Source organism: Streptomyces sp. NBC_01089, assembly GCF_045162975.1.
Lineage (GTDB): Bacteria > Actinomycetota > Actinomycetes > Streptomycetales > Streptomycetaceae > Streptomyces.
The window spans coordinates 286231-401573 of record NZ_CP108660.1 but is presented as its reverse complement, the minus strand read 5'-3'; the positions used below and the strand labels follow the sequence as shown (position 1 = coordinate 401573).

General features: G+C 71.0%; 101 protein-coding genes (2 of these 101 only partly in view). 44 read left to right on the top strand and 57 right to left on the bottom strand.

The window, feature by feature from the left end; all coding sequences use genetic code 11:
- The 5 genes from OG510_RS01785 to OG510_RS01765 all read left to right on the top strand — a co-directional run.
- A protein-coding gene (locus OG510_RS01785) for a bifunctional aldolase/short-chain dehydrogenase (protein WP_406134854.1) crosses the window boundary here: on the top strand, positions 1 to 1692 show its 3' portion. It extends 465 nt beyond the left edge of the window; the window shows 1692 of its 2157 coding nt (coding positions 466-2157); its start codon lies beyond the left edge, outside the window; it ends in the stop codon at positions 1690 to 1692.
- A 214-nt stretch (positions 1693 to 1906) separates the two neighbouring features.
- Positions 1907 to 3295 (top strand): rhamnulokinase family protein, encoded by a 1389-nt coding sequence (locus OG510_RS01780; protein ID WP_406142274.1) that lies wholly within the window; start codon positions 1907 to 1909, stop codon positions 3293 to 3295.
- Between the two features lie 285 nt (positions 3296 to 3580).
- Positions 3581 to 4732, top strand: coding sequence for a hypothetical protein (locus OG510_RS01775; RefSeq protein WP_406134853.1), 1152 nt, complete (start codon positions 3581 to 3583; stop codon positions 4730 to 4732).
- Positions 4733 to 4945: 213 nt separating this feature from the next.
- Positions 4946 to 6775: an asparagine synthase (glutamine-hydrolyzing) gene (asnB, locus tag OG510_RS01770; RefSeq protein WP_406134852.1), complete on the top strand. Its 1830-nt coding sequence runs from the start codon at positions 4946 to 4948 to the stop codon at positions 6773 to 6775.
- Positions 6776 to 6959: 184 nt separating this feature from the next.
- The gene (locus tag OG510_RS01765; protein WP_406134851.1) at positions 6960 to 7892 is read left to right on the top strand and encodes a chitinase; all 933 of its coding nucleotides are present in this window, start codon (positions 6960 to 6962) and stop codon (positions 7890 to 7892) included.
- Between the two features lie 100 nt (positions 7893 to 7992).
- Here OG510_RS01765 and OG510_RS01760 read toward each other — a convergent pair whose 3' ends face one another.
- Together OG510_RS01760 and OG510_RS01755 are read right to left on the bottom strand one after the other, a co-directional pair.
- Entirely contained in the window at positions 7993 to 9504 is a 1512-nt protein-coding gene (locus OG510_RS01760; RefSeq protein ID WP_406134850.1) for a UbiD family decarboxylase, read from the bottom strand.
- A gap of 83 nt (positions 9505 to 9587) precedes the next feature.
- Entirely contained in the window at positions 9588 to 10190 is a 603-nt protein-coding gene (locus tag OG510_RS01755; RefSeq protein ID WP_406134849.1) for a UbiX family flavin prenyltransferase, read from the bottom strand.
- Between the two features lie 118 nt (positions 10191 to 10308).
- On the opposite strand from OG510_RS01755, the gene OG510_RS01750 reads away from it, so the two are divergent.
- Positions 10309 to 10782: a MarR family winged helix-turn-helix transcriptional regulator gene (locus OG510_RS01750; RefSeq protein WP_406134848.1), complete on the top strand. Its 474-nt coding sequence runs from the start codon at positions 10309 to 10311 to the stop codon at positions 10780 to 10782.
- 89 nt (positions 10783 to 10871) lie between these two features.
- On the opposite strand, the gene nrfD is transcribed toward OG510_RS01750, so the two are convergent.
- From nrfD to OG510_RS01730, 4 genes are all read right to left on the bottom strand, one after another.
- Positions 10872 to 11972: an NrfD/PsrC family molybdoenzyme membrane anchor subunit gene (nrfD, locus tag OG510_RS01745; protein WP_406134847.1), complete on the bottom strand. Its 1101-nt coding sequence runs from the start codon at positions 11970 to 11972 to the stop codon at positions 10872 to 10874.
- Entirely contained in the window at positions 11969 to 12961 is a 993-nt protein-coding gene (locus tag OG510_RS01740; RefSeq protein WP_406142273.1) for a 4Fe-4S dicluster domain-containing protein, read from the bottom strand. The genes nrfD and OG510_RS01740 overlap by 4 nt, the downstream gene beginning before the upstream one ends.
- A 5-nt stretch (positions 12962 to 12966) precedes the next feature.
- Entirely contained in the window at positions 12967 to 16239 is a 3273-nt protein-coding gene (gene fdh / locus OG510_RS01735) for a formate dehydrogenase (protein ID WP_406134846.1), read from the bottom strand.
- Positions 16240 to 16360: 121 nt separating this feature from the next.
- Positions 16361 to 16957 (bottom strand): TetR family transcriptional regulator, encoded by a 597-nt coding sequence (locus OG510_RS01730; protein WP_406134845.1) that lies wholly within the window; start codon positions 16955 to 16957, stop codon positions 16361 to 16363.
- Positions 16958 to 17134: 177 nt separating this feature from the next.
- On the opposite strand from OG510_RS01730, the gene OG510_RS01725 reads away from it, so the two are divergent.
- The 3 genes from OG510_RS01725 (at position 17135) to OG510_RS01715 (ending at position 20407) form a co-directional block, all read left to right on the top strand.
- On the top strand, positions 17135 to 18046 hold the full coding sequence (locus OG510_RS01725; protein ID WP_406134844.1) for a diiron oxygenase: 912 nt from the start codon (positions 17135 to 17137) through the stop codon (positions 18044 to 18046).
- 40 nt (positions 18047 to 18086) lie between these two features.
- Positions 18087 to 19769 carry an FAD-dependent oxidoreductase gene (locus tag OG510_RS01720; RefSeq protein ID WP_406134843.1) on the top strand — a complete coding sequence of 561 codons (1683 nt, stop codon included), beginning with the start codon at positions 18087 to 18089 and terminating at the stop codon, positions 19767 to 19769.
- 257 nt (positions 19770 to 20026) lie between these two features.
- Positions 20027 to 20407: an SH3 domain-containing protein gene (locus tag OG510_RS01715; protein ID WP_406134842.1), complete on the top strand. Its 381-nt coding sequence runs from the start codon at positions 20027 to 20029 to the stop codon at positions 20405 to 20407.
- A 98-nt stretch (positions 20408 to 20505) separates the two neighbouring features.
- Here the strand turns inward: OG510_RS01715 and OG510_RS01710 are convergent, their stop codons facing one another.
- Positions 20506 to 21972 carry a sugar porter family MFS transporter gene (locus OG510_RS01710; protein WP_406142272.1) on the bottom strand — a complete coding sequence of 489 codons (1467 nt, stop codon included), beginning with the start codon at positions 21970 to 21972 and terminating at the stop codon, positions 20506 to 20508.
- 142 nt (positions 21973 to 22114) lie between these two features.
- Between OG510_RS01710 and OG510_RS01705 the strand changes: the two genes are divergently transcribed.
- The 3 genes from OG510_RS01705 (at position 22115) to OG510_RS01695 (ending at position 24599) form a co-directional block, all read left to right on the top strand.
- Positions 22115 to 22825 (top strand): GntR family transcriptional regulator, encoded by a 711-nt coding sequence (locus OG510_RS01705; RefSeq protein WP_406134841.1) that lies wholly within the window; start codon positions 22115 to 22117, stop codon positions 22823 to 22825.
- Positions 22822 to 23808 carry an ROK family protein gene (locus OG510_RS01700; RefSeq protein WP_406134840.1) on the top strand — a complete coding sequence of 329 codons (987 nt, stop codon included), beginning with the start codon at positions 22822 to 22824 and terminating at the stop codon, positions 23806 to 23808. Before OG510_RS01705 ends, OG510_RS01700 begins: the two co-directional genes overlap by 4 nt.
- A 104-nt stretch (positions 23809 to 23912) precedes the next feature.
- Positions 23913 to 24599: an N-acetylmannosamine-6-phosphate 2-epimerase gene (locus tag OG510_RS01695; RefSeq protein ID WP_406142271.1), complete on the top strand. Its 687-nt coding sequence runs from the start codon at positions 23913 to 23915 to the stop codon at positions 24597 to 24599.
- Positions 24600 to 24844: 245 nt separating this feature from the next.
- Here the strand turns inward: OG510_RS01695 and OG510_RS01690 are convergent, their stop codons facing one another.
- Positions 24845 to 25021, bottom strand: a complete 177-nt coding sequence (locus tag OG510_RS01690; RefSeq protein WP_406134839.1) for a hypothetical protein — start codon at positions 25019 to 25021, stop codon at positions 24845 to 24847.
- A 393-nt stretch (positions 25022 to 25414) separates the two neighbouring features.
- On the opposite strand from OG510_RS01690, the gene OG510_RS01685 reads away from it, so the two are divergent.
- Positions 25415 to 26956, top strand: coding sequence for a hypothetical protein (locus OG510_RS01685; RefSeq protein WP_406134838.1), 1542 nt, complete (start codon positions 25415 to 25417; stop codon positions 26954 to 26956).
- A gap of 160 nt (positions 26957 to 27116) precedes the next feature.
- On the opposite strand, the gene OG510_RS01680 is transcribed toward OG510_RS01685, so the two are convergent.
- A complete protein-coding gene (locus tag OG510_RS01680; RefSeq protein ID WP_406134837.1) occupies positions 27117 to 27347 on the bottom strand; it encodes a hypothetical protein in 231 nt (76 codons plus the stop codon).
- Positions 27348 to 27492: 145 nt separating this feature from the next.
- Positions 27493 to 29205 carry a chloride channel protein gene (locus OG510_RS01675; RefSeq protein ID WP_406142270.1) on the bottom strand — a complete coding sequence of 571 codons (1713 nt, stop codon included), beginning with the start codon at positions 29203 to 29205 and terminating at the stop codon, positions 27493 to 27495.
- 185 nt (positions 29206 to 29390) lie between these two features.
- Between OG510_RS01675 and OG510_RS01670 the strand changes: the two genes are divergently transcribed.
- The gene (locus OG510_RS01670) at positions 29391 to 29924 is read left to right on the top strand and encodes a MarR family winged helix-turn-helix transcriptional regulator (RefSeq protein ID WP_406134836.1); all 534 of its coding nucleotides are present in this window, start codon (positions 29391 to 29393) and stop codon (positions 29922 to 29924) included.
- A gap of 215 nt (positions 29925 to 30139) precedes the next feature.
- Positions 30140 to 31525: an MFS transporter gene (locus OG510_RS01665; RefSeq protein ID WP_406134835.1), complete on the top strand. Its 1386-nt coding sequence runs from the start codon at positions 30140 to 30142 to the stop codon at positions 31523 to 31525.
- Positions 31526 to 31624: 99 nt separating this feature from the next.
- On the opposite strand, the gene OG510_RS01660 is transcribed toward OG510_RS01665, so the two are convergent.
- From OG510_RS01660 to OG510_RS01630, 7 genes are all read right to left on the bottom strand, one after another.
- Entirely contained in the window at positions 31625 to 32521 is an 897-nt protein-coding gene (locus tag OG510_RS01660) for a LysR substrate-binding domain-containing protein (protein WP_406134834.1), read from the bottom strand.
- A gap of 97 nt (positions 32522 to 32618) precedes the next feature.
- The gene (locus OG510_RS01655; protein ID WP_406134833.1) at positions 32619 to 33218 is read right to left on the bottom strand and encodes a phosphoribosylanthranilate isomerase; all 600 of its coding nucleotides are present in this window, start codon (positions 33216 to 33218) and stop codon (positions 32619 to 32621) included.
- A gap of 41 nt (positions 33219 to 33259) precedes the next feature.
- Positions 33260 to 34705: an MFS transporter gene (locus OG510_RS01650; RefSeq protein ID WP_406134832.1), complete on the bottom strand. Its 1446-nt coding sequence runs from the start codon at positions 34703 to 34705 to the stop codon at positions 33260 to 33262.
- Positions 34702 to 35616: a carbohydrate kinase family protein gene (locus OG510_RS01645; protein WP_406134831.1), complete on the bottom strand. Its 915-nt coding sequence runs from the start codon at positions 35614 to 35616 to the stop codon at positions 34702 to 34704. The genes OG510_RS01650 and OG510_RS01645 overlap by 4 nt, the downstream gene beginning before the upstream one ends.
- A 49-nt stretch (positions 35617 to 35665) precedes the next feature.
- Entirely contained in the window at positions 35666 to 36583 is a 918-nt protein-coding gene (locus OG510_RS01640) for a pseudouridine-5'-phosphate glycosidase (protein WP_406134830.1), read from the bottom strand.
- A 235-nt stretch (positions 36584 to 36818) separates the two neighbouring features.
- A complete protein-coding gene (locus tag OG510_RS01635) occupies positions 36819 to 37877 on the bottom strand; it encodes a Gfo/Idh/MocA family protein (protein WP_406134829.1) in 1059 nt (352 codons plus the stop codon).
- 1 nt (position 37878) lies between these two features.
- Complete coding sequence (locus OG510_RS01630; RefSeq protein ID WP_406134828.1) at positions 37879 to 38856, bottom strand: Gfo/Idh/MocA family protein; 978 nt, start codon at positions 38854 to 38856, stop codon at positions 37879 to 37881.
- Positions 38857 to 39217: 361 nt separating this feature from the next.
- On the opposite strand from OG510_RS01630, the gene OG510_RS01625 reads away from it, so the two are divergent.
- The 4 genes from OG510_RS01625 (at position 39218) to OG510_RS01610 (ending at position 43211) form a co-directional block, all read left to right on the top strand.
- Positions 39218 to 39721, top strand: coding sequence for a hypothetical protein (locus OG510_RS01625; protein WP_406134827.1), 504 nt, complete (start codon positions 39218 to 39220; stop codon positions 39719 to 39721).
- A 282-nt stretch (positions 39722 to 40003) separates the two neighbouring features.
- Entirely contained in the window at positions 40004 to 41278 is a 1275-nt protein-coding gene (locus tag OG510_RS01620) for a hypothetical protein (protein ID WP_406134826.1), read from the top strand.
- A 92-nt stretch (positions 41279 to 41370) separates the two neighbouring features.
- Complete coding sequence (locus OG510_RS01615) at positions 41371 to 41910, top strand: ArsR/SmtB family transcription factor (RefSeq protein WP_406134825.1); 540 nt, start codon at positions 41371 to 41373, stop codon at positions 41908 to 41910.
- Positions 41907 to 43211 carry an MFS transporter gene (locus tag OG510_RS01610; protein WP_406134824.1) on the top strand — a complete coding sequence of 435 codons (1305 nt, stop codon included), beginning with the start codon at positions 41907 to 41909 and terminating at the stop codon, positions 43209 to 43211. The genes OG510_RS01615 and OG510_RS01610 overlap by 4 nt, the downstream gene beginning before the upstream one ends.
- A 128-nt stretch (positions 43212 to 43339) precedes the next feature.
- Here OG510_RS01610 and OG510_RS01605 read toward each other — a convergent pair whose 3' ends face one another.
- From OG510_RS01605 to OG510_RS01595, 3 genes are all read right to left on the bottom strand, one after another.
- Positions 43340 to 44431 (bottom strand): phosphotriesterase, encoded by a 1092-nt coding sequence (locus tag OG510_RS01605; protein WP_406134823.1) that lies wholly within the window; start codon positions 44429 to 44431, stop codon positions 43340 to 43342.
- On the bottom strand, positions 44428 to 45441 hold the full coding sequence (locus OG510_RS01600; protein WP_406134822.1) for a DMT family transporter: 1014 nt from the start codon (positions 45439 to 45441) through the stop codon (positions 44428 to 44430). The genes OG510_RS01605 and OG510_RS01600 overlap by 4 nt, the downstream gene beginning before the upstream one ends.
- Before the next feature lie 152 nt (positions 45442 to 45593).
- Positions 45594 to 46346 carry a glutamine amidotransferase gene (locus tag OG510_RS01595; RefSeq protein WP_406134821.1) on the bottom strand — a complete coding sequence of 251 codons (753 nt, stop codon included), beginning with the start codon at positions 46344 to 46346 and terminating at the stop codon, positions 45594 to 45596.
- A gap of 125 nt (positions 46347 to 46471) precedes the next feature.
- Here OG510_RS01595 and OG510_RS01590 point away from each other — a divergent pair, with 125 nt between their 5' ends.
- Together OG510_RS01590 and OG510_RS01585 are read left to right on the top strand one after the other, a co-directional pair.
- Positions 46472 to 47479, top strand: a complete 1008-nt coding sequence (locus OG510_RS01590) for a LacI family DNA-binding transcriptional regulator (RefSeq protein WP_406134820.1) — start codon at positions 46472 to 46474, stop codon at positions 47477 to 47479.
- 14 nt (positions 47480 to 47493) lie between these two features.
- Positions 47494 to 48609 (top strand): M20 family metallopeptidase, encoded by a 1116-nt coding sequence (locus tag OG510_RS01585; protein ID WP_406134819.1) that lies wholly within the window; start codon positions 47494 to 47496, stop codon positions 48607 to 48609.
- 7 nt (positions 48610 to 48616) lie between these two features.
- Here the strand turns inward: OG510_RS01585 and OG510_RS01580 are convergent, their stop codons facing one another.
- Both OG510_RS01580 and OG510_RS01575 read right to left on the bottom strand, forming a co-directional pair.
- Positions 48617 to 49516, bottom strand: coding sequence for a squalene/phytoene synthase family protein (locus OG510_RS01580; RefSeq protein ID WP_406134818.1), 900 nt, complete (start codon positions 49514 to 49516; stop codon positions 48617 to 48619).
- Positions 49517 to 49676: 160 nt separating this feature from the next.
- Positions 49677 to 50585 (bottom strand): SDR family oxidoreductase, encoded by a 909-nt coding sequence (locus tag OG510_RS01575; protein ID WP_406134817.1) that lies wholly within the window; start codon positions 50583 to 50585, stop codon positions 49677 to 49679.
- A 148-nt stretch (positions 50586 to 50733) separates the two neighbouring features.
- On the opposite strand from OG510_RS01575, the gene OG510_RS01570 reads away from it, so the two are divergent.
- The gene (locus OG510_RS01570) at positions 50734 to 51633 is read left to right on the top strand and encodes a LysR family transcriptional regulator (RefSeq protein WP_406134816.1); all 900 of its coding nucleotides are present in this window, start codon (positions 50734 to 50736) and stop codon (positions 51631 to 51633) included.
- A 240-nt stretch (positions 51634 to 51873) separates the two neighbouring features.
- Positions 51874 to 52749, top strand: coding sequence for an MBL fold metallo-hydrolase (locus OG510_RS01565; RefSeq protein ID WP_406134815.1), 876 nt, complete (start codon positions 51874 to 51876; stop codon positions 52747 to 52749).
- Positions 52750 to 52893: 144 nt separating this feature from the next.
- Here the strand turns inward: OG510_RS01565 and OG510_RS01560 are convergent, their stop codons facing one another.
- The 7 genes from OG510_RS01560 to OG510_RS01530 form a co-directional block, all read right to left on the bottom strand.
- A complete protein-coding gene (locus OG510_RS01560) occupies positions 52894 to 53853 on the bottom strand; it encodes an NAD(P)H-dependent flavin oxidoreductase (RefSeq protein WP_406134814.1) in 960 nt (319 codons plus the stop codon).
- Positions 53850 to 55463: an AMP-binding protein gene (locus OG510_RS01555; protein WP_406134813.1), complete on the bottom strand. Its 1614-nt coding sequence runs from the start codon at positions 55461 to 55463 to the stop codon at positions 53850 to 53852. Before OG510_RS01555 ends, OG510_RS01560 begins: the two co-directional genes overlap by 4 nt.
- On the bottom strand, positions 55463 to 56272 hold the full coding sequence (locus OG510_RS01550) for an enoyl-CoA hydratase/isomerase family protein (RefSeq protein WP_406134812.1): 810 nt from the start codon (positions 56270 to 56272) through the stop codon (positions 55463 to 55465). The genes OG510_RS01555 and OG510_RS01550 overlap by 1 nt, the downstream gene beginning before the upstream one ends.
- Position 56273: 1 nt before the next feature.
- Positions 56274 to 57479: a CaiB/BaiF CoA transferase family protein gene (locus OG510_RS01545; RefSeq protein WP_406134811.1), complete on the bottom strand. Its 1206-nt coding sequence runs from the start codon at positions 57477 to 57479 to the stop codon at positions 56274 to 56276.
- Complete coding sequence (locus tag OG510_RS01540) at positions 57476 to 58246, bottom strand: enoyl-CoA hydratase/isomerase family protein (RefSeq protein WP_406134810.1); 771 nt, start codon at positions 58244 to 58246, stop codon at positions 57476 to 57478. Before OG510_RS01540 ends, OG510_RS01545 begins: the two co-directional genes overlap by 4 nt.
- Positions 58247 to 58283: 37 nt before the next feature.
- Positions 58284 to 59216 (bottom strand): hydroxymethylglutaryl-CoA lyase, encoded by a 933-nt coding sequence (locus OG510_RS01535; RefSeq protein ID WP_406134809.1) that lies wholly within the window; start codon positions 59214 to 59216, stop codon positions 58284 to 58286.
- Positions 59217 to 59277: 61 nt separating this feature from the next.
- The gene (locus OG510_RS01530) at positions 59278 to 59763 is read right to left on the bottom strand and encodes a MarR family winged helix-turn-helix transcriptional regulator (RefSeq protein WP_406134807.1); all 486 of its coding nucleotides are present in this window, start codon (positions 59761 to 59763) and stop codon (positions 59278 to 59280) included.
- Positions 59764 to 59872: 109 nt separating this feature from the next.
- Between OG510_RS01530 and OG510_RS01525 the strand changes: the two genes are divergently transcribed.
- Together OG510_RS01525 and OG510_RS01520 are read left to right on the top strand one after the other, a co-directional pair.
- Positions 59873 to 61237, top strand: coding sequence for an MFS transporter (locus OG510_RS01525; RefSeq protein WP_406134806.1), 1365 nt, complete (start codon positions 59873 to 59875; stop codon positions 61235 to 61237).
- Between the two features lie 181 nt (positions 61238 to 61418).
- Positions 61419 to 63692, top strand: a complete 2274-nt coding sequence (locus OG510_RS01520) for a serine/threonine-protein kinase (protein ID WP_406134805.1) — start codon at positions 61419 to 61421, stop codon at positions 63690 to 63692.
- A gap of 214 nt (positions 63693 to 63906) precedes the next feature.
- Here the strand turns inward: OG510_RS01520 and OG510_RS01515 are convergent, their stop codons facing one another.
- Positions 63907 to 64902 (bottom strand): amidohydrolase family protein, encoded by a 996-nt coding sequence (locus OG510_RS01515; RefSeq protein WP_406134804.1) that lies wholly within the window; start codon positions 64900 to 64902, stop codon positions 63907 to 63909.
- A gap of 6 nt (positions 64903 to 64908) precedes the next feature.
- Positions 64909 to 65508: a nuclear transport factor 2 family protein gene (locus OG510_RS01510; RefSeq protein WP_406134803.1), complete on the bottom strand. Its 600-nt coding sequence runs from the start codon at positions 65506 to 65508 to the stop codon at positions 64909 to 64911.
- Positions 65509 to 65591: 83 nt separating this feature from the next.
- On the opposite strand from OG510_RS01510, the gene OG510_RS01505 reads away from it, so the two are divergent.
- Complete coding sequence (locus OG510_RS01505; RefSeq protein WP_406134802.1) at positions 65592 to 66479, top strand: LysR substrate-binding domain-containing protein; 888 nt, start codon at positions 65592 to 65594, stop codon at positions 66477 to 66479.
- Positions 66480 to 66525: 46 nt separating this feature from the next.
- Here OG510_RS01505 and OG510_RS01500 read toward each other — a convergent pair whose 3' ends face one another.
- Positions 66526 to 67086: a MarR family winged helix-turn-helix transcriptional regulator gene (locus OG510_RS01500; RefSeq protein ID WP_406134801.1), complete on the bottom strand. Its 561-nt coding sequence runs from the start codon at positions 67084 to 67086 to the stop codon at positions 66526 to 66528.
- A gap of 66 nt (positions 67087 to 67152) precedes the next feature.
- Here OG510_RS01500 and OG510_RS01495 point away from each other — a divergent pair, with 66 nt between their 5' ends.
- The gene (locus OG510_RS01495) at positions 67153 to 68220 is read left to right on the top strand and encodes an amidohydrolase family protein (RefSeq protein ID WP_406134800.1); all 1068 of its coding nucleotides are present in this window, start codon (positions 67153 to 67155) and stop codon (positions 68218 to 68220) included.
- Positions 68221 to 68332: 112 nt separating this feature from the next.
- Here the strand turns inward: OG510_RS01495 and OG510_RS01490 are convergent, their stop codons facing one another.
- The 11 genes from OG510_RS01490 to OG510_RS01440 form a co-directional block, all read right to left on the bottom strand.
- Positions 68333 to 69856, bottom strand: coding sequence for an aldehyde dehydrogenase family protein (locus tag OG510_RS01490; protein ID WP_406134799.1), 1524 nt, complete (start codon positions 69854 to 69856; stop codon positions 68333 to 68335).
- Positions 69857 to 70010: 154 nt separating this feature from the next.
- A complete protein-coding gene (locus OG510_RS01485) occupies positions 70011 to 71588 on the bottom strand; it encodes a GMC family oxidoreductase (RefSeq protein WP_406134798.1) in 1578 nt (525 codons plus the stop codon).
- A 68-nt stretch (positions 71589 to 71656) separates the two neighbouring features.
- Positions 71657 to 73267: an APC family permease gene (locus OG510_RS01480; RefSeq protein ID WP_406134797.1), complete on the bottom strand. Its 1611-nt coding sequence runs from the start codon at positions 73265 to 73267 to the stop codon at positions 71657 to 71659.
- Positions 73264 to 74733: an aldehyde dehydrogenase family protein gene (locus OG510_RS01475; RefSeq protein WP_406134796.1), complete on the bottom strand. Its 1470-nt coding sequence runs from the start codon at positions 74731 to 74733 to the stop codon at positions 73264 to 73266. The genes OG510_RS01480 and OG510_RS01475 overlap by 4 nt, the downstream gene beginning before the upstream one ends.
- Before the next feature lie 217 nt (positions 74734 to 74950).
- A complete protein-coding gene (locus OG510_RS01470) occupies positions 74951 to 76204 on the bottom strand; it encodes a GAF domain-containing protein (RefSeq protein WP_406134795.1) in 1254 nt (417 codons plus the stop codon).
- A gap of 79 nt (positions 76205 to 76283) precedes the next feature.
- Entirely contained in the window at positions 76284 to 76880 is a 597-nt protein-coding gene (locus tag OG510_RS01465; RefSeq protein ID WP_406134794.1) for an N-acetylmuramoyl-L-alanine amidase, read from the bottom strand.
- Between the two features lie 63 nt (positions 76881 to 76943).
- On the bottom strand, positions 76944 to 77960 hold the full coding sequence (locus OG510_RS01460; protein ID WP_406134793.1) for an acetamidase/formamidase family protein: 1017 nt from the start codon (positions 77958 to 77960) through the stop codon (positions 76944 to 76946).
- Positions 77957 to 79558, bottom strand: a complete 1602-nt coding sequence (locus OG510_RS01455; RefSeq protein WP_406134792.1) for an APC family permease — start codon at positions 79556 to 79558, stop codon at positions 77957 to 77959. The genes OG510_RS01460 and OG510_RS01455 overlap by 4 nt, the downstream gene beginning before the upstream one ends.
- 149 nt (positions 79559 to 79707) lie before the next feature.
- Positions 79708 to 81153, bottom strand: a complete 1446-nt coding sequence (gene xylB / locus OG510_RS01450) for a xylulokinase (protein ID WP_406134791.1) — start codon at positions 81151 to 81153, stop codon at positions 79708 to 79710.
- Between the two features lie 145 nt (positions 81154 to 81298).
- A complete protein-coding gene (locus OG510_RS01445; RefSeq protein ID WP_406134790.1) occupies positions 81299 to 82576 on the bottom strand; it encodes an SWF or SNF family helicase in 1278 nt (425 codons plus the stop codon).
- A complete protein-coding gene (locus tag OG510_RS01440) occupies positions 82573 to 85539 on the bottom strand; it encodes a DEAD/DEAH box helicase (protein ID WP_406134789.1) in 2967 nt (988 codons plus the stop codon). The genes OG510_RS01445 and OG510_RS01440 overlap by 4 nt, the downstream gene beginning before the upstream one ends.
- A gap of 188 nt (positions 85540 to 85727) precedes the next feature.
- Here OG510_RS01440 and OG510_RS01435 point away from each other — a divergent pair, with 188 nt between their 5' ends.
- Both OG510_RS01435 and OG510_RS01430 read left to right on the top strand, forming a co-directional pair.
- Positions 85728 to 86789 carry a fatty acid desaturase family protein gene (locus tag OG510_RS01435; RefSeq protein WP_406134788.1) on the top strand — a complete coding sequence of 354 codons (1062 nt, stop codon included), beginning with the start codon at positions 85728 to 85730 and terminating at the stop codon, positions 86787 to 86789.
- A 77-nt stretch (positions 86790 to 86866) separates the two neighbouring features.
- The gene (locus tag OG510_RS01430) at positions 86867 to 87049 is read left to right on the top strand and encodes a hypothetical protein (protein WP_164267413.1); all 183 of its coding nucleotides are present in this window, start codon (positions 86867 to 86869) and stop codon (positions 87047 to 87049) included.
- A gap of 163 nt (positions 87050 to 87212) precedes the next feature.
- On the opposite strand, the gene OG510_RS01425 is transcribed toward OG510_RS01430, so the two are convergent.
- Together OG510_RS01425 and OG510_RS01420 are read right to left on the bottom strand one after the other, a co-directional pair.
- Entirely contained in the window at positions 87213 to 88112 is a 900-nt protein-coding gene (locus OG510_RS01425; RefSeq protein WP_406134787.1) for a hypothetical protein, read from the bottom strand.
- Positions 88113 to 88273: 161 nt separating this feature from the next.
- On the bottom strand, positions 88274 to 88873 hold the full coding sequence (locus OG510_RS01420; protein WP_406134786.1) for a class I SAM-dependent methyltransferase: 600 nt from the start codon (positions 88871 to 88873) through the stop codon (positions 88274 to 88276).
- Between the two features lie 190 nt (positions 88874 to 89063).
- On the opposite strand from OG510_RS01420, the gene OG510_RS01415 reads away from it, so the two are divergent.
- Positions 89064 to 89597 (top strand): DUF4383 domain-containing protein, encoded by a 534-nt coding sequence (locus tag OG510_RS01415; protein WP_406134785.1) that lies wholly within the window; start codon positions 89064 to 89066, stop codon positions 89595 to 89597.
- A gap of 103 nt (positions 89598 to 89700) precedes the next feature.
- On the opposite strand, the gene OG510_RS01410 is transcribed toward OG510_RS01415, so the two are convergent.
- Both OG510_RS01410 and OG510_RS01405 read right to left on the bottom strand, forming a co-directional pair.
- Complete coding sequence (locus OG510_RS01410) at positions 89701 to 90192, bottom strand: peroxiredoxin (RefSeq protein WP_406134784.1); 492 nt, start codon at positions 90190 to 90192, stop codon at positions 89701 to 89703.
- A gap of 143 nt (positions 90193 to 90335) precedes the next feature.
- Entirely contained in the window at positions 90336 to 91928 is a 1593-nt protein-coding gene (locus OG510_RS01405; protein ID WP_406142269.1) for a molybdopterin-dependent oxidoreductase, read from the bottom strand.
- A 207-nt stretch (positions 91929 to 92135) separates the two neighbouring features.
- Here OG510_RS01405 and OG510_RS01400 point away from each other — a divergent pair, with 207 nt between their 5' ends.
- The gene (locus OG510_RS01400; RefSeq protein WP_406134783.1) at positions 92136 to 92426 is read left to right on the top strand and encodes a zf-HC2 domain-containing protein; all 291 of its coding nucleotides are present in this window, start codon (positions 92136 to 92138) and stop codon (positions 92424 to 92426) included.
- Here the strand turns inward: OG510_RS01400 and OG510_RS01395 are convergent.
- The gene (locus OG510_RS01395; RefSeq protein WP_406134782.1) at positions 92423 to 92851 is read right to left on the bottom strand and encodes a PPOX class F420-dependent oxidoreductase; all 429 of its coding nucleotides are present in this window, start codon (positions 92849 to 92851) and stop codon (positions 92423 to 92425) included. The genes OG510_RS01400 and OG510_RS01395 overlap by 4 nt on opposite strands.
- 231 nt (positions 92852 to 93082) lie before the next feature.
- Here OG510_RS01395 and OG510_RS01390 point away from each other — a divergent pair, with 231 nt between their 5' ends.
- From OG510_RS01390 to OG510_RS01365, 6 genes are all read left to right on the top strand, one after another.
- Positions 93083 to 93496, top strand: coding sequence for a roadblock/LC7 domain-containing protein (locus OG510_RS01390; RefSeq protein WP_406134781.1), 414 nt, complete (start codon positions 93083 to 93085; stop codon positions 93494 to 93496).
- 168 nt (positions 93497 to 93664) lie between these two features.
- Positions 93665 to 94651, top strand: a complete 987-nt coding sequence (locus tag OG510_RS01385) for a DUF6397 family protein (RefSeq protein ID WP_406134780.1) — start codon at positions 93665 to 93667, stop codon at positions 94649 to 94651.
- Positions 94652 to 94697: 46 nt separating this feature from the next.
- Positions 94698 to 95438 (top strand): Clp protease N-terminal domain-containing protein, encoded by a 741-nt coding sequence (locus OG510_RS01380; protein ID WP_406134779.1) that lies wholly within the window; start codon positions 94698 to 94700, stop codon positions 95436 to 95438.
- 135 nt (positions 95439 to 95573) lie between these two features.
- Positions 95574 to 97160, top strand: a complete 1587-nt coding sequence (locus OG510_RS01375) for a hypothetical protein (protein WP_406134778.1) — start codon at positions 95574 to 95576, stop codon at positions 97158 to 97160.
- A gap of 475 nt (positions 97161 to 97635) precedes the next feature.
- Positions 97636 to 99477 carry an asparagine synthase (glutamine-hydrolyzing) gene (gene asnB / locus OG510_RS01370; protein ID WP_406134777.1) on the top strand — a complete coding sequence of 614 codons (1842 nt, stop codon included), beginning with the start codon at positions 97636 to 97638 and terminating at the stop codon, positions 99475 to 99477.
- A 352-nt stretch (positions 99478 to 99829) separates the two neighbouring features.
- Positions 99830 to 100369: an ATP-binding protein gene (locus OG510_RS01365; RefSeq protein WP_406134776.1), complete on the top strand. Its 540-nt coding sequence runs from the start codon at positions 99830 to 99832 to the stop codon at positions 100367 to 100369.
- A 202-nt stretch (positions 100370 to 100571) separates the two neighbouring features.
- Here OG510_RS01365 and OG510_RS01360 read toward each other — a convergent pair whose 3' ends face one another.
- Together OG510_RS01360 and OG510_RS01355 are read right to left on the bottom strand one after the other, a co-directional pair.
- Positions 100572 to 101006 (bottom strand): SRPBCC family protein, encoded by a 435-nt coding sequence (locus tag OG510_RS01360; protein WP_406134775.1) that lies wholly within the window; start codon positions 101004 to 101006, stop codon positions 100572 to 100574.
- Positions 101007 to 101343: 337 nt separating this feature from the next.
- Positions 101344 to 102333 carry a PRC and DUF2382 domain-containing protein gene (locus tag OG510_RS01355; RefSeq protein ID WP_406134774.1) on the bottom strand — a complete coding sequence of 330 codons (990 nt, stop codon included), beginning with the start codon at positions 102331 to 102333 and terminating at the stop codon, positions 101344 to 101346.
- A gap of 315 nt (positions 102334 to 102648) precedes the next feature.
- On the opposite strand from OG510_RS01355, the gene OG510_RS01350 reads away from it, so the two are divergent.
- The 3 genes from OG510_RS01350 (at position 102649) to OG510_RS01340 (ending at position 104369) form a co-directional block, all read left to right on the top strand.
- Positions 102649 to 103353 carry a YoaK family protein gene (locus tag OG510_RS01350; RefSeq protein ID WP_406134773.1) on the top strand — a complete coding sequence of 235 codons (705 nt, stop codon included), beginning with the start codon at positions 102649 to 102651 and terminating at the stop codon, positions 103351 to 103353.
- A gap of 67 nt (positions 103354 to 103420) precedes the next feature.
- Positions 103421 to 104065, top strand: a complete 645-nt coding sequence (locus OG510_RS01345) for a DUF6629 family protein (protein ID WP_406134772.1) — start codon at positions 103421 to 103423, stop codon at positions 104063 to 104065.
- 109 nt (positions 104066 to 104174) lie between these two features.
- Positions 104175 to 104369 (top strand): antitoxin, encoded by a 195-nt coding sequence (locus OG510_RS01340; protein ID WP_406134771.1) that lies wholly within the window; start codon positions 104175 to 104177, stop codon positions 104367 to 104369.
- A 158-nt stretch (positions 104370 to 104527) separates the two neighbouring features.
- Here the strand turns inward: OG510_RS01340 and OG510_RS01335 are convergent, their stop codons facing one another.
- Positions 104528 to 105289, bottom strand: coding sequence for an MgtC/SapB family protein (locus OG510_RS01335; protein ID WP_406134770.1), 762 nt, complete (start codon positions 105287 to 105289; stop codon positions 104528 to 104530).
- A 282-nt stretch (positions 105290 to 105571) separates the two neighbouring features.
- Here OG510_RS01335 and OG510_RS01330 point away from each other — a divergent pair, with 282 nt between their 5' ends.
- Positions 105572 to 106456, top strand: a complete 885-nt coding sequence (locus OG510_RS01330; protein WP_406134769.1) for a glycoside hydrolase family 19 protein — start codon at positions 105572 to 105574, stop codon at positions 106454 to 106456.
- Between the two features lie 77 nt (positions 106457 to 106533).
- Here the strand turns inward: OG510_RS01330 and OG510_RS01325 are convergent, their stop codons facing one another.
- The 5 genes from OG510_RS01325 to OG510_RS01305 form a co-directional block, all read right to left on the bottom strand.
- Positions 106534 to 107067: a cupin domain-containing protein gene (locus OG510_RS01325; protein ID WP_406134768.1), complete on the bottom strand. Its 534-nt coding sequence runs from the start codon at positions 107065 to 107067 to the stop codon at positions 106534 to 106536.
- Between the two features lie 214 nt (positions 107068 to 107281).
- A complete protein-coding gene (locus OG510_RS01320; RefSeq protein WP_406134767.1) occupies positions 107282 to 108826 on the bottom strand; it encodes a DEAD/DEAH box helicase in 1545 nt (514 codons plus the stop codon).
- 371 nt (positions 108827 to 109197) lie between these two features.
- Positions 109198 to 109401, bottom strand: a complete 204-nt coding sequence (locus tag OG510_RS01315) for a cold-shock protein (RefSeq protein ID WP_164265153.1) — start codon at positions 109399 to 109401, stop codon at positions 109198 to 109200.
- Between the two features lie 239 nt (positions 109402 to 109640).
- On the bottom strand, positions 109641 to 110144 hold the full coding sequence (locus OG510_RS01310) for a MarR family winged helix-turn-helix transcriptional regulator (RefSeq protein WP_406134766.1): 504 nt from the start codon (positions 110142 to 110144) through the stop codon (positions 109641 to 109643).
- Between the two features lie 150 nt (positions 110145 to 110294).
- On the bottom strand, positions 110295 to 111359 hold the full coding sequence (locus OG510_RS01305) for an ATP-dependent DNA ligase (protein ID WP_406134765.1): 1065 nt from the start codon (positions 111357 to 111359) through the stop codon (positions 110295 to 110297).
- Between the two features lie 74 nt (positions 111360 to 111433).
- On the opposite strand from OG510_RS01305, the gene ligD reads away from it, so the two are divergent.
- Positions 111434 to 112459, top strand: a complete 1026-nt coding sequence (ligD, locus tag OG510_RS01300) for a non-homologous end-joining DNA ligase (RefSeq protein ID WP_406134764.1) — start codon at positions 111434 to 111436, stop codon at positions 112457 to 112459.
- A gap of 30 nt (positions 112460 to 112489) precedes the next feature.
- Here ligD and OG510_RS01295 read toward each other — a convergent pair whose 3' ends face one another.
- Positions 112490 to 113851: an NAD(P)/FAD-dependent oxidoreductase gene (locus tag OG510_RS01295; RefSeq protein ID WP_406134763.1), complete on the bottom strand. Its 1362-nt coding sequence runs from the start codon at positions 113849 to 113851 to the stop codon at positions 112490 to 112492.
- 219 nt (positions 113852 to 114070) lie between these two features.
- On the opposite strand from OG510_RS01295, the gene OG510_RS01290 reads away from it, so the two are divergent.
- Both OG510_RS01290 and OG510_RS01285 read left to right on the top strand, forming a co-directional pair.
- A complete protein-coding gene (locus OG510_RS01290; protein WP_406134762.1) occupies positions 114071 to 114889 on the top strand; it encodes a methyltransferase domain-containing protein in 819 nt (272 codons plus the stop codon).
- Between the two features lie 56 nt (positions 114890 to 114945).
- On the top strand, positions 114946 to 115343 hold the 5' portion of the coding sequence (locus OG510_RS01285; RefSeq protein WP_406134761.1) for a hypothetical protein. 214 nt of this gene lie beyond the right edge of the window; only the first 398 of its 612 coding nucleotides appear in the window; the start codon lies at positions 114946 to 114948; its stop codon lies beyond the right edge, outside the window.

Sequence of the window (115343 nt, the reverse complement as noted above, 5' to 3'; positions counted from 1 at the left end):
GACGCGGCACACGTCGACCATCTGCACCCCGACTCGGGGATCGCCCTCGCCTGCGCTGCGGACGGCGAGAAGCTGACCGCCGAGTGTTTCGGCGCGCGTGTGGTGTGGGTGCCGTGGCGGCGGCCCGGTTTCCAGCTCGGGCTCGACATCGCGGCCGTCAAGGAGGCCAACCCGCAGGCGATCGGCTGTGTCCTGGGCGGTCACGGCATCACCGCGTGGGGCGCCACCTCACAGGAGTGCGAGCGCAACGCACTGCACATCATCCGCACGGCGGAGACGTTCCTCGCCGAGCACGGCAGGGCGGAGCCGTTCGGACCCGTGGTGGAGGGGTACGAGGCCCCGGCCGCCGGCCCGCGCAGGGAGCGGGCCGCCGAGCTGGCCCCGGTGATCAGGGGGCTCGCCTCCCAGGACCGGCCGCAGGTGGGCCACTTCGACGACTCCGCGACCGTCCTCGACTTCCTCGCGGGCGCGGAACACCCGAGGCTCGCGGCCCTCGGCACCTCCTGCCCCGACCACTTCCTCCGTACGAAGATCAGGCCGCTGGTCCTCGATCTGCCCCCGACCGCCCCGCTCGACGAGGCGGTCGCCAGGCTCAGGGAACTGCACGCCGCGTACCGCGAGGAGTACGCCGCCTACTACGCCCGGCACGCGGAGCCCGGCTCACCGGCCATGCGGGGCGCGGACCCCGCGATCGTGCTCGTCCCCGGTATCGGCATGTTCTCCTTCGGCAAGGACAAGCAGACCGCGCGGGTGGCGGGGGAGTTCTACGTCAACGCGATCAATGTGATGCGCGGGGCCGAGGCCGTTTCGACGTACGCGCCGATCGAGGAGTCCGAGAAGTTCCGTATCGAGTACTGGGAGTTGGAAGAGGCGAAGCTGCGGCGGATGCCGGAACCCAAGCCGCTCGCGACCCGGGTGGCCCTGGTGACGGGTGCGGGCAGCGGCATCGGGAAGGCCGTGGCGCACCGTCTGGTCGCTGAGGGCGCCTGTGTGGTGGTCGCGGATCTGAACGGTGAGAGCGCCGCTGCCGTGGCCGATGAACTGGGCGGCCCGGACAGGGCCGTGGCGGTGACCGTCGACGTGACGTCCGAGGAGCAGATCGCCGACGCCTTCAGGGCCGCGGCGCTGGCGTTCGGCGGCGTCGACCTGGTGGTCAACAACGCGGGCATCTCCATCTCCAAGCCCCTGCTGGAGACGACGGCGCGGGACTGGGACATCCAGCACGACATCATGGCGCGTGGCTCGTTCCTCGTCTCACGCGAGGCGGCCCGGGTGATGACGGCGCAGTCCCTCGGCGGCGACATCGTCTACATCACCTCCAAGAACGCGGTGTTCGCCGGCCCGAACAACATCGCGTACTCGGCGACGAAGGCCGACCAGGCCCACCAAGTACGACTGCTGGCAGCGGAATTGGGGGCGTACGGGATCCGGGTGAACGGTGTCAACCCGGACGGCGTCGTACGCGGCTCGGGCATCTTCGCCGGCGGCTGGGGCGCACAGCGCGCGGCGACGTACGGGATCGAGGAGGAGAAGCTCGGCGAGTTCTACGCCCAGCGCACCCTCCTCAAGCGTGAGGTGCTGCCCGAGCATGTGGCGAACGCGGTGTTCGCGCTCACGGGCGGGGATCTGACGCACACCACCGGGCTGCACATCCCCGTGGACGCGGGCGTCGCGGCGGCTTTCCTGCGCTGACCCCGGCCCGTCCCTGCCACGGCGGACGCGCACGGCAACCGCATCACACCGCACCGCACAACAGCGCGCCGTGTCGCACAACGACACACCGTGCCGCACTATCGCAGCGCGCGTCCGCCGCCCCCCGACCATCCCGCCCGCGAGGACCCCTGTGCCACCCACCGACTCCCTGACCTTCGCCGCCGTCGACCTCGGCGCCTCCAGCGGGCGCGTCATGACCGTCCGGGCGGGGCCGGACGTACTGGACCTGACCGAGGCCCACCGCTTCCCCAACCGCCCCGTACGCACCGGTGACACCCTGCACTGGGACGTGCTGTCGCTGTACGCGGGCGTGCTCGACGGGCTGCGGGCCTCGGGGCAGGTGGCATCCGTCGGCATCGACAGCTGGGCGGTCGACTACGGCCTGCTCGACGCGGACGGCGCACTGCTCGGCAACCCGGTGCACTACCGCGATAGCCGTACGGAAGGCGTCGCGGAGCAGGTGTGGCGGACCGTGCCGGCCGCCGAGCTGTACGCGGCGACCGGGCTGCAGTATGCCCCCTTCAATACGCTCTACCAGCTCGTGTCCGCCCAGGGGAGCCGTCAACTGGCATCGGCCGAACGGGTGTTGCTCGTCCCCGACCTGTTGACGTACTGGCTGACCGGCAGGCCCGGCACCGAACTCACCAACGCCTCCACCACACAGCTCATCGACCCGCGTACCGGTGACTGGGCGTACGCCGTCGCCGAGCGGCTCGGTATCGACCTCGGGTTGTTCGCGCCACTGCGCAGGCCCGGTGACCCGGCGGGGGAGCTGCTGCCGCACGTCCTGGAGGAGACCGGTCTGACCGGGCCCGTTCCGGTGACCGCGGTCGGCTCGCACGACACCGCGTCCGCCGTGGCCGCGGTGCCCGCTACAGCCGGGCGCTTCGCGTACATCTGCACCGGTACCTGGTCGCTCGCCGGCCTGGAGCTGGACGCACCCGTCCTGAGCGAGGCGAGCCGTGCCGCCAACTTCACCAACGAACTCGGCATCGACGGCACGGTCCGCTATCTGCGCAACATCATGGGCCTGTGGCTGCTCCAGGAGTGCCTGCGCGCCTGGGGCGGTCCGCAGCTGGCCCCGCTGCTCAGGGACGCGGGCGACGCGCCGCCGCTGAGATCGGTCGTCGACGCGGGGGACGTCGCGTTCCTCGCGCCCGGCCGGATGCCCGAGCGGATCGCGGCCGCCTGCCGGGCCACCGGGCAGCCCGGGCCACGCACCCACGCCGAGACCGTGCGCTGCATCCTCGACTCGCTCGCCCTCGCGCACCGCCGCACGATCGGCGCCGCCGTACGGCTCGCCGACCACCCCGTCGACACCGTGCACATCGTCGGAGGCGGAGCCCGCAACGCCCTGCTGTGCCAGCTGACCGCCGACGCCTGCGGCCTGCCGGTGGTGGCGGGGCCGGCCGAGGCTGCCGCCCTCGGCAACGCGCTCGTGCAGGCGCGCGCCCACCGGCTGCTCGGCGACCGTACCGCCATGCGTGAACTCCTCGCCGCGACCCAGCCGTTGGCGCGCTACGAACCGCGGGGCAACGCCACGGCATGGTGCGCGGCCGAACGCCGGGTGCACGAGCGGTGACCCGTCGAACACCTTCCGCACTCCATGAGGCCCGGACCGGGCCCCGAAGGTCACCGAGTGTGACCGCCGCGTGTGTACGGGAGGGCGCGGGCCAGGTCCGGCGTACCGCTGCCCACCGGTGTGCGCTTCCCCGCCCGGCCGGGGAAGCGGATCACGGGCTGCGGCAGATCATTTCCGTATGCTCGGCGCCGACTGCTGAGCGTGAGGAAGCGTGAACGGGGTACCTTCCATCGACAGGCCCACAGACCACCATGGTCGGGCCCCGACCCCCGGCAGAACGATTCCATGGCCAAGAAGAGCAGCTCATCGACCCCCGTCCCGGACACCGCATGGCTGGGGCGAGGGCGCCACCTGGGCCCCGAGCCCGAGCAGGACGTCCGGCGCAACCTGATCGCCCTCAAGGCGGCCGGGGTGCTCGACGACTTCCTGGACCTCGACCCCGTCGAGGCGGCGCGTTCCACCGCCCTGCACCCGAAGGACGCGTCCGCCGACCCCGGCCCCTCGGCCCGCCGGCTCTTCGAGGCCCGCTGGCGCGCGGGCGACGACGTCACGGTGCGTGCGCAGCTGACCACGTACGACCCGGAAGGCCGGCGCAAGGAAGGCGAGGGCGTCACCTGGGTGCTCGCCGCCGAGGCCGAGCGGCCGTGGGGCGCGGACTGGCCCTCGCCCGCCACCATGTTCTGGCCGGACAGCGACCAGGTGGCCTGGGACCACGACATGGTGCCAGGGGTGCGGCTGCGGACGACGAACCACCTGCCGAAGGACGACGGCGAGCTGCGCCACCGGCTGCGGGACTGCACCCGGCAGAGCCCGTTCATCCATGTGGTGGTGCATGAGGCGATGACGCCGGACGCGCGGGGGCGGCAGCCGGTGGCGACGTTCCTGCCGCCGAGCCTGCGGCACCGGGTGGTCGAACACCGGGCGACCCCGGAGCAGGCCCAGATCGCCGACGTCGCGATGAAGCGGGAGTTCGGTGTGCGGATGCCGCGCGGCGGCGCCGTCATCCTGCCCATGGCGTCGCAGGGGCCGGAGTACGACGCGGAGCGCTTCACGGTGCGCAATGTCTTCCTCGACGGCTCGGCGCCGACCGAACTCCTCGCGAAGATCAGGGAGTTCGCCGCACTGCCGCGGCCTCTGCCGGAGGACGCGGAGCGTGCGCTGACCCGGCTGCGCCTGGGCTGGCACCTGCTCACCCCGGACGAGGAACTGGTCCACGCCCAGGGCATGGTCGCCAGGTACGCCGAGGCGCTCGAAGCCATGACCAACTCCCGTGATCTGTACCGGGAGGCGGCCGAGTCCGCGCACGCGGCACTGGCCCAGGCGGCCGACGGCGGCGGTGTGCCCCTGCCGCCCGCCCCGGGGCAGACCAAGGCGGACGGCTCGCCGCTGGGTGCGCTCACCAAGGCGCTGGGCCGCTTCCGTACCCCCAACAAGTAGGACACGAGCCTCCGGCAGATAGGTCGCGAGCCGACGCCCCCGGGTTCGGCGGGGGCGTGCGCCACGGGCAACACGCCGCCCGAAACCCAAACTTAACAAGAGTTTACCGGTGAGAAACCACACTCCGGTGGGCCGTTGCTGTGGGTGGTGGACCGACCACCAGAAGAGAGATGGTTGTTACACCTAATTCCCCCCACGGAGAGGTTGTCCCCTGTGTGCGGCATAACTGGATGGGTTTCCTACCGACGCGACCTGACAGCCCATCGGGAAACGGTGGACGCCATGACCGAGACGATGACCTGCCGCGGTCCTGACGCCCAGGGGGCCTGGCTGACACCGCGGGCCGCACTCGGCCACCGCCGGCTCGCCGTCATCGACCTTCCCGGCGGCGCCCAGCCGATGGAGGCGCGTACCGAGAACGGCACGGTCGCGATGGTGTACTCCGGCGAGGCGTACAACTACACCGAGCTGCGCGAGGAGTTGCGCCGCAACGGGCACCGCTTCGAGACCGACTCCGACACCGAAGTCGTGCTGCGGGGCTACCTCCAGTGGGGCGAGGAGCTGGCCGCCAAGCTCAACGGCATGTACGCGTTCGCGATCTGGGATCCGCGGACGGAGAAGCTGGTCATGATCCGTGACCGGATGGGCATCAAGCCCTTCTACTTCTACGAGACCGACGACGGCGTGCTGTTCGGATCGGAGCCCAAGGCCATTCTGGCCAACCCGCTGGCTCCGGCCGTCGTGGGCCGGGACGGGCTGCGGGAGATCTTCTCGTTCGCCAAGACGCCCGGTGCCGCGATCTGGGAGGGCATGCGGGAGCTGAAGCCCGGCCATGTGGCGGTCCTGGACCGCAACGGCCTGCGCGAGCACGCCTACTGGCAGCTGGAGGCCACCGAGCACACCGACAGCCAGGAGGCCACCGTCGGACATGTGCGGGACCTGCTGGAGGACATCATCGCCCGCCAGCTCGTGGCCGACGTGCCCCGCTGCTCCCTGCTCTCCGGCGGGCTCGACTCCTCCGCGATGACGGCTCTGGCGGCCAAGCAGCTCGGTGCGCAGGGGGAGACCGTACGGAGTTTCGCCGTCGACTTCCCCGACCAGGAGAAGAACTTCCGGGCCATGGACATCAGCCCGACACAGGACACCCCGTTCGTGCACGCGGTCAAGGAGCACATCGACTGCGACCACAGCGACATCATGCTGGACGGCGCCGCGCTGTCCGACCCGGCCGTACGACGCGCCGCCGTCGGCGCGCGCGATCTGCCGATCGGGCTCGGTGACCGCGACAACTCCCTCTATCTGCTGTTCGCGGCGGTCCGTGAACAGTCCACCGTCGCCCTGTCCGGTGAGTCCGCCGACGAGGTGTTCGGCGGCTATCCGTGGTTCCATGACGAGCGCCGGCAGGCGGAGACCTTCCCCTGGCTGGCCGGGGACTCGCCGGTCAACTTGACGGGAGCCCTGTCCGACGACCTCGCCGACAGCCTGGAACTCGACGCCTATCTGCACGACAGCTACTCGTCGGCCGTGGCCGAGGCGCCGCTCAAGGAGGGGGAGAGCGGCCTGGAGAAGCGGATGCGGCAGGTCTGCTATCTGCACCTGAGCCGCATGGTGCAGTCCCTGCTGGACCGCAAGGACCGGATGAGCATGGCGGTGGGGCTGGAGGTCCGGGTGCCGTTCTGCGACCACAGGCTGGTGCAGTACGTCTTCAACACCCCGTGGGCGATGAAGACGTTCGACGGCCGGGAGAAGAGCATCCTGCGCGAGGCCACGCGCGACCTGCTGCCGGACTCGGTGGTGCAGCGCAAGAAGAGCGGCTACCCCGGCAGTTTCGACCCGAACTATGTGACGGCCATCCAGTCGCAGGCATCCGACCTGCTGGCCGCGGGCCACCCCGCACTGGACCTGTGCCACCGCACGCGGCTCCAGGAGGCCGCCAAGGCGGACGGGGCGACGATCACCACACGCCAGCGCTCCCACCTGGAGAGGGCGCTCGACCTGGCCACCTGGTTCGACCAGCACAAGCCGGCCATCAGGCTGGGCTGAGCGGTCCCGGGGCCCCTCCACCAGGACGGCCGACGTGGTGGAGGAGCCCCCGGGGGTCGTGGTGCGGCGGTACCACGGCTGAGCGCGATGCGGGCCCAAGGCGCCTGTCCTGAAATGCGGTTGGGTCTTGTGGGCCGGGCGGAAAGGCGCTTTCATGGCCGTCCCCCACATGAGGAGACACGCGATGCGCTTGACCAAGCTGCTGACAACGTTGTCTTGTGCGATGGTCGTCGGCCTGGCGGCACCCTTGATGACAGCCGCGCCCGCGCAGGCGGCGACGGATCACCATGTCGTCGTCTACTACCAGACCCAGTTCGCCAACGGTTCGTACGTGTCCCCGAAGGGGCTGACCGATCACGACACAGGTGTCACGGATGTGACGGTCGGCGCGATCCACCTCAACGAGGGCGGCAGCGTCTCGCTCAATGACACGTCGCCCGACGACGCCAAGTTCGACCCGATGTGGAACGACCTGGCGGCGATGCAGGGCAAGGGCGTCCACGTACTGGGCATGGTCGGCGGCGCCGCCGCGGGCAGCTTCCAGCGGCTCGACAGCGACTTCGACACGTACTACCCGAAGCTGAAGAACGTCGTCTCCACGCACCACCTGGACGGTCTGGACCTCGACGTGGAGGAGGGGATGTCACTCGCCGGCGTCGAGCGCCTCATCGACCAGCTCCACAGCGACTTCGGCGCCGGCTTCCTCGTCACGCTGGCCCCCGTCGCCACGGCCCTGAACGGCGGAGGAAACCTCTCCGGGTTCGGCTACGACGCCCTCTACCGCGACCGGGGATCGTCCATCAGCTGGTTCAACGCCCAGTTCTACTGCGGCTGGGGTTCACTGGACGACACCAGCGGCTACGAGGCCATCGTGAACCACGGAGTCGTCCCGGCCGCCAAGGTGGTGGCGGGCACCCTCACCAACGCGGCCAACTGCGGCAGCGGATACGTCCCCATGGACACCCTCAAGTCGACCGTCTCCCAACTGTCCGGCAAATACAGCGACTTCGGTGGAGTGGCGGGCTGGGAGTACTTCAACTCGGACCCGGGCGGAACGGCCGCCCCCTGGGAGTGGGCCGCGAACATGTCCGCCGCGATGAAGGGCACGATCGCCTGATGCGCCGGGGGTGACTACCAGCAGGGCCGCAGCGACCTCGACCTGATGGCCGTGCGCGCCCGGCCCTGCACAGAGCCGGTGCCGCCGCCCTGTTGGGCAGTCAGCCCGTCGCCGGTGCGCCCGGAGGGAACCCGTATCCGGCCCAGTTCGCCATCACTCGTTCCCGCAGGTCCTCCGGGAACGAGTGCCGGAAGGACGCGGTGCGGCCCCGTGTGGTGCCCCCGAACTGTTCAGGGAGCAGGCAGCTCATGACCGACTTGCCGCCTCGGCCCGTGCGTGCCTCGTCCGGAGTCAGGTACGGGACCATCGGGATGCCCGGCGCATCCGGATAGACGTACTCGCCGGTGCCCGGGTGGTAACGCGTGGCCAGGGCCCACACCAGCTGGTTGATGTCGGTGATGTCGATGTCGTCCGCCACCAGGATGACCTTGGGTACCAGCCAGCCGGTGTGCGAGCCGAAGAGGACGTCCGCCACCGCGTCGGCCAGCTGCCGTTCGCTCAGTCGCATCCGTGCCAGCCGCTCGATGTCGATGGACACGGCGATCCAGCACGTCGCCGCCTCGTACGAGCACCAGGCCAGGTCCACGGGCAGGCCGCTGGAGCGCAGCAGGTCGGTGCTGGCGGCGGAGATCATCGTGCCCCAGATGGTGTGGTTCTCCTCCGGGGGGAGGCCCGCCACGCAGACCGGCAGAATGGGATCGTCCCGGTGTGTCACCGCCTCGACATGGAAGACGGGCTGCTGCTTGCTCCCGGCGAACGAGTAGCCGTGATATTCGCCCATCGGCCCCTCGGGAGCCGTCTCGTCGGGGCTGATGTACCCCTCCAGGACGATCTCCGCGTTGGCCGGTACGTACAGATCGTGCAGTTCCGTCCTGACGACCTCGACCGCACTTCCGGTCAGGGCTCCGACGTAGCCGTCCTCGCTGACGCCGGCGGGCAGCGGCATCCCCGCCGCGGCCAGCGCCGCGGGCGGGGCTCCGAGCACCATGGCCCAGGGGGTCGGCAGCCCCCGCTCGCGCCACATGGCGTGGATCATGCCGAGGTGCTGCTGCGGCATGGCCGGGCCGACCAGGGTGTTCCGGCCGTTGAGCATGGTGCGGCTGACCGACCAGCTCGTCCAGCGCCCGTCGGGGGAGCGCACCACATGGAAGCCGTACGTCCCGAAGTACCGGCCGCCGTCCTCATGGTGCAGCAGCGGCACAGGGAACCGCTCCAGGTCGACGTCGTCGCCGGTCAGCACGTTCTCCTTGCACGGCCCCGTCTCCACGGGGCGCGGGGGCACGGGGTCGGCGTGCATGGCTGAGATGAGCCGTTCCAGCAGCTGACGCGGTACGGTCCCGCGCTCCAGTCCGAAGTGCGCGGCGAGCCGGCCGTACCGCCCCTCTCCCGTGCCGCTCAGACCGGCGGGCGCTCCGAGGATCCGGCAGCCTGCCCTGCCCTCGGTCAGCCGGCTGAAGAGCGGGGCGGGGCTCCCCGTCTCGTAGACGCGCCGGGTGATCGCCCCGACCTCCAGTGTGGGGCTGACCGGCTCCCGGATGTCGACCGCGTCCCCCGCGGCGAGTGAATCCTCGACGAAATCACGGAAGTTGAGCGCGCTGCCGTGTTGTGTCATGGCGGGACCTTTCTTGTCCGGAATGCGTGGCCGACGCCCCCGTCGCACCACGGCGACTGTTGAGGCGGTGAATTGAGGGCGCGTCAGAACGTGTGGGCGTCCCGGGTCCGTGGGGCAGGCGCACCGGTTCTCATGCCCTGCCACCGCCGGGCGGTCGGCAGGTCCAGGCCGAACTGGTCCAGGACACGCGCGACGAGGTGTTCGACGACATCGGAGATCGTCGAGGGGTGGTTGTAGAACGCGGGGGCCGGTGGCATGACGACGGCGCCCATCCGCGTCAGTGCCAGCATGTTTTCCAGGTGCACAGCCGACAGGGGTGTCTCCCGGGCTACCAGGACCAGTTTCCGCCGCTCCTTGAGCATCACGTCCGCGGACCGGCCGACCAGGCCCTCTCCGCAGCCGGTACGGATCGAGGCCAGGGTCTTCATGCTGCATGGCACGACGGCCATGCCGTCCACCCGGAAGGAGCCACTGGAGACCGCCGCCCCCTGGTCGTCCGGGTTGTAGCAGACCGAGGCGAGCGCCCGCACGTCACGCAGTGAGTACCCGGTCTCCTGCGCGATGGTGGCGCGGGCCCAGCGGCTGACGACCAGGTGCGTTTCGACCCCCAGCTCGCCGAGGGCCTCCAGCAGGCGTATCCCCAGGGGTGCACCGGTCGCTCCGGTCATCGCGACAACGAGCTTCACGTCGTCACCTCCCGATTCTTCGTCGCGCTCAGTTATGGCGTGTGCGTCCTAGTTCTTCGACGATATAGTACGTGTACGTCCTAATCAATTCGGCGGATCGAAGGAACGGCGGCGGGACATGTCATCGCAGGACCACCAGGACCAGGAGCAGAACCAGGGCTCCAGCGATCCGCTCACCGCGATCGGCGGTCTCGGCCCCCTGGCCCGTCAGTTGAACCAGGTGCACACCCGTCTCTGGTACGAGCAGGTCCACCAGGACCTCACCGGGCCTCAATTCACCGTGCTGAGCCTGCTGCATGCCCGCGGTGCCATGGATCAGGGGATGCTCGGGGCTCTGGCGAAACTCGACAAGTCGACCGTGGCGCCGTTGCTGGACCGTCTGCACCGGCGGGGGCTGGTGGACATCGCGAAGGACGACAGCGACAGACGGAGAAAGCTGGTGAGCATCACCGGAAGCGGCCGGGAGCTTGCCACCTCGCTCGCTCCGGCCGTCGTCGCGGTGAGCGACCAGATGCTGGCGCACTTCTCCCCGCAGGAGCGCGACCAGTTCCTCGCGCTGCTGCGGCGTGCGGTCCAGGGACCGACGGAGTAGGACGACGGGACAGGCAGACGGCGTAGGCCGACGGGGTGGGCCGACAGGGCGGGCCGACAGAGTACGCGGCAGGGCGGCTGGGCAGCCCCTCAGGTCCGCTGTTCGCCCGCCGGTTCCGCTCGCCGCAGACTCTCCCGCTGAGGTGTCACCGTGTACGCCGGGTCGTCGGCTGAGGCGATACCCGCGGCGAAGATTCCGAACCGCGTACAGGCCGAGCCCGCGAGCAGCAGCGCGCCGCCGCCCACCGCGGCTGCGCGGTGACGGTGCCCGATGAGCGCGGCGCAGGCCGCCCCGCCGACGGTGAGCGCGCGTGCCGCCCGCAGCAGGGTGCCCGCGCGACCGGTCCGGTAGGTCTCGGCGACCATCCCGAGGCGGCGTTCTGCCAGCTCCATGGAGGTCAGCTCGCCGGCCGCCGCCAGTACGGCCGCGTACCGGGCGGGAGCGGACTCGCGGGGCGGCGACACCACGAGCGCCATGCCGGACGCGGCCGCCGTCGCGGATGCCACGAAGACATAGGGCAGTTCGCGGTGGGCGCCGTGCCAGGCCGGTACGGCGGTGTCGGCGGCGAGCACCGCCGTGTAGGCGGCCACGGCGGGCCCGAGACACGCGGCTCCGCCCGTCGCCACGGCGCCCGCGGTCCGCAGCCTGCCGGTCACCGAGCTCGCGGCTGCCGCACCGGCGAAGGCACCGTATCCGGTGAGCAGCCAGGAGCCGACGCTCATCGGGGAGGTCGGCTTGAACACCCGGAGCATGTGGTGGAAGCGGTCGGGCCGCCCGAGATCGTGAATGAGCGCCGCCGTGGAGAGCGAAAGCGCGCCGATCGATGAGAGCTTCATGGCACCGGCCATGGTGGTGCGGCCCGTCGCCTGGGCCGCGGCCGCCAGCACCGACCCGGCGCCCGCGAGACCGCCGAAGAAGAAGTACCCGGCGATGTCCGTGGCCGACCAGGAGGGCGCCTTGATGATCGGCCGCCCGTAGTACGAGTCGAACTCGGCACGCGGCACCATGAGTTCCTCGCCCCGCCGACGCCCCCGGCCACCGCGGCCACCCCGGCCACCGCGGCGGCCTGCCCGGCTGCCGCCGTGGCTGTCACCTCCGCTGCCGCCGCCCGGCTGGAGGCCGCGCGGCGAAGCGGTACGCCCGGGGCGTCCTCCGCCGGAGCCGTCCCTGGTCACATCGGAGCCGGTCATCGGTGTGCCTTCCTTCCGCGCAGTGCAGACACGGCGAACGAAGCAGCGAACGGAGCGGCGAACGACACGGCCACACCCCCGGCCAGCGACAGGGCCGCGATCCCCGCGTGCTTCCACATGGTGGGCAGGTCCCGGGTGGTGACGACGGGCGCCGGCGGCAGTCCGTACACCTCGGGTTCGTCGAGCAGCAGGAAGAACGCCCCGTCACCGCCGACTCCGTCCCCGGGGTCGGCGCCGTACAGCCGTGCATCCGTGATGCCCGCCTCGTGCAGCTGGCCGACCCGCAGCGCCGCACGCTCCCGCAGTTCGTCGAGCGGCCCGAACTGGATGGACTCCGTGGGGCACGCCTTGGCGCAGGCGGGCTCCTGCCCGGCGCCGAGCCGGTCGTAGCACATGGTGCACTTGAACGCCCGCCCGTCGTCGGGGCGTTGCTCGATCACCCCGTACGGGCAGGCCGGTACGCAGTAGCCGCAGCCGTTGCAGATGTCCTGCTGGACGACGACCGTGCCGAACTCGGTACGGAAGAGGGAGCCCGTCGGGCAGACGTCCAGACAGGCGGCATGGGTGCAGTGCTTGCAGACGTCCGATGACATCAGCCAGCGCATGCCGTCGGCGGCCGGCTGTCCTGCGGCCGGCTGTCCTGCGTCCGGCTGGGTCTGTGTGCCCGCGGCGGGCGCTGCGGCGGCGAGCAGGGGCAGTTCGGTACGTCCGTCCGGCGACGGCGCCGGCACCTGCTGCTCGATGAAGGCGACATGGCGCCAGGTGGAAGCGCCTAGCCCGAGGGTGTTGTCGTAACTCATCCCGGACAGCGAGATGCCGTCCTCCGGGATCGCGTTCCACTCCTTGCAGGCCACCTCGCACGCCTTGCAGCCGATGCACACGGAGGTGTCGGTGAAGAACCCGACCCGGGGCGGTGCGTCGTCATGTCCCGCGTCCCCGGCGGGGTCCGGCTCGGGACCGCTGAGCAGATGGCGCGACTGGCCGGTCACTTCGGTCACTTGACAGTCTCCGTTCCCGTGCGGTCCGTGATGCCTGCCCTGACCCGGTACTCCTCCACCAGCTTCGGCAGCGCAGGCCCCCGGGGCCTGCGGCCCTCGATGATGTCGGCGGTCAGGGCCTTGTCCTCCTGGATGTGCGCGTTGGGGTCGAGCGCCATCGCCACGAGTTCGTTGGCCGCGTCTCCGGTGGCCACCCCGTTCGGGCCCCAGTGGAAGGGGAGCCCGATCTGGTGGACCGTGCGGCCGTGGACGGTGAGCGGCCTGATCCGCCTCGTCACCAGGACCCGCGCCTCCACGGCGTTGCGCGCCGTGATGATGGTGGCCCAGCCGCCGTTCTCCAGACCACGCTCGGCGGCCAGTTCCGGGGAGACCTCGCAGAAGAACTCCGGCTGCAGCTCGGCGAGATAGGGCGACCAGCGGCTCATACCGCCCGCCGTGAAGTGTTCGGTGAGGCGGTGGGTCGTCACCACGTACGGGTAGACCCCGGCGCCCGGTTCGTCACCGCTCGGGTGGTACCGGTTCCCTTCGTGCGGCATCAGGTGGCGCACGGGGGAGCGGGGAACCTTCGGATGGAGAGCGTTCGGGAAGGGCGAGTCCTGCGGCTCGTAGTGGGTCGGCAGCGGCCCGTCCTCCAGGCCCGCCGGGGCGTAGAGCCACCCCTTGCCGTCCGCCTGCATGATGAACGGGTCGTCACCGCGCAGCGCGTCAGGGCCGGTCGCCCCGTCCGGCGGCACATAACCGGGGGCCCGGTCCGGTACGAAGTCCGGGACGTCGTGGCCGGTCCAGGAGCCCCGGACCTCGTCCCACCACACATAGGCCTTCCGTTCGCTCCAGGGTGCTCCGTCGGGGGCGGCGGACGCGCGGTTGTAGAGGATGCGGCGGTTCGCGGGCCACGCCCAGGCCCATTCGGCGGCCACCCAGTCCTGCTCGGTGTGGGGCTTTCTGCGGGCCGCCTGGTTCACACCGTCCGCGTACACACCGCAGTAGATCCAGCAGCCGCACCGGGTGGAACCGTCGTCCCTGAGCTGGGTGTAGGCGCTCAGCGGTGAGCCGTCGGCGGCGTGTCCGTTGATCTCGGCGAGCACCGCGGCGGCGACGGGCTCGGCCAGACCGCCCTCGACCGGGTAGTCCCAGGTGAGGTCCTGGACGGGCCGGTCCGCCGGGTCGGTGGACCGGGCGAGACGCTCCTTGATGCGGCGGCCGAGGTGGTAGGTGAACCAGAGGTCGCTGCGTGCGTCGCCGCCCGGCTCCACCGCGGCGTGGTGCCACTGCACCCAGCGGTTGGTGTTGGTGAACGAGCCGGACTTCTCGGTGTGGGCGGCGGCGGGGAAGAAGAACACCTCGGTGCCGATGTCCTCCGTACGGAGTTCACCGGTCTCGATCTCGGGGCCGTCCTGCCACCAGGTCGCCGATTCGATCAGGGAGAAGTCCCGCACCACGAGCCACTCCAGATTCGCCATCCCCAGCCGCTGGAGCCGTGTGTTGGCCGACCCCACCGCCGGGTTCTCACCCATCAGGAAGTAGCCCTTGCAGACTCCTTCCAGCTGGGCCAGGACGGTGTCGTACGTGGCGTGCGAGCCGGTGAGGCGCGGGAGGTGGCCGAAGCAGAAGTCGTTCTCCGCGGTGGCCGCCTCCCCGTAGTACGCCTTGAGGAGGCTGACGAAGTAGGCCCGCATGTCGCCCCAGAAACCCTTGTCGGTCCTGCTCGCGTCGACGAAGGTGTCGAGATCCTCATGGGCGTGCGCGTGCGGCATCGGCAGATAGCCCGGCAGCAGATTGAACAGGGTGGGGATGTCGCTCGACCCCTGGATGGACGCGTGGCCGCGCAGCGCCTGGATGCCGCCGCCCGGGCGGCCGATGTTGCCGAGCAGGAGCTGGAGGACACTGGCCGCGCGGATGTACTGCGCGCCCACGGTGTGCTGCGTCCAGCCGACCGCGTAACAGAAGGCGCTGGTGCGGTCGCGTCCCGAGTTCGACGTGAGGGCCTCGCACACCTCGAGGAACGTCTCGCGCGGGACGCCGCACGTCTTCTCGACCAGTTCGGGTGTGTAGCGGGCGTAGTGGCGCTTCAGCACCTGGTAGACGCACCGCGGGTGCCGCAGCGTCTCGTCCCTGGGCGCCGCCGAGCGTGCCTGGGCGCCGCCCGCCCCGTGGGTCTCCGATCCGCCGGCCTCGCCGATGCGCCGGCCGGCCTCTGCGCTCTCCTCGCGTGCCTCGTACTGCTGGTCGGGGTCGCCCGCCGGCGCCTGTACCTCCGCGCCCTCGTACTGCCAGCTCGAAGGCTCGTAGCGGTGGGCCTCCTCGTCCAGACCGGAGAAGACGCCGTCCAGATCCTCGGTGTCCCGGAAGTCCTCACTGACCAGCGTCGCCGCGTTCGTGTACGCGAGGACGTACTCGCGGAAGTCCTTCTCCTCGGACAGCACGTGGTTGATGACCGCGCCGAGGAACGCGATGTCGCTGCCCGCGCGGATGGGGACGTGCAGATCGGCGAGGGCGCTCGTCCGGGTGAACCGCGGGTCCACATGGATGACCTTCGCGCCCCGCGCCTTGGCCTCCATCACCCACTGGAAGCCGACCGGGTGTGCCTCGGCGTAGTTGGATCCCTGGATGACGATGCAGTCGGAGTGCTGGAGGTCCTGCATGAAGGTGGTGGCGCCACCGCGGCCGAACGACGTGCCCAGCCCCGCGACGGTCGAGCTGTGGCAGACGCGCGCCTGGTTCTCCACCTGTACGACGCCCAGACCGGTCAGCAACTTCTTGATGAGGTAGTTCTCCTCGTTGTCGAGCGTGGCGCCACCGAGGCTCGCGATACCCATCGTCCGCGCGGTGCGCAGCCCGTCGTGCTCCCACTCCCAGGTGCGGCGCCGGGTCTCCACCACCCGCTCCGCGACCATGTCCATGGCCGTCTCCAGATCGAGCCGCTCCCACTCGGTGGCGTACGGGCGCCGGTGGAGGACCTCGTGCCTGCGGGCGTCACCGGTGGTGAGCTGGAGCGTGGCCGAACCCTTGGGGCACAGACGGCCCCGGCTGACCGGGGAGCCGGGGTCCCCCTCGATCTGGACGACGGCGTCGTCCTTGACGTACACCTGCTGGCCGCAGCCGACGGCGCAGTAGGGGCAGATGGACTCGACCACACGGTCGGCGGTGTCCGTACGCGGTCTGAGGCCGGCCGTACGGGGTGAGACGGCGGCGCTGCCCCTGCCGAGCGGGTCGGATCCGGTGAGCTGCCGGTAGACAGGCCAGTCCGTGATCAGCCTGCGGATCCCCATCGCTGCCTCCTGCGGCTCTCGGTCCCCGCCACCAGACTCACCTGACGGACGCCGTTCGGCAACGCCGGCAGGGCCCGTCGGCGGCGGCCGGAGGGCTCATCGCTCGCGGTGGGGGAGAGGCTCAGCGTCCTGCCGCGGGGTAGGCGATCCTCGTCGTGATCCGCGCGATGCGCCGGGCGGACTCCTCGGGGGACGCAGCGGGCTGGACGATATGGCTGACGGTGAGCCGGACGATGGTCTCGACGGCGAGGCTGCGCGAGTCGGCGTCGACTTCGGGCCAGGCGTCGGTCGCGTACGCGTCGAGCATGGCCATGGCCGTGTCGAAGACGGGCTCGGCACGGGTGGTCAGATAGGCCAGCAGGTCGTCCTCGCCGCCGCGCGCCGCCAGGAGCACGGCCTTGATCAGTGAGTTGTCGACGGCCTGCCGGAGCGTGAAGCCGACCCCCGCCGTCGCCGCGGCCTCGAGATCGCCGCGGTGCGCGTCCAGCTCCTGCTGGATGCCGAGCAGGAAACCCTCCAACTCGCGCTGGATCAGCGCCTCACCGATGGCTTCCTTCGACCCGAACTCGTTGTAGAGGGTCTGCCGGCTCACACCGGCGGCTCGCGCCACGGCGGCGAGGCGCAGCTTGCCCCAGCCGTCGGCGGCAACGAGGTGGTAGGCGGCGTTCAGGACCTGGTCGCGGAGCAGTGACCGAACGCTTTCTCGAAAACGTGTCATCGTGCCCCTACTTTAGCCAGCTATGACTGTCCAAAGTATTGACGCTTCCTTATGAAAGTGTCTAACTACTGGACGGTAGTCGATGAGGGTGTCCGAGGCTCGCCGGCGGAGGAGGCTGCTCCGGGCCCCTGGCGTCTCACCCACCCCTGACCGTGCGGACGCACCGGAGGACTGATCATGACTGACACAGGAACTCGGCCTCAGCAGCGCGCCGCGGCCGATGACGACGTATCGGAGCGCCTGCTGGAGTCGGCCGCCACGCTGTCGTACGACCCGGCGGTCGAGGTCGACTGGGACGCACCGCTCCCCGGCGACCTCTACGGCCTCAACCCCGAGTGGAGCACGCTCTACGGCACTCCGCTGTGGGACGAGATGACGCCCGATCAGAAGGTCGCACTCACCCGGCACGAGGTCGGGTCGATCATGAGTACCGGCATCTGGTTCGAGATGATCCTCCAGCAGATGGTGCTCAGGGACCAGTACGTCAAGAACCCGGTGAAGCCCCAGTTCCGGTTCGCGCTGACCGAGATAGCCGACGAGTGCCGGCACTCCATCATGTTCGCGCGCGCCTGCGAGAAGATGGGGGTGCCCGCCTATCTCCCCGCCCGCAGCGCGATCGAACTCGCCCGTGGCTTCAAGACACTGGCCACCGCCGAGGTCGCCTATGGCGGGATCCTGGTCGCCGAGGAGATCCTCGATGTGATGCAGCGGGACTGGATGCGCGGCGAGGACGTCCTGCCCATCGTGCGGACCACCTCGCGGATCCATGTCGTCGAGGAGTCCCGCCACATGAAGTTCGCGCGTCAGCAGATGCGTGAGCGGCTGCGCGGGGCGGGCCCGGCGCGCAGGCAGGCCAGCAGTGTGGTCGTCGCGACGGTCGCCGCGGTCATCATCACCAGCATGGTGAACAAGGACGTCTACGCGGCGGTGGGCCTGGACACCGGGCGAGCGGTGGCCGCCGTCCGCGACAACGCGCACCGCAAGTCGATGATGCGCACCAGCTCGGCCCATCTCATGAGCTTCCTCTCCGAGGCCGGGCTGCTGACCCGCCCCGCCATGTCCATCTACCGGCGCATCCACATGCTCTGACTGCTTCCCATTCCGCCGCCACAAGGAGAGCGACCGGGCCATGGCCTACGCGATCACCCAGACCTGCTGCAACGACGCCTCCTGTGTGTCGGTCTGCCCGGTCAACTGCATTCACCCCACACCGGACGAGCCGGACTTCGGAACCACCGAGATGCTGTACGTCGACCCGCAGACCTGCATCGACTGCGGCGCCTGCGCGGACGCGTGCCCGGTGGACGCGGTCTTCCCCGTGGACCGGACGCCCGGCCCCGACAGCCGTTACGCCGAGCTCAACAAGCAGTACTTCGAGGCCCGCCCGGCCGACAACACCTGGGCGCAGCCGCACTTCCCCCGCTCCGTGCCGCACGAAGCGGGCACACTGCGGATCGCGGTCGTCGGCACAGGACCGGCGGCCGGCTACACGGCGCAGTCGCTGCTGCGTGCCGCCGGGGCGGAGGTCACCCTGATCGACCGGCTGCCGGTCCCCGGCGGCCTGATACGACATGGCGTCGCTCCCGACCACCAGCCGACGAAGAGGATCGCCGACGCCTTCGCGGGGATTTACCGCCACCCCAGGCTGCGCATGCACCTCAACGTCGAGATCGGCAAGGACCTCACCCACGCGGAGCTGGCCGCCCACCACCACGCGGTCGTCTACGCGGTGGGCGCCATGTCCGACCGCACCCTGGACATCCCCGGCGAGGACACCGCGGGCAGCATCGCCGCATCGACATTCGTCGGCTGGTACAACGCGGACCCCACCGTCCCCGCCACCGCCGTCGATCTGTCGGCGGAACGTGCCGTGGTCGTGGGCAACGGCAATGTGGCCCTCGACGTGGCGCGCATCCTCGTCACGGACCCGGAAGAGCTGGCCAGGACCGATATCGCCGACCACGCGCTGGACGCGCTGCGTACGAGCAAGGTCCGCGAAGTCGTCCTGCTCGGCCGCCGTGGGCCCGGCCAAGCGGCCTACACACGGCCGGAGTTCCTGGCTCTGCGCCACCTCAGGGGCGTCACCGTGGTCGTCGACGACCGCCCCGGTGTCCGCGACGCCATCGCCGCGGCGGACCCCTCATCCAAAGCGGCTCTCCTGGACGGCATCGCCATCGAGGAGACGGACCTGACGTCGCCGCCGGCCGAGGGGAAGCGGATCGTCCTGCGATTCTTCTCCTCGGCAACGGAGTTGACCGGTGAGGGGCGGGTCGAGGCCGTCCGTGTCGCCCACAACACGGTCACCCACCGCGACGGAACACCGCATGCGGAACGGACCGCCGAGCAGGACACGATCTCCGCGACCCTCGTGGTCCGGTCGGCCGGCTACCGGGGCGCACCGGTGGCCGGCCTGCCGTTCGACCCGGTGACGGCCACGGTGCCCAACCACGCCGGACGGGTCACCGACACCGGGTCGGACAGCCCCTGGCCCGCGACCTATGTGGTCGGATGGGCCAAACGCGGACCGTCGGGCGGTATCGGCACCAACCGCACCTGCGCCGCGGAGACCGTCGGAGCACTGATGGACGACGCCGCGGCAGGACTGCTGCCCGAGCCGTCAGGAACACGACGGGACTTCACGCGCCTGGTGCGCCGGAGGCAGCCGCAAGCCGTCGGGCTCCGCGAGGTGCTGGCCGTCGACCGGGCCGAGCGGGCGAACGGGCTGGCCTCGGGCCGTCCCCGCGTCAAGTTCGCGACCCTCGCGGAGCTGCGCAGGGCCGGGAGGCGGTTCGGCCGGGCCGGGAGCGCCTGAGGGGCGGGTGAACGGGGGCCGGACATCGGGGCGGACGGCGCTGATACGCCCATTCAGGAGACCACGCAGTGTGTCGAACTGCTTTGTGAGGGGTTGACGCGGGGGCGGCAGTACGTTGCTCGTGCTGAGGCGGTCGGCCCCTCTCACCGGGGCGCTCGACGTCGGATCGTGCGACACCTGTGTCGCTCGTGTCGGCGCACCTGGGGACGTCGTCTCACGCATCTACCCATCGGTCTGTGACCTCGTGGAGGCAATGCGTGTTCAAGCCCAAGACCAGCAAGCTCGTCATGGCACTGACTGCCGGTGCCATGGCCGTCGGCGTGGCCGCAGGCCCCGCTCTGGCCAGTGACTCCAGCAACAGTGGGGCCACCACCTACAAGGGCCAGGTGACTTCTGCCGCGACGGCGTACTACAAGGGCCGCGTGATCACCAAGGCGGGAGTAGTGGTGCGCAGTGGCCCCAGCCAGCGCTACCGGGTCGTCGGCTCCTACTCGTACAACTCGATCATCTCGATCGTGTGCAAGGTGCGAGGCCAGAACGTGAACGGCAACAGCCTTTGGTACAAGACCCCCAAGGGCAACTTCGTGTCGGCACGGTACGTCGCCAACGTCGGCAGCATTCCGCGCTACTGCCGGTAAGTGAAACCCTCGCAGTGTGACGTCTGAGCGGAACATCGCGGCGTCGATGGGCGCAGCCTCTCCTGGAGTGGCTGCGCCCCGCTTTTTTGTGCCCGGCGTTACCTCGGCAGGAGTTCCTGCTCGATCTGTTCCAGGCTCTTGCCCCGGGTCTCCGGGACGCAGCGGACGGCGAACACCGTCAGCAGTGCGCACACCACCGCGTACAGGGTGAACGTGCCCGCTCCGCCGAAGACGTCGAGCAGGGTCAGGAAGGTCAGCGAGACCAGGAAGTTCATCGTCCAGTTCGAGAACATCGTGGCACTCATCGCCGTCCCGCGGATACGGAGCGGGTAGAGCTCCGACGGGATCACGAAGACCACCACGTTGAGTGTCGTGGCGACGGCGGCGATGAACAGGACGACGAACAGCACAGCGAGCCAGGCGACCGAGGAGCCCTGGCCGCCGGCGGCCAGGGTGACGGCCAGGCCGGCCAGTGAGAAGGTCATGACGCAGGCGCCGGACGCGAGCAGTTTCTTACGGCCGAAGCGGTCCACGGCGAACATGCCGACCGGCGTCATCAGAAGGTTGACCACGCCGACACCGACGGTCGCGAGGATGGACGACGAGGAGCCGAGTCCGCTGCTCTCGAAGATCTTCGGAGCGTAGTAGATGACCGTGTTGACACCCGATGCCTGGCCGAGCAGCTGCAGGCCGACACCGGCGATGATCGCAGGCCGCACCGAGCGGGCGGTCAGCGCCTTCCACCGGCCCCTGCCCGGCGCGCTCTTCTCCGTGTCGCCGGCCCCGGCTATCGCCTCGGCCAGTTCGGCCTCCACCGCCGCCGGGTCGCCTGGCCCCCGCAGACGGGTGAAGACGGCCAGCGCGCGATCGGTGTGGCCGCGCAGCGCCAGCCAGCGCGGGGATTCGGGCATCGCGACCATGCCGAGGCCGAACAGGACGGCGGGAACCGCGGCGAGGCCGAACATCCAGCGCCAGCTGTGGGTGACATCCTCCAGCGAGTAGTTGGCGACGTACGCCAGAACGATGCCCAGCGTGATCATCAGCTGGTTGAGGCCGACCAGCCGTCCCCGGTAGAGGGGCGGCGCGACCTCGGCGATGAAGACCGGCACCAGGTTCGATGCCACGCCGATGCCCAGGCCGAGGACGACACGCGCCGCTGTGAGCATCACCGCCGACGGGGCGAAGGCCGCCATGGCGGCGCCGAGCGTGAAGATGCCCGCGGCCGCGACCAGGACGGGGCGGCGCCCGTACCGGTCGGAGAGGTTGCCAGCGACCGCCGCGCCGATCATGGCGCCGACCAGGATCGAACTGACCACGACACCGGAGCTGAACGAGCTGAGGTGGAAGTCCGACTCGATCGTGAGCAGTGCTCCCGAGATGACTCCGGTGTCGTAACCGAACAGCAGACCGCCGAGAGCGGCCACCAGCGCGACGCCGATCACCGGCCGCAGACTGCCGCTGCTTCCCCGCGTCACAGTGGTCTCGGGTGACGCCATGGCACTGTTCCCTTCATGAAACGGACGGCCGGAGTGGGTGGCGTGCCACGCGGCCGGACGCTCACGGATATCGCCGGTGTGGAGTGAAGCTCAGCACGCCCGGCCGTCCAAATTGGTTGGGACCAATCTTGCACCCCACTTGGCCGTATGCAAGATCTGACGTAATAATTGCTTTATTGGTTGGTACCTATCGGATGTGAGAGTGGTACGCGTGGCCAGACAGGCCAAACACGAAGAGCTCCGGCTGGCGCTGCTCACCGACATCGCCGGGGCCGCGCCGCACGCCCCGTTGCCGACCGAGCGGGACATCTCCGCCCGCTACGGCGTCTCGCGCAACACCGTCCGGCAGGCCATGGACGCCCTGGAGGCCGCCGGGAACGTCTACCGGGTGCAGGGCGCCGGCACGTTCGTCTCACCCGCCGTGGTCTCCAAGTCGCTCACCCTCACCTCCTTCTCCGAGGACATGCGGGAGCGCGGCCTCGAACCCGGCACCCGGCTGCTGGCCGCCGAGACCGTACGGGCCGGGAGGCGCATCGGTGAGCGGCTCGCAACCACGCCCGACATGGAAGTGGTCCGTGTCTCGCGCCTGCGCCTCGCGGACGGCTCCCCGATGTGTCTGGAGACCGTCCACCTCCCGGCGCGGCGGGTGCCCGGCCTCCTCGAAGCGGACCTGACCGGCTCGCTGTACACCCTGCTGAGCGAGCGCTACCAGCTCGACATCCGCTCGGCCCAGCAGATCGTGCGGTCCGTGGACCTCGGCGACACCGAGTCGGCGCTCCTGGGCGTACCGCCGGGCAGCGCCGGGCTGCGGGTCGAGCGCGTCGGCCTCGACCACCGCGAGACCCCCGTCGAGGCCACCACGACGATCTACCGCGCCGATCTCTACGACATCCGCTTCACCGTACGCAGGACACAGCCATGACCACTTCGCACCGGCCGCCGGACGGCGCCTCGGCACAGCGCTCCCTCGTCGGTGTCGACGTCGGCGGCACGAAGATCGCCGCCGGTCTCGTCTCGGCCGACGGCACCCTGCTGACCTCCCTGGTGCGGCCCACCCCCGCAGCCGAGGGACCGGCCGCGGTGCTCGACGCCATCGCGGCCGCGGTCCTGGACCTCCCCGGCCACCAGCAGGCCGAAGGGCTCGGCATCGGGACCGGCGGCGTCATCGACCGCGACAGTGGGGTCGTCCTCTCCGCCAATGACCTGCTTCCGGGCTGGGCGGGCACCCGGCTGAGCGAGGAGCTGACCGCCCGGCTCGGTCTGCCCGTGGCCGCCGACAACGACGCCAATGTCTTCGCCCTGGCCGAACAGACCTATGGCGCGGGCGTGGGCTGCCGGTCCGCGCTGTACGTCAGTGTGGGCACCGGCATCGGCGGCGGCCTGGTCATCGGCGGCCGGCTGCTGCGCGGCGCGCACTCCACCGCCGGCGAGTTCGGGCATATCGCCGTACCCGAGGCGACCGGGCTGAGCTGCAACTGCGGCCGCACCGGCCATCTCGAAGCGGTGGCCTCAGGTCCGGCCATGACCGCGCGCTTCCGTGAACTGACCGGAAGCGACAACGGCGACGGCCTCCGGCATGTCGCCGCCCTGGCCGAGACGGACCCAGGCCCGGCCGGCACCGACGGCGCCGCGGCCCGCAGGGTACTCGCCGGGGGAGCAGGGGCGCTGGGCCGCGCACTGGCCGGACTGGTCAACACGGTGGACCCCGAGCGGGTCGTGATCGGTGGCGGCGTCGCCTCGATCGGCGCGGCGTACTGGGAGCCGCTCACCGACGCGTTCACGGCGGAACTCCTGCCGTGCCCCTCCGGGCTGCGCCCCGTCCCGGCGGCTCTGGGCCCCCGGGCCGCGGTCGTCGGCGCGGCTGCCCTCGTCCTGGAGGGCCGTGGGGGAACCACGGCCCCGTGACCAGGAAGACCGCACCCCCCAACCAGCCGCATCACAGGACGAAGGAACGCCGTATGACCAAGCCCGCCCCCTCCGGCAGCGAGGCCAGGCCCAGCAGGACCACGATGCCCGCCGACCGCGTCCGGGCACTCCTCGACGCCCTGCGCGGACGGCTGATCGTCTCCTGCCAGGCACCTCCGGGGGATCCGCTGCGCGCCCCCGAACACATGGCGGCGGCGGCCGCGTCCGTCGCCGCGGGTGCCTCCGTCGCCGCGATCCGGGTGCAGGGCGTCGAGGACATCCACGCGGTGCGCGCGGCCGTCACGCTGCCCCTCATCGGGCTGTGGAAGGACGGCGCGGAGGGCGTGTACATCACTCCGACCGCCGCGCACGCGCGAGCCGTCGCCGAGGCCGGAGCCGAGATCGTCGCGATCGACGCCACGCGCCGCCCCCGGCCGGACGGCCGCCCCCTGCGCGACACCGTCGAAGCCGTGCACCGGCTCGGCCACCTGGTGATGGCCGACGTCTCCACGGCCGAAGAGGGTGTGGCGGCGGCGTCGCTCGGCGCGGACCTGATCTCCACCACCCTCTCCGGATACACCCCGTACAGTCCGCAGCAGCCCGGCCCCGACCTGGGACTGATCGCCGAACTGACCGGCCTTGTCGACGTTCCGGTCTGCGCCGAGGGACGCCTGCACACCCCCGAAGAGGCCCGCAAGGCCATCGAGTTGGGCGCCTGGGCTGTCGTCGTGGGCGGGGCGATCACCGCTCCCGCGGCCATCGCGAGCCGGTTCGTGGCCGCGTTGCCGTAAAGCCCCGTACGCCGATGAATGTGAAGTGGTCGTCCGCCGAAGCCGTGGACCGGAACGCGCCGCAGGAGACATGGATACGGCGGTACGCGCGGTCGGGAGCGGGTCTCGTGCCCGATCCCGACAGGTATCCACGACTCGATCGAGCGGCGACCCTGTGGCCCTGGGTACGGTTTCCCGCCGTCTCCTCCTGGAAGGGCATGTCGTCGGTGACGTCTTCGACTACGGGCGCCGGTAGGCGGGGCGGCTCAGCAGCGCGTACGTACCCAGAGCGCGAACAGGCCCGCCACCGCGGTGCCGGCGCCATAGCCGACACCGCGCACGAACTGGTCAGCCGCCATCCTGCGGCGGCTCAGCGCCCACCTGCCCACCCCGCGCACCGCATGCCACACCCGCGACCGGGCCACACCCCTGAAGTCGCTCATGTTTCCCCTCCGTTGACCGGTCCGACACCACGCAGCGCGCCGGCAAGGCCGCGTGGCTCGCTGCTCGGCACCACGCTATTCAGCGGTGCCGACCGCCATCCGGTACGGGACCTGCCGAGTCCGGCCAAGGGGCCCATGGTGAAAATCGTGATGCTCTAACCTGAGCAATGAGCAGGGAGCGCTACACAATCGGCACCCCACCGGTACAGGAGGCACAACGTGCACGGGCTGGACCGGCCGGACGCCACTCACGGCACACAACAGGCCGCCCGGGCCACGGTGCGCCGTCAGGAAACACCGAACCGCGCGGCGGCTCAGGCCATGACCGGTGGGCCTCCTGCCCTGTCCCCGGGCAACCTTCGGCTGTTACAGGGCGCAGCGGGAAACGCCGCGGTGGCTTCGGTGATCAAGGGCCGCACCGGTGCCGAGCCGGCCGGCGCGGAATCCGGCGGGCAGCACAACGCGGCGCCCTCCGGGCAGAGTTCCGGTGCGGCCGCCCGTGCGACGGCCCTTGAGTCCGGAACAGGCGCCTTGGCCGTGGGCAGCGACGCGGCGGCGATGGGCGGCGGAGCCACGGTCGGCAGCCAGTACCTCGACCCCACGTTCAGCACCGATTCCTCGTACCACACCGGCATGGCCGGCCCGTTCGGGGCCATGATCGCGAACGGTTACGGCGTCGCCACCGGCGTGTCCACCATGCACAAGGCCGGGCGTGAACGCCAGTCGGCTCCGGCCGGCAGCGCACGGGGACGGGAAGCGGACAGCGCCTACAACAGCGCCGCGGCCGACACCGCACAGAACGCCTCGGGCTTCGTCGGCCAGGCACTCGGCGGCGCAGGTGGAGCGATGAGCTTCGCCGGGCAGAACCTCGCGACCTACAACACGGTGCTCGCCGGCGGTGCGGGCGCCGGCCTGCCGGCCGGGGTGATCCAGCTCGGCCGCTACATCCGCAAGGCCACCCACGCCCAGCAACGGGTGGAGCAGCTCACGAAGTTGATGGAGCAGCAGGGCGATCCTGCCGCGGCGTTGAGCGCCGCCAACAAGGAAGTCGAAGCGCGGAAGGCCGTGGTCGCGGCCCTGGAATCCGACCTGGCGGCGCTGGAGAGCGAAGCCGGTGTCCTGTACCAGGACATTCAAGAGGGGTACATGTCGGCCGCCGGGCCGTCGTCGCAGTCGGCGACCGATGCCGAGAACGAGGAGGCGAGACGCAAGAAGGCCGCTGAGTGGTTCGATCTGGAGAGCGCCAGATCCGGGATGGAAGCGCGCCTGACGGATGCCCGGCAGCAACTCGGTGCGGCGCGGGGGCGGGCGAGCGAGCGGCAGGCGTTCAGCGCGGCCATCGAGGCCGCTCTTCACGAGCCGGCCGCAGAGGCGGTCGGTCTGGAGCGGGACGAGTCCCAGCCCCTCTCTCTGCACATGATCCAGCTGTACGCGTTGCAGAAGAACAAGCACGGATACATCAAGAAGATCATCGCCGCCCTGGGCGGTGGACTCAGCGCCTCGGCCTCCGTGGCCACGCTGGTGGCAACCATCGCGGTGGCCGCCGCGGGAGCGGGCGCCGGTGCGGTGCTGATAGCGACTCCGGTGGGCTGGGCCCTGGCCGGGGCCGCTGCGGCGACCGCTCTGGGCCTGGCGTCCTACAAGACCTGGCGCTTCTTCGCCAAGCGCTGGCTCAGGACAGCCGAGAAATCTCCTGCCGAGGGCGCGCGCGCCACGTTCAAGCACCTGGGCAAGACACTGGCGTTCTGGCAGAGCACCGGTCCCGGCGAGCGCGTGAAGTACGCCACCGCGCTCTACGAGTTCAGTGTCGACAAGGACGCGGCAAAGGCGGAACAGGCTCAGCTGACGCTGCGGGCTCTCGGCCTGGACCGGTACGGAATGCCGGATGACCGGGAGGCGGCCATCCAGCTGATCGCCCGCAAAATGGCCTCGTAGGACCCACCGCCTGCGCCTGCCTCACAGCCGGTGGGAGCCGGGTGCCGGGCCGCCGGAGCTGTTGGGCTCCGACGGCCCGGTCATGCCACCGCATCAGGCGTCGGTCACGGGGCGTGCGGGAGACACCGGACAGGTCAGTGTCCCCCGCACAGAGGGGGCCTCACTCCACCGCGTTGACCAGCCCGAGTACCGGCGCCGCCTGGTCGGTGAGCTGGTGCAGCTGGTTCAGTTCGCTCAGGTGGTTCAAGCCGGCCAGCTGGTCCTTCACCTTGGGCAGCTTGCCGGCGTCCTGCGCGGGCATCCCGGTCGTGGCGATGGCGTCGAGTTCACTGACGGGATTCAGCTTCTGGCCGGCCCGGTCGTTCGTGCCGGCGGCGTGCGCTGACGACATGGCAAGGCACGGGAGAGCGGCAGCCAGAGCGAGACAAGTGGCAATTCGTCGCGTTGGGGTCATACCTGTGCAAACGCGCTACGGGGCCGATGGACACGGCGCACGCCCCTTCCGGCCTTCGAGTCATGGGCGAACGGACGGCGTGTCAGGCGGACGATGTGTCAGCCCGGGCGGCCGGGCCCGTGGTGTGGAGGCTGCGCAGGGCGCTCTGGTGGGTGAGCCAGCCGACGAGCCGGGTCTCGTCATGGACGGGCAGGCCGGTGCCGGGGGCCGTGACCAGGGAGTGCAGCGCGGTGGCCAGCGACATGTCGGCGGTGATCCGGGGCGGCAGTTCGGCGAGTTCGCCCGCGGTGTGCGGGGGCCCGGAGTCGTCACTCACGGGGGTGGCCAGGGCCTCGGCGACGGCTCTGGCGGTGAGGGTGCCGAGGTAGCGGCCGTCGGAGTCCAGGACGGGCAGTGCGCCGTGGCCCGACAGGCCCAGCGTCCTGGCGGCCTGGCGGAGTCCGGTGTGCGCGGGAATGGGGGCGGGCAGCTCCTCCATGGCGGTGACGACCTGCTGGGAGCCGAGTGCCGCTCCCCGCGCGGGTGCGTGGAGGTCGATTCCGCGGCGGCGGAGCTTGAGTGTGTAGACGGTGTCGCGGGAGAGCAGATGGCTGGTGGCGGTGGCGAGTACCACGGCGAGCATCAGCGGCAGGATGATCGTGTACTGGCCGGTGAGTTCGAAGAGGATGACCACGGCGGTGATGGGGGCACGGGAGGATCCCGCGAAGACTGCGCCCATGCCGACGAGAGCGTAGGCACCGGCCGATCCGGCGGTACCGGGGAGCAGGCCGTGGGCCGCACTGCCGTAGGCGGCGCCCAGCATGGCGCCGATGAACAGGCTCGGGGCGAACACCCCGCCCGAGCCGCCGATCCCGATGGTCAGGCTCGTCGCGAGGATCTTGCCGACGAGCAGCAGGAGCAGGAAGCCGACGACGTAACTGCCCTTGACGGCGTTCTCCAGGACCGGGTAGCCGACCCCGTACATCTGCGGCAGCGCCAGCAGCAGCGCGCCGAGAAGGATGCCACCGGCCGCCGGGCGGAGCCATTCGGGGCCGCGCCAGATCCAGTCGCAGGCGTCCTCGATCCAGTACAGGATGCGGGTGAAGCCGACGCCGACGGCGCCTGCGGCGACACCGAGGACGGCGAACAGGCCGAACTGGGCGACGTGGTCCACATGGAAGGGCGGCAGTGCGAGGAAGGCGGTGTCGCCGAACGCGGCGCGGCCGATCGCGCAGGCGACGACGGAGGAGATCACGGTCGCGCCGAACGCCTCGGCGGTGAACGCGCCCAGGATCAGTTCCATCGAGAAGAACACCCCGGCCAGCGGCGCGTTGAAGGTGGCAGCGATGCCTCCCGCCGCACCGCAGGCCACCAGCAGCCGCATCCGGCCCTCGGTGACCTTGACCACGCGGCCCAGCGTGGAGCCGAGTGCCGAGCCGATCTGCACGATCGGGCCTTCGCGGCCCACCGAGCCGCCCGATCCGATGCACAGCGCCGATGCGAGCGCCTTGACCACGGAGACCTGGGGGTTGATCCGGCCACCGCGCTGAGCGACGGCCAGCATCACCTCGGGAACCCCGTGTCCGCGTGCCTCCTTGGCGAACCGGTCGACCACCGGCCCGTAGAGCAGTCCGCCGACGATCGGGGCGAGCAGGACGAAGTAGACGCCCAGCCACGGCACGTGAGGATTGGCGGCGTGCCCGGCGCCCGCGTAGTCGGCATGTCCGGAGAACAGATGCGTGAAGGTGGTGATCAGCCGGCGGAACGCGATCGAGCCCAGTCCGGCTCCGGCTCCGACCACCAGCGCCAGCACCATCAGCCCCCATGAGGCGGTGCGCAGCCCGGCCACCGGGGTCGGAGCGGTGCGGCCCGGGGGTGCCTGGACGGTGATCGGGCGGACGGGTTCCGCCGTGTCTGTATCGCTCATGGACCTGCCTCTCTCTACGTTTGCATTATGCAAACGTTGTCAAGGGAGGATCCACCCGGGGTACAAAGGTCCACATGGTTGAAGCCACAAACCCGCCCCCGGGTGCAGCCGCCGACGACGTCGACGCCGTGACGCGGGCGGTACTGACCGCCTCCCGGGTGCTCGTCGCGGTCTCCGCGCGCTCGCTGGCCGCGGTCGAGGACCGGGTGACGCTCCCGCAGTTCCGGCTGCTGGTGGCGTTCTCCACCCGTGGCGCGGCCAAACTGGTGGACGTCGCGGAGTGGCTGGCGGTCAACCCGTCCACCGCGATGCGGATGGCCGACCGGCTCATCGCCGCGGGCCTGGTCGACCGGCAGATCAACCCCGACAACCGCCGCGCCACCCTGCTCCAGCTGACCGACGAAGGGCGCAGCATCGTCGAGCAGGTCACCGCCAGGCGCCGCGCCGAGATCGCCGCCATCGTCGAAGAGATGGCGCCCGGCCAGCGCGCCGCGCTCGTGGGCGCACTGACCACATTCGCCGACGCGGCGGGCGAGGCGGCCGCGGGTCACCCGGCAGACCTGTACCCGCTGGGCTGGGCCACCCCGGCCTCACCCGGCGCCTCCTGAGCCACCACCCGTTCGACAGGCTCACGGGCTGCGCACCGTGGGCGGCCGTAACTTCCACCGCAGGCTGAGCGAGCGGCGCCTCCATAGCCTCACGCTATGTACGGGGCGCTGTTTGATTGTTGATGCCGGACCTACTCGACTCCTAGCGTCCTACGGGGCAACGGCCCAGCCGTCTGCCGAGTGCCGCACGGCCCGCACGCGATGGAGAGTCGAACGTGAGCAATTCCTTGTCGAGACCCGCAGCGCAGGACCAGCTCGAAGCGCCCGGAGCCGACATACCCGGAGCGGAGGTGGCCGGGGCCGAGATACCCGGAACCGAGGCGCCCGACGGAGGGGCCACAGGCGATGCGGCCGCTGCGCCGTCGAGGTTCCGCTCCCTGGTCGATCTCGTCGGCTACGGCTTCTTCCCGCTCGCCTTCGTGAGCCGCCTCCCGTTCGCCATGACCGTGGTCGGCGCGCTCACCCTCGTCTCCGACGTCCGGGGCTCGATCGCCCAGAGCGGTGCGGTGTCCGCGGTGATCGGCATCGGCACCGCGGTCTTCGGGCCGACCGCCGGATCGTTCGCCGACCGGTACGGGCAGCGCCGCGTCCTGCTGGTGTGCTCCGCCGTCAACGTGGCGGCTCTGGCCGCGTTCGTCCTGCTGACGTACTCATCGGTGCCGGTCGTCTGGGTGGGGGCCGTCGGCTTTGCCGTCGGTGCGAGCGCCCCGCCGGTCGCGCCGCTGTCGCGGACCCGGCTGATCACTCTCGTCACCGCGAGGACCGGCAGCGCGCAGCGGCGTGACGCGATCCTGTCGCTCGTCATGAGCTATGAGTCCGTGGCGGACGAGTCGGCGTTTGTGCTGGGACCCGTCGTGATCGGCCTGCTGGCCACCGCGTTCGGGGCCGGAGCCCCGCTTGCCGTGGCGGCCCTGATCGCGGCCGTGTTCGTGGTGGCCTTCGCCGTCCACCGGACGGCAAAACTGCCGGGGCCGCTCCGCGACGCGGCCGGTGGCGGTGCGCCCGTGGGGCTCCGCGGCGTCCTCCGGCCCCGGATCATGATCCTTCCGCTGGGCATGTTCCTCGTCGGCGGGTTCTTCGGCTCGACGTTGACGGCGCTGACCGTGTTCATGCGGGCCCACGGCATGGAGCTCTCGACGGGGATCGTCTACGGCGGCATGAGCGTCGGCTCGGTCGCCACCGCGGTCCTGGTCGTCTTCGCCCCCGCGGGATTCGCCCTCCGGGCGCGGTGGCTGGTCTTCGCGGCCATCGTCCTCGCGGCCTCGGGCGCGCTTGTCGCGGCGTCCTCGGTGGCGATGGTCACGGCTGCCCTGACCTGCGCGGGATGCGGGGTCGGCGGAGTCATCGTGACGCTGTTCAGCATCGCGGGCCGCCGGACCCCGCGGGGGAGGACGGCCACGGTCATGACGATGCTCGCCAGCGCGCTCATCGTCGGTCAGGCGCTGTGGACGGCTCTCGGCGGGAGCATCAGTGAGGCGTACGGGTCGACGGCGGGGTTCCGGGTGACCGCAGCGACCGCGGCGGCGCTCATGCTCACCGGCCTGACGAGCTGCGCGATGGACCACCGTCGGGGAACGCGCCGGGTGCGCCGCGGAGTCTGAGCCGGGGAGCGCGCCGGGTGCGCCGGAGAGTCCGAGCCCGAAGGAACGGGCCGGGTGCGCCCGGCGTCCGAGTCGGGCGGTGCCTGCGTCAACTGCCGTTCAGGCGAGGGCCGCTGCCTCGTCCACGATGAGCTCGCACAACGCCCTCGCGTAGGGGCGCGGGTCGTCGTCGCGCCACTGCATCTCCAGCGGCAGGGTCGCCGGCTTCTGCAGGGAAACCGTCCGCAGATCGTCGGAGAGATGGCCGACGGCGGACCGGGGGACGAGAGAGAAGGCCCTGGCTTCGGAGAGGAGATACTGCCGCGAGCCGACGATCCGCGGCGGGCTCACCAGCACCATCGGGTTGAGCCCCCGTTCCACGCAGATCGCCCGGACATAGTCGTAGTACTGCGGATGCTGCTCCCGTGACCACAGGAGCAGCGGAAGGTCGTGCAGTTCCTCCAGGGCGATCCGGGCGGCTCCGGCGCACGGGTGGTCGCGGCTCAGCGCCACGAGGATCTCCTCGTCGGTGATCACTTCCGTCCGGAAGCCCTCGATCGGATCGAGGAAACGGCCGAGCCCGATGTCGCCGTGTCCCGCGGACAGCAGGGGGGACACGGCTCCGGTCTCGACGGCGATGTCCTCGATGTCGAGACCGGGAAGCTCCCTCTCGCACCGGCTGATCACGGCGGGCAGCAGCCGGTTGACGACGCTCGGTGTCGCGGCCACCCGGATCGTCTTCATCCGGGACTCCTCGTACAGCCGCACCTTGCTGACCAGGTGGTCGGCCTGGGAGAGCAGCCGACGGCCTTCCTCGACCATCGACTCGCCCGCGGGCGTCAGCGAAGCCGAACGGCGGGTGCGGTCGAAGAGGGCCAGACCGAGGGCCCGTTCGAGCCTGCCGACCTCCTGGCTCACCGTCGGCTGGGAGATGTGCAGGGCCTCGGCCGCCCTCCCGAAGTGCAGATGCTCCGCCACCATGACGAAGATCTCGATCTGCCGCAGCGTAATCCTCATGGTCAAAGCCTATTCGCCGGGCGGTAGTTGATGGTGATACTCGGTGGCTGGGGGAGGGGTGACCCAGGAAGGCCCTGAGAAGGCCGCGGACCTGGCGTCATCCGTTGCGCGCGGCCTCGACGAAGCTGCGGATCAAGTCGGCACTCTTGACGCCCCTCGACGACTCGACCCCGCTGGAGACATCGACCCCGGCCGGTCCCGCGGAGCGGATGGCCGAGGCCACGTTCGCCGGGTCCAGACCGCCCGCCAGGAGCCAGAACCCCCGCGGCGGCCGCGCCCCGAGCCGGCCGGTGTCGAAGCGGGACCCGCCGCCCGGCAGCGGCGCGTCGATGAGCAGCCGGTCCACCGGGTCAGGCGCCGGATGTGTGAGGTACCGGTCGCTGGACATCGCGCGGATCGTCCGGAACCCCGCCGCGCGCACCCGCTCGAAGTCCCCGTCCTCCTCGTCCCCGTGGAGCTGGACGGTGGTGAGACCCACCGCCGATGCCGTCGCCAGAACCTCGTCGACCGGCTGCCGGCGGAACACACCGACGGTCTCGACCGCGGCGGGTACGCGCCCGGCCAGCGCGCGGGCCGCTTCGGGGCCGATCAGCCGCGGACTGCCGGGGGCGAAGACGAAACCCACGGCATCCGCACCCGCCTCGACGGCGGCATCGACGGTCCCAGCGGTGCGCAGACCGCAGATCTTGACGTACATCGAATCTCTTCTCTTCTTCCTGATCCCGTTCCGGAGGCCGGTCAGTCCGCCGTCTCCGCCTCGACAGGTTGCGGGATCAGCAGCGACATCAGCAACGCGAGCGCCATGATCGCGGCGCCGACGAGCAGCGCCCAGGTGTACCCGGCCCTGCTGCCCTGCCCGTGCGCGTCCGCGGCCACCTGAACCGCGGGCAGGATCGCGAAGCTGAGCCCGGCGCCGAGACCGAACCCCGCGGAGTTCAGACCGGGCAGGAAGCCCGGGTTGCCCGGTGGGGAGAGTACGACACCGAGCCCGTTGAGCATGATGTTGGCCATGCCCGCGTAGACCACACCGAGGAGCAGGGTGGCGCCGACCAGGAACACCAGGCTCCGGGTGCCGGACACGGCGAGCCCGGCCAGACCGGCCACGCTGCCGGCCAGCCCGATCCGCAGGATCGCGCGGTAACCGATCACGGGCGCGAGCCGCCCGGCGAAAGGCGCGACGATCCAGCCGAGCAGCGCGTACGGCGTCAGCAGGAGCAGCGAGGCGGAATCGGCCCCCAGACCGAACCCGGCGGCACTGTCCTGCGCGATCGACATGGCGATCCCGTTGACCGCCGCGATCACGCCCGCCAGGGTCAGTACGGTCGTGCCCACGGTCGCCCAGGTCGCCCTGCGCTTGAGGAGGGCGGGCGAGGCCAGCGGCTGGGCGACGGCGCCCTCGATACGCCAGAAGACCACGCCGCAGACCGCGCCCCCGGCCAGCAGCGCCCCGATCAGCGTCCAGTCGGCGCCACGCCCCTTGCCCATCTCGTTGACCGCCGACTGGAACAGGAAGACGACCCCGGCGAGGAACAGCACCCCGTACCAGTCCAGCCGGACCCCACGGGAGGGGCGCGACTCGGGGACACCGCGGTAGCAGAACACCACCGCGACCACGCCGACCACGGCGATCAGCCAGAAGACCGAGCGGAAACCGAAGGTGGTCCCGAGCATGCCGCCGACGATCGCGTCGAGACCGGCGATGCCGCCGTTGATCGCGGTGACGACGCCCATCAGGGTCCCGTAGCGCCGCGGATCCCGGACCTCGTCACGAAGGATCATCAGACAGATCGGCACCACCGCGCCGGTGACGCCCTGGATGCCGCGCGCGACGATCAGCACCGTCATGTCCGGGGCCAGTGCGGCGAGTACCTCACCGGCGATCATCACGGTCATCATCCCGAGCAGGACCCTGCGCCGGCCCGCGATGTCGCTCAGCCGCGGGAGGAACAGCCCGAAGATGGCCGTGCCGGTGTAGAACGCCGTCTGCGAGAGCCCGACGGTGATCTGGTCGGCATGGAGTTCTCTGCCCATGACGACCAGCACCGGGCTGAGCATGCTGGCGTTGAGCTGGAAGGCGGTGCAGGCCGCGAGCAGCGCGACCACCAGCGCCACGACCGAGGTCCGCCGGTCCGCCGGCTCCGGCCCGGTGGTCGACTCGGCCGTGTCGTACCGCGGCCGTGTCATCGGGTTCCCGCGCTCAGGCCGGGGGCGGCCGAGGGACCGGGCGCCATGGTGGAGCCGGGGGTGGCGAGGACGTGTGCGGCAGCGCGGTGGCCGCCGACGCACGCCTCGTGCAGGTTCCTCGTCGCGAGATACGCGGACAGGAAACCGGCGGCGAAGGCGTCGCCCGCACCGGTGAGGTCGCGTATCCGCCGCACCGGCGGCACCGGCACGGCCATGGACGCGCCCCCGGGGAAGTGGACAACGGTCGGATCCGGCCCGGCTTTCGCCACCACGACCGTGTCCCGTACCAGGTCCCGGTTGGGTCCTTCCGCACCGCCCACCGACAGGCCCAGGCACGCGGCCTCGCTCTCGTTGGCGATCAGGAAGTCAGGCCGCAGATCCGCCATGAGGTCCAGAAAGCGCCGGACACCGTAGTGCGACAGCATCCCGGTCGACGAGGCGTCGATCGAGACCAGGACACCACGCTTCTTCGCCCGGCGGACCACATCGGCCACGGTGGTGCCGGTGGGTTCGCCGTCGAAGGTGTAGGCGGGTACGTGCAGGAGTTCCAGCCCGTCGAGCCACTCGTCCGGGACCTCGTCGAGCAGTGTCGACGCACCCCGGTGCGGCAGCATGGTCCGCTCGGCGTTCTCGTCGATGAGTATCACGATCGTGCCGGTGCTCCCGTTGCGCTGGACGCGGACGTCCACACCGTCCGCGTCCAGCCCGGCGACCAGCGACGAACCGAGGGGGTCGTCGCCGACACAGCCGATGAACCGGGTCGGTCCGAGACGCGCCGCGCAGGCGGCGACGTTGGCGCCGCTGCCGCCCCGCGTGTGGAAGATCTCGGCCTCGGTGTCCGTACCGTGCTGGATCGGCTCCGCCGGCCACACGACGACGTCCTGGACGAGATCGCCAATGATCCCGAGCAAGGTATGCCTCCTTATTCCGCTGTACGGCGTGCCGCGCAGCGTGGGCGGTTCAGCGTGTGAGGGCGGTGGCGATACGGCCGCCGAGGGCGACGTTGCCGCGGTAGACGTCGATGTTGACCTGGAGGCTGCGGCCTTGGGTGTCGCGCCGGATGTGGTCCAGGAGGAAGGGGGTGGTGTCGTTGCCGGTGATGCCGGCCTTTTCGGCCTGGTCCCATGCGCGGGCGAGGATCGCGTCGAGTTCCTCGGGCGGGAGCTGCTTGTCGTGGGGTACGGGGTTGGCGAGCAGGACGGCCTGGGGCAGACCCAGGGCGTCACGGGCGGCGAGGATACGGGCGGTCTCCTCCGCGGTGGAGACCGAGTAGCCGATCTCGTGCCCCGAGTCGGTGACGTAGAAGCCGGGGTAGCGGGTGGTGCCGTAGCCGAGTACGGGAATGTTGAGGGTCTCGAACCGTTCCAGGGTCGCGGCGACGTCCAGGATGGACTTCACGCCCGCGCTGATGACCAGGACCGGGGTGTGGGCGAGCGTGGTCATGTCCGCGGACTCGTCGAAGGTCTCCGACGCACCGTGATGGACACCGCCCAGACCACCGGTGGAGAACACCTTGATCCCGGCCCGGTGCGCGAGGAACGCGGTGGCCGCGACCGTGGTCCCGCCATGGACACCCAGCGTGGTCACGACCGGAAGATCACGCAGACTCACCTTCACGATCCCGTCCGCGCCGGACAGTTCGGTGATCTCCTGGGTGCTCAGACCGACGGTCGGGCGCCCCTCGAACACCCCGATCGTCGCGGGCACCACCCCCTGCGCCCGCAGCATCTCCTCGGCCTCCAGGGCCACATCCAGATTCCGCGGACGCGGCAGACCATGCGTGAAGATCGTCGACTCCAGAGCGACGACCGGACGCCCCTCACGCACAGCCTCCCGGACCTCGTCGGACACCTGGACAGCGGCAACAGACGTACTCATCACGGACAACTTCCCTCTTCAGCGACGACGCTCCGGAGCGGCGGGGCTGCGCAGCCGCGGCACTCCGGAAACCAGCCGGTCGGCCGGTCGCCTCACGGTAGGAAGCCCATCACCCAAAAACCATAAACAGATCCGGCCGGTTTCATTGACTTCGTCTATGAGTTGTCCAGGGGGCTCCGCGGAGTTGAGTTCGGGCAGCGCGCGGACGGCGGTGCGCCGGAGCGAGGCCGACGCGTTACGCCGTGACCCGGCCCGGAACGGGGGCTACGGGGGCGCCGTCCTGGCGCGCCGAGGACAGCGCGGCATCGACCACGGCGACGGCCGCGTGGATGTCGGCCGCCGTCACCAGGGGCGTACGTCCGTAGCGGATGTCGTCGCGGAACTCGGTGAACAGCCGCCGCAGCGCCGTCGCACCTGCGGCCCCGCCGATCCGGCGCGACACCCTGCCGCCGTCCGCCCCGCGCACGGTGACCGAGGGGGCGTCCTCGTCGGCGAGCACATGGCCGTGCGAGCCGAGCACGCGCAGGCTGGACGAGACCGGGGCCGGGCCGACGCCGGCGGGGGTACGGGCCACGGTGGCCGTCGCCACGACCCCGTTGCGCAGACGGAGCGAGAGGACCGCCGCGTCCTCGACCCCGTACGCCCCGTGCGGGCCGTCGAAGAGCGGCGCACGGGGTGCGGCGCTGCTGAAGGCGACCACCTCCTCCACCTCCAGACCGGTCAGATGACGGATCGCCAGCGCCGGATACCACCCGAAGTTCATCAGCTCACCGCCGCCGGACAGGGCGGGGTCACAGACGAGTTCGGGCCGCTCGACGGTGGTTCCGTCGAGGCCGCCGGCCGCGAGCCACTCCGCGTCGACGGCCAGGGGCAGACCGATGGCACCGGAGTCGACGATGCGCCGGGCGCGCACGAGCTGCGGCGAGTAGAGCCGGTGCACGGCGGTGAGCAGCCCGGGGGAGCGGTCGGCGGCGTCCCACAGGCGCTGTGATCCGGCGGGGTCGGTCGCGGCGGGTTTGTCGACGACCACATGCCGGCCCGCTTCGAGTGCCCGCACCGCGAGGTCGACATGGCGCGTGGGTTCGCTGCACACGAGGGCGATGTCGCAGGAGGCGAGCCCCTGGTCCAGGCCGAGCAGCGGAACGCCCGTCGTACGGGCGAGTGCGGCGCTCTCCTCGGCGAAGGGGCTGTCGGCGGTGTCGGCGCAGCCGATGACCTCGATGCCGGGCAGCGACCGCAGCAGCGGAACGTAGTCGCGGGCGTGCCGCACCCCGGACGCGATCAGGACTCTCATCTCAGCGGACCTCCTTGATGTCGACGGGGCGGCCCTCGTCCGCGCTGAGCTGCGCTGCGAGGGCGGCGGCCATGGCGGCGCGCACCTGACGGGGCGCGGTCAGCGGGGGCGCGGCCCCGTCCAGCACGTCGCGCAGATGTCTGGTCTGCTCGGTCATCGCCCCCTCGATCGAGGCGGGGGCGACGGGGGACGCGGAGTGTGCCCGCGGTTCGTCCTCGCTGCTGTGGTGCAGGGTGCCGGTGGTGCCGGACAGCATGAGGCGGCGGACGAACGTGCCGCGTGCGGCGAGCGCGTAACACAGTTCGACGGTGGCCAGGGCGCCGCCGGCGAAGCGCACCAGGATCTGGAAGCTGTCGGGGGTCGGCATCCCCGGCGCCCATGTACGGCAGGGGCGGGCGAAGACCCGGACCGGCTCGTCGTCCATGAGCCAGGTCAGCAGATCGAGGGCGTGCACACCGTTGTGGGCGACGTGTCCTCCGGACCGGGACGCGTCGAGCTGCCAGCCCCGCCAGCCGCCGGGCCAGACATGGCCGGTGTACCAGGTGAGGTGGGCCAGCCGGGGCGTGCCGATCGCGCCTTCGGCGACAGCCCGGGCGATCTCCAGATGGACGGGCTGGAAGCGCGCCGTCTGGGCGATGAGCAGGGGCCGGCCGGCGGTCTCCGCGGCCGTGAGGACGCGGTCGACATCGGCGACGTTCAGCGCGGCGGGCTTCTCCAGCAGGACCGCCTTGCCGGCCCGGAGCGCGGCCACGGAGAGGTCGGCATGCGATTCGGGGGAGGTGCATACGGCCGTGACGTCGATACCGTCCGACCATGCGGTCGCCGGGTCGGTCGACCAGGTGGCGCCCTCGGCGAGGGCGGCCAGCGCGGCGGCCCGTTCGGGATGGCGGTCGACGACGTGGGCCAGCCGCAGGCCGGGCACGCCCGCGAACGCGGTGACGTGATCACGGGCGATGGCACCGGCACCGATCACGGCCACTCGGTGCGCATCTCCCTGCTGTCCGGGGCCGCGTGGCCCCTTCTGCCCGGGCACAGGATCGAGGTCCACCCGCGACTCCTCACAGTGGGTTTCATGATCAAAGTTAAGACATCAGACATCTTATCTCCGGGGTCTGGCTGTGAATAGCCCATGTCGGCGGCGGGATCCGGTGTCCGTTGTCCGGGCTGCCGGGCCCCGCAGCCCGGACACCAGGGGCGCCGTATCGGCGCCGTCACCCGGATGGCGTCTTCCGCTATGCGTCCGGCTGTGGAAGCCAATTGGCTGGGCACGCGGGTCCGGTTTTCCCCTTTTCCGGCGGCGCACGGGCGTCGCGTGCCGGCTCGCTGGAAGGAACACCCCCATGCCTATAGCCCGTCTCATCGCCGGCACCGCGCTCGCTGTCGCCGCAGTGGGTCTCCCGACGTCTTCGGCGTTCGCCGCCGGCGGCGGAGTCGAGGTCAACCCCTCGACCGCCGCTCCTGGCTCGGTCGTCACGGTCAACACGACCGGATGTGGCAGGTCGGCCTCGGCGGCGGACGGCGACAGCACCGCCGGTGGCGAGTTCCAGCTGGCCACCGGTACCCACAAGGGCGACCTGGTCGGGCAGTTCACCGTCCCGGCAGGAACGAAAGCGGGCTCGTACGGTGTCGGCGTGATCTGCCCGGACGGGACGAAGCTGCAGAGCACCTTCACCGTCTCCGCCGGCAGCCGGCCCACCGGCACGATGAAGACGGGCATCGGCAGCACCAGCCAGGGCGCCGACAGTACCAACAGCACCGAGATCGCCGTGGGTGCCGGGGTGCTCGCCGCGGTCGCGGCAGGCGCCATGGTCATGCGCCGCCGCAGGACGGACGGCCGGGCGTAGAGCCGTACCGGCGCCAATCCCGGCACACTGCACGCTGCATGCCACGACGAAGACGGGTGGGACCGCCGCCCTGTCTTCGTATCCTCGCTCCACCGCGCGCCTTCAAGGGCTCCCGCGCAGGGCAACTCCCTGTGCGGGAGCCGGCAGCAGGACATCCGCACACGATTTTGATTCTGAAGCGAACCTGTGGAAGGTGTTGTTCCGTCCTGACGTGCAACGGCCCCTCCAGCACACCTGGTGGGGCCGCACACGCGAACGCAACAGGCCGGGAGGCGACAGCGCATGACAGGGAGCGACACCGGGACCGACGCTGGACGGCGACGCGGGGGACTCTCCCGGCGACGGCTGTTCACCCTCTCCGGGGCCGCCGCACTGGCGACGCTGGGAGTGGCGGGATGCAGCAAGGAGCAGAGCGGCGGGAGCAGTTCCGCGACCCGCACCCCCACCGCGGCGCCCTCCTCCACCGCGGGCAAGGTGTCCGCACCGCCCGCCTCCGGGGTACTCGCCGCCAACGTCAACCAGGCCCTGGACAAAATCGACTTCGCCGAGCTTGAGGCGGTCTCCGCCACTTGGATACGCGGCTTCTACGTGATGTCCGACGCCGACCACGGGGACCTCGCCGGCCAGACCGGGCCCGCGAAACTGCTCCAGGGGGCCGCCCGCGGCTACGGCACCGTACTGACTCTGAAGTTCCAGTACCACGACGCGCCGCTACCGACCCCCGGCACCCCGGCCATGCGGACCGCCCTGGCCCGGCTGGACAAGGTGCTGGCCGCGGCCATGGGCAAGGTCGACATCCTGACCGTCGGCAACGAGCCGTTCTTCGAGACGAGGAAGGCCGACCGCGAAACCAGCCGCATCAACGTCTTCTACGAGGAACTCGCCCGGCACACCGCCCAGTACCGGCAGACGCACTTCGGAGCGGACTGCAGGACGAAGATCTACATGGGCGCGCTCAACGCCCTCGACAAGCCCGGTGGCCAGACCGCGCAGACCCATCGCTGGATGACCTTCACCGCGCATACCCCGTCCATCGCGGGCGTGGACATCCACCCGCATGTGGCCGCCCCGGCTGCGGCACAGAAGTACGTCGACTACGTGCTGCCGTACCTCCGCAGCGACCAGAAGTTCCTCGCCACGGAGTTCTCCCTGGTGCAGCTCTGGAAGCAACACATGAACGATCCGGTGAACCCGGCCTTCGCGAGCCGCCACGGCATCGCGAAGGGGACCCCCGTGTGGCAGGTGATCAACAACGCCACCCAGCACCCCGTCGACGAGAAGGAATGGAACGACTTCCTGCTCTCCAACCGGTGGTTCGCCGCACACAAGACCTTCCTGACGGACCAGATGGCGCGCTTCCGCAGCACCGGCAAGCTCGCCGTGGCCGCCTACGGCATCACCCAGGACGCCGCGATGTCGAAGAGCTTCGGCCCGCACAGCACGCCCTGGGTGCTCAACAGCATGTTCTGCCCGTACGTGTGCAAGCCGGAGCCGGGCGGCCTGCCGGGCCGGAACCACACCTGGTGCAGCACGTTCCGCGGCGTGCAGCACCAGTGAGAGCGTGTCCGGTGCCGCGGCGGGACGGGTCGGATCCGCATCCGGGCGAAAATCCCTTGCCCAATGGTCAAGAAGTGTTGACCATTGGGTGCATGCCCACCGACGATCTTCCCGAGACGTTCCACGTCACCACTGATGAGCAGTTACGCGCCGTTTCCAATCTGACGCGTCACCGGATCATGGCCGCGCTCCGCTTCGAGCCCGCGACCATTACGCAGATCGCCGAGCGAGTGGGCCTTGCGAAGGGGAGTTCCAGCTACCACGTACGGCTGCTCGAACGGGCCGGCCTGGTACGGGTGGTACGAACGCGGAAGGTCCGGGGCGTCACCGAGCGGTACTACGCAATGGCCGCGCGCGCGATCGTGCTGCCGGATCCCGGAGCGGGAGGGCCGGATGTGCTGATGCGACATGCGGTGGCGGACCTGGAGGCGGCGCCCGCGGACGGCGAGCGGCACGTAAGGATGGCGCATCTGCGGCTCACCGGGGAGCAGTTCGCGGAGCTGGGGGCGCGGCTGCAGGCGCTGGCGGACGAGTACCGGCAGCTGTCCGATCCGTCGCTGCCGGACGCCTCGCTCGTCTTCGCGCTGTTCCATCCGGCACCGCGTGAGCAGGCCGAAGGGGACACCGAATGACGTCGGATGCAAGGAAGTTGCCGACCGGGTTCGGGCGGTTGTGGACTGCGCAGACGGTGTCCTCGCTCGGCGACGGGGTGTCACATGCCGCGCTGCCGCTGCTCGCGTTGACGTTGACGCGGAATCCTATGGCACTCGCCGTCGTCACGGCCGCCGGAACGCTGCCGTGGCTGCTCTTCGGTGTGCTCGGCGGTGCGCTGGTGGACCGCTGGAACCGCCGGCGCACGATGTGGGTCATGGACGCGGCGCGTGCGGTGCTGCTCGCGATACCGGCGGCAGCGGCCGCGCTCGGCATGCTGAGCATTCCACTGCTCGCGGCCGTCGCCTTCCTGCTGGGCCTCGGCGGACTCTTCTTCGACACGGCCGCCACGGCCTATCTGCCGGATCTGCTCGGCCGCGAACCCGCCCTCCTGGAGCGCGCCAACTCCCGCCTGCGCGGCGCCCAGACCGCCGCTTCCGGCTTCGCCGGGCCGCCTGCGGGCAGTGCGCTGCTCGCGCTCGGGCGGGCGTTTCCGCTGCTGGCCGACGCGGTGTCGTTCGCGCTCTCCGCACTGCTCGTACGGTCGCTGCCTGCCGCGCCCCCGCCCGTACCGCAGGCGCGTGAGCCGCTGCTGCGGCAGGCGCGGGCCGGCGCCTCGTACGTGTTCCGGGACCAGTTGCTGCTCGGGCTCGCGCTGCGTCCGGCGGTCGGGAACATCGCCTTCCTCGCCGTGGAGACCGTACTCGCCCTTTTCGCGCACGATCGCCTCGGCATCGACACCTTCGGGTTCGGCCTGCTCCTCACGGCGGAGGCCACCGGCGGTCTGCTCGGCTCGGGCATCGCCTCCTCCCTCGGCCGAAGACTCGGCACCGGTGCCGCGCTCACCTGTACGGCCGCGGTCGAGGGACTCGCCATCCTGGGCCTTGCCGCCGCCCCGAACCCGTACGTCGCCGGCCTCGCACTCGCCGTCTGCGGAGCGGGCATGGGCGCCACGATGGTGCTCGGCCCCTCCCTCCGACAGGCGATCGTTCCCGCCCACCTGATGGGCCGGGTCGCCTGCACCTCCCGCATGCTCGCGATGTGCGCCGCCCCGTTCGGAGCCTTCATCGGCGGCTGGCTGGCCACCACGTACGACGTACGCACCCCGCTCTACACCGCCGCCGGTCTCCTCCTCACCATGACCACCGTCACGGGGACCATGACCGGAAACCGCCGGGTCGAGGCGGCGCTGCGTGCCGCCGCCCCGGCTGATGAGCCGGATCAGCCGGAATCCTGGGATCCCGTTCAGGAGAGTCCCATCGAGGGCTCCGCGAGGTCGTAGAGCCAGCGCTGAGCCCAGCCCGGCGGTCCTCGCCCGGGCCCGGGTGCGGCGGGCGCCTGGCCTCCACGGGCTCCGGACCTGCCGGCCGCCCGACGACCTGTCGGCGACCAGGCGCGTACGGCTCCGCATCACCGCCCGGGCGGCTGCTCCGGGGAAGCCGCCCGGGTCCGCCCCGTGAGCATGCGGGCGGGGTTCTGCCGGGTGAGGGTGTCGATCACGGTGCGGTCGATTCCGCGGGCCGCGAGCATTTCGGTGAAGACCGTGGGGACGTAGATGAGCCCGTTGCCGCCGTGCTGGGTCCACATCTGTTTGAGGAAGAGGTCGTGGCTGAGCAGCAATTGCCCGGCGTGGCCGCGGTCGATGTGGCCGGCGACGGCGTCCGCCGTGTCGGTGGCCGCGGGTGACCCGCCCTCCTTCGGGAACGTGACGTCCATACCGATCATGTCGAACTCGAGCCACACGCCGCGATCGGCCACCGAGCGCTGGTAGTCGACGTCGGCGCCCGAGGGGTCCATGTGGGCCAGGACGACCTTCGCCGGTTCGACGCCCACCTCGTCGAGCACGATGTCGAGCACCTCGTGTGCCCGTCGCTGCCAGCCGGGCAGGTGGATCATCAACGGCACGGACGGATGGCCGAGCTGTGCCAGCGCGGCCGCCCGGAGCGATCCGCGCTCGGCCGCGGTGAACTCGGGTGACACCCCGATCTCGCCGATGACGCCCGGCCGGACGCCGGAATCTCCCACACCGTCGGTGAGCTCGTCGGTGATCGTGGCCGCCTGCCGGTCGACCTCGCCGGCCGGGATCCGGTCGGCCTCGAACTTCTCCAGGTAGGCGCCGCAGCCCATGACGATGTGGAGACCGCTGCGGCGCGCGAGGTCGAGGAGGCGCCGGGGGTCGCGTCCGATGGTGGGGCTGGAGGTCACGTCGACGACCGTGCGCCCGCCGACGGCCTGGAAGGCCGCCACCTCACGGTGTACGTCGTCGACCGGCTTGGCGGTGACGTTGTCGAAGCAGCAGTAGGGGTCGTGCCGCAGGGCCCAGGCGGAGGAGGCGCTGACCTTCTCGTTCCTGAGCGCCGCGGAGAACCGGTAGCTCGGTTCGTCGAGCACGCTCGACAGGTTGTTGAACAGGTGCTCGTGGGGCAGTACGAGACCCAGCTCGGCCGCCGGTACCGCCCCCGTGACTGTCTGGACGTACGGCTGCCCGCCGGTGCCGGTCATGAGGCGCCCACCGACGACGTGGAGCGGGAGGGGATCATGCCGATACCTGCCGCGACCAGTGCGATGACGGTGCCGATGACGGTCACCACGTGCAGAGGCTGGCCGACGGACGGGCTGATCACATCGAGGAGCAGCGAGCCGACGAGCTGCCCGGCGATCGAGGCGAGCCCGAGCAGCAGGAGGCCGAGTCCGCGTACCAGCAGTGCCATGAAGGCGATGGAGAGCAGGCCGAGCACACCGCCCGTGTACATCCACCAGGTGCTGGGGAGTGTGAAGCTCACCGAACCCGTGGAGGCGCGCACCAGCAGTCCGATCCCCAGGACGATGAATCCGACCAGGAAGTTGAGGCCGATCGAGACCAGCATGGATCCGCTGCCCTGAGCGACCGCGGAGTTGCCCGCGGGCTGCCAGCCGGCGAGCAGTCCGGCGGCGAACGGCAGGACCGCCAATGCGATGGTGCCGGGGACCTGGAAGTTCGGCGAGATCGCGACGGCCGTCGCGACGATGGCCAGCAGTGCGCCCAGCCCGCGGGGGAGTGTGATGGGCTGCTTGATCGTGGAGGTGGCCCCGAGCCGGTCGCAGACCACACCCGAGATGACGAGCCCGGAGATCAGCGCGATCTGGAAGACCGCGACGCCGAGGGTGCCGACGGTGATGCCTTCGGAGAGCACGACGGCGGCGCCGCACAGGCCCGCGACACAGTTCCACCAGGGAATGGTGCCGTCGCGGAGCATACGGGGGACGCTCAGCGCCTGCCTGCGGGTGGTCGGCCGGGCGAACACGATGACGGCCATCAGGATCAGGCCGGTGCCGAAGGAGATGACGGCTGCGGCGTTTCCGTCGTTGATGTTCTTGCCCAGAGCGCCGTTGACGGTGGACTGCAGGGGGCTGAGCAGTCCGGCCAGCACGGTGGCCAGGACCAGCACTGCCGTGGTGGCGCGGCGGGCGGTCCGCGCGGGTGCTGCGGGCACGGTGCCCGGTTCGGGTCCTGCGGTGTTGAGGCTTGTCATCGTGTATTCGCTCTCCTTTGAGCCAGTATGTCCGACGGGACCGATGCAATCTCTGGGCGTGTGGGGGTTGTCACAGCGGGCGCGCGTGTGGCCGCTTTCGCGGCCATGTCGGCCCGGCGGGCGGTGGCCCGACGGGCCTGGCGCGTCGGGGGTCAGTCCGAGGGGCCGGCGAGCCAGGTGACGGCCTGGTGGAAGAGCTGCTGGTAGCCCTCCCACTCGATGAACTCGGTCGGGGCCCAGTGCGGTGAGATGTCCGATGCGAAGGCGAGGGTGCGCCCGGAGCCCTCTTCGCGGACCGCGAGCAGCGGGCGCGATTCGATCGTGGCGAGGACGTGTGCGTCCGGCTTCGCGGTGAGCCGCTGGTAGCCGAGGAGGATCGGCCACTGGGCCGCCAGCCCGGTGGTGACCTCGTGCGCCTCCCCGGTCAGTTCGCCGCCGACGCCTTCGGGGCACTCCACGCGGTCGTCGTACGGGAGGATCTGCACCGGCAGGATGTCCTCGATCGGGGTCGCGTGGTAGTTGGCCTTGGCCTGGAACCCCTGGAAGCTCAGGTAGCCACCGGCCATGGCGAGGCCGCCGCCCTGCCGGACCCACTCGGCGAGGAGCTTGAGCCGGTTCGGGAACGGGCGCCCCTGGGCGAACACCTGCGGGTGGAGCAGCAGCGAGTTCGCGCCGATGTCCGACAGGATCACCACGTCGTAGGCGTTCAGCTTCTCCAGCGTCTCCGGGAAGTGGGTCGCCACATCGTGCGAGAGCAGATGCGTGACCTCGTGGCCCGCGCGCTGCAGGGCCTGGAGCAGCGGGGTGACGCCCACTTCCAGCTGGGCGTGGGGGAAGGCGTCGTAGCCCTTGAAGTCGGTGGATGCGTTGATCCAGGACTCGCCTGCGATGAGTACGCGGCTCACACGTACCTCCTCAAAGATTGTGCGCAACGTTGCGCTAATTTTGCGCAACGATAGAAGCGTGTGGATGCGCCGTCAATGCCCTACCGTGACCGCACTAGACTGCGCGGAAGGTGAGGGAGGTTCGGATGACGTTGACCAGCGTTGCGCAACATGCGCAGGTGTCGGCCTCGACGGTGTCGCGGTACTTGCGCGGACAGCTGAAGGTCCAGCCCGAGACAGCGGCCCGCATCGACGCCGCGGTGCGCGAGCTGAACTACGAAGTACCGGTCGCGGTCCCGTCAGGACCCCGCGCGGGCCGCCCCGTCATCGCCCTGGTCGTACCGGACCTGGTCAACCCGTTCTTCGCTGATCTGGCCGAAGAGGTCGCCGCGGCGGCCGCCGTCAGCGGAGTGGCGCTCGTCGTGGGAATCACCGGCCAGCAGGCCAGACGCGAGTCACTCTTCAGTGACTTCGCCGCCTCGACCGAAGCCATCGACGGGCTGATTTACGTCGGAATGCACCGCCAGAACCCCCGGCTGACCCAGGCGATCGCCGACGGCCTGCCCGTGGTCCTCCTGGACGAGGAGGTCGCCAGCCCGTCCGAGGTCGACACCATCGCCGTCGACAACTACAGCGGCGCCCACCAGGCCACGTCCTATCTGGTGCAGCTGGGACACCGGCGCATCATGCACATCGCGGGGCCGCGAGAGCTGTCCACCACCCGCGACCGGCTGCGCGGCTACCGGGACGCCATGGCCCACGCGGGGCTGGACGTCGACGAGGACCTCGTCCTGCACGGCCCCTACACCGAACAGTTCGGCGCCAGCACGTTCCCCTACCTCGCGAGCGCCGCGCATCCGCCGACCGCGGCCTTCGTGGGCAGTGACATCGTCGCGGTCGGCATCCTCGGCGCCGCGGAACTGCACGGGCTGCGCATCCCGGAGGACCTCTCGGTCATCGGCTGCGACGGCATCCGGGTCGGCGAGTGGCTGCGCCCCAAACTCACCACCCTGCAGCAGCCCGTCGCCGACCTCGCGCGCACGGCGCTGGAAGTGGTCCAGAACCGGATCGAAGCCCCGGACGGCGCCCGGGTGACGAAGTCCTTCCCCTTGCATCTCGTGATCCGCGGCTCCGCGGTTCCCCCGCAGCACTGACAGGAGACACTCGCGTGCTCGACCCCGTTTCGCTGACCCAGCAGCTCGTCGGCCTCGACACCAGGGCGGGGAACGAGAAGTCCGCCGCCGGGCTCCTCGCCCCGATCCTCACCGACGCCGGTTTCAGCGTGCGCACCGACGAGCCGGAGCCCGGACGGGTCAATCTCGTCGCCCGCTTCGGCAGCCGCACCCCGCTCACCCTCACCGGGCACCTGGACACCGTCCCCGCCGACGCGGCCGGCTGGTCGTTCGACCCGCTGATCGGCGACATCGAGGACGGCCGGCTCCGCGGGCGCGGCAGCAGCGACATGAAGGCCGGTGTGGCCTGCATGGTGGCGGCCGCGGCCCACCGGGTCTCGACCCACCCCGACGAAACCGACGTACAGCTCGTTCTCACCTTCGGCGAGGAGACCGGGTGTGAGGGAGCGGCGCGGCTGGAGGGTCTGACACCGAGCCCCGTGCTGCTGGTCGCCGAACCCACCGCCAACAAGATCGTCCTCGGGCACAAGGGCGTTCTGTGGCTGCGGCTCACCGCCGAAGGCCGCAGCGCACACGGATCCCGGCCCGAACTCGGCGACAACGCGCTCGCCCGGCTCGCCGCGGCGGCGGTACGGATCCACGAGCACCAGGACTGGCCGCGCAGCGCCACGCACGGTGCGGCCACCGTCAACGTCGGCACCTTCCATGCGGGCGTCCAGCCCAATCTCGTCCCCGACCACGCCGAGTTGATGCTCGACATCCGCACCATCCCGGGGTTCAGCTCGGACGACGCGCTCCTGGCGGTCGAGCGGCTGGCCGGCCCCGGCACCGGGATCGAGCGCGTACTCGACCTGAACGGCGTGGTCACCGATCCCGCCACCGTCCTCGTCCGCGACCTCGCCGACGTCCTGCGCCCCGCGGAAGCCGACGGGCGTCCGGAGTACGCGACCTACTTCACCGACGCGTCGGTGCTGGCCGAGAAGCTGGACGCCCGCGCCGTCGTCATCTACGGTCCGGGCGACCCCGACCAGGCGCACGTCACGGACGAGACCTGCTCCGTGGCGGCGATCCCCGAGGCGGCCGAGGCCATGCACCGGCTGCTCGCGTCCTGGAGCGGCGACCGTTCGGCCGTCGCGTCACCCTCTCGCTGACAGTTCGTCAAACCCGCGCCGGAGCAGGCTCGTACGCTCCACCGCCGTGCCGGGATCGCGCCAGCAGCCCCAGGCACGCCAGTGGGTCGTCCCGCACCGGCCGGCGTGTGACGGCGGCGCCCAGCGCCCTCACCTTGTCCAGGCGGTGGTGGTAGAGGCCGAGCAGACTCCGCACCACCGGCCGGTAGGCGTCGGGCACTTCGCCGACCGTGCGCTGCGCCGCGATGAGCGAGGCACGGGCGCGGCCGGCGGTCTCCGAGACCAGGGCGCCCACGGCCGGGGTGCTCCGGCCGGCTTCCAGGTCGGCGCGGCTGACGCCGTGACGGTCGAGGTCGGCCAGGGGCAGCGTCAGGCGGCCGCCCCGCAGATCCTCGGCCAAGTCCGTGAGGAAGTCGACGCGTTGGAGCCCGTCGGCGACCAGACGGCACGAGGACGCGAAGTCCTGGTCCGGTACCAGATGTGGCGTGAGCCCCGTGCTGAGCATCAGACCGGGCCAGGTCAGCGTCGCGACGTACCGCTGGTAGTCGTCCTCGTCGGCGAAGCCGGGGAACTCCAGGTCGATCCGCGTCCCGGCGAGATAGGTGTCCGCCCAGCCGCGGGGCAGCCCGCGGACCCGCGCGGAATGCAGATAGGCCCGCAGCAAGGGGTGGTTCGATGTGCCGGAGTCCAGCGCCGACTCCACCCGGCCCGCCCACGCATCGAACCGCTTCACACGGCCCGAGGCGGCGCCCCGGTCGCAGATGTCGTCGGTGAAGGCGAGCAGTGTGGCCCCGGCGAGGGCGTGCGGCTGGAACGGGGGCGGCGCCAGCAGTCGCACCACACCCCACATGGCGAGCTCCCGGCGTCGCAGATACCGGGCGGCCGCCGTGTAGTCGGCCCGCAGCCGGGGAGTCCGTACGCCGCTCATGTCCAGACAGTGTCGCCACGAGCGCACGTGCAGCCCCCGAAAATGGTGGTCAGCGGGAATCAACGGGAAACAAGCGGCCGCCAAAGCTATCAGTGTGCGAGCTGCTCCTGGACGGCCGCCTCCCCGCGGCACCGCACGGCGCGCGGTTCCGCTGCGTGCCTTACGCCGGCTCCTTGAAGTAGTGGCCCTCCCCGATGTCGGCGGTCAATCCGGGGTGCGTGGGCTTCCAGCCGAAGCGCTCCCGCGTCAGCGCGCTCGATGCCGGGCTGTCGAGTGACACCAGCGGGGCGAGGAGGCCGAAGTGCCGGCCGGCCTCCTCGGCCGTCAGACTCACCGCTGGAAGCCTCAACTGGCGGCCGATGGCCTCGGCGATGTCCCGGAACGGCACCCCCTCCTCAGCGACCGCGTGCACCGGCGTACCGGGCGAGGCGGACTGCAGGGCCAGCACGAACAGGGCCGCCGCGTCACGCCGGTGCACCGACGGCCAGCGGTTGGATCCCTCGCCGACATAGGCAGACACCCCTGACGAGCGAGCGATGCCGATCAGCATCGGGACAAAGCCGCGCATGTCCTCCTGACCATGCACGGTCGGTGCCAGCCGCACTGACGACGAACGCACCCCCCGCACGCTCATGGCCAGGACGGACGTCTCGACCGGAAGCCGCAGAGCGGCGGGGTCGGGAACGACGGGGGTCTCTTCGGTCAGCAGCCGTCCCGGCGTACGGCCGATGACTCCCGATGCGACCACGAAGGGCTTGCCGGTCTGTTCCAACACCGGTCCGATCGCCTCCACGGCCTTCAGCTCGGCCCGCGCGCGGGCGCCCGCGTCGGTGGTCTCGGAGAGGTGCTGGTTCGCCGCGAAGACCACACCGTCCGCCCCCGCCGCGCCCTCCCGCAAGCTGCCCAGATCCCCGAGGTCGCCGCGATGCACCGCGATGCCGGCCCCCGCCAGAGTCGCGGCGGAGGCGTCGGACCGGGCGAGACCCACAACCTCGTGGCCCGCTCGGAGCAACTCTCCGACGACGGCCGATCCGATGTATCCGGTTGCCCCTGCGACGAAAATACGCACGATGGAACCCCTCGTCAGCTTGCGGGTCGACCCGCCGCATCAAGGCGCCGGGCTGGTACGCAGACGGTAGGACTCGACGGAGCGCGGCGTCCAAGACCTGTTCCGCACCGACTGATACGGATCGGGTATCACGGAGTACGCTGCGCGAGTGCCCATCGCTCATGTGGCCCCAGCCGACTTCGACCTTCGCGTGGTCCGGTATTTCACGGTCCTGGCCGAGCACGGCAACTTCCGCCGTGCGGCAGCCGAGTTGCGCCTCGCGCAGCCCTCGCTGAGCAGACAGATCCAGAGCCTCGAAAAGCGGCTGGGCGTCCGCCTGCTCGACCGCACCACCAGGGGCTGTCACCTCACCGATGCCGGACAGGCGTTCCTGCCGCAGGCGAAAGCGCTCCTGCGCGCCGCGGAACTGGCCGCGACGACGACCCGCGCGGCCGCGGTACCCGGCGCCGTCACCATCGGATACGTGGGCGGAATCATCATCACCGCCGCGGTGCGCGAGCTGCGCACCAGCCATCCCCGTGCTTCGGTCGCCACCCTGCACGTGGACTGGAGCGATGTACGGACGGCGTTGTTGGACCACCGCGTGGACGCGGTCGTCGCCCGGGAGCCGTTTCCGGCCGACCGGCTGCAGGTGACGCGCCTCTACCAGGAGCGCCGGGTGCTCCTCGTTCCGACGACGCACCGCCTCGCGAACAAGGAGTCGGTCACTGTGGACGACTTCGCCGGCGAACCCCTCATCCGCTACCCCGACCCCGCCTACGACGCATTCTGGCGTCTCGACCCCCGCCCGGACGGACACCCGGCGCCCGACGGCCCGCTGGTCGAGGCACACGCCGACAAGCTTGAAGCCATCGCCGGCGGCCAGGCCCTCGCTCTGGCACCGGCCGCTGACGGGAACGGCGCGCCGAGGCGCGATCTGGCGGCCGTGCCCGTCCGGGGGATCGAGCCGTGCAACGTCGTGCTCGCGACCCGCACGCGCGAACACAACTGCCTGGTCGCGGCCTTCCTCGAAACGGCCCGATCGCATCTCACCGGTCGTGAAGCTTAGGGCCTTTCGTTCAGGCCTCCCTTGGACGTCCCACCGTCCCGCGCCCACGAGCCGACCGCCGGAAGGCGGACCGCGCGGACGCGGTCGGTGGTGGCGATGTCGGCAGCGGTGACCGATTCCTGCATCCGGTGCCCTCCCGGCGTATGAATCCTTCGATATCCGAGGCTCCTTGCGCCGGGCTCGCACAATGGCGTGACCAACTGTCCACGCCTGGCACCGAGATGACAGGAAGGAAGCAACATGGCTCCCTATTCCCGCCGCACGGCCCTGAGGGGCGCTGTCGCCGCCGGAGCAGGTGCGCTCGGTATGAGCGTGCCCGTCGCACCGGCCGCGGCAGATCCCGGCGCGGTACGTCTCACCGTGCTCGGCAGCGCGGGTGCGGTCCCGACCAAGACGGAGCCCTGCTCGGGATACCTGCTGGAATGCGCGGGATACCGGCTGATCCTCGACCTCGGCTACGCGGCCTTCCCTGCCCTTCTGCGGCACTGCCGGCCCGACGACATCGACGCGGTACTGATCACCCACCGCCACCCCGACCACGTCGCCGACCTGAGCCCGTTCCTGCGCGAGCGGGCCTTTCTCCGCGAACCCGGCCTGCCGCCCGTTCCGTTGTACGCACCACCCGGGGCACTCGACCCGGTGCTCGGACTCGACCGGGCGGACTTCCTGGGCAAGCCGTACACCGTGCACGCGATCGACCCTCCGAGCACACTCCGCCTGGGCCCGTTCCGGGTCGACACTGTCAGCCTGCCCCACTTCGAACCGAACGTGGGTTTCCGGATCAGCGCGGGCGGCGTCACCGTCGCGTACACCGGCGACAGCGGCCCGGTCGAGCAGCTGGCCACGCTTGCCCGGGACGCCGATCTCTTCCTCGCCCAGGCCATGTACATCACGCAGGTCCCCGAGCAGGACCGCGGCTATATGTGCAGCGCGGTGGAGGCCGGGCACTTCGCGACCGAGGCAGGTGCTGCCGAACTCATGCTGACGCACCTGTATTTGATGCAGGGCGTCACGCCGGCGGAGGCGAAGGCGGCCGCCCGCACCACCTACCGGGGCCCCATCACGGTGGCGCGCAGCGGACTCGTGTGGTCGCGGCGCATGAGGCAGCCTTCATGAGACAACCTTCCCTTTCCCGGCCTGCGAAGCGTCCGGGCAAGCCCGCCCGGCCGGATGACCGCTGTCACGGAGCCCGCACGGGCAGTCCCTCACGCCGTACCCCCCTCCGCCTGCGGCGCTCGGCGGACCCGTGGGCAGCGGCCGCTAGACGGGGATCGGCAGGCGGGTGAGGGCTGTGCGGTACTCGGCGACGATGCGTTCGACGACATCGGCCGCGGGCAGCACCTCGTCGACGAGGCCCGCCGACTGTCCCGCCTCCACCTTCCCTTCGCGTACCCGGCCGTGCAGGGCGGCGTCCTTGAGGCTCGCGGACTGGAACTCCGCACGCCGTAGGCCGAGTTCGGCGGCGTCCTCCTCCAGGCGTTGCATACGCGCGGTGAATTCGTTCTCAACCGCCCGTATCAGGCCGAGGCCGTGTCCGACGGTGCGGGTGTCCTCCACACCGGCGGCGACGACGGCCGCCTTGTAATCCGGGTGCACGGTGGCCTCCCGGGTGGCGAGGAAGCGCGTGCCGAACTGGGCGGCGCCCGCACCCAGCGCCAGCATCGCTGCCAGTCCCGCGCCGTCCGCCATGCCCCCGGAGGCGATCACCGGAGTCTGCGGGACAGCGGAGACCACCGCGCGTACGAGGACCTGGGTGGTCACCAGGGCGGGCGGCGGGTGCCCGCCGGCCTCCGCACCGACGACAACGAGACCGTCGACACCCGCGTCGGCCGCCTTGCGCGCGTGCTCGGCCCCGGCCACGACATGCAGGCAGACGGTGCCGATGTCCTGGAAACGCTTCAGATAGCGGCGCGTCCCGCCCTGGGAGGCGATCAGTACGGGCGGGCGGCGGGCGAGGAGCAACTCGATGACATCCTCGGCTCCCGCCCGGTGGAGCGGAAGGTTGACGCCCCAGGGGAGGTCGGTCCCGGCCGCCGTCTCGTCGAGCACCCGGGCCAGATCGTCCAGGCGCATGGGGCCCGCGGCGACCACACCGAGCCCACCGGCCCGGCTGACCGCGAGCGGCAGGGCCGACGAGGAGGAAGCCCAGGACATGCCGGCCTGGATCACCGGGAGGCGGATGCCGAGAAGGCGGGTGACGGGGGTGGGGATGCTGGTCATGCCGGTACCTCGTGGTCGGCCCTGCCGAGCAGGGTACGGGCGTGGGCGGCCAGCCGGTTGCGCTGTACCTTGGAGCTGGCGGTCATGCCGATGTCCTCGAACCCGTCGACGACACGCAGGTGCCTGGGCACCTTGAATCCGGCCATGCGGGTACGGGCCCAGGCGATCAGTTCGTCGCCCGTGGTGCCCGGTTCGGTGAGGACGACGAACGCGAACGGTACTTCGACCAGCCGCTCGTCCGGCACACCGACCACGACGGCCTGCCGTATCCGGGGATGGCGGTGCAGGGCGTCCTCCACGTCGGCCGGTGCGACGTTCTCACCCCCGACCCGGATGATGTCCTTGGTACGTCCCATGAAGTGCAGCCGGCCGGTGCCGTCCAGCGCGCCGACGTCGCCGGTGTCCAGCCAGCCGTCGGGGTCGATGGCCGAAGCGGTCGCCTCGGGGGCGTCGAGGTAACCGCGCATGACGTTCCAGCCGCGCACCAGGATGGCGCCCGGTTCGTCCGGCGCGCAGTCACGGGTGCTGTCCGCCGCCCGGATACGTACCTCGACACCGGGCTCCACCAGCATCGCGCCCGACGCCCGCACCCGGTCGTCCTCCCACCAGCAGGACTGGGCGACGTTCGGGGACGCCTCGGACAGTCCGTATCCGGCGACGCACTCGGCGGCGCCCAGTTCGTCGATGACCCGGCGGATGACGGTGGGGGAGGCCGCGACCCAGGCGCCCCGCAGCCGGAGCCTCCGGCGGGCGCGGTCGGGGTGGTTGAGCAGCAGCAGGGCGATGGTGTCGTTGCCGGAGAAATGAGTGCACCGCTCGGTCTCCATCAGCCTGAGCGCCTCGGCCGGTTCGAACTTCGGCATGGTCACCAGTGTGGTGACGTGCTGGAGGCAGGACAGGACGGAGAGGGTGCTCCCGGCGACGTGGAAGAAGGGCCGGGCGCTGTGGAAGCGGTCGCCGGTCCGCAGACCGAGACGGACGCCGGAGAAGAACGCGTCGGCGCACATGCCGCGCTGGGTGAGCAGCACGCCCTGGGGGCGGGAGGTCGTGCCGGAGGTGTACTGGACGAGCAGGATGTCGTCCGGGGTGCTGGTCGCGGGGGCCTCGCCGGTGGCGCCGGCCAGGAACTCCGTCCAGGCCGCCGCCCGGCCGGGATCCGTCCCGCCGCACCCGACGACCCGCCGCAGTGCGGGCAGGGCGGGGCAGGTGCCGTCCGCGCCGACGCCGATCTCGTCCAGGACGGCCCGGAAGTCGGTGCTGAGGACACGGTCGGCGACGAACAGGGTGGAGACCTGTGCGTGGGCGAGGGTGTGTCGCACCTCGTCGGCGGTGTAGCGCGTGTTGACCGGTACGGTCACGGCGCCGACCGATCCGATGGCGAGGAACAGGGCGACCCAGCGGGGCCCGTTGCCGAGACAGAGGCCCACCCGGTCGCCCCGGCCGACACCGGCGGCGGCGAGCGCGGCCCGGATCCGGGCGACCTCGGTGGCGAGTTCGCCGTAGGTGACGCGTTCGTCGGCGGTGACCACGGCCTCCACATCGGGCGCGACGAGGGCGGCCCGCTCCAGCGCCTCGTGGACGGTCAGGGGACATGTCGCTTCGAGGTTCATCACTTCTCCCCTTCGGTGGTGCCTGAGTTGTCGGAGCCGCGGCGGGCGAACCGGTCGACGCCCTCGCGCCAGCCGCCGTCGGCCAGGCACTGCTCGATCGTCGCCATCTCGATCCTGATGCCGCGGTCCAGGTCGGTGTCGCCGCCGAGGTCGATGGCTCGTTTGGTCAGCCCGATGGCCAGCGGCGGCGCCCCCGCGATCGTGGCGGCGATCTCGGCGCCCGTCCTGGCCAGCAGCTCGTCGGGGACCACGCGGGACACGATGCCCAGGTCGAGTGATTCGGCCGCGGACATGGCGCGGTTGGTGAAGAGGAGTTCCTTCGCCCGGCGCTTGCCGATGGCCCGCTGGAGGCGCTGCGTGGCGCCGACCGTGCCCCAGTGCGGCTCAGGGAAGCGGAACGTGGTGCTTTCGGCCGCGACGGCGAAGTCGGCCGCCAGGGTGATCTCGCCGCCCGATCCGACCACCGCGCCGTGCACGAGCGCGACGACCGGGTGGCGGCACTGTTCGACGGCCTCGTACGCGGCGAACGAGGCGATGCGCCTGCGGCGTACCCAGGCGGCGTCCTGGCCGGCCCGCTCCCTGAGGTCGGCTCCGGCGCAGAACGCGGGGCCCTGCGCGGACAGGAGTACGACGCGCACGTCGTCGGCGGCGTCGATCTCCTCGAAGGCGGACCGCAGTTGCCGGCACATCGGCAGGTCGACGGCGTTACGGGCCTGCGGCCTTGCGAGTTCGACGTGGGCGATCCCGTCGGTGACCGTGCGGTTCACCCGTGGGGAGTCAGTGGGCGGCGGTTCGTTGGTCCCGTTCATCTCAGATCACTCCCGCGGCCCGCAGGCCGGCTATCTCGCCGTCGTCGAATCCGGCGAGCCGTGCGAGCACGTCGTCGGTGTCGGCGCCCAGCAGGGGCGGGACGCCGGCCGTGGTCGGTTCGCCGCCGGTCTCCCGCAGCGGTGTGCGCAGGGCGCTGAAGGTGCCCTCCGTGGGGTGTTCGAAGTCGGTGACGACCTCCCGGGCCCTGACGTGCCGGTCGGCCAGCGCCTCCCGGACACCCCGGACCTCGCCGGCCGGAATGTCGGCGGCGCGGAACTCCTCGATGAGCCGGTCGCGGTCCCGGGCGCCGATGGCCGTCCGCAGGGCGCTCATGACGCGTTCACGGTCGGCGACGCGCCCCGCGTTGTGCCGCAGCGCGGGGTCGTCGGCGAGTTCGGTGAGACCGAGGACGGAGCACAGCGGCGCCCAGTGCTGGTCGCTGCCGCTGATGTGCAGCCAGCCGCCGTCCGCGGTCTCGAAGGCGGCGGACGGGACGCGCCCCGGATGCTGGGTTCCGGTGCGTACGGGGTCCTCGTCCAGGGCGAACAGCCGGGCCGCGTTGAGAGCCTGCAGACTGAGCTGGACGTCCATCATGGAGATGTCGAAGTGGCGGCCCCGCCCGGTGATACCGCGCCCGGCCAGACCGGTGAGGGCGGCGATGGCGACCCACAGCCCGGACGTCATGTCCGCCACCGGGATGCCGGACTTGCTGGGTGGCCCGCCCGGTTCCCCGGTCATCTCCATGACGCCGGAGAGCGCCTGGAAGACGGTGTCGTACCCCTTGCGCATACGGTCGGGGCCGCTCTGCCCGAAGCCGGTGGCGGAGACGTACACCAGGCCCGGGTTGTCGGCGGACAGCTCGTCGTACCCCAGCCCCAGCCCTGCCATGACGCCGGGCAGGAAGTTCTCCGTGACGACATCGGCGCGGGCGGCGAGCCTGCGGGCCACGTCCCGGCCCCGGGGGTCCTTGAGGTTCAGGGTGATCGAGCGCTTGCCGCGGTTGAACGCGAAGAAGTAGGCGCTCTCACCGTGCGGCAGGCGGGGCTCGAAGCCACGGGTCTCGTCGCCGCTGCCGGGGCGTTCGACCTTGATGACGGTGGCGCCCAGCTCGGCGAGGATCTGGGTGGCCATCGGAGCCGCCAGGACCCGTGAGAAGTCCAGGACCGTGACACCGTCGAGCGGGCCTGGCACTGCGGAGGAGTTCACCGGCGGAACCCCCGCATCAGCGCGTTGACGTCCTGGCCCGTCCGCATCGCGGCGTCGGTGGGCAGATCCGCGACCCGGTAGAAGAGGTCCTTCGCCGCACGGAGCGCGCGGGGTTCCACAGCGGCCCACCGCTCGGCTGTCTCCAGCGCGGCGCCGACCACCTGATCCGGTTCCACGACCCGGTTGGCCAGGCCGTGTTCCGCGGCCTCGGCAGCCGACAACAGCCTGCCTGTGCTGATCAGTTCGAAGGCGAGCTTGCGGTTGAGGTGGCGTTCGAGTCCGGTCATGACCAGGGCGGGGACGATCGAGTGCCGCAGCTCGGGATAGCCGAACTTCAGGTCGGTGCCCACGATGGTCATGTCCGCGCCGATCGCGAGTCCTGCGCCACCGCCCACCGCGGCGCCCCGCACGGCGGAGACCACCGGCGTCCCCATCCGCTGCATCTGCGTCTGCAGACGTGCGGTGAGCGCCGCCCGTTCCAGGACGGCCTCCGGCTGGTCCGGGGTGAGGTGCGAGAACTCCGACAGGTCGGCGCCCGCGCAGAAGCCGCGGCCCGCGCCGGTGAGCACCACGGCGCGGATCCGTCCGTCGTCGTCGGCCGCGGCGAGCGCGGCGCTGAGGGCCCGGGTGAGTGCGGTGTTGAGGGCGTTGAGCTTGGCGGGACGGTTGAGGGTCAGGACGCGGACGAAGCCGCGGTCCTCGACGAGCAGGACGTCGGCATCCGCCGGGTCCGGATCGGTCGGCTGCCCGCTGGTCGTGACGGTCACGGAAGGTTCTCCTCGGTCGGGCGGTGGTGGGGGCGGATCAGGCGGCGGCAGCGGAGTGCCGGAAACCGGCGCGGGCCACCATGCTGTGCAGGGGCCGCCCCAGAGCCTCCTCGCACGCCCGGGACACGGAGGCCAGCGCGTCCAGGTCGATGCCGGTACGGACGCCCATCGCATCGAACAGGCTCACCAGGTCCTCGGTGCAGAGGTTTCCGGTGAGCCCGGCCCCGTAACCGATCTTCGAGGGATGGCCGCCGACGCCGCCGAGTGCGCTGTCGAAGTGGCGGCAGCCTGCCTCCAGGGCGGCGACCGCGTTGGCGAGTGCCGTTCCGCGGGTGTTGTGGAAGTGGGCCACGACCGCCAGTTCCGGGTGGGCCCGCAGCAGCCGTTGGAAGAGGGAGGCGACCGCCGCGGGAGTGGCGACGCCCGTGGTGTCGCCCAGCGTCACGGCGTCGGCGCCGAGCTCGGCGAAGCGTGCGACGTCCTCGGCGACGAGGCCGGGGTCGACCTGCCCCTCGAAGGGACAGCCGAAGGCCACGGAGACCACCCCGATGAGCCTGAAGCGGCCTCCCGCCAGGGCGACCATCTCCTCGACGCGCTCCCACTGCCGGGCCCGTGTGGTGCGCAGGTTCTTCCCGGTGTGGCTCTCACTGGCCGACACCAGCAGGCTCAGCTCCTCGGCTCCCGCACCGCGGCCGAGGTCGGCCAGGGCGCGCTCGACGGCCCGCGGGTTGGGGCAGGTCGCCTTGAACGCCACGCCGGGGCGGTGGGTGACCCCCGCCAGTACCTCACTCGCGTCGGCGAAGGCCGGCACCCACCGGGGATGGCTGTAGCTGGTCGCCTCGATACGGCGGAAGCCCGCGCCGGCGAACGCGTCCAGGAGGGAGGTCTTGGTGTCGGTCGGAACGAATGTGGGTTCGTGCTGCAGCCCGTCCCGGGCGAAGCATTCGCAGATGGTGACCGCGTCGGTCATGGGCCGCCTCCTCAGGGTGACGCGACCAGAACTATCCGAAGGGTGTTGATAATGTCAACACCTATACGTCGTTCGGGCCCTCGCGCTCCTGCTGCTCCAGGGACAGGGCGAGGTCCGCCAGCTTCTCCAGCGCGCGGTCCAGGACCCGCATCTCCTCACCGGACAGGACCGCAGCGAAGGCCGCGTCCCGCTCGTTGGCGGCCCCGATCAGGCCGCGGTACACCGCCACCCCGGCTTCCGTGAGGGCCAGTTGACGGCTGCGCCCCGCCCCCTCGGTGCGGTTCACCAGGCCCCGCTCCACCAGCCCCCGGACGACCCGGCTCATCTGGGCCTTGTCCAGTCCGGCCCGCCGGGCGAGTCTGTTCAGTGTCAGCGTCGGATCGGCCGCGATGAGTGCGACGGTCCGCCACTCGCCGAGGCTGACGTCGAACTCGCGGCGGTATCTGAGCGCCGCGCTGCGCGACAGGGCCGACGACGTACGTGACAGCCGGTAGGACAGCAGATCGGAGATCGGCACCAGGTCTCGACCATCCTCGCGATTAACCATGGGCAGCATGCTATGCCCAACGAAGGTGTTGACTTTATCAACTTAGGCGGCTGAGACTCGCCCTATCCGCCACTTCCGGCGACACACCTCAGCAAAGGAGCTGTACGTCGTGGCCGATCCCTCAACGTGCACAGAATCCCAGGACGCCGTGGACACGGCCGGGGTCGACCGCACCGCGACCTACCGCACCATCGCCTGGCGCGTCATGCCCCTGCTGGTCATCTGCTACATCGTGAGTTTCATCGACCGGACCAACATCGGGATCGCGCAGCAGGGCCTCGAACGTGACCTCGGGTTCGGCTCCGCGGTCTACGGCCTCGGTGTGACCCTCTTCTTCGTCGGCTTCATCATCTTCGAGGTACCGAGCAGCGCGCTGCTCGCCCGCTTCGGCGCCCGCAGGACGCTCGTCCGCATCATGGCGTCCTGGGGTGTCGTCACCGTCGGCACCTCACTCGTCAACAGCGAGTTCACCTTCTACCTCGCCCGGTTCCTCCTCGGCGCGGCCGAGGCCGGCTTCTTTCCCGGGGCGCTCTACTTCCTCTCGCGCTGGTTCCCGTCCGCACGGCGTACGCGTATGACCGCGCTGTTCTTCGCGGGTGTCCCCGTCTCCGGTGTCCTGGGCTCCCTCATGTCCGGCAGCATCATGAAGGCGTTCGGCGGCAGCGGCGGCCTCGCGGACTGGAAATGGCTGTTCATCACGGAGGGCATCCCGCCCATCCTGCTCGCGGGCGCCGTCCTCCTGTGGCTCGTCGACGAGCCCGAGCAGGCGCGCTGGCTGACACCGGTGCAGCGGGCGGCCGTACGGGACGACCTCCGGGCGGACCAGCGGAGCAAGGGGGAGGGGAAGGAGCGGACGGCCGGCGCCGGGCACGCCCGGCTGTTCCTCGCGCTGCGCGACCCGAAGGTGTGGGTCATCGGGCTCTGCGCCTGCGGCGCCTACACCATCGCCAACGCCGTTTCGTTCTGGACACCGCGGATCATCGCCGAGGCGGGCGTCGGCGACGTCCTCGACCTCGGCCTCTTCTCCGCCCTGCCGCCCCTGCTGGGCATCGTGGTCATGCTGCTCGTCGGACGGCACTCCGACCGCACCCTGGAACGCCGCTGGCACGCGGCCCTCAGCTGGACCGTCGCCGCCCTGGCCCTGGTGGCGCTCTCCGTGTCCGGAGGCGACGTCGTCCTGGTCATCGTGCTCCTGGCGGTCCTCGCCGCCGCCCACTACTCCGGCCTCACCGTCTTCTACTCCATCCCCTCCATCTACCTGGGTGAACGGGCCGCGGCCACCGGAATCGCCCTCGTCACGTCGATGGGCTCGTTCGCCGCCGCCGCGTCGCCGTCCCTGCTCGGTTTCATCCAGCAGAGCACGGGCAGCCTGGCACTCGGGCTGCAGATCAGCGCCGGTGTCGTCCTGGTCGCCGTCGTGCTGCTGCTGGTCGGCGTCAAGCCGGGCGACCTGCGCGAACACCACCCGTCCTGAGCGGTGTGAGCGGTGTGAGGGGGCCGGAAGGGTGTCCGGCCGGCCGCCGCGACGGGCCGGCCTGACACCCGCCCCGCCACCCTCTTTGGTCTGCCGTACTGCCTTGCGGCTAGTTTGTGGGCAGGACAGGTACGGCAGGCCCGTGGTGGCAGAGTGCACGGGGGACAGGAGGTCGGGGAGAGTGTCGCTGCGCGGAGGTGATCCAGCCGAGATCGGCGGCTATCCGCTCGAGGCACGGCTCGGCTCGGGCGGCATGGGCACGGTCTTTCTGGCCCGCACGAGTTCGGGGCGGCCTGTCGCGATCAAACTCATCCACCAGCAGTTCGCCGGGGACGACGAGTTCCGTATCCGTTTCCGGCAGGAGGTGGCGGCCGCGAGGCGGGTGAGCGGCGCCTTCACCGCCGCCGTGGTCGACGCCGACCCGGAGGCCGAACAGCCGTGGATGGCGACGACCTATATCGAGGGGGACACGCTCGCCCAGCGCATCGACAAGAAGGGCCCGGTCACCGGAGCGGAGCTGAGGCGGCTCGCCATCGGGCTCGCGGAGGCACTGCGCGACATCCACCGGGTGGGAGTCGTCCACCGCGATCTGAAGCCCTCGAACGTGGTGCTCTCGCCCGAGGGCCCGCGCGTCATCGACTTCGGCATCTCGCGCGCCGTCGACCAGCAGACACTGACGATGACCGGACGGGTCATCGGTACGCCGCCCTTCATGTCGCCCGAGCAGTTGCAGGCGCCGCGAGGCGTGGGGCCGCGCTCCGACGTGTTCTCGCTCGGGACGCTGCTGGTGTACGCGGCGACGGGCCACGGGCCCTTCGACGCGGACAGCCCGTACATGACGGCGTACCAGGTGGTGCACGAGGAGCCGTCCCTTGGGCCGGTGCCGGTCATCCTGCGCGCGGTCGTCGAGCCGTGCCTGGCGAAGGAGCCCGAGGGGCGCCCGTCGGCGGACGAACTCCTCGTACTGCTGCGGGACCTGCCCGCCGACCTCGGAGGGACCGAAGGGGATGGCGCGGGAACGGACGTGGCAGGAGCAGGCCGCACCCGAGATGTGAGCACCCAGCATCACCTGGAGACGACGCGGGGCGCCGCCGCGTCCACCGACCCGACCGTCGCCCCGGCGGCCGGACCCGGGACCGGGACGGGGTCCGGGAACACCAGCACCGCCATCGGCCTTCGGCTGCGCCGCCGCTGGCGGCCCGTGCTCGCGACCGCGGTCGCGGTGGCGGCGATCGGCGGGGGAGCCGCCGCGCTGAACGCGGGCGCCCTCGGAGGGAACGACGGCGACAAGGGCAACAGCGTCGCGGCGCCGGTCGCCGCCCTTCCGGGCGGCTTCGTGCCGTGGCGCAAGACCGTGCAGGGCGGCCGCCCTGACATCCCCGACGAGCTGCGCTGCGTCGCGCGCGGCGACGCGCTGTTCTGTGGGGGTGGCAGCGTGGTCGCGACCCGCATCAGGGCATCGGACGGCTCACGGGTGTGGACGGCGAAGAGCCCGGGCGTCCCCGTCCAGGGCATGCATCTGGTGGGCGCCACCGACGACACCGTGCTCGGATACCGCTTCGCCGCCGAGAACGCCCCGCAGGGCCCGCCACGCGAGGTGGTGGCCATCGACGCGAACAGCGGCCGGGAGCTGTGGTCCGTGGCGTCCGGCGCCCAGTCGGAGGCTGTCACGGGCCGCAGCCAGGACGCCCTGGTGGTCGGCTCGGCCGTCGTGACCGTCGACTCCTCCAACTCCCGCTTCGAGGCCCGCGACGCGCACAGCGGCAAGGTCCTCTGGACGACGCCGTTCCCCGCGGGCGCCCAGTGCGCACCCGTCAAGGCGGGCCCGCAGCTCGCCGCGATGTGCGCGAAGAACGCGGAGGTGAACGCCGTAGAGGTACGCCACCCCACCCTGCACACGCTCGACCGTGCATCGGGGGCCCTGGGCCGGCCCCTCGCGGTTCGCGGGCCCGCCGTACCGATGGGCGCCGCGGACGGCCGGCTCGTACTCCTCCAGAAGGACCTGGGCGACACCGAGTCGGCAGGCTACGACGGGGTGGCGCGGGTCGACTTGGCCGCGCGGAAGGTCAGTTACTCCCCGCTGCCCAGGTCGTACGAGGGGACACCCGGCATGGTGGACGGCACCGTCTACCTGAGCGGGCAGACCGGACTCGTCACGGCGCTCGACCCCGAGACCGGCCGGAAGAAGTGGTCGCGGCAGACGGGCGTGGACGGCGCTTCGGGACCCGTGGCGGGAGCGGGCGCGCTGTACTTCAGCTCGGCCACCGGCCGGGTGGTCGCGCTGGCACCGGGCGGCGGCCGGCCTCTGTGGACGACGAATCCGCAGGCCGACGGTCTGACGGGCGAGCAGGGCGCGAGCCCGCGGGTGACCGTCGTGGGACGTGCGGTGGTCGTGGCCGCGGCCAAGAACACCCTCTTCGCCTTCGACACACAGAAGCCGCCGAAGTCGGGCTGACTCCGGCGGCTGCACCCGGCCTGACCGCCGAAAACGGCGGTAGCTGTGGCTCTCGGGAGGGCAGGCTTGGGGCGCGGAGAGGGAGCGGGACCGGTGACAGCACAGCGTTCCCCCGACCCCGAGAACAACAAGGCGAGTGACGCGTGCGAGGTCCGGTCCCGCAGCGCTCCGTCGTGCGACGTATGAGGACGGGGGTACAGCCGGCGTCGGCGGATCAAAGGCCGAGCAGCCGCTCGGCGTTGCGGTGGGCGATGTCGAGCTTGGCGTCAGCCGGCAGGTCGCAGTTCTCCAGGAAGCTGCGGGCGCCCGCGTTGCCGACGAAGGGGTAGTCGACGGAGTAGATCATTCGGTCGGTGCCCAGGACGTCGGTGCAGAAGCGCAGGTGCGGTGTGGTGAACATGCCGCTGGGTGTGTAGTAGACGTTCTGGCGTACGTAGTCGCCGATGGTTCGGTCGAGTCCCGTCGCCCGCTGGGGAAGTGCCTCGTCGAGGCGGTCCAGGAACCAGGGGACCATCTCGCCCCAGTGCCCGAGGATGAACTGCAGGTCCGGGTAACGGTCCAGCGCTCCGCTGAGTACGAGGTGGAGGAAGTGGATGCCCGACTCGTTGTGCCATCCCCATCCGGCGGTGGCGAACCGCGTGGCGACCACGGGATCGAGGCCGGCCTCGTAGTTGACCGCGCTGGTGCTCCGGGTGGGCGGGGCCGGGTGGAGATAGACCGGGACCCTCAGTTCGGCGGATGCCCGCAGGATGGGGTCGAAGCGCTCGGCCGACAGGAACTCGTCGTCCGTACGGCCGTGGATGAGCGTGCCGACGTGGCCGAGTTCCTCGACGGCGCGCTTGAGTTCGGCAGGGGCCTGGTCCGGGGCGGACGTGGGCAGCGAGGCGAAGGCGGCGAAGCGGTCGGGGTGGCGTGTGCAGGCCGCCGCCAGCCGGTCGTTGACTGCCCGCACCAGCTCGGGCGCCACGTCGGCGGGCAGGAACTGCGTGGTGAGGTTGGACAGCACTTGCATGTCGATGCCGTGCGCGTCCATGTCGGCGATGCGCCCGGTGTCGAGGTCTTCCAGCTCCTCGGGTGTGGGGCAGTAGGGGAGCCCGCTGGCCGGCGAGTACGCCGTTCCGAAGTGTGGGCTCACTTCCGTCGTGCGCCCGGCCGAGGCCCGCGCCACCGCGGTGTCGAGCGTGTGTTCCTCGATGGTGATCAGCTTCATGTCGCGTCACGCTCCGGCTTCTTCGTCGAGCCAGGCGAAGGCCGGCTCCTTGATGTCGCGTTCCAGTTCGCTGCCCTTGGTCGCGAAGGTGCGCCCGACGGGGAACCCGCTCCTGTCGAGTACGTAGGCCAGCGCGCCGTACTCGCGCGGGTACTTGGCCACCACCTCGGCGTCGATCTCCGTGATGCCGGCGGGGAAGGTGAACGTGGCGAAGTCGTACACGCTCTTGCGGTCGACGATCCGCCAGACGCCGTCCCGGCGCTCGATCCGGTCGATGAAACGGTTGTGGCCGTTGCAGCCCAGGCCGATGCTGCTGTTCTCGGCGACGATGACCGCGTTGGTCTCGCTGACCGCCCGCGTGCCGTCGGCCGAGAAGGTCACGCGGGGAGCTGTGACGAGGTGCTTGGTCCGCAGATCGGTGGTGGCCATGCGCGCGGACGCGTCGACGAAGTCCGAAGCCGCGCCCTCGAACCAGGTGATCTCGATCCGGGCGCCCGGGTGGAAGAGGTCCCGCAACCGGTCCCACTCTCCCAGGTCGCGATGGATCCAGCCGACCATGAGGTCGGTGATGTCCTGACGGTCCTGCAGTGTTGGTGTTGTAGGCATATCCACAGTCTCCGGCCGCGGCATCGATAGATCCAATTGATAGATCTGATCTATTGTTCGCTGTAAACGATCGGAGGTCGCGTGTGGAACTTCGTCACCTGCGCTATTTCGTGGCTGTCGCCGAGGAGTGCCACTTCGGACGTGCGGCCGCGCGGCTGCACGTCACTCAGTCGACGCTGAGCACCCAGGTGAAGGCGCTGGAGCGCGAGGTGGGAGGCCCGGTCTTCGTCCGCACCAGCCGTCGGGTCGAACTGACGGAGGCGGGGGAGTTGCTGCTCGTCGAGGCGCGACGCACGCTGGCGCAGGCCGACCGCGCCCTGGACGTCGCCCGGCAGTCGGTCAGAGGGGAGACCGGCGTGGTACGGATCGGGTTCTCCGGAATCGCCGTGCTGGCAGGCACCCTGGCTGCGGACCTGCACCACTTCCACAGGGCACACCCGCGTGTGGAACTGCACGTGACCGAACTGCCGCCCGCCGCACAGGTGCAGGGCCTGCGCGACGGCACGCTCGACATCGGATACAGCCCCGACAACGGGCTGGGTGACGTGGGTGATCTCGTGGTGGGGCGAGGGGTGCGCACGACCTTGTCGATCGCCGTACGCCACGATCACTCACTGGCTTCCGCCGCCTCTGTCGCCCCCGCCGACCTGGAGGGCGAGAACCTCGTCGTGTACGCGGCCGACGAGGACGACGACAGCGTGCTCGACCGGCTGGGGGCAGAGCAGAGGGCGCGCGTCCACCGGGTGACGGGCACCCTCGGCGCGCTCGTGCTGGCCTCGGCCGGTGTCGGCGTGGCCGTCGTCCCGGCCGCCACGGAACGCGTGGGACTGCCGGACATCGTCTACCGGCCCCTGCGCGACATGGAGGCCGACGTAGAGGTGGTGACGCTCAGTCGGCCCGACGAACTCGGCGGTCCGGTCCGCGCGTTCGTTCGCTCCTGGGATCGGGCCGGTCGGCTCACGCAGTCCTGACCGGAAGCTGCAGGTACGACGCACGGTCACCGCCGGTGTAACGGCGCTATAGGGCACCCTCGTGGCCCCTCGCCTCTGCGGCGGTACGGGATGTGAGTTCGCGAGCGTCTGGGACGTGCCGCACGGTGGGCGTGGCCGGCGGAGTGTCACCAACGGCGCCGAGGACTGATTGCAGCTGGTGCAAGGCGTCGAGCAGCGTGGTGGACGGCACTGCGGAGAGGGTGCGGTGGAGCGCCGTGGTCACCGCGGAGGTCGTGTCCAGAGCGGTGGAGACCCCCGCGGGTGTCAGCCGGACGTTGTGACTCCGCCTGTCCACGGGGTCGGGAACGCGGGAGACGAGGCCGCGGGTATCGAGCCGGCGCAGGACGTTGCTCAGTCCGCCGGTGGTCAGCAGCAGCCGGGCCGAGAGCTCTGTGGGCCGTAGTTGGTAGGGACTGCCGGCCTGGCGCAGCGCTCCGAGCACGTCGAGTTCCGCAGGTGTGAGTCCCTGTGCCGTCAGGGTCGGCGCGATCGACTGCGCGAGCAGGCCCTGTAGCCGCACGACGTGCTGGGAGAACGTCAGTGCCAGCTGCTCGTCACCGGGATCGTTCGTGCTGTGGGCAACCATGACCTCATCGTACCCACAATAGTTTTTCTGATAGCTTTCGGGACAACTATATGGAGAGGGATCACGATGACGACTGTTACCGCGATCGACGGCGTCCGTGTATTCACCGGCGACGGACTCACGGAGCCGCAGCGCGTATGCATTGAGGAGACGCGGATCGTCGCCGATGGAACCGCTGATGTGGTGGTCGACGGCGCGGGCAAGGTGCTGCTGCCGGGGCTGATCGACTCGCACATGCACACCCTCGGGCGGGACGATCTGGCGAACCTGGCCCGGTGGGGTGTCACCACCGGCCTGGACATGGCGGCCTGGCCGCTCCCGTTCGTGACCGAGATGCGCGCACAGGCAGGCGTGGCGCAGATCCTCAGCGCGACGACCCCCGCGGTCGGTCCCGGCGGCAATCACGCCAAGATGCCTGGATTCCCTGCTGACGGCATCGTCACGACCCCGCGGGAGGCGCACGCATTTGTCGAGCGCCGCATCGCCGACGGCGCCGACTACATCAAGGTCGTCACCGAGGCCGCCCCCCCGCAGGGGATGGACCAGAAGACCGTGAATGCGATCGTCGAGGCGGCGCACGAGCACGATCTCCTCGTCGTGGCGCACTCGGTCACCACCGGCGCGTTCCGTGTCGCGGTCGAGGCCGGTGTCGACATCAGCACGCACGCACCCCTGGACGCGGTCCTCGACGACGACACCGTTCAGCGCATGCGGGACGCCGGGACGGTCTCCTCGCCCACGCTGACGATGATGCGGGGCATCGCCACCGTCCGGGCCGGGGCAGGGGCCACGTACGAGCACGCCCGCGACACGGTCACCAAGTTCCACGAGGCCGGAATCCGGCTCCTGGTCGGCACCGACGCGAACTCCGTGCCCGGCGTCCCGTTCGCGCCCAGGCACGGCGAATCCATGCACGACGAACTGGGGCTCATGGTCGACGCCGGACTCACCCCCGTCGAAGCACTCCGCGGCGCCACGACACTGACCGCGAAGACGTTCGCCCTCGACGACCGCGGGACGATCGAGCCGGGCCGACGCGCGGACCTCCTCCTCGTCGACGGAGACCCGACCACCGACGTCAGCGCGACCCGCAAGATCGACGGCATCTGGATCGCCGGGAAGCGGGTGCGATGAGCGGGGCACCCTGCCCGAGTGGCTGAACACCGCTTGACCAGGGGCCTTCCGTCGAAACTCGCGCGAGCCGGCTGGGCGAGGGCGCGAGGCCATGCGCCCTTTCCTTGTGCGTCTAGAAGAAGCCCAGCTTCTTCGGCGAGTACGACACCAGCAGGTTCTTCGTCTGCTGGTAGTGGTCCAGCATCATCCGGTGGTTCTCCCGCCCGATCCCGGACTGCTTGTAGCCGCCGAACGCCGCGTGCGCCGGGTAGGCGTGGTAGCAGTTCGTCCAGACGCGGCCCGCCTGGATGGCGCGGCCCGCGCGGTAGGCGGTGTTCATGTCCCGGGTCCACACGCCGGCGCCGAGGCCGTACAGCGTGTCGTTGGCCGTGCTGATCGCGTCGTCGAAGTCGGAGAAGGACGTGACGGCGACGACCGGGCCGAAGATCTCCTCCTGGAACACCCGCATCCGGTTGTCGCCCTCGAAGATCGTCGGCTGTACGTAGTAGCCGCCCGCCAGTTCACCGTCGTACTCGATCCGCCGGCCGCCGGTGAGGATCTTCGCCCCCTCCTGCTGTCCGATGTCCAGATACGAAAGGATCTTCTGCAGCTGGTCGTTGGACGCCTGCGCGCCGATCATCGTGTCCGTGTCCAGCGGGTGCCCCGGCTGGATCTGCCGGGTGCGCGCGATGCCCGCCTCCAGGAACTCGCTGTAGTGACCGCGCTGGATCAGCGCGCGCGAAGGACAGGTGCACACCTCACCCTGGTTGAGCGCGAACATCGTGAAGCCCTCGAGCGCCTTGTCGCGGAAGTCGTCGTCCGCCGACCACACGTCGTCGAAGAAGATGTTCGGTGACTTGCCGCCCAGTTCGAGCGTGACCGGCTTGATGTTCTCCGACGCGTACTGCATGATCAGCCGCCCGGTCGTGGTCTCGCCGGTGAACGCGATCTTCGCGACCCGCGGACTGGACGCCAGCGGCTTGCCCGCCTCCGAGCCGAAGCCGTTGACGATGTTGACCACACCGGCCGGCAGCAGATCGGCGACCAGGCTCATCCAGAAGTGGATGGAGGCCGGGGTCTGTTCGGCCGGCTTGAGGACCACCGCGTTCCCGGCGGCGAGAGCCGGCGCGAGCTTCCAAGTCGCCATCAGGATCGGGAAGTTCCACGGGATGATCTGGCCGACCACACCGAGCGGCTCATGGAAGTGGTACGCGACGGTGTCGTCGTCGAGTTCGCTGAGCGTTCCCTCCTGGGCCCGCAGCGCGCCCGCGAAGTAGCGGAAGTGGTCGATGGCGAGCGGGATGTCGGCGGCCAGCGTCTCGCGCACCGGCTTGCCGTTCTCCCAGCTCTCGGCGACCGCCAGCTCCTCCAGGTGCGCCTCCATCCGGTCGGCGATCCGGTTGAGGACCGTGGCCCTCTCTCCTGCCGGGGTACGGCCCCAGCCGGGGGCCGCGGCGTGAGCGGCGTCCAGGGCGCGTTCCACGTCCTCGGCGGTGCCGCGGGCGATCTCGGTGAACGGCCTGCCGTTCACCGGGCTCGGGTTCTCGAAGTACTGCCCGCGGGCGGGCGGGACGGACTCCCCGCCGATCCAGTGGTCGTAGCGCGACTCGTACGAGACGATCGCGCCCTCGGTACCCGGCGCTGCGTAACGGGTCATGTCAGTGGCCTCCCGGAATCCGCGCCGCCCGCCGTCGGCCGGCGCTCGCTGCCGAGAGTAGGAACCACGACGTTGCAACCACGTTGCGCGACGACGGGCCCGCCCCGGGCCGCCGCTGACGCCGGTCAGCCGCCCCCGGTCAGCCGGCCCCCGTTCAGCCCGCCTTGATCATGTCGGCGCACTTCTCGCCGATCATCATCGTGGTGATGCAGGGGTTGACCGTCGGCAGGAACGGCATGACCGACGCGTCGGCGACCCGCAGCCCGGTGACGCCCTTCACCCGCAGCTGTGGATCGAGCGGCGATTCCGGATCCCCGGCCGCACCCATCCGTACTGTCCCCGCCGGGTGGTACACGGTGTTGTGGGTCTCGCGGATGTACGAGAACAGCTCCTCGTCGGAGTGTGCGCTCGGTCCAGGAGCCAGTTCCGTTCCCGCCCACGCGGCCATCGCGGGCTGGGAGACGATCTTCCGCGCGAGCCGCAGCCCGTAGGTCATCACCCGGATGTCGTGGTCGTCGGTGAAGTAGCGCGGGTCGACCCGGGGCTTGTCGCGGAAGTCGCGGGTACGCAGCCGGACCGTGCCCATAGAGCGGGCCCGGGTGACGTTCGGCGTGAGACAGAACGCGTTGTCCGTCGTGGGATAGCCGCGCCGGTAGGTGTTCATGTCGAAGGGCACCGAGCCGTAGTGGAACATCAGGTCGGGCCGGTCGAGGCCCGGCTCCGTGTCGGAGAAGATCCCGATCTCCCACCACTGCGTGGACGACGTGACCATGGGCTGCTTCGCCTCCCACATGATCACGCCCTCCGGGTGGTCCTGCAGATGGGAGCCGACACCGGGGGAGTCCACCCGTACACCGATCCCGCTGTCACGCAGGTGCCCGGCCGGTCCGATGCCCGACAGCATCAGCAGCTTCGGCGAGTCGATGGCGCCGCAGCTGACGATCACCTCGCGGCGGGCGGTCACCGAGCCGCTGTGAACGGTGTCCGGCTCCAGATACTCCACGCCGGTGCACCGTTCGTCCGCGTCGAAGATCAGCCGCTTGGCCTGCAGCCCGGTGCGGATCTCCAGATTCGGCCGGTCCGCGAGCACCGGGTGCAGATAGGACACCGAAGCCGACGAACGTGTGCCGTCCGCACGGGCGTTGATCTGGAACCAGTGCGCACCGCGCACCACCGTCGTCCCCGTGTTGAAGGGCGTGCGGGGGATACCGGCCTCCGCGCACGCGTCCAGCAGCGCCGTACCGCACGGGTCGGCCGGCGGCACGGTACGGATGGTCACGGGACCCGAGCGGCCGTGGTGGTCCCCGGGCGCGTCATTGCTCTCCAGCCGTTTGTAGAGCGGGTAGCAGTCCGCCGCGCTCCACCCCGTACAGCCCAGCGCGCCCCACTCGTCGAGGTCCTCGGCCGGTGCCCAGAAGGCGATGCAGGAGTTGTGCGACGAGCAGCCGCCCAGCACTTTGGCCCTGGCATGCCGCATGAAGCTGTTGCCGTTCTCCTGCGGCTCCACCGGGTAGTCCCAGTCGTAACCGGACTCCAGCAGGGCCATCCAGCGGTCGAGCCGCAGCACATTGTCGTCGCCCGCGTCGGACGGACCGGCCTCCAGCACACAGACGGTGACGGCGGGGTCCTCGCTGAGCCGGGCCGCGACGACCGCGCCCGCGGTACCGCCGCCCACCACTACGTAGTCGTACGTGCCGCGGCCGTCGGCGCGCTGGGACGTTTGCTCGGACATCGCTGCTCCAGATCAGGGGTTCGGCGGGGGAGGGGAGGAGACGGGAGAACCGCTCGGGGTGCGGTGGTTCATACAGCCGGCGGCTGCGGCTCGTCCAGGACGGCCCGGTGCGCGTCCAGGACACCGGTCTTCTTGCGCTGGACGAACCAGTAGTACGCGAACCCGCCGCCGCCGACGATCCCGATGAAGAGGAAGGCGCCCCACTGCAGATACCAGTGGTGCGGGCCCGTCGCGTTGTAGACCTTGCTGCGCGGCCAGGCGAGGTTGAGCGACATGGCGAAGCCCCACAGCACCGCGAGGATGTTGATGGGCAGCCCGAGCCGGCCGAGCGTGAAGCGCCCTTCGGCCGGCTCCCAGGTGCCGCGCAGCCGCCGGATCAGCATCGGTGTGGTGACCAGCAGATACGCCACGTAGATCATGATGATCGCGATGCTGGTGATGACGGAGAAGATCTGCGGCTGATTGATGTTGATCACCAGGATCACGATGCCGACGAGCCCGATGATGATCGCGGGCAGGACCGGTGTCTTGAACCGGGGACTGACCCGGGCGAGCAGCGAGGAGGCCGGCAGACAGTTGTCCCGGGCCATCGCGAAGGCCAGCCTGATGCCCGCCGCGTGCACCGCGAGCTCGCAGACCGTGATGGCGATGACCACGCACCACAGCACGATCTGGCCGATCGTCGAGCCGAGCGTGGAGAGCACCACGTACTGCAGTCCGTCGGCGGCCAGTTTCTTCGAGCCCAGATCGGGCACGGCCAGCAGCGCGAACAGCAGGATGAGCCCGCCGAGCAGGAACGAGAAGAACAGCGCCCGCAGAATCGCCCGCGGGGCGTTCCTGCTGGGGTCCACGCTCTCCTCACCGAGCGAGGACGCCGTGTCGAAGCCGTACATCACATACGCGGAGGCGAGCGAAGCGGTCAGGAACGCGCGGAAGTAGCCCAGGGTCTGTCCCGCTCCGATGCCGTGGGTCTGCGTGATCGCGGCCGGGCCCCGGGTGATGTGCGCGGCCAGCAGGATGATCAGCACGACGGCCGCGATCAGCTCGACCATGACGCCCGCTGAGTTGATCCTGGCCATCAGCTTGACCCCGAAGGCGTTCACCAGGGTGGTGAAGAGGATCAGTACGCTGCCCAGCAGGACGGCGTTCTCCGCCGCGTCGGTCTTGCCGGTGCCGTCCCCGATGAACTGGAACGTCGACGAGATCTGCGGCAGCGTGATCTGGTACGCGAGCGCCACGGCGGCCAGCGACACCATCGTGGCGGTGAGCATCATCCAGCCGCCGAGCCAGCCGACATGCGGACCGCCGAGCTTCTTCGCCCAGTTGTAGACGGAGCCCGCCACCGGATACCGGGCGGCCAGTTCGCAGAAGCAGAGGGCCACCATCAGCTGGCCGATGAAGACCATCGGCCAGGACCACCAGTAGGCGGGTCCGCCGAAGGTGACACCGAAGTAGAAGAGCTGGAAGGTACCGGTGAGGATCGAGATGTAGCTGATCCCGGCGGCGAAGGTATGGAAGTTGCCGAGGGTGCGCTTGAGTTCGGGTTTGTAGCCGAACGCGGAGAGCGAGTCGTCGTCGTCCTGGCTCTGCGTACGGGCCGCGCCTCCGGGCTCCGGCCCGGCGCCGTCCCCACCGGAACCGCCCGGGACCCCCGAGCCGCCCGAGCCGTTCCGGCTCACTCGAACCACCTCAGCGGACGCGGTGACAGGTTGCGCCACACATGCTTGGCCTCCTGGTACTCCGCCAGCCCCGCGGGGCCCAGCTCGCGCCCGAAGCCGGACTGCTTCATCCCGCCCCACTCGGCCTGCGGCACGTACGGCTGGAAGTCATTGATCCATACGGTGCCCGCCCGCAGCCTGGACGCCACCCGGTGCGCCAGGCCGACGTCCTGCGACCAGACCCCGCCGGACAGCCCGTAGACCGTGTCGTTGGCGAGGGCGACCGCTTCGTCCTCGTCGCGGAACCGCTCGACCGTCAGGACCGGGCCGAACGACTCGTCACGCACCACGGACATCTCCGGGGTGCACTCGTCCAGCACCGTCGGCAGATAGTAGAAGCCGTCGTCGAGCGCCGGGTCGTCGGGCCGTGCGCCCCCGCAGCGGAGCACCGCGCCGTCGGCGATACCCGCCGCCACGTACGCCTCCACCTTCTCTCGGTGGGCGGCCGAGATCAGCGGACCGGTACGCGCGTTCTCGTCGAAGGGCCCGCCCAGCCGGATGGCCCGCGCCCCGGCCACCACGTCGTCGACGAACCGGTCGTGCAGCTCGTCCTGGACGAGCAGCCGCGCCCCGGCCGAGCAGACCTGTCCCGAGTGGAGGAACACGGCGGTCAGGGCGTAGTCGACGGCGCTCTCGTACTCGGCGTCGGCGAAGACGATGTTGGGGTTCTTGCCGCCCAGTTCCAGGGCGACCTTCTTCACCGTGGGGGCGGCGGCGGCCATGATGCGGCGCCCGGTGACCAGCCCGCCGGTGAACGACACCATGTCGACCCGCGGGTCCTCGCTGAGGGGCGCGCCGACCGCGGGTCCGGTGCCCAGGACGAGATTCGCGGCCCCGTCCGGCAGCCCGGCCTCGGTCAGCAGCCGCATCAGGAAGACGGCGGTGTGCGGGGTCAGTTCGCTCGGTTTCAGTACGAATGTGTTGCCCGCCCCGAGCGCCGGCGCGACCTTCCACGCCGTCTGCAGCAGCGGGTAGTTCCACGGGGTGATGAGCGCGCACACCCCGACCGGTTCGTGCACGATCCTGCTGTCGATGCCGGGGTCCCCGGTGTCGACGATGCGGTCGGTGCCGCCGGACGCCACCAGATTGCCGAAGTAGCGGAAGCAGTTGGCGATGTCCGCCATGTCGTACTCGCTCTCCACGAGTCGCTTCCCCGTGTCCAGGGACTCGGCGCGGGCGAGCGCGTCCTGGTCGCGTTCGAGCAGGGCGGCGACCCGCAGCAGCAGCGCACCGCGCTCGGCGGCCGGGGTGGCGGGCCACGGACCGCGGTCGAACGCCTCACGGGCCGCGGCGACCGCCGCCGACGCGTCCTGCGGGCCGCCCTCGTCGACGGTCGCCACCAGGGTGCCGTCCGCGGGGCAGCGGATCTCCCGGAGACCCCCGTCAGCGGCGGCCGTCCAGGTCCCGCCGATGAACAGCTCAGGCATGCGGACTCCTCGGGTTCGGGCGTCCGGCTTGCGCGAGGACACTCCATGCGGGCGCCGATGGCCGTGCCGTGCCGTACCGGCCGGCCGGCAGCGTTCTACCGGCGAACAGTGCTCTACCAGCCGACACTAAGGAGCCTTCGGCGTCCGCGCAGTGCGGGAGTGGCAGCCGGGGGAAGCCGCAGGCCCGCGGTCCCTCAGGAACGCAGCCGGCCGCCCGTCAGGAACGCAGCCAGGAGTCCAGCTCCCGCACCCGCGACACGGCGGACGCCCGCTGCCTGGCGGGCAGCGCCGTGGCCAGCGCCCGCCAGACGGGCAGGTCGTCATCGCCCCAGGGGCTGTACGCCCAGTCAGCGAGCAGCCCCGGGTCCCCGCGTGCGATCAGCGCGTCCCGCAGCTGGTCCGCGAGACGGCGGCGCAGCCGCACCACGGCGGGCGCCCGGGAGCCGGGCAGCAGCGGACCCGCGTACGCGTTCATCGCCGAGGTCACCGCCCCGGACGCCAGCAGACGCACCACGCCGTCGAAGTCCGTCTCGACCGGGGCCGCCAGCCGGTAGGGGCGCGACCGCAGCAGCTCGGGGCCGAGCAGCCCGCGCAGCCGGGACAGCTCGGCGCGCAGGGTGACCGGGGTGACCGTCTCGTCCTCGTACAGCTCGATCAGCAGCTCGTCCCCGGTGACGCCCTCCGGGCGCTGGGCGAGCAGCGTGAGGATCTCACTGTGCCGCCGGCTCAGCGCGTACTTGCGGCCGTCCGCCACGAGCAGTGCCGCGTCCCGACCGAGCACCGACAGCCGGACGGACCCGGCGGCGGGCGGCGGTGCGAGCAGCGCGAGCTGCGACTCGGCGGCCCGCGCGACCGCGCCGACGAAGGCCAGGCTGTGCGGATGGGCGAGCCGGTCGCCGCCGGTGATGTCCACGGCGCCCAGCAGCCGCCCGGTGCCCGGGTCGTGGACCGGCGCAGCGGCACAGGTCCACGGGTGCACCGGCCGCTGGAAGTGCTCGGCAGCGAAGACCTGGACGGGACGGTCGACGGCGATGGCGGTGCCGGGCGCGTTGGTCCCCGTCGCCGCCTCGGCCCAGCGGGCCCCCGGCACGAAGTTCATCAGGCCCGCCTGTCTGCGGGAGGTCGCGTGCCCCTCGACCCAGAGCAGCCGCCCCTGGGCGTCGCACACCGCGAGCAGATGCTCGCCGTCCATCGCGTACGCGCCCATCAGCTCGCGGAACAGCGGCATCACCTTGGCCAGCGGATGGCTGTCCCGGTGCGCGGCGAGCCCGTCGTCGGACAGCTCGACGTCCGCCGTGCCCTCACGGCTGACCCGGGCGCGGGCCGAGCGCCGCCAGGACTCCGCCACCACGGCACGCACCGGACGCTCGACACGCCCCGCCGCCGCGAACGACTCGTACGCTCCGCGCAGCGCCCTGCGGCGCTGCGCGGGATCGGCCCCCGCCTGCAGAGCCACCCATGTGTCGGTCAACTCGCCTCCCCGGCTCGGTGCACCGGACGCGGGACACAGCCCATCGTCGCCCCGGTGGCGCCGCCGGGCAAGCGTCCCGTCAGGCGGAGTTGACCAGCCGCAGGTAGCGCACCCAGTCCCAGTGGGGGCCGGGATCCGTGTGGTCGGTGCCCGGGACTTCGACATGGCCGATGATGTGGGTGCGGTCCTTGGGGATGCCGTACCGGTCGCAGACGGACGCGGTGAGCGCCGCCGACTTCTCGTACAGCGCGTCGGTGAAGTACTCGGGCTTGTCCACCCAGCCCTCGTGCTCGATGCCGATACTGCGGGTGTTGTAGTCCCAGTTCCCGGCGTGCCAGGCGATGTCGTGCTCCCGGACGCACTGGGCGATGTACCCGTCGGCGGAGCGCACCACGTAGTGGGCGGTGACCGCCTTCGCCGGATCCTGGAAGATGGCCAGGGTGTTGGGGAAGGTCTCCTGGGTGACGTGGATGACCACCCGGTCGATCGTGTACGCCGACGGGCGGTTGGACGCCGTGTAGTTGGCGGTCGACGCGGGGTGCCAGTGCGCGGTGGGGTAGTCGGTGGCGCTGTCCGCGTCCGCCTGCGTCGCGGGCAGCAGGACGCCCGCCGTGGCCACGAGCGCCGCGCTCTGCAGGAGCCGTCTGCGGCTGGGGCCCGATGCGTTGCGTTCCATCTGTGTCTCCTGGGGTGGGGGGAGTGGGTACGTCCGTGTGCGGTGGAGGTCCGGGCGGGGCGGTCAGGGCCGCGGGAGTATCGCGGCGGTCTCCCTGAGATGACGGTGCAGACCGCGGTGCGGTTCTCCCGCGGGCAGCCATTCCTTGCGGATCTTCGCCACGCACGTGTAGTTGGTGTCGCAGACGTTGCCGAGCGGGGCTTCCCCCGCCTGGGAGAGCAGCTGGTACGCGTCCAGTTCGGACAGGCCGTAGTCGCGCGCCAGCCACTGCACCAGGTCCAGCTGCGAGATCCGGAAGGCGTCCTCCAGCGGGCGCGCGGAGCCGGTCGACATCAGATGCGTGTCCGACTCCATGCGGGGCCACGGGGTCGCCACGCCCTTCAGCAGCTCGACCACGACGACGGTGTTCATCGCGCACTCCACGGCCACCCCGCAGGTCTCGCCCTCGCCCTGCCTGGCGTGCCCGTCGCCGAGGCTGAGCAGCGCGCCCTCGACGTTCACCCCCAGATAGCAGGTGACGCCCGCGCGCATCTCCGGGGTGTCCATGTTCCCGCCGTGCGCGTCGGGCACCAGCGCGGAGCGCACCTCGAGATTGGCCGGGGCCACCCCGACCGTGCCGTGCATCGGATCCATCGGCAGGGCGATCTCGATGTCGCTGTCCCGCGCCCGGAAGAGACAGGTGCGCCGCTCCCGGTCGAGCTCCCACATCCACACGACCTCGGGAAGCGGCGGCTGCAGGGTGGCTGTCGTGTGGGTGGAGGTCAGCGCGCCGAACAGCGGGACGGTCGTCGACGCGGCCCGGTCGCGGGCCGGTTCGACCGACACGAAGTGCACGGCCACCGTGTCCCCGGGCTCGGCGCCCTCGATGTGGAAGGGGCCGGTCTGCGGGTTGAGGAAGGGGAACTCGCAGACCTCGGACACCAGGTCCTTCTCGGAGCGCACCCGGCCCGCGAAACAGTCCTCGGTGAACAGGTCGAGGACGGTGCCGGGCGCGATGTGCGCCACCGGCGCCGCACCCCCGAACGTCCAGGCGTACTCACCCTCGCGGGGACGCACTGTGAGGATGCGCGGATCAGTCATGCGGGTAACTCTCCTGTCTCATCGGTCGTGCCGGCCGTGGTGACGCCTTCCCCGGCAGCGGAGCCGGTCACTTCGGGGCCTGCGGCTCCGGAGGGGCCTGTGACCTTGGCGGGGCCGGTGGCTCCGGCTGGGCCCGCGGCTTCGGAGGGGAGCGCGGGATCGTCCAGATGGATACGGCCGGTCTCCGCGAGCCGCCCGGGGTGGCGGCGCACCAGCACGGCCAGCACCACGGCCCCGGCCAGCATCCAGCCGCCGACGACCGGTCCCGCGTACGAGACGGGCGGTGCGAGCCGGGAGACGAAGTCGAAGGCCGGGATCCCGGCCGCCGTCAGGAGCGCCGGCACGAACGCGGCGATCCCCAGCACCGGGAAGAGCAGATGGGGCACCGGGCGGAACAGGTCGCGCCTGCGCCGCAGGAAGTACCCGGCGCAGGCCAGGTTGACGACGATGTAGACGCCGATGACCACCGTCACGATGACCGTGGCCAGCAAAGCGAAAGCCGTCTCGGGGCCGTACGCGAGACCGAGCCCCAGCACCGCGGCCACCGCGACGGCGAACTGCGCGGCCACCCCGGTGACGGGGGAGCGGTGGCGCGGATGGACCCGGGCGAACGGGCGCGGGAACACCCCGGCACGCCCGAGCGCGAAGGCCGTCCGCGTCGACACGTTCGCGCACGCGTTGGCGTTGGCGATGGTCGAGTTGACGACGGCGAGGAAGAGCAGCACCCAGAAGAGCCCGAACGAGGCGCGGGCCACGCCCTCCCACGATGAGGCTCCCGAGACCCCGAACCCGGCGAACCGGTCGGGGCCGAAGTACACGGACATCGCGTACGTGGTCAGGACGTAGAACAGGCCGATCGCCAGCGCCGCGCCGAGCACCGCGCGCCGCATGGTGCGCCGCGGGTCGCGTGTCTCCTCGGCGAGCGGCGCGGCCGCCTCGAAGCCGGAGAAGGCCAGCACCGTGTAGACGGACCCGGCGAAGACACCGCCGACCCCGGTGTACCCGTGGGCGGTGTGCGAAGTGCCGAACACCGAAAGGGTGTTGGCGTCCCCGGCCCGCACGATCAGCAGGACGGCGAAGACCAGGAGGACGAGCACCTCGAAGACGCCGAGGACCGTACCCAGGCGGGCCGACGCCCGGACCCCGTAGAACCCGGCCAGTGCGATGACCACGGCCCCGGCCAGGGACCACGGCCACCACAGCGCCGCCGGGTACGCGGCCCACTCCTGGTGCAGGGTGCCGGCCGTGGTGAAGCCGAGCTGGAGCAGCAGCAGCGCGGGCACTAGGGCCTCGACGAAGACATACCCCCAGCCGACCAGGAATCCGACCGCCGGATGCAGACCCTGCGCGGAGTACGTCGCCACCGAGCCCGCGGCGGGCAGCTGCCGTGCCAGCTCGGCGACGCACGAAGCGGTGAACAGACAGGCCACCAGCGCCACCAGCACCGACAGCGGCAGGCTGCCGCCCGCGAAGGCGGCGCCCGAGGGAATCGACGCCGCGACGGCCGCGGCCGGGGCCATGGCGGTGATGCTCTGGAAGAGGACTTCGCGCAGCCCGATGGCGTCCCGTCGCAGCCCTGGGCCCGATTCCCCCGGCATTCTCCGGCTCCCTGTGTCAGCCGGCCGGGTGTCAGCCGACCGGCACGAGTCCCGCCCGGCATACGGTACGGGCTGACGCCGGAGGGACGGAAGAGGCCACAGCGCCCGCGGGGCCGGGGAGTTGGCCGGTAAGGCCGGTGTGCCGGGCCTCACTCGCGGCGCTCGTCCCCGCGCAGCAGCGGGCCCGCGTCCGAGAGCGCGGCCCCGATCCGGTGCAGGGCGGGCCCGTCCACGGGGAGCGGCGCGTACTGCGGGCCCCGGGCGGTGTCCCAGCGCCGGGCGACCTCGGTGGCGTCCTCGCCGAGCACCAGACCTGCCGCCTGCGCCGCCGCGCCGAGCGCCACCAGCTCCTTCGCCACGGGTACTTGGACGGGCCGCCCCGACAGCCGCCGTACGGTCTCCCGCCAGGCGGTCCCCTGGGCCCCGCCGCCGATCAGCAGCAGGGGCGCGCTCGGGTCGGCGTCCTTGTCCAGGACCCGGTCCAGGGCGGCGAGCAGTGCGTAGACGGCTCCGTCGTAGGCGGCCTGGAGGAGCTGTCCACCGGTCGTGTCGTGGCGCAGCCCGTACAGCAGACCTGCCGCGTGCGGCAGATGAGGGGTGCGCTCGCCGCCGAGGAACGGCAGCACCACAGGACCGCCGCCCGCGTCGACTGCCTCCCGGTCGAGGTGGAGCAGTGCGGCGATCCGGTCGACGGCCAGGGTGCAGTTGAGGGTGCAGGCGAGCGGCAGCCAGTCGCCCCGCGCGTCGGCGAAACCGGAGACCGTGCCCGAGGGGTCGACGGGCCGCTGCCGCGACACCGCGTACACCGTGCCCGATGTGCCGAGGCTGAGTACCGGCCGGCCGGGGCGCAGCCCTAGGCCGAGCGCCGCGGCGGCGTTGTCACCGGTGCCCGGTGCCACCAGGGTGCCCGGGGTGAGCGGCAGACCGGGCAGGCCGCGCACGGTGCCCGCCGCGTCCGAAGGGCCGGCGACCTCCGGCAGCAACTCGGGGGAGAGACCGGCGAGCCGCAGGATCTCCTCGTCGTACGCCTCGGTCCTGGTCGCCCACCAGCCGGTGCCGGACGCGTCGCCGCGGTCGGTCGTGCCCCGGCCGGTGAGCCGCTCCGTGAGGTAGTCGTGCGGCAGCCGTACCGCCGCGGTGGCGCGGGCGGCGTCCGGCTCGTTCTCCAGCAGCCAGGCCCATTTGGTGACGGTCATGGCGGGGCCGGGCAGGCCCCCGGTGCGCTCGGCCCAGGTGTCCGCGCCCAACTGCCCGATGAGGCGCTCGCTCTGCGGTGCGGAGCGTACGTCGTTCCACAGCATCGCCGGGCGCACCGGCCGGCCGGCCGCGTCCAGTGTGACGAGCCCGTGCTGCTGGCCGCCGACCGAGATGGCGGCGGCGCGGCCGGCGGCCGGCCCGCACTGCTGGAGCGCGTCGGTGAGGGCCAGCCACCACTGCTCGGGGTCGCTCTCGCGGGCGCCGTCGCTGCCGGTGACCGTGTGCGGGGCCTGGCCGTGCGCGACGACATCGCCGGTCGCGGAGTCGACGACCAGCGCCTTGGTCGACTGGGTGGAGGAGTCCACTCCGATGACCAGAGGGCCTTCGGGTGCTGTCATCGGTCTGCTCCGCTCTGAGGGCCGGGCGCCGGGCGGCTTTCCGGCGGCGCCCTGGATACTAATTTGTCAGGCACCATGACGAAACAGGTAGCGGGACGGCGCCTTCCGCCGGAACGGGAGACGCCGTCGTCTGCGGGCTGCCTGGTCACTCGCCGTCGGTCACCGTCGCCAGCGCGGCCGCCGGATCCGGATCGCCGGGCCCTGCGGGAGCCCAGTGGCCCCGCTCCTCGCGGTAGGGCCACCAGCGGCCGTCCCGCCCGCACCGCAGCTGGGCCCCCTTGCCCACCACGGTCCACAGATCGCCCGCCGCGTCGAACCGCGGACCGGCCCCACGCTCCCACGCCCGGTCGAGCTGGGCGTGTGCCCGCGCCAGCTCCTCCGGTCCCGGCGTCCACCGTTCCTCCAGTACGGACAGCGCCGCCGCGCCGCCGCAGCGCCAGGCCAGGACAGCGAGGTCGAGTTCAGCGCGCGTCCGGCCCGAGCCCGCGGCGAGACGCTCCGATATACGTACGTCCGTGGCCGAGGCGGCCAGCCGTACGGCGTCCTGCTCCGGCGTCAACTCCGCCTCCAGCGGGCTGTGTTCATGGTCCGGGGCGAGCGCTTCGGCCAGCAGGTCCGCCGCCCTGCGGGCCGCGTCGGCCGCGAGGAACTCCAGTGCGCCCGGGTCCAGACCCGGCGCGGGACCGGTCTCCGTGTCGAGGGACGGCGGCCGGCCCGGTGCGTCCGGGAGCGGCGGCGGCGCGGGCAGCGGCGGCAGTGAGCCCACGGCCGCGAACGCCTCGTCGGCCCGTACGCCCCCGGGCTCTCGGCCTTCTCCGTGCGCCCCGGGGCTCTCCTGACCGGCCGCCTGCCCCGCGCTGCGCCGCTGCAACTCGTCCAGCAGCTCCCGTTCGCCCCGCCCGCGCATCAGCAGCAGCACGAACGGATCCTCGTCGAGGAGGCGCGCCACCTGATAGCAGAGCGCGGCCGTGTGCGGGCAGTGGTCCCAGGCATCGCAGGAACACTCCGGCTCCAGATCACCCGGCCCCGGCAGCAGATCCAGTCCGGCGGCGGCCGCGTCCTCCACCAGATGCGGTGGCATCTCCCGGTCGAGCAGCGCCGCGATGTGCCCCGCGCTCTCGACCGCCATGCCGAGGAACCGGTCCCACTCCTGATCGCTCAGCTGCTGCAGCAGGACATCACCCCGGTACCGCGAGGAGTCGGGGTCCTGCACGACGGCGGTGATGCGACCCGGCCGCACCGACACCGCGCCGACGGCGCCCTGACGGGCGTACCGGCGGCCCTTCTTCAGCTGCTGTCCGTCGAGAGCCGTGTCCTCCAGCGCCTTGAGCCAGGCGTGGCCCCACCAGGTGCCGGCGAAAGCGCGGCCCGCGGACGGTGCCAGGGCCGCGAAGGTGCGCTCCGGCGTGTCGGTACCGCTCATCGTCCACTCCCTCGCAGTTCCACCAGATCCGCCAGTTCGGCGTCCGTCATCCCGGTGAGCGCGGCCTCGCCCGCGCCGAGCACCGCGTCGGCCAGTTCGCGTTTGCGGTCGAGCATCTCGGCGATCCGGTCCTCGATGGTCCCCTCGGCGATCAGCCGGTGCACCTGGACCGGCTGGGTCTGGCCGATCCGGTACGCGCGGTCGGTGGCCTGGGCCTCGACGGCCGGGTTCCACCAGCGGTCGAAGTGCACCACATGTCCGGCCCTGGTGAGGTTGAGGCCGGTGCCTGCGGCCTTCAACGACAGCAGGAACACCGGCACTTCACCGGCCTGGAACCGGTCCACCATGTCCTGGCGCCGGGCGACCGGCGTCCCGCCGTGCAACAGCAGGGTGGACACTCCGCGGGCCGCCAGATGCCGCTCGATGAGCCGGGCCATCTGCACGTACTGGGTGAAGACGAGCACGCCCGCACCCTCGGCCAGGATCGTGTCGAGCAGTTCGTCCAGCAGCTCCACCTTCCCCGAGCGCCCCTCGACGAGGGGCTGTTCCTCCTTGAGGTACTGCGCGGGGTGGTTGCAGATCTGCTTCAGCGCCGTGAGCAGTTTGACCACGAGACCGCGGCGGGTGATCCCGTCGGCCGAGGCGATCTCCGCGAGTGTCTCGCGTACCACGGCCTCGTACAGACCTGTCTGTTCCCTGGTGAGCGCCACCGCGCGGTCGGTCTCCGTCTTCGGCGGCAGCTCGGGCGCGATGCCCGGGTCGGACTTGCGTCGGCGCAGCAGGAACGGCGCGACCAGCCGGGAGAGCCGCTCGGCGGCTGCCGGGTCCTTTCCGCCCTCGACGGCCTGGGCGTAGCGCGTCCGGAAGCCGCCCAGCCGGCCCAGCAGTCCGGGTGTGGTCCAGTCGAGGATCGCCCACAGCTCGGACAGGTTGTTCTCCACCGGGGTGCCGGTGAGCGCGACGCGGGCGCGGGTGCCGATGGTCCGCAGCTGCCGTGCGGTGGCGGAGTACGGATTCTTCACATGCTGGGCCTCGTCGGCGACGACCAGTCCCCACGCGGCACCGGCCAGCCTTCCGGCGTCCAGCCGCATGGTGCCGTAGGTGGTGAGGACGAACTCCCCGTCGGCCAGGTGCTCCAGGCTCCGTGCCGCCCCGTGGAAGCGGCGTACGGGAGTGCCGGGCGCGAACTTCTCGATCTCCCGCTGCCAGTTGCCCATCAGGGAGGCAGGGCAGACCACCAGGGTGGGGCCCGCCGACTCCTTCTCGCTCTGCCGGTGCAGATGCAGGGCGATGAGAGTGATGGTCTTGCCGAGTCCCATGTCGTCGGCGAGGCAGCCGCCGAGCCCGAGCGAGGTCATCCGGTGCAGCCAGTTCAGCCCGCGCAACTGGTAGTCGCGCAAGGCCGCTTCGAGTCCGGCCGGCTGCCCGATGGTCTGCTGCCCGGTGCCCTCCGGGTCGCCGAGGTGGTCGCGCAGGCGCGCCAGCGGGCCGGTCGCGGTGACCTCCACCTGCCGCCCGGCCAGCTCTGTGGTGCCGGTGAGCGCCGCCCCCAGGGCCTCGATCGGGGCCATCGCGCGCCCCGGTGCGTCGCGGGCCTCGCGGGCGCGCCGGATCTCCTCCGGGTCGATCAGCACCCACCGGTCGCGGAGCCGCACGGCCGGTCTGCTCGCCTCGGCGAGCTGGTCGACCTCGGCATGGCCCAGCTGCTGATCACCCAGCGTGAAGCGCCAGTTGAAGGCGAGCAGGGAGTCGGCCGACAGTACGGACGGCAGGTCCGAAACGGGCTTCTCGGCCGCACGTGCGGAGTCGGCCGAGCCGGCGGCCTCGCTCGCGGACCCCGGAGCGTCGTCGTCCGCGCCGATGACGGCCCGCGCCGTCAACGTACGGGAGAACTCCCGCGGCCAGTGGACCCGTACCCCTCCGGCGGACAGCGCCCGCGACGCTTCGCCGAGCAGTTCGGCGACCTCCTCGTCGGCCAGCTCGACCGCGTCGGGAACGGCGGCCGACAGCAGGGGCGCGAGCGGCGCCCAGGCGCGGGCCGCCCTGCGCAGGGCGAGCAGGGCGTCGAGCCGGGCCCGCGGCCCGAAGCCGGGCGCCGAGCCCGACCAGACGTCCGCGGCGTCGGCGGTCAGGGACGGGTCACTGACCCCGTGCATCTGCAGGACGGCCCGGAAGGCCGGCCCGTCACCGGCCGCCGTGTCCGCGGCGGACAGCCCTGACACGTCCACCCGCAGGGAGATGCGGACACCGGCGTCCTGACCTGCCGCGACATCGGCGGCCCAGCCGCGCTGTCCGGGAAGTTCCATCGGTTCGGCCGCGGCGAACGCGGGACCGCCCGCGGCGAAGGCCGCGGCGGGCGTCCGCGGCAGGCCGTCCGCCACGGCGTCCAGGAACGCGCGTACCAACTCGCCCTGCGCGGGCAGCTGTACGGGGTCCGCCGCCGGGTCCAGGGGCACGGCGTGCGCGGTGGGCGGCATGGCCGCCGCGAGCTCCTGTACGCGTACCAGGTCGGCGGCGTCGAGCGGCCCCGCCCGCCATGCCTCGTGGCCCGCGGGGGTGATCCCCGGCAGCAGCCGCCCCCGGGCGGCGAGTTGGAGAGCGAGCAACGCGGCCGATCCCCAGAAAGTGACAGCCGCTGACGCGTGTGCGGCGCCCCGGCCACGGCTCAGGACGGGCAGGGCTTCCTGTACGGTCAGCACAGTCGCCTGTACGGAGTGCGGGCGTGTGTCGCCGCCGACGACGAGCAGCTCCTCGATGGAGCCGGGGCTCGTGGGCGGCTCGCTGCCATCGGGGTGCCAGAAGGCGACCCTTCCGGTACGTGCCGGATCCGCAGGCAGAAAGACCGCGGAGCAGCGGGAGAGTCGGGCGATCTCGGAGAGCGTTGCCGTGGGGAGTCCTTGCACAGCGATAGCGCATTCCTCAAATTTGACTACTGTGGGCCGGGATCGCCGAGGGTACCTCATCAGAGGACCGCCGGTGACGCCGTCACTGTGCGGCGCGGCCTGCTCCGGCGCACGGTGGAGGTAGCACCACCTCTCCAGCCGGGGGCTGCCCCCCTGCCAGGGCCGGGTGGTGGCGCCATGGTCCCCCGCAGTCCCGAAACCATACGTTTCATGAGGTCAGCGCATGGGCCAACAGACCGGAGACCGACATGCCACAGACCGCCTCACTGCTCGTGGAACCCGAGCAGAAGACGGGCAGCGACTTTGCCCCCCTCCTGAGGGCGGTGAAGGCACACGGGCTCCTGGAGCGGCGCCCCGGCTGGTACATCCTCAGCGCGAGCGCCAACCTGCTGGCTCTCGCCGCGACGATCGTCGGCATGGTCATGGTCGGTGACTCCTGGTGGACCCTCCTGCTGGCACTCCCGCTGGCCGTCCTCTGGTCGCGCACCGCCTTCTTCGGGCACGACGCCGGGCACGCGCAGATATCCGGTGACCGCAGGGTGAGCCGGGCCATCGGCTTCTTCCACAGCAATCTGCTGCTCGGTATGAGCTACGGCTGGTGGAACGACAAGCACAACCGTCACCACGCCAACCCCAACCACGTCGACAAGGACCCCGATGTGGGTGTCGGCGTCATGGTCTGGACGCAGAAGCAGGCCGCCGAGCGGGAGGGGCTGTCCCGCTGGCTCACCCGCAACCAGGCGCGGCTCTTCTTCCCCCTGCTGCTGCTCGAAGGCATCGCCCTGAAGATCTACGGCTTCCGTACGGTGCTGTCACGCGAGGAGCACGACGGGTGCCGTCAGCCGGGCCGCGAGCGCACCGTCGAGGGCCTGCTGCTCGTGCTGCACCTGGCCGGATACGCCGCACTCCTGCTGACGGTCATGTCCCCGGGCAAGGCCCTCGTCTTCGCCCTGGTGCACCACGCGCTGTTCGGACTGCACCTCGGAATGACCTTCGCCCCGAACCACAAGGGCATGGAGATGCCCGACTCCGACGGCGAGCGCTGGGGGCATCTGCAGCGCCAGGTGCTGACCTCGCGCAACGTACGCGGCGGGGCGCTCACCGACTGGTTCCTCGGCGGGCTGAACTACCAGATCGAGCACCACCTCTTCCCGAGCATGCCCAGGCCCCACCTGCGGCGCGCCCAGCCGCTGGTGCGCGAGCACTGCAGGTCGCTGGGGATGCCGTACGCCCAGACGTCCCTGATCGACTCGTACCGCCAGGCGCTGGCGCATATGCACGAGGTCGGGGAGCCGCTGCGCGCGTCGTAGCGGACCGGAGTGGAACCGCGGGGACCGCCCGTGCGTTCCACAGACAGAGAGCGGCATCAGCCGCTGAGGAGGCGTTGATGTCCAAGCCCGCAATGATCGCCGTCGGCGGCGTGGTCGCCGGCATCATCCTGATGATGCTGATCGGATTCCTTCCGGGACTGCTGGTCCTGATCGGTGTGCCCGTCGTGGCCTATCTGCTGCTCGACCCCAGTCAGCGCAGGAGGCTGCGGAGGATCACTCGTAAGGAGATCGGCCGCTGAGGCCGGGCCCCGGTCCTGGCCTCCGGTGAGAGCCATCAGAGCCCCCGGGCGGGTGTGTACCGCATCTGCACAGGGGACGTACACGTACGGCCTGATGCGTACGGCCTGATGCGCCCTGCCGCGGAGGTTGATGCGCAGAGCCCGGGGCGGGGGCCCGGGCCCGTCAGGCCGGGCGTACCGCCAGTTTCTCCAGCGCCTCCAGCAGTGCGGGCAGGGACGGGCCCCGGCCGATCGGCACCACATCGCCCGGCTGGTCGTCGAGGAGCACGAAGGCCATGTCGTCGGTCCTGGCGACGAGCGACCAGCCGGGGCCGTCGGCCCGCAGCGTACGGGCGCCGTCCGGCGCGAAGGCCGACCGTATGCGCCCGAGCGGTGGCGGTGCGTCGAGATAGCCCCGTAGCTCGTCGATGACCCGCCGGGCGGGGCCGGGTCGGCCCTGCCCGGCCCCGGCGGGCTCGGCGAGGACGGCGGGTTCGCCGCCTCCGCCCGCCTCTCCGGTCTCCTCGGGTGCTGCCGGTGCTGCGAGCGGTCCTGGTTCGCCGGATTCCTGCGGGCTCACGGGTACGAAGTTCTTGTCGTCACCGATCTGCTCGCGCCACTGCGCCCACTGCAGCGCGATCTCGTCGGCGCCCAGCCGCCGCTGCGCCGGCCCCCAGGCGTCCGACGGAGGCGGCGAGAGCGGCTCGGGAACGCCGGCGGGGAGCCCTTCGGGATCGTGCGGCGCGGGCACGCCGGGCGCGGCGACAGCGACGTCCAGCGGCCACCCCGGGAGCGAGGCGACGATCGACCGGTCGTCGGGCGACAGGTCGTACTCCATGCCGCAGTCCCAGGAGGCGATGGCCACGGCGACCAGCGACACATCGTCGATCACCACGGTCCACCGCGCACCCGCGCCGTCCTGCCCCAGGACCACGCCGTAACCGTCGGGGCGCGGACCCAGCCCGAGCGTGCGGCACGCCGAGGGGAAGTCGTCGCCGAGAACGCTCGGGAACTGCGCTGGGGTCAGCAATACCGCAGTCAGGACATAGAGCGAGTCGTCGTCGGTATCGTCCGTCCCCGTCACAGGAGCCTCCTCTTGATCAGTCGTCGGCGCACCTTAACCAGTCGGTAACGCCAGCGTCGAGTGGTCGATCGGAGGCATTGGCTCCGCTTGTGGTGAGCCGGTGGATCACTGGTGGCGGGGGTGGTCGCGGCCGGTGACGGGGCTGTTGACGGGGGCTGTCCTCAGTCCTGGCGCACGGCCAGCGCGAGGAAGCGGCCGGGTTCATCCGTGTACGAGGTCAGGCGCCAGCCGGCGGCGGCGAGCAGCGGGCGCAGCCGCCCCTCGCCGCGCAGGTCGTCGTCGGTGAGCCTGCGCCCCTGCCGGGCCGCCAGCGCGGCCCGGCCGATCGGATGGAACAGCGCCAGGAGACCGCCGGGCTTCACGACGCGGGCCAACTCCCGCGCCCCCTCGTCGGGCCGGGGCAGATGGGCGATCAGCCCCGCGGCGAACACCCCGTCCAGTGACTGCGACAGAACCGGCAGCCGGGCGGCGTCGGCGAGCACCAGCTGGGCGTCCCGGTGACGTCCCGCCCGTACGGCCGCCGCCAGCATCTCGGGCGTGAGGTCGGCCCCGACGACGAAGCCCGCGGCCCCGACCGCCTCGCGCAGCGCGGGCAGGGCCCTTCCGGTGCCGCAGCCGGCGTCGAGCACGGCGTCGCCGGGGCGCAGCCCCATGTCCGCGACGGCGGCGGCATAGGCGGGGCCGTCGTCCGGGAACCGGGCATCCCAGCCGGCGGCCCGGGCGCCGAAGAACTCCTGGACGTGTGTGTGGTCATCGGTCATGAGGAGATGATCCCCCCGGTGGTGCCGGACGCCGGTGCCGGGCCCCGCGACCGCCCCTGTCTTCCCCGTCCCTCTGTCGCCCCGCATCGAATACCATGAGTAACAGTGAATGGGGGCATATCGGCCCATCGAGTACATCCTGATCGGTCGACCGGGGCGGGATGCCTCCGGAAACGGAGGAGGACCAGAGATGGCTACGAGCCATACCGTGCGCGCTCCCCGGACCCGCTTCGTCCTGGACGAACATCTGCCGGTCGACCACAAACTGAGCCGCGTCTACCGGTTCGGCGCCGGTCTGATGGGCCTCGCCCTGGTGGTCTTCGGGATACTCGGCGTGATCGACAAGATCGGGTTCTTCAGCACCGGCGGAGACATGGTCGCCGGACTGAACACCAACGGCGCGCTGAGCGTCCTGTCGATCGTGATCGGCATGATCCTGCTGGCGGGCTCCGTCATCGGCGGGAACATCGCGTCGACGCTCAACATGGTCATCGGCGTGGCCTTCATCATCAGCGGCTTCGTCAACCTCGCCCTGATCGGCACCAGCTCCAACTTCCTGGCATTTCACATGCAGAACGTCCTGTTCAGCTTTGTGGTCGGACTTCTGCTGATGACCTTCGGGATGTACGGCAGAGTGTCCGGCGGCCTGCCGCACGACAATCCGTACTGGCGCGCACGGCAGGAGAGGCGTGAGCGGCGCACACGGCAGGCAGCCGCGCGCTGACGGGCCCGCGAGCCACACGTGACACGCCCTGCCGGTGGATGTACCCGCCTGGCCGTGGGTGGACATGCCTGCCCGGCGGGTGGACATGTGTGCCCGGCGGGTGTCAGCCGCCGGTGGCGTTGAGGCCGGCCAGCTGCCTGGCCAGCGTCTCCGTCGACTGGAACGTGGCGCCCAGCAGCGCGACATGCTTCCAGTGGAGCGTCCCGTCGGGGGCGATGAGGAACACGGCGCGGCGCAGGCCGATCCCCGGGGCGGCGATGCCCAGGGCGCGTGCCACGGACCGGTCGGTGTCGGCGAGCAGCGGCATACGGAGGCCGTACTTCCTGGCGAACTCCTCGTGGCTGTCCACGCTCTGCGGACTGATCGCCCAGACCTCGGCGTCGCAGTCGGTGAACGTCTCCAGACCGCTGGAGTACGAACAGAGCTGCTTGGTGCAGACGCTGGTGTCGTCGCCGGGATAGAAGGCGAGGACCAGCGGATGCCCGCGCCGCTCACTCAGTACGAAATCCCGTCGCTCGAAGACGTCGTTGCTCAGGACTCCGCCGGGGAGCGAGAAGTCCGCAACGGCTTGGCCGGGCGTGGGCGTTGATGCCATCAGTTCACTCCAGGAGAAGTACGGGTACCGCCGAGTATGCCGACCCGGGCGGTGCGGGGACACCGCGGGTGCGGGTGCGGGTGCGGGTGCGGGTGCGGGCGCCGGTTCCGGTGCCAGTGCCGGTGGGACGCCCGCGAGGTGGGTCATTCCGCCGTGACGACGACCGAGTGCCAGCCGCTCGCACCGTTCGGGATCGTGTCGGTGCGTTTCGACGTCTGTGTCGTGCCGGTCCGGTCGGTCGCCCGGACGGTCAGGGTGTGGCTGCCCGACGCGGTGGGCTTCCAGGGGAAGGACCACTGGCGCCAGGTGTCCGTGGTGGCCTGTGACGCGAGGTGGGCGCTGTTCCACGGCCCGTCGTCGACACGGACCTCGACCCGCTCCACACCGCGGTGCTGGGCCCAGGCCACCCCGGCGATCATCACGGTGTTCCCGGTCTTCGGGCGGGCGAACGGCTTGGGCGTATCGATGCGCGACTCGGTCTTGATGGGGCCGAGCCTGGACCAGTCCCGCTTCACCCAGTACGGGTCGTAGTCGTCGAACGTGGTGAGCTCGATGTCCTGGATCCACTTGCAGGCCGACACATATCCGTACAGCCCCGGGACGAGCATCCGCACCGGGAAGCCGTGCTCGAACGGCAGCGGTCGGCCGTTCATGCCGACCACGAGCATCGCGTCACGGCCGTCCATGACGTCCTCGACGGGGCTCCCGATCGTCATGCCGTCCACCGAGCGCGCCACCAGCTGGTCGGCGGGGCCGCCCTTGGACGGCGGCTTCACACCGGCCTCCTCGAGCAGATCGGCCAGGCGTACGCCGATCCAGCGGGCAGTGCCGACGTACGGTCCTCCGACCTCGTTCGACACACAGGTCAGAGTGATGGTCCGCTCGATCAGATCCCGGTGCAGCAGGTTCTTGAAGTCCACGGTGAGGGGGCGGGTGACGCCCTTGCCGTGGATGCTCAGCTGCCAGCTGTTGGCATCGACCTTGGGGACGACGAGGGCGGTGTCCACCCGGTAGAAGTCCCCGTTGGGCGTGACGAACGGGCTCGCGCCGGGGACCCGCAGCTGGGCGCCCTTGGGAATGGGGGCGGCGGGGGAGGCGGGCCTGGGCAGCGTGACGGCGTTGCGGGATGCCACGGCGTTGCCCCCGCTGGCGTTGTTGAGCGATCTGCCCAGTGCTCCGGCGCCCGTGGACACAGCGGCGGCTGCGGTCGCGGCGATGACGAAGCCGCGTCGGTCCCAGCCTCGCTCGCCCTCCGGTTCCGTCCTCTCGTGGACGGACCCGGCGGGGCTCGGATGTGCGGTAGCGGTCTCGGCGGTGGGGGTGAGACGTCCGACCAGCCAGTACAGCAGGCATGCCGCGACGACGGCGCCGACGATGGACGGCAGGGCATCGGGGAAACCGGTGGTGTCGGGGCGGCTGGTCGCCGCCACGCTGCCGATGACACCGAAGACCAGGACTCCTGCCGCGCCGATCCGCCGGTGGCGCAGCGCCAGTGTGCCGAGCGCGGCGGCGAGGAGGGTGAGGACGGCGAGGATGCCGAGCTGGAGTACCAGCTTGTCGTTGGTGCCGAAGTGCCGGATCGCCCAGTCCTTGAGCGCCGGGGGAGTGCGGTCGATGGCTGCGGAACCCACTGCCACGACCGGTCCCGACTCGGGGCGGACGGCGGCCGAGACCAGTTCGGCGACCGCCAGAGCCGCATAACCTGAGAGCAGCCCGCACAGCGCCGCCAGCGGCATGCGGATCCATTTGCTGGGATTTTTGGTCACGGTCTGTTCTTCGGAACCGACCGGCCGCCGGATTGGTCGGGGCGACGGCCGGGCATCGCTGCGGCATTCGGCTGACCTGCGGCACCCGCGACCAATCCCGGGCTCTCCCGCCACCGAATGAAGGGCGAATGGTTGCCGGCTCCCCGCCGGTCCGGAGACCGGGAGGGTGCGGTGCCAGTGGATGACGCGCATACGGCGATCGGTGCTTATGCGCTGCACGCACTCGCCGACGACGAACGGGTGATGTTCCTGGCGCACTGCGCGCAGTGCCCGGCGTGTTCACAGGAGTCGGACGAGCTGGCCGCGACCGCGGCGAGGCTCGGCAGCGCGCTGCGTACCGGTGTGCCCGCCGGGCTGAAGGAGCGGGTGCTGAACGATATCGCGGGTGTACGGCAGGAGGCGCCCGGACGCTTCACCGCAGGTCTGGCGCGCTGGCGTGCCAGGGTCCGCAGGCCGGGCGCCTGCTAATCCGCCACCGAGGCGAGTGCGATGACCTTCTCGATCCGCACCCGCACAAGCATTTCGCCCGGTACGCCGTTGCGCTCGGCGAATTCCGCCGCGCGACCCTCGCCCATGTACCGGGCGCCGATCCGGCCCGCCCAGTGCCCTACCTCGGCCAGATCGTCGCTCAGCGTCGCGTGCCCCTGGAGCACGACGAACGCGAACGGCGGGCGGTCGTCGTCCACGCACAGGGCCACGCGTCCGTCGCGAGCCAGATTCCGGCCCTTGACGGTGGTCCTGCCCGTGTTGAACACCAGATCCTGGCCGTCCAGGACGAACCAGATCGGGGCGACGTGCGGGCTCCCGTCGGCGCGTACGGTCGAGAGCTTGCCGGTACGAGTGGAGTGCGAGACGAATGCCCGCCACTGTTCTTCGGTCATCTGCTGGGCCATGCCCACATCATCAGCCGTGCACGGCCACGTCGCGATCCGAAGGCCAACCTGAGCCGAGTCCGAATTCGAACTCGAGCCGCCCGTGAGGCCGCACCCGAACCCGAGCCGAACCTGAGCCGAATCCGAACCGAACCGGTCCGGAACGCGTCTCCTTGCCCGGAGCGCGGCTGTGGTGAAGGCTGGCCGCAGTTCGCGGGACCGGGGAACGGAATCAAGGGGGAGGGCCGGGACATGGCGCTGAGCAAGGGACTCGACTGGCTGCTGGACGACCTGACGGACCGGGTGGAGCACGTCAGGTACGCGATGGTGCTGTCCAACGACGGGCTGGTCACCGGGGTGAGCAAGGAACTGGCGCGGGAGGACGCGGAGCATCTGGCCGCGGTCGCCTCCGGGCTGCACAGCCTCGCCAAAGGGTCGGGACGGCACTTCCGCGCGGGCGGTGTCCGCCAGACGATGGTCGAGTTCGACGAGGGAATCCTGTTCGTCACCGCGGCGGGGGAGGGCAGCTGTCTCGCCGTACTGGGCACGGCCGAGGCGGACATCGGGCAGATAGCGTACGAGATGACCCTGCTCGTCAACCGGGTCGGTGAACACCTGGCAGTCGCCGCCAGACAGCCCGACGACCCCACGTCCGCGACGTGGTGACACCTTCCGTCCACGACCTGGTGGCAACTTCGCCGACAGCCTGATGGCGCCTCGCTGACCTGCGCCGTCCGTCCGGCCCATGGAGTTATCCACAGGGCGGCCCGGCGCTGAGTCTCTCCCGGCTACTCTGATTACAGAGAGTATTTGTTCGTCACGGGGGAGGATGTCATGGCTGTTACCGAAGCAGATCGCGGACGCGGGACCGCCGCGGCGGGAGACGCCGGGAGGGCGCTGACTTTTGGCCGGGCCGCTCAGGAACTTGACCTGAAGCGGGGGGAGTTCGAGCTGGCCGTGCAGCTCGGCCTGGTCAGGGTCACGGCGGATGCGGTCGATGCCCGGCGCCGGATCGCCAGGGAGGAGATCGACCGGCTGAGGGCCGCAGAGGGGTTTCCGGACGCCTTGCGGGGGCGGGTGAGGACGGTGGGGACGGCCGCGGCGGCCGAGCTCATCGGCATCAGCCAGGCCCGGTTCACCAGGCTGGCGCGGGCCGGCTGCTTCACGCCCGTCTCGTTCCATCTGAACCGCTACCGCGCCGTGGTCTGGATGTATCTCGCCGCGGAGGTCGAGAAGTTCGCGGAGGACCAGCCCGCGCTGCTCACGGGCCGCACCCCGGAACCGCTGCGCGGCAGGCTGGGCGCGGGAGAGGACTGGCGTGCGCGGAACTGGCGGGGGCGCAGGCAGGCGCTGTTGCTGCGGCGGGCGGACGGGGCCTGGGCCCGCGCCGCCGTGCTGGCCGGCGCACTCGATCCGGTGCAGTTCGCGGAGGTGGTGGACGATCCGTACGAGCGCGCGTATCTGAACAGGCTCCGGCCGGATCCGGTGGCGGTGCGCCCGGACTCCCCGGCGGCGCGGGAGGTGGTGGAGCGGCTGCTGGCGCCGGATGATCCCGACGAGATCCTCTGGTGCAGGACGAGTCTGATTCTGGCGCTGGAGGAGGCCCGCGCGAGTCAGGAGGCCCCGCGCCCCGGCGATGACGCCCGCCCGGCTGCGGCCGTCGCTGCGGGGGCTCGGCCGGTGGCCGGGGTGGCGAGTGGGGCGGCGGCTGGGGTGGCTCGGCCGGAAGGGGGCGGCAGGGCTTGGGCGTTGCTGGCGAAGTGGCGCCGCCGGGAACCAGGCCGGAGCTCGGGCCCGGCCGACGGTCACCCTGCGGACTGACAACCGATGGTTGACGGCCAGGAGGCTGTCAACCTAGGGTTGTCACATGGAGAATTCAGTCCCCCAGGCTCATCCGGTCCGGCTGGACGACCTGATCGAAGCCATCAAAAAAGGCCACTCCGACACTCTGGAACAACTGACCGACGCGGTCCTCGCCGCCGACCATCTGGGAGAGGTGGCCGACCATCTGATCGGCCACTTCGTCGACCAGGCGCGGCGATCGGGCGCGTCCTGGACCGACATCGGCAAGAGCATGGGCGTGACCCGGCAGGCAGCGCAGAAGCGCTTCGTCCCCAAGGGGGCCGGTGAAGCCGTGACTCTCGACCCCAGTCAGGGGTTCGCCCGGTTCACGCTACGGGCGAAGAGCGTCGTGACGGCCGCGCAGGACGAGGCCCGCGCGGCGGGCAACGCCGAGATCGGAGTCGGGCACCTGGCGCTCGGGCTTCTGACCGAGCCCGACGCGGTGGCCGCGCAGTCGCTCATCGCGCAGGACGCCCCACTGGACGCCGTGCGGGGAGCGGTCACGGCCGCACTGCCGCCCGCGGCGGAGACGGTGCCCGAGCTGATCCCGTACGACGCCGCCGCGCGCAAGGTGCTGGAGCTGACCTACCGGGAGGCACTACGACTGGGCCACAACTACATCGGCACCGAGCACATCCTGCTCGCGCTGCTGGAGTTCGAGGACGGCGCGGGGCCCCTGCACGGGCTCCACGTCACCAAGGCGGCCACCGAGTCCTACGTGGAACGGGTGCTGGCGCACATCAGGGCCGGCCGGGGGCAGGGCTGACCCCGGCCGGGGCAGGCGTGCGGCGGGGGAGACGGTGGTGAAGTCCCGCCGCCCGAGGGGTTCGTGGTCCTGTCCTCGGTACCGCAGTCACCGGCTGCGGTACTGATCACACCTCCTACCGGATACGGTTCTGGTGTGATCAATGGGGACGATATGACACCGGGAACCGCGCTGCTGCTCGCGGCCGCACCGGAGGGCAAGGGCCGTTTGACCGACGCGACCTCCGTGCTGGCGACGCTCGCGGCGGTGCCCCCGAGCGCGCTCACCGGCACCACGGTCGCGACCGTTGTCGAACTCGCGGACCCCATGGACCCGCAGACGGTCCTGACGCGGCTGCGCGCCGTCTCGGCGGCTCCCGGGCCGCTCTATGTGTACATCGCGGGCCAGTTGCAACTCGACCGTAAACAGCGGCTGGTTCATCTGGCTCTGGCCCGTACCACGGCGACCACCGTGCGCTACAGCGGCCTGCCGTGGCACTGGCTCGCGACCGAACTCGCCGTACGGCCTCCCGGCACGACGACCGTGGTCGTCGACCTGGTCGCCGATGCCGCGGTCTGGGAGCAGCTGGTACGCGGGGGCCTCGGGCCCGGGGTGCGGCTCTACGGGCGGGTCGCCCCGCCCCCCGGTCGCCGCGCCACGCTCGGGCCCAGCTATCTCAAGGCCATGGCCGAGATCTGGCGTACCGGAGCGAGGCCGCCGATGGCACAGCTCCATGAACTGGCCGCGGCCCAGGGTGGATCCGACGGCGCGCTGCTGTTCGCTGCCGACGAGGGCGCGTACGAGGATGCGAACGGAGGCGTGAACGGGGGACTGGGCCGGGGCGCAGGCTGGGATGTGGCCGGGGGTGGCGGGGGTGCTGCGGCAGCCCCGGTCCCCGGGCTCGCGACGCAGCACGAACGGGTCTCCGCCCCGCGGCCGTTCAGCCCGAACGCCGACCCGCCCCCGCAGGACCTCAGCCGGTCCGCTGCCCCTGCTTCTGCCCCGGCCTCCATCCCCGCACCTGACCCGGCACCGGCACCCGCACCCGCACCTGACCCGGCACCGGCACCCGCACCCGCACCCGGGTCGGCAACTGCACCCGCCCCGGGACCCGCGCCCGCGCCGGCACCTGCACTTGACCCGGCTCGCGCACCCGCACCTGCACTTGACCCGGCACCGGCACCGGCACCGGCACCGGCACCCGCCTCCAGCGCGGCCCCGCCATCCGCCCCCGTTCGGGCTCCCCTCCCCGACTCCTCCGCAGCAGTGGCCCAGGTCTCCATGCCGGCCCCGCCGGTCCACGATCCGCACCCCGCGATTCTCTCCGCGGCGCGTGCCGGGCGTCATACCGAGGCGGCTGCCGCTGCCGCCGCCTGGGAGAGCGAGGCGATGCGCTCGTACGGGCCCGGTTCGGCACAGGCCCTCCACTGGCTCGAAGTGCGGGCCGACCTGGCCCACCTGGCCGGGGACGCGGGACGCAGCTGCGAACTGTGGCTGATGGCAGCGGGTGCGCGCCTGCAGAGCGGCCAGCCCGAGGACGACGCCGAGGTCGAGGCCGCGGTGGACCGGGCGCACCACGAGTGGGGCCAGATACCCGACCCGGCACGGGTCCGTACGCTCGCCCCGGATCTGGTCGGGCTGCGCCGCCGGGTGCCCGGACGCCAGCGCGGGGCACTCCAGTTGCTGCAACAACGCCTGGAGCAGCTGGAGATCCGCATCCCCGGCGCGACACAACAGGCGTAGCCAACCGCCGACAGCGGCAGCGTGAGTCAGGGCCAGGCCCGGGACGGGCATGTCCGGCTCCGCGGGAACATCCCCGATACAAACGCGTACATGGACATTCCCCCTCAGGGCGCCGACCGGACCGTCGGCGCCCTGATCAGTGATGTAACAAACCGGTCACCGGGATTGATGAAGTCTTTGCCTGTGGCTTGATCTAGTCGTTCTGCTGGTCGGGCGCGGAGTGACGAGGCGTGCATGGCAGGGGTTCTTCCCGCGGGGCGCCCCGGCGCCGGGAACCCGGGACGGCTGAAATGCCTGGGTAGGTGAGGGCCGTTGTGTTAACCGTGCGTTGACTGCATGCAGTCGTGTGACTCACGCTCGTCACATAGGTGCTGATTACAACTGATCCGGTCCGGCAGCCGGTTCGCCCCCGTATATCCGCTGATCAACGCGGGGGCGAGAGGCTCCGGCCGCGGTCGGAAGCAGGAGGAATCACATGTGTGGGATCACCGGCTGGGTCTCTTTCGACCGTGATCTGCGGGCCGAGTCCGAGACATTGGATGCAATGACCGAGACGATGGCCTGCCGGGGCCCGGACGACCGCGGCACCTGGATCAACGGTCCCGCGGGGCTCGGACACCGACGCCTGGCCATCATCGACCTCCCCGGCGGACGCCAGCCGATGACCGTCGGAACCGACCAGGGCGACGTGGCCATCGTCTACTCGGGCGAGGCGTACAACTTCACCGAGCTCCGCCGCGAACTGACCGGCCGCGGACACCGCTTCGTCACCGAATCCGACACGGAGGTCGTGCTGCACGGCTATCTGGAGTGGGGTGAAGGGGTGGCCGAGCGGCTCAACGGCATGTACGCCTTCGCCATCTGGGACAGCCGCCACCAGAAGCTCGTGATGATCCGTGACCGGATGGGCATCAAGCCCTTCTACTACTACCCGACCGCGGACGGTGTGCTGTTCGGGTCCGAACCCAAGGCCATCCTCGCGAACCCGCTGGCCAGGGCGAAGGTCGGTCTCGGCGGGATGCGTGAGCTGTTCGCCATGGTCAAGTCACCCGGCCACGCGTTCTGGGAGGGCATGCACGAGGTCGAGCCCGGCACGGTCGTGACCGTCGACCACGGCGGGCTGCGCCGGCATGTGTACTGGTCGCTGGAGACCAAGCCGCACACCGACGACAAGGAAACCTCGATCGCCAAGGTGCGTACGCTCCTGGATGACATCGTCCGCAGGCAGCTCGTCTCCGACGTGCCGCGCTGCACCCTCCTCTCCGGCGGCCTCGACTCCTCCGCGATGACCGCGATAGCCGCCCGCCAGCTCGCCGAGACCGGCGAGACGGTCCGCAGCTTCGCCGTCGATTTCGTGGGACAGGCGGAGAACTTCGTCGCCGATGAACTGCGCGGTACGCCCGACACCCCGTTCGTCCACGATGTCGCCCAGGCATCCGGCACCGAGCACCGCGACATCGTCCTCGACTCGCACGCGCTGGCCGACCCCGACGTGCGCGCCCGGATGATCACCGCCCGTGACATGCCCATGGGCTTCGGCGACATGGACGCCTCCCTGTTCCTGCTCTTCAAGGCCATCCGGGAGCAGTCGACGGTCGCGCTCTCGGGGGAGTCGGCCGACGAAGTCTTCGGCGGATACCTCCAGTTCTTCGACGAGGGGGCCAGGAACGCCGAGATGTTCCCCTGGCTGGTGCGCTTCTCGGAGCACTTCGGGGACGACTCCGACGTACTGCGCTCGGACCTGAGCGCCAAGCTGGACCTGCCCGGTTACATCCGGGACAGCTACCAGGGGGCCGTCGCCGGCATCCAACGTCTCAGCGGCGAGAGCGACTTCGAGTACCGGATGCGCAAGATCTGCTACCTGCACCTCACCCGGTTCGTGCGGGTGCTGCTCGACCGGAAGGACCGGGCGAGCATGGCGGTCGGGCTGGAGGTCCGGGTGCCGTTCTGCGACCACCGGCTGGTCGAGTACGTGTACAACACACCCTGGTCGCTGAAGTCCTTCGACGGCAGGGAGAAGAGCCTGCTGCGGGAGGCGACGGCCGATGTGCTGCCGAAGTCGGTCTACGACCGGGTGAAGAGCCCGTACCCCTCCACCCAGGACCCCAAGTACGCCATCGCCCTCCAGGAGCACGCCAAGGACCTGCTGACCAAGCCCTCCCACCCGGTCTTCGACCTGGTCGACGCGGACCGGGTGCGGCGCGCGGCCCAGCGCGACGTCCCGCAGATCACCCAGGCGTCCCGGCGCGGCCTGGAGCGCACGCTCGACCTGGCGCTCTGGCTGGACCTCTACAAGCCGGAGCTGACGTTCTCCTGAGCCGCGCTTCCGGCGCTTGGGGTGCTTCCGGCACTACTTGCGGGGCCGGCGCTCCTGTGGCGCTTCCGAGGCGCCGTTGAGCCAGGGCGGGTGGTCGCAGCACTGCGACCACCCGCCCCCGCGTGTGTCACGGCCGCCGTTCTCCCCTCGCTGTGCGAGCGCGTGCGGGCGACGACAAGAAAGTCCAGGTCAGTGCGGTGTCGCCGCTGCGCGTTGCGGATTCACCCGGATGGGGTGACCCTGGTGGAAGTCATAGTGTGTCCATCCGATTACTTTCGGTGTCCTCGGGGCTGTCATGTCAGACGAGGTGAGGCCGGTGCACCGCCGCCCACCCTGATGAGGAGACGCAGTCGTGATCACTGAAACATTCCGCGAATACGTACTGGACCTGGAAGCAACACCCGACAGGGTGCCGCAGGTCCGGCGTATCGTCGCAGCGCATCTTCGCCACTGGAGGCTCGAAGAGCTGATCCAGCCGGTCAGTCTGGGCGTGTGCGAACTGCTGACCAATGTCCATCGGCACGCCGGCGAGGACAAACGCTGCACCCTGGAACTGCGCTGGACCGGCCGCCATCTGACCGCGGCCGTACTGGACGCCAGCCCGCGGCTGCCGCAGCTGCGCTGTGCCAGCCCGCTGGTCACCCACGGACGCGGTCTGCCGATGGTCTCCAGTCTCAGCGACAGCTGGGGCACGCATGCCATCGAGGGCGGCAAGGTCGTCTGGTTCACGATCCGCGCCCAGGCCGCCACCGGCAGCCCGCTCGAACCCCGCAAGCCGCTCCCGGCCGTCTCGACGGCGGCCCGCAGTCTCGTCGTCGCGGAGCCGTCGGGGCTGCCCCAAGGACGTGCCGAGGACGCCCGGTTCGCGGAACTCGTGGACGCGGGCTCCTGACACCACCATGGTCCTGTCGCGCCGCCCGGCGCCGCAGGACGGCACCGGTTCCACCGTGCCCTGCGCCGGCGATCAGGCCGCGCAGGGCACGCGTGGTGTCCGAGAACGGGAGCGCCATGGCCCCTCGCGATGGGGCCAGTTGTCCCGCCTGCTGAGGCCGGGCAGGGCCGTCGGCCCCGGGGGGCGGTGAACGTTCGGACAGTCAGTCCCGCAGCAGTCCCGCCACCGCACGGCCGAAGAGCAGCCGCCCCGACCACGCGGTGAGTCCGTCGAAAACCCCCGGGAGCCTCGCGACCCGCAGTTCCTCGTGCCACACGACGCGACAGCCGCGGCCCTCCGGCCGTACCTCGATCCCGGCCCGGCCCAGCACCACCCGGCCGCGCTTCTCCAGATCGCAGAAGCCCGGGCGCCCCGGCAGCGGCGGATCCCAGCGGACGACTTCCATCGGATCGTCGAACCCCGCGGGGCCGACCCCGGTGTGTGCGACGAACACGGTCCCCACCCTGTTCGGGCCGGGGGTCACCACACTGATGCGGGTCAGCGGGACAAGGGCGGCGTGCAGCTCCCACCGGGTGAGCCGGCGCCAGGCTTCCTCCGGTGGCAGCGCGCTGTGGCGCTCGACGCGGAACTCAGCCATGGGCGCGGACATCCGGACGGCTACGGGCGGGCTCGGTGCGGACCATGTGCGGAAGGCTCCCTGGTCGTCCGTCCGGTGGGACGGTGTTGTCGGCCGGCGGGCCGGTCTTCGCTCCGGCCGGCCCGTTCCAGCGTAGGCGTCCGTACGGAGCACCCGAGCCCCCGGCACACAGCAGAAGGACGGCAGTCCGCAGAGGGCGGCACACAGCAGGACGGCCCTCAGCAGAGGACGGCAGTCGGCAGAGGGCGGTGTGTCTCCACGGGGGAGACACACCGCCCTCTGCCGGGCCGGGCCGGCCGCGCCCCAGCCGCGTCCGGAACGCGCCGGGCCCGCGGCTTCAGTGCCCGGTGCCCTCCGTGTCCCCACGCTCCTTCGCGGCGTGGCCGTCGTCGTACTGGATCTGCTCCTTGCGGACCTCGGCGGAGACTTCCTTCTGCTCGGTGACCTTCTCGGTCTCCATCCGTACCCGCTCGACGGCCACGGCCTCCTTGCTGACCACGGGCTCCTCGGCGTGCAGGATCACCTCCGACTCGGCCTCGCCGATCCGGGCGCGGCCCGCGCTGGTGCGGTCGCCCTCCTTGATGGGCTCGCGTACGACGTGGACCTCTTCGTGACTGACCGGGACCGTGGTCGTCACGTTCTCGGTGACCACCACCTTGCGCAGCCGTGCACGGCCCGAGACATGCTCCTCGGTGCCGACCCGCAGCTGCTCCTCGGAGCGGATCAGCTCCTCGTTCTCGGCCATCGACGCACGCGAACCCACGCCCGCAGGGACGCCCCTGGCACCGGCGGCGGTGTCAGCGGGGGCGTTGGTCCCGCCGTACATGCCGCCCTGTGCGTCACGGCTGCCCGTACCGGCCTGGCCTGTCGTCGTGCGCCGGGTGCCCGCGGTGTCCGCGGCCTCACCGTGCATCGGCCCCGCCGCCTTCTTGTTCGCGGCCCCGGCAGCGCCCGCAGCCCCCGCGGCTCCCGCCGCGCCCGCCGCCTCAGGGGCCCCGGCGGACTGTCCCGGGTGGGTGAGGCCGTAGTGCTGGTACAGCTCCTGCTCCTGGGCGAGATCAAGGTGCTGTTCGGCGTCGAGCCGCGGGGCGTCCTTGACGAGCTCCTTGGCGTGGGGGATGTGCAGGGCGTTCTCCTCACGCCGGGCACCTTCGAGCGGGATGAAGGTTTCCTTGGTGCCGAACAGGCCGGTCTTCACGGTCGCCCACTCGGGGCGGCCACTCTGGTCGTCGAGGTAGACCTGCTCGACGCCGCCGATCTTGTCCCCGGTGATGTCGTAGACCATCAAACCGGTCAGCTCATCGGGGCTGCGGAAGTCGGCTGCCATCTGTGATCACTCCCTTTTACGTGGTCCGGCAGAGGCTCGGACGGCCACCGCCCGCGGATTGCACGCGTTCTTCCATCGGGTGCTCCTTGCCGCCTCCCGGCAACACGAATGGACGGTGCCGACTGCCGGAAAGCCTGGACAGGGCGGTGGGCACGCCCTGACGCCGGGTTCGTGAAGACAGCCACCCATTACGCCGAACGGGTGAACCTGGAGGGTGCGCCCCGGCCCCCTGGACCCCTCATCGCACCGGCCGGTTCCGCCGGGTGCCGTTGTGCGGGGCGGTGATTGCGGCGAGCATGGTTCCGGAGGTCGATCTTGCTGAAGACACGCGCCGCCAGGCTGTCCGCCGTGGCCGTGCTGCCCCTGCTGGCGGCCGCCGCGGGAGCCGTCGACGCGCTGGCCTTCATCGCCCTCGGCCATGTCTTCGCCGGAGTGATGACCGGCAATCTGATCCTGCTGGCCATCGGGCTCGGCAGCGGATCACCGGGCGACGCCGTGTATCCGCTGGTCGCGCTCAGCGGGTTCGGGGCCGCCGTGCTCGTCGCGGGCCGCTTCTGCCGTACGCGGCCCGGCGGCGGACGGGATGCGGCCACGGCGGACGACGTATCGGGCGCCGACTGGAGCCGGGGAGTGTTCGGCTGTCTCGCGGTCGAAGTCGCCCTCCTCGCCGCGGTAGGGGTGGCATGGGCGGCCGTCGGAGGCCACCCGGACGGCGACGGGCGTGCCGCGTTGATCGCCGTACTGTCCGTGGCGATGGGCCTCCAGACCGCCGCCATGTTCGCCGCCGGTCCCGCCGGCGCGCCGACGACGTACTTCACCGGGACGCTCAGCTCCCTGCTGACCGATCCCTCGGGCGGGCGCCCGGCCGGCAGCAGGCTCGCCGCGCTGCTCGCCGGCGCGGTCGGCGCCGCCGCACTCCGGACCTGGGCACCGGCCTGGGCCGCGCTGCCGCCACCGGTGTGCGCCGCGGGAGCCCTGGCGCTCGCCCTGTCGGCCGGACCCCGCGCGGCGCAGCCGTGACAGGCCGCCCCGCACAACCGGGCACCGGCCCGCCACCGATTCCGAAGTTCCCGTGCCAGGAGGCGCCATGTGCTGGAGTGCGACGGCCGACCTGGTGGCGGGCTCCGGCATCGCGGCGATCGGCGTGGTCTGCCTGGCACAGGTGCGCCGGGCGCGGGATCTGCCCCTGGCCGCACTGCCGTTGCTCCTCGGAACGCATCAGCTCATCGAGGCGGCCGTCTGGCACTCCGGGGGCGGCGCCGGCCCGGCCACCACGGCATGGGCCGTCGTCGCCATGCCCCTGCTGGCCCTCTGGGTGCCCTGCGGCGTACTGCTCGCCGCACCGAACCCGGCGCCCCGCCGTCTGTTGCTGCCTCTCGCGGCCGGAATCGCCACGGCCGCCGTCCTTGCGGTCTGTATCGCTGTCCGTCCGGTCACCGCCGAAGTCCGCGGCCACACCGTCGGATACGTGGTCGACCTGCCGCTTCCCGGGCTCGTCGTCGCCGGATATCTGCTGGCCACGGTCGGAGCCCTGCTGCTCACAACGGACCCGCTGCTGAGGCTCATCGGCGCGCTCGTCGGTGCGGGGGCACTGATCTGCTTCCTGCTCTGGAAGCTGGAGTACGTCTCCACCTGGTGCGCCTTCGCCGCGGTCAGCGCGGTCCTCATGGTCGGCTGGGTCCGCAGGGGCCCGGGAAAGCCCGCCCGTACCCCCGGACTCCGTACCCCCTGAAGCGGCCCCAAGGCCGCGGATCCGGCGTCCGGCACCCGGCCGGGATGCGGACCCGGCCAAGTGCGCACACCCTGGAGTGGAGGGGGAACCGCTGCGAGGAGGACGACTCATGTCCATGATGGACAAGCTGAAGCAGATGATGAAGGGCCACGAAAGCCAGGTCGGGAAGGGGGTCGACAAGGCAGGAGACGCCGTCGACAAGAAGACCGGCGGCAAGTACAAGAGCCAGGTCGACACCGGACAGGACCAGCTCAAGAACCGGTTCGGGGCGAACGGCGACCAGAACGAACCGCCCAAGTCCTGACCGCGCCCCACCTCTCGCCCCACCCATCTCGCTCGCTGCTCACGGCGGCTCCGGCCCCGGGCGGTGAGGTCCGCGGAGCCGGGCCTCACCACCCGGGGCCGCTGTGTGTCCCGGCCGGGAAACAGCCGCCCAGGCGGCCCGTGGGCGGATCAGCCCGCTCAGTCGGCGAGTTCGCCCTTGATGGACGAGACACTCAGCACGCCCTCGAACTCGGAGAGTTCCGCCACCAGCTGATGGACGCTGCCCGTCCCCTCGATGTCCATATGGACGAAGGCCGTCCCCGCCTCGTCATGTCTGAGCTCGGTGTCCTCCGGAGCCTTGCCGTCCGCGCGGTCCACCCGCACCTGAACGACCTGGAACCCCTTGCTCGTTGCCCGCTCCAGGATCCTGGTCAGCACGCTGGTGCCGATCGTGTACGCGAGGTGCAGCCGGGTCTGCTCCGTGGTCGCGATCGACGGGATGCGGCGCGTCACCCAGGAGTATCCGTGGACCACCAGGAAGTGGACCATGGTCGCGCCGATCGCCAGGAGCGGCAGCCCGCCGCCGCACGCCATGCCGATGGCACAGGTGAGCCAGACGGTGGCCGCGGTGGTCAGCCCGCGTACGGCGTCCCGGCGTACGAAGATGAGCCCGCCGCCGATGAATCCGATGCCGGAGACGACCTGGGCGGCCACCCGTGACGGGTCGAAGGAGACGTTGTGCAGCGCGAGGACCGCGTTGAACCCGTGCTGCGACACCTCCATGAACAGCGCGCTGCCCACACCGACCAGAGTGTGGGTGCGCAGTCCGGCGCTCTTCTGCCGGGTGGCCCGTTCGGCGCCGATGAGAGTCGACAGCAGAAGGGCCAGGCCGAGTTCGGCGAACTGACGTGCCCCCTGGCCCGCTCCGGGGTCGAACAGGGGCGTGGCTACAGCGTGCAACAGACCCTCCATACCGTGCTGGAACAACAGCTCCGACCCTACGGCCTCGCCTGCTGACGTCCGTCGCCGCCACGGCACACCCGCCCGTACCCGGGTCCGTACACGGGTCTCGACACCGCTCCGTACACGAGTCCGCGCACGGATCCGTACGTGAGTCTGAGGACCGGTCTGTGCACCAGTATGCGACCGCGCTCTTGACAGGTCCAGACCAATCAGGCTTGAGTGCCCTCACCCCCACAAGCGGACATCGTTGTCGCGATGGCCGCGCGAAGGAGTGATCACGTGTCACGACGCCTCACGGCTCTGCTCACCGCCCTGGTGGCGGCCGTCGGATTCGCTGTCTTCCTGCCGATGACGCCGGCCTCGGCCGCGACGTGCGCCGCGGCCTGGAATTCCTCTTCCGTCTATACGGGCGGACTGGTCGCCTCGCACAACGGGCACAACTGGTCGGCGCAGTGGTGGACCCAGAACGAGACCCCAGGCTCCGCCGACGTCTGGTCGGACCAGGGCGCCTGTGGTGACGGCACCACCACACCGCCCGTGGACTCCGACTTCGTCGTCAGCGAGGCGCAGTTCAACCAGATGTTCCCGAACCGCAATTCCTTCTACACCTACAGCGGGCTGACCGCGGCGCTGAGCGCCTACCCGGCCTTCGCGAACACCGGCAGCGACACGGTCAAGCGCCAGGAGGCCGCCGCGTTCCTCGCGAACGTCAGCCATGAGACCGGCGGTCTCGTCTACGTCGTCGAGCAGGACACCTCCAACTACCCCCACTACTGCGACACGTCACAGCCCTACGGATGCCCCGCGGGCCAGGCGTCCTACTACGGCAGGGGGCCGATCCAGCTCAGCTGGAACTTCAACTACAAGGCGGCGGGCGACGCGCTGGGCATCGACCTGCTCAACAACCCGAGCCTGGTGGAGACCGACCCGGCCGTGGCCTGGAAGACCGGCCTCTGGTACTGGAACACCCAGACCGGCCCCGGCACGATGACCCCGCACAACGCCATGGTCAACGGCGCCGGCTTCGGCCAGACCATCCGCAGCATCAACGGCAGCATCGAATGTGACGGCGGCAACCCGGCGCAGGTGCAGAGCCGCATCGACAGCTACCAGAGCTTCGTCCAGATCCTGGGCACAACCCCGGGATCCAACCTCAGCTGCTGACCGGCGGCGCACACGGAACGGTCCGGCGGGGCGGGACACCCACAGGTGTCCCGCCCCGCCGGGACGAAGGGCCGCGATCAGGCGGGCGGTTCACCCAGCACGTACAGCTCGGGAAGGTTCACCACCACGGCTTCCTGGGTGCTCCGGGCGATGACGACGACAGCGGTCTCGCCGGGGCTCGGATTCTCCTCCCGGTGCGGCACATACGGCGGTACGAAGATGTAGTCACCCGGCGCGGTCCGGATCCTTACCTCCTCGGGGGCCCCGCCGGCATCGTCGAGAAAGACGAACTCCGGGTGCCCCTCGACCACATGAATGGCCGTCTCCGACGCACCGTGATGGTGGTTGGACGACGCCGTGTCCGGGGCGACATGCGTCTCGCCCATCCAGATGCGCTCCGAACCGACCGTCTTCCCGCTGATCGCCGCGAACCGCCGCATACCGTCGCTCTGCGCGGTCCCGTCGTCGAGGGACCCGGCGCGCACATGGTGCAGCCTGGAGCGCAGCGGCCCTGGGCCCCTGTCGGCGTCACCGGCGGTGAAGTCGGGATGGAACGCGTCGTGTCCCGCCGGGGGAGCGCCGCCGTCGGCGGGAGGAGGTTGCGAGGCCATGGGATTCCTGCTCTTCGATAGGGACCGGTGCCGGCCGCGACCGTAGGGAGCCCGGCGAACGGAAGTCAAGACGGGACCGGTTGGCACGGCACACCGGCCACCGCCCAACTGCCCGGTACCGCTCCGTACAGGGGCGTCCGCTCGGAGAAAGCCCGATCGCCGCCCCGCGGAGTGCGGAGCGGCGATCGGCGGGACACCCCGTGCGGGGCGTCCGTCAGGCGACGTTCTTGTACGAGGACGACTGCTGCGGCGGATTGCCGGACCGGCCACGGGGGGCGCCGGCGGTGCGGCGGGCCTGGGCGGGGCGGCTGCGCCGGCCGCGGGCCGACGAGGGGCTGCCCTTGGTGCGCTCGGCGACCGGCGATGAGACGGTGACCGGGACACCCGAGGGCGCCTGGGCGCCGGTGATACGGCTCAGCTCGGCCTCCCCCGACCGCACCTGGGCGACCTTCGGGGTGATACCGGCGTCGGCCATCAGCCGGCTCATCTCACGCCGCTGGTTGGGCAGTACCAGGGTGACGACGCTGCCGGACTCGCCGGCCCGTGCCGTACGGCCACCGCGGTGCAGGTAGTCCTTGTGGTCGCTGGGCGGGTCGACGTTGACCACCAGGTCGAGGTTGTCCACATGGATACCGCGGGCCGCGACATTGGTCGCCACCAGCACCGTGACATGGCCCGTCTTGAACTGCGCCAGGGTCCGGGTGCGCTGCGGCTGGGACTTCCCGCCGTGCAGCGCTGCGGCCCGTACACCGCTGTTCAGCAGGTGCTTGGTCAGCTGGTCCACGGCGTGCTTGGTGTCCAGGAACATCAGCACCCGGCCGTCACGCGCGGCGATCTCGGTGGTCGTCGCGTACTTGTCGGACCCGTGGATGTGCAGCAGGTGGTGCTCCATCGTGGTCACCGCACCCGCGGAGGGGTCGACGGAGTGGACCACCGGGTCGTGCAGATAGCGGCGGACCAGCAGGTCGACATTGCGGTCCAGGGTGGCCGAGAACAGCATGCGCTGTCCGTCGGGGCGCACCTGGTCGAGCAGTTCGGTGACCTGCGGCATGAAGCCCATGTCGGCCATCTGGTCGGCCTCGTCCAGCACCGTGATGTTGACCTGGTCGAGCCGGCAGTCGCCGCGCTCGATGAGGTCCTTGAGCCGGCCGGGCGTCGCGACGACGATCTCGGCGCCGCCCCGCAGCGCGCTCGCCTGCCTGCCGATCGACATACCGCCCACCACGGTGGCCAGCCGCAGCCGCAGCGACCTGGCGTACGGGGTGAGCGCGTCGGTGACCTGCTGGGCCAGCTCACGGGTGGGTACGAGGACCAGGGCCAGCGGCTGGCGCGGCTGGGCGCGCTGACCCGCGGTACGGACGAGCATGCCGAGACCGAAGGCGAGCGTCTTGCCCGATCCGGTGCGGCCGCGTCCCAGGACGTCCCGGCCGGCCAGCGAGTTCGGCAGCGTGGCGGACTGGATCGGGAACGGCTCGTTCATGCCCAGGCTGGTGAGCATCTTCAGCAGCTCGGGCGGCAGCTCCATATCGGCGAACGAGGCCGCCGGGGGCAGTGCAGGGGTGATCGTGACGGGCAGTGCGAATTCGCCCTGCTGCGCGGGCTTGCGGCCGCGGCCACCGGAGCGGTTGGGGCCACCGGAGCGACCTGAGCCACCGGAGCGGCTCGGCGCCTGGGAGCGGAAGCCGCCCCTGCCGGAACCGGCGCCACCACCGGTGCGGGTACGCGAGTAACGGTCGTTCGTGCGTGCTGTGCGGTCCATATGGATCCTTCCTCGATGTGGCACGTATCGAGGAATTCTCGGCAGCGGGCATGGGCCGAAGAATCGCAAGAACGAGCCGAAGTGAAGAACGAAATCAAGGCCGGGCTGATCGGGGAAAAGCCGGGGCGGTGAGTTCGAAACGGCCGGAAACTGCCGAACAGAGGCGGCTGGTGTACCGGCGTACAGGGGTTCAGGCGGGCCCTCGTCCGTCCTGCGGAAGCGACGGGCCGCGCACCCTGCCCAGCGGGGCTGCGATGCGCACCTGGTTACGGGGCCTCTCCGGAACCGTAACAGGGAACCGGGCGAAGCCCGAAAAAGCAACGAGCTGGGGCCCGCACCCCAAGGTGCGGGCCCCAGCTGCGTGTCATGCGTCAGGCGGGAACGATGTTCTCGGCCTGCGGGCCCTTCTGGCCCTGCGTGACGTCGAAGGTCACCTTCTGGCCTTCCTGGAGCTCGCGGAAGCCCTGGGCGGCGATGTTCGAGTAGTGGGCGAAGACGTCAGCGCCGCCACCCTCCTGCTCGATGAAGCCGAAGCCCTTTTCCGCGTTGAACCACTTAACGGTGCCAGATGCCATGTGAAACTCTCCTTCGGGGCAAAATGCCCGGAGGCCCGCACTGTGCGAACCCCACGTCGCCGCGATGATTACCACGTCCGGAATGAACCGGAAATACAAAAGTGCGCCCACCGGCACAGAAAGCCAGTGAGAGCACTTGAAGTCTTTGGGAACCACAACTGCAACTGGTAACGACAGTAGCACGCTGAGCACCGCGATGCGTGGCAGATTTTCCCGGTGGACGCCCGGGTCGCGGAAAATCAACACATCGTGGAGTTATTCCTTCCTGGCGGAAAATTAATTTCCGGCCTCCACCGCTTCCAGGGCTCGACCGCCCTGACGAGCGGTGCCAGCTCGGGATCGGCCGCCGCCCGGTCGAGAGCGGTACGCAGGGCCGCTTCGTTCGTGGGGCGGGCCTGTGCCAGAAGCAGCGCGCCGGCCGCTGTGACATCGGTGTAGATGCCGCGCCGGTCGGTGGGGCAGAGATACCTGGAGAGCAGACCCCGGTCCTCCAGCCTGGTGACGAGCCGGGTGGTGGCGGAGTGGCTGAGCACCACCGCGTCGGCGACCTGCTTCATCTGCAGATGGCCGCCCTCGCCGTCGTGCTGGCGGCTCAGGACGTCGAGCAGGGAGTACTCGCGCACGCTCAGCCCATGGCCGGCCTGGAGAGCGCGCTCGATATGCGCCTCGATCCTTCCGTGCAGCAGCGAGAGGGCGCACCAGCTCTGGCTCAGGGCGGTCATCGCCGGGTCCGTCGCGGTCATCGGTACCTCCTCGGGCGGGAGCCACCCGGACGGTTGTCGACCCGGGTGCCTGTGTCTCCGCGCGGACAACCATAACGCGCCTGCAAGTAAGCGGCGCCTGCAAGTACCTGCGGCCGGGCACCGCGCACCCGACGGCGGCGCCGCGGGCGTTCAGGCGTTGAGGATGTCCGCGAGACCGGGGCCGGCCGGTTCATCGAGCTGGGCGTAGGTGCAGCTCAGCGGGGACCGGTCCGGGCGCCACCGCCGCCACTGGGTGGTGTGCCGGAACCGTACGCCGTTCTCCATGTGGTCGTACGCCACCTCCAGCACCCGCTCGGGCCGCAGCGGAATCCACGACAGATCCTTCTTGCCGCTCCAGCGGCTGGGCGCTCCCGGCAGCCGCGCCGTCTCGTGCGCGGTCTCCTGCGCCCACGCGGCCCACGGATGGCCGTCGGTCGACTCCATACGCAGGGGTTCCAGCTCGGTGACGAGTTCCGCCCGGCGCTTCATGGAGAACGCCGCGCACACCCCCACGTGCTGGAGTACGCCCTCGCCGTCGTACAGGCCGAGGAGCAGTGACCCGACGACCGGGCCCGACCGGTGGAGGCGGTAGCCCGCCACGACGACATCTGCCGTGCGCTCGTGCTTGATCTTGTACATCGCGCGCTCGTTGGGCAGATACGGCAGGCCGAGCGGCTTCGCCACCACACCGTCGAGACCCGCGCCCTCGAACGTGTGGAACCAGGCGTCGGCCACCGAAGCGTCGGTCGTGGCGGGCGCCAGGTGCACCGGCGGCCCGGCCGCGGACAGTGCCGCGGTCAGCCGCTCGCGCCTGACGGACTGCTCGGTGGCCATCAGCGACTCGTCGCCCACGGCCAGCAGGTCGAACGCGATGAACGACGCGGGGGTCCGTTCGGCGAGCAGCTTCACCCGGGACGCCGCGGGATGGATCCGCTCGGTGAGCGCGTCGAAGTCCAGCCGGCCGTCGCGGGTGATGACGATCTCGCCGTCCAGGACGCACCGCTCGGGGACGTTCCCCAGCAGCGCCTCCGCCAGCTCGGGAAAGTACCTGGTGAGCGATTTGCCCGTACGGCTGGTCAGTTCGACCTCCGGGCCGTCCCGGAAGACGATCGCCCGGAATCCGTCCCACTTGCCCTCGTACTGCATACCGGGCGGGATCTTCTTCACGGACTTGGCGAGCATGGGCCTGACGGGCGGCAGAACAGGCAGATCCATACTCGGATTCTGCGGCCGCACGCCGTGATCCGCCCGATATGCGAAGTGGGCACCCTGCGCTTACCGTGACGCGCATGGGTGCAGCAGTGGAGCTCGAAGCAGGGGGGCGCACGGTACGGCTCTCCAGTCCCGACAAGATCTACTTCCCGGAACGGGGCTTCACGAAGCTCGACCTGGCCCAGTACTACATCGAGGTCGGCGCGGGCATCACCCGGGCCCTGCGCGACCGCCCCACCACACTCCAGCGCTACCCGGACGGGCTGGACGGCGAGTCCTTCTACCAGAAGCGCGCGCCCAAGAACCTCCCGGACTGGATCCCCACCGGCACCATCACCTTTCCCAGCGGCCGTACCGCGGACGAGATGTGCCCCACCGAGCCGGCCGCGGTGCTCTGGGCCGCGCAGTTCGCCACCTTCACCTTCCACCCCTGGCCGGTGCGCCGCCAGGACCCGGACCACCCGGACGAGCTGCGGATCGACCTCGACCCCCAGCCGGGCACCGACTTCGCCGACTCCGTGCGCGCGGCCCACGAGATGCGCTCCGTACTCGACGACTTCGGCGGTCTGCACGGCTGGCCCAAGACGTCCGGCGGCCGCGGCCTCCATCTCTTCGTGCCCATCGAGCCCCGGTGGACCTTCACCGAGGTACGGCGGGCCGTCATCGCATGCGGCCGCGAGCTGGAGCGCCGGATGCCGGACCGGGTGACCACGGCCTGGTGGAAGGAGGAGCGGGGCGAGCGCATCTTCGTCGACTTCAACCAGACGGCCCGCGACCGCACCATCGCCTCCGCCTACTCGGTCCGCCCCCACCCCCGCGCCCAGGTCTCGGCGCCGCTGCGCTGGGACGAGGTCGACAGCGCGCACCCCGCCGACTTCGACATCGCCTCGATGCGGGACCGCTACGCGGACCTGGGCGACGTGCACGCGGACATGGACGACCGCCGTTTCTCCCTCGACGCCCTGCTGGAGCTGGCCGACAGGGACGAGCGGGACCGCGGCCTCGGCGACCTCCCCTATCCGCCCGAGTACCCGAAGATGCCGGGCGAGCCCAAACGCGTACAGCCGAGCCGTGCCAGGCACGACTCGGAGCACGACGCATAGCAGGGGATACGTCCGGCGGAGCGGGGTCCGTCAGCCGCGTGCCGTCATCGACGCGGTGTGCTCACGCACCTGCTCCGGGGTGAGATAGGCGTCGGTGTACTCGAAGTCCCGCAGGGTGGCGGGCTTCTGCGACTGGAAACCGGTGCGTACGAAGTCGTCCCCGGCGATGGCGTTGATCAGCCAGTTGGTCATCACCCGGGTCTTGGCGACATTGGTACGCAGCGCCGACCAGTGGTAACCGCGGGCCACGGCCTGCGCCGACAGTCCGCGCAGCTCGATGCCGAGCGGCTTCGAGACGGCGTCCCTGCCGCCCAGGTCGACCACGAGCCCCAGATCCTTGTGCACGTACGGCTGGAGCGGCTGGTGGCGCAGCGACGCGACGATGTTGTCCGCGAGCCTGCGTCCTTGGCGCATCGAGTGCTGTGCGGTGGGCGGGCAGACCGCACCGTCCCCCTTGGCGAGGTCGGGTACGGCGGCGGCGTCACCGAGCGCGTACACCCCGTCGAGCCCCGGCACGTTCATCTCGGGCGTCACCGCCAGGCGTCCGCGTACCGTCTCGGCGCCCAGCGTGCCGATCAGCGGACTCGCCGCGACACCCGCCGTCCAGATCAGCGTGCGGCACGGGAGGACCCGGCCGTCCGTGAAGGTCACCTTGTCCGCCCCGGCCTCGGCGATCGACACCCCGAGAGAGACCTCGATACCGCGTTCGCGCAGGATCTTCAGCGCACTGTTCCCGAGCTTGTCGCCCAGCTCCGGCATCAGCTTCGGGGCGATGTCGATCAGATGCCACTTGATCAGCTTCGGATCGATGTGCGGGTAGTGCTTCACGGCGTTCGTCGTGAGGCGCTGCAGGCAGGCGGCCGTCTCGGTGCCCGCGTAGCCGCCGCCGACCACCACGAACTGGAGCCGGGACGCCCGCTCCGCCTCGTCGTGGCTGGCGTCCGCCAGGTCAAGCTGGGCGATCACATGGTCGCGGATGTACGCGGCCTCGGCGAGCGTCTTCATCCCGCGGGCGTTGTCGACGAGCCCCGGGATATCGAACGTACGGGTGATGCTGCCCGGGGACAGCACGATCCGGTCGTAGCGCTCATTGGCGATCTCGCCGGTGATCTTGCGGATCACGCAGACCTTCGCCTTGGTGTCCACCCCGATGGCCCCGCCGGGAATGATCCGGGTGCGGTGCTTCTGGCTTCGGCGCAGCGAAACGGCGACCGACTGCGGGGTGAGGACGCCGGAAGCGACCTGGGGCAGCAACGGCAGATAGAGCTGGTAGGAGAACGGCGCCACCAGTGCGATCTCCGCCTCCCCGGGGGCGAGCTGCCGCTCCAGGCGGCGTACGCACCCCACTCCGGCGAAGCCTGCGCCCACTACGAGAATCCTGGGTCGTCCCACGGTGTTCGTCCCTTCTCAGGTCTGCACGGTCGTCCCCTCCCCGCCTGCCCCGTGGGACGGGTGACGCCACGTGTGAATCGCGTCCTGACCGCTGCCTGGCACAGCCCATCTTCGCGGGCCTGCGGAGAGTCCGCCTGCTGAAACCCCGGGAAGGGTGCCCGCGGGGGGTTTCCGCCCGGTGTGCGGCGCCGGCCGGCCGGTACGTCCTAGAGTGGCGGTATGGGGGATTCACGGCCGACATCGGCGTTCCACTCGGAGAACATCACACCCGCGGCCACCGACCGGCTGGTCGGTGCGCTCGACGTACAGGCGGCGAACGCGGGCGTGCGCCGGCTGCGGGAATGGGCGCACCGGGCGCTGGACGTACGCCCCGGTGAGCGCGCGCTCGACATCGGGTCCGGGACCGGCTCGGAGACCCAGGTGCTCGCGGCAGCGGTGGGCGACAGCGGCTCGGCGACCGGAGTGGAGCCGAACCCGGGGCTGCGGGCGGTCGCCGGGCACCGCGCGGTCGAAGCGCGGAGCGGCGCCCGCTTCGTACCCGGTGACGCCTGCGCGCTCCCGCTGGGCGACGCCGCCACCGATGTCGTCTGGTGCGAGCGGGTCTTCCAGCACCTCACCGAACCCGACCGGGCGGCTGCGGAGATCGCGCGAGTGCTGCGGCCCGGCGGGCGCGTCGCCCTCATCGACACCGACTGGGCCACCACGATCCTGCACCCCGGTGATCCGGATGTGGTGGCGGCCCTCACCGGCGGCGCCCTGACCACAGCGGCCAACCCGCGTGCCGGGCGCAGGCTGACCGGCCAACTGGCCGCCGTGGGGATGGAGATCGACGACCTCGGCTCCCAGGCGCTCATCCAGGACCACAGGAAGGTCAGCTGGCCCCTCATCCGGATGCTCGGTGAGACGGCCGTGCGGCGGGAACTGATCTCGGAGCAGCAGCGCGACCAGCTGTACGCGGACCTCACGGAGGCCGCCGAGCACAGCGCCCTGCACATGTCGGTCACCATGTTCGGCGTCATCGCGCACCGGCCGGGCTGAGCCCGGCGCCGCAGTCGGAGCGGGCGCCGCCCCGTTCGCCGGTATCGTGCGGGTCCATGGAGACCGACGCCGGCACCGACGCCGTGAGGGACCGTACGAGCAGCGAGGCCGTGGCCCGTGCCGTGACCGACGTACTCCAGCCACGCAACGTCCTGTTGGCGGGGATGACCGGCATCGGCATCGCGGCGGCGGGGGACTGGACAGGAATCCTCTGGGGTCTGCTCGGCGCCGTGTGCGCGGGGCTGGTCCCGGCGGCGTTCATCGAGTGGGAGCGCCGGCGCGGCACCTGGGGCGACCGGCATGTCGTCGACCGCAGGCAGCGCGCTCCGATCTTCCTCGTCATCCTCGGATCGGTCGGGACGGGCGCGGCCCTGATGATCGCGGGCGGCGCACCCCGGGGTGTGCTGCTGGCCATGCTCGCGCTCTGGGCCATGACCGTCGTCCTGCTCGCGGT

Coding starts and splice junctions, on each gene's coding strand:
- OG510_RS01780 (WP_406142274.1), top strand. CDS start 1,907: ATGACCGTCCGGGCGGGGCCGGACGTACTGGACCTGACCGAGGCCCAC.
- OG510_RS01775 (WP_406134853.1), top strand. CDS start 3,581: ATGGCCAAGAAGAGCAGCTCATCGACCCCCGTCCCGGACACCGCATGG.
- OG510_RS01765 (WP_406134851.1), top strand. CDS start 6,960: ATGCGCTTGACCAAGCTGCTGACAACGTTGTCTTGTGCGATGGTCGTC.
- OG510_RS01760 (WP_406134850.1), bottom strand. CDS start 9,504: ATGACACAACACGGCAGCGCGCTCAACTTCCGTGATTTCGTCGAGGAT.
- OG510_RS01750 (WP_406134848.1), top strand. CDS start 10,309: ATGTCATCGCAGGACCACCAGGACCAGGAGCAGAACCAGGGCTCCAGC.
- nrfD (WP_406134847.1), bottom strand. CDS start 11,972: ATGACCGGCTCCGATGTGACCAGGGACGGCTCCGGCGGAGGACGCCCC.
- fdh (WP_406134846.1), bottom strand. CDS start 16,239: ATGGGGATCCGCAGGCTGATCACGGACTGGCCTGTCTACCGGCAGCTC.
- OG510_RS01730 (WP_406134845.1), bottom strand. CDS start 16,957: ATGACACGTTTTCGAGAAAGCGTTCGGTCACTGCTCCGCGACCAGGTC.
- OG510_RS01725 (WP_406134844.1), top strand. CDS start 17,135: ATGACTGACACAGGAACTCGGCCTCAGCAGCGCGCCGCGGCCGATGAC.
- OG510_RS01720 (WP_406134843.1), top strand. CDS start 18,087: ATGGCCTACGCGATCACCCAGACCTGCTGCAACGACGCCTCCTGTGTG.
- OG510_RS01700 (WP_406134840.1), top strand. CDS start 22,822: ATGACCACTTCGCACCGGCCGCCGGACGGCGCCTCGGCACAGCGCTCC.
- OG510_RS01695 (WP_406142271.1), top strand. CDS start 23,913: ATGCCCGCCGACCGCGTCCGGGCACTCCTCGACGCCCTGCGCGGACGG.
- OG510_RS01690 (WP_406134839.1), bottom strand. CDS start 25,021: ATGAGCGACTTCAGGGGTGTGGCCCGGTCGCGGGTGTGGCATGCGGTG.
- OG510_RS01680 (WP_406134837.1), bottom strand. CDS start 27,347: ATGTCGTCAGCGCACGCCGCCGGCACGAACGACCGGGCCGGCCAGAAG.
- OG510_RS01675 (WP_406142270.1), bottom strand. CDS start 29,205: ATGGTGCTGGCGCTGGTGGTCGGAGCCGGAGCCGGACTGGGCTCGATC.
- OG510_RS01670 (WP_406134836.1), top strand. CDS start 29,391: ATGGTTGAAGCCACAAACCCGCCCCCGGGTGCAGCCGCCGACGACGTC.
- OG510_RS01660 (WP_406134834.1), bottom strand. CDS start 32,521: ATGAGGATTACGCTGCGGCAGATCGAGATCTTCGTCATGGTGGCGGAG.
- OG510_RS01655 (WP_406134833.1), bottom strand. CDS start 33,218: ATGTACGTCAAGATCTGCGGTCTGCGCACCGCTGGGACCGTCGATGCC.
- OG510_RS01650 (WP_406134832.1), bottom strand. CDS start 34,705: ATGACACGGCCGCGGTACGACACGGCCGAGTCGACCACCGGGCCGGAG.
- OG510_RS01640 (WP_406134830.1), bottom strand. CDS start 36,583: ATGAGTACGTCTGTTGCCGCTGTCCAGGTGTCCGACGAGGTCCGGGAG.
- OG510_RS01635 (WP_406134829.1), bottom strand. CDS start 37,877: ATGAGAGTCCTGATCGCGTCCGGGGTGCGGCACGCCCGCGACTACGTT.
- OG510_RS01625 (WP_406134827.1), top strand. CDS start 39,218: ATGCCTATAGCCCGTCTCATCGCCGGCACCGCGCTCGCTGTCGCCGCA.
- OG510_RS01620 (WP_406134826.1), top strand. CDS start 40,004: ATGACAGGGAGCGACACCGGGACCGACGCTGGACGGCGACGCGGGGGA.
- OG510_RS01615 (WP_406134825.1), top strand. CDS start 41,371: ATGCCCACCGACGATCTTCCCGAGACGTTCCACGTCACCACTGATGAG.
- OG510_RS01610 (WP_406134824.1), top strand. CDS start 41,907: ATGACGTCGGATGCAAGGAAGTTGCCGACCGGGTTCGGGCGGTTGTGG.
- OG510_RS01605 (WP_406134823.1), bottom strand. CDS start 44,431: ATGACCGGCACCGGCGGGCAGCCGTACGTCCAGACAGTCACGGGGGCG.
- OG510_RS01600 (WP_406134822.1), bottom strand. CDS start 45,441: ATGACAAGCCTCAACACCGCAGGACCCGAACCGGGCACCGTGCCCGCA.
- OG510_RS01590 (WP_406134820.1), top strand. CDS start 46,472: ATGACGTTGACCAGCGTTGCGCAACATGCGCAGGTGTCGGCCTCGACG.
- OG510_RS01580 (WP_406134818.1), bottom strand. CDS start 49,516: ATGAGCGGCGTACGGACTCCCCGGCTGCGGGCCGACTACACGGCGGCC.
- OG510_RS01565 (WP_406134815.1), top strand. CDS start 51,874: ATGGCTCCCTATTCCCGCCGCACGGCCCTGAGGGGCGCTGTCGCCGCC.
- OG510_RS01560 (WP_406134814.1), bottom strand. CDS start 53,853: ATGACCAGCATCCCCACCCCCGTCACCCGCCTTCTCGGCATCCGCCTC.
- OG510_RS01555 (WP_406134813.1), bottom strand. CDS start 55,463: ATGAACCTCGAAGCGACATGTCCCCTGACCGTCCACGAGGCGCTGGAG.
- OG510_RS01550 (WP_406134812.1), bottom strand. CDS start 56,272: ATGAACGGGACCAACGAACCGCCGCCCACTGACTCCCCACGGGTGAAC.
- OG510_RS01535 (WP_406134809.1), bottom strand. CDS start 59,216: ATGACCGACGCGGTCACCATCTGCGAATGCTTCGCCCGGGACGGGCTG.
- OG510_RS01530 (WP_406134807.1), bottom strand. CDS start 59,763: ATGGTTAATCGCGAGGATGGTCGAGACCTGGTGCCGATCTCCGATCTG.
- OG510_RS01515 (WP_406134804.1), bottom strand. CDS start 64,902: ATGAAGCTGATCACCATCGAGGAACACACGCTCGACACCGCGGTGGCG.
- OG510_RS01510 (WP_406134803.1), bottom strand. CDS start 65,508: ATGCCTACAACACCAACACTGCAGGACCGTCAGGACATCACCGACCTC.
- OG510_RS01500 (WP_406134801.1), bottom strand. CDS start 67,086: ATGGTTGCCCACAGCACGAACGATCCCGGTGACGAGCAGCTGGCACTG.
- OG510_RS01495 (WP_406134800.1), top strand. CDS start 67,153: ATGACGACTGTTACCGCGATCGACGGCGTCCGTGTATTCACCGGCGAC.
- OG510_RS01490 (WP_406134799.1), bottom strand. CDS start 69,856: ATGACCCGTTACGCAGCGCCGGGTACCGAGGGCGCGATCGTCTCGTAC.
- OG510_RS01485 (WP_406134798.1), bottom strand. CDS start 71,588: ATGTCCGAGCAAACGTCCCAGCGCGCCGACGGCCGCGGCACGTACGAC.
- OG510_RS01475 (WP_406134796.1), bottom strand. CDS start 74,733: ATGCCTGAGCTGTTCATCGGCGGGACCTGGACGGCCGCCGCTGACGGG.
- OG510_RS01465 (WP_406134794.1), bottom strand. CDS start 76,880: ATGGAACGCAACGCATCGGGCCCCAGCCGCAGACGGCTCCTGCAGAGC.
- OG510_RS01460 (WP_406134793.1), bottom strand. CDS start 77,960: ATGACTGATCCGCGCATCCTCACAGTGCGTCCCCGCGAGGGTGAGTAC.
- OG510_RS01455 (WP_406134792.1), bottom strand. CDS start 79,558: ATGCCGGGGGAATCGGGCCCAGGGCTGCGACGGGACGCCATCGGGCTG.
- xylB (WP_406134791.1), bottom strand. CDS start 81,153: ATGACAGCACCCGAAGGCCCTCTGGTCATCGGAGTGGACTCCTCCACC.
- OG510_RS01445 (WP_406134790.1), bottom strand. CDS start 82,576: ATGAGCGGTACCGACACGCCGGAGCGCACCTTCGCGGCCCTGGCACCG.
- OG510_RS01440 (WP_406134789.1), bottom strand. CDS start 85,539: ATGAGGTACCCTCGGCGATCCCGGCCCACAGTAGTCAAATTTGAGGAA.
- OG510_RS01435 (WP_406134788.1), top strand. CDS start 85,728: ATGCCACAGACCGCCTCACTGCTCGTGGAACCCGAGCAGAAGACGGGC.
- OG510_RS01430 (WP_164267413.1), top strand. CDS start 86,867: ATGTCCAAGCCCGCAATGATCGCCGTCGGCGGCGTGGTCGCCGGCATC.
- OG510_RS01420 (WP_406134786.1), bottom strand. CDS start 88,873: ATGACCGATGACCACACACACGTCCAGGAGTTCTTCGGCGCCCGGGCC.
- OG510_RS01415 (WP_406134785.1), top strand. CDS start 89,064: ATGGCTACGAGCCATACCGTGCGCGCTCCCCGGACCCGCTTCGTCCTG.
- OG510_RS01410 (WP_406134784.1), bottom strand. CDS start 90,192: ATGGCATCAACGCCCACGCCCGGCCAAGCCGTTGCGGACTTCTCGCTC.
- OG510_RS01405 (WP_406142269.1), bottom strand. CDS start 91,928: ATGCCGCTGGCGGCGCTGTGCGGGCTGCTCTCAGGTTATGCGGCTCTG.
- OG510_RS01395 (WP_406134782.1), bottom strand. CDS start 92,851: ATGGCCCAGCAGATGACCGAAGAACAGTGGCGGGCATTCGTCTCGCAC.
- OG510_RS01390 (WP_406134781.1), top strand. CDS start 93,083: ATGGCGCTGAGCAAGGGACTCGACTGGCTGCTGGACGACCTGACGGAC.
- OG510_RS01385 (WP_406134780.1), top strand. CDS start 93,665: ATGGCTGTTACCGAAGCAGATCGCGGACGCGGGACCGCCGCGGCGGGA.
- OG510_RS01380 (WP_406134779.1), top strand. CDS start 94,698: ATGGAGAATTCAGTCCCCCAGGCTCATCCGGTCCGGCTGGACGACCTG.
- asnB (WP_406134777.1), top strand. CDS start 97,636: ATGTGTGGGATCACCGGCTGGGTCTCTTTCGACCGTGATCTGCGGGCC.
- OG510_RS01360 (WP_406134775.1), bottom strand. CDS start 101,006: ATGGCTGAGTTCCGCGTCGAGCGCCACAGCGCGCTGCCACCGGAGGAA.
- OG510_RS01355 (WP_406134774.1), bottom strand. CDS start 102,333: ATGGCAGCCGACTTCCGCAGCCCCGATGAGCTGACCGGTTTGATGGTC.
- OG510_RS01345 (WP_406134772.1), top strand. CDS start 103,421: ATGTGCTGGAGTGCGACGGCCGACCTGGTGGCGGGCTCCGGCATCGCG.
- OG510_RS01340 (WP_406134771.1), top strand. CDS start 104,175: ATGTCCATGATGGACAAGCTGAAGCAGATGATGAAGGGCCACGAAAGC.
- OG510_RS01325 (WP_406134768.1), bottom strand. CDS start 107,067: ATGGCCTCGCAACCTCCTCCCGCCGACGGCGGCGCTCCCCCGGCGGGA.
- OG510_RS01320 (WP_406134767.1), bottom strand. CDS start 108,826: ATGGACCGCACAGCACGCACGAACGACCGTTACTCGCGTACCCGCACC.
- OG510_RS01315 (WP_164265153.1), bottom strand. CDS start 109,401: ATGGCATCTGGCACCGTTAAGTGGTTCAACGCGGAAAAGGGCTTCGGC.
- OG510_RS01310 (WP_406134766.1), bottom strand. CDS start 110,144: ATGACCGCGACGGACCCGGCGATGACCGCCCTGAGCCAGAGCTGGTGC.
- OG510_RS01305 (WP_406134765.1), bottom strand. CDS start 111,359: ATGGATCTGCCTGTTCTGCCGCCCGTCAGGCCCATGCTCGCCAAGTCC.
- ligD (WP_406134764.1), top strand. CDS start 111,434: ATGGGTGCAGCAGTGGAGCTCGAAGCAGGGGGGCGCACGGTACGGCTC.
- OG510_RS01290 (WP_406134762.1), top strand. CDS start 114,071: ATGGGGGATTCACGGCCGACATCGGCGTTCCACTCGGAGAACATCACA.